Origin of the sequence: Natrinema sp. H-ect4, from assembly GCF_041894845.1 — an archaeon.
Lineage (GTDB): Archaea > Halobacteriota > Halobacteria > Halobacteriales > Natrialbaceae > Natrinema.
In genome coordinates this window covers 113,397-225,537 of sequence record NZ_JBHDYC010000007.1, presented here as the reverse complement: position 1 = coordinate 225,537, position 112,141 = coordinate 113,397, and the positions used below count along the sequence as shown (strand labels likewise).

Genomic DNA, 112,141 nt, shown 5'->3' with positions numbered 1-112,141 from the left:
CGTAGATCGGCGCGATCGCGTTGGCGATGTTGCTCGTTCCCGATGCAAAGCCCATCAGACAGCCGATGGCGACGACGACCATTGCACCCGTGATTTCCCGGCGGGTGGCGTCAGCACCGAACTGGAGCCGTGGGGCGAGCCCCGAGCGGTCGATCGTGACCATCGGCCGACCCTCTTGCTTCCCTTCGATTGCGACCCAGGCGTTGATCTGGGGGTAGAAGTACCGCCCGACGACGCCGGCAACCCAGAAGCCGGAGATCGGCGCCACGACCCACCAGATGACGATCTCACCCAGCACCTCGAGGTCGAGTTCACCGGTCGCCATTCCCAGCGCGGCGATCGCGCCGACCGCGGTCATCGATGTCGAGGCGGGGACGCCAGCGTAGTTGCCGACGAACAGCGCGCCGCCGATGAAAAAGAGCACGGCGACGTTCGATCGCATCGTGAAGATCGATGTATCGGTAACGAGGTCGTTGCCGAGGGTATCGACGACCTGCGGACCGATGGTATAGGCACCGACGAAGAAGAATATCGACATCAGTCCGGCGGCCATCACCTTCGTGATCACGTTCGCGCCGACGGCCGGCCCGAACGCGGGCCCGGTCGTCGAGCCGCCGATGTTGAACCCGACGAAGATGGCGACGAGAATCCCGACGATCAGCAGTACTTCCGGCACGTTCGGTAGGTCATGCGATCCGACCCTAAAAACGCGCTTATTCGCGTCAGTGTCGGCGAATCACCAGGTAGTCCCCACTCGCTCGAGGGGGCGAACGAGGATCCGCCCGGATTTCGTCTCGATGCCTGATGAATACGCTACTCGAGTCAAAGCGATCGGGACGAGAACGACAGTGACACCGCTCGTTCCCCCCGGCCGGGATCCCAAAGGATTTCCCCGAATCGGCCCTTCTAGTACTCTAGAATGTTATCACGTGCGTACTCATTTCAGCCGGACAGCGATCCGAAGGATGGACGACGGCCCTCGCGATCGGAGAACACGTCGATCGATGCGTCCACAACTGTCGGTCAGCTATGAGACCGGCGCGCATCGACGCGATCATCGACTTCGCGTACGGCGGGTTGATTCTGCTCGCGGTCGTCCTCATCGCGACGCTCGATATTCGGGTCGGGCTGACGTTCGGGCTGGGGGTCTTCGCCTCGTACGTCCTCCACGTCGTCTGGAAGATGGCCCGGTTCGATCCCGACTGGATGACGTCGACCGTGCAGGAAACCGTCGAGAAGTCGGTCGAACGATCGGTCGAGGAAACGGTCGGCGACACCGTCGAGAAACAGGTCGAAGAAACGGTCGATAAGACAGTCGGCGACACCGTCGAGCAAACCGTCAGTGAGACCGTCGAAGAAACGGTCGATAAGACAGTCGGCGACACCGTCGAGAAAACGGTGAGCGAGACCGTCGAAGAAACGGTCGACCAGACAGTCGGAGACACCGTCGAGCAAACCGTCAGTGAGACCGTCGAAGAAACGGTCGACCAGACAGTCGGAGACACCGTCGAGAAAACGGTGAGTGAAACCGTCGAGGAGACGGTCGAAGAAACGGTCGGTGAAACCGTCAAAGAAACAGTCGATGAGACGGTTGGTGAAACCGTCGAGGAGACGGTCGAAGAAACGGTCGAGGAGACGGTCGAAGAAACGGTCGGCAATCAACTCGAGGAGGTACAAGCCAAGGTCGAGTCCGTCGACGAACGCGTCGACCGTCGGCCTCGAGAGGACGAAGTCGAGGAACTGCTCGAGGAATCGGACGACGGTGACCAGGGCGACCGGACCGAGGGCTGAGCGGTTCCGAACTATCCCGCTCACCGAACGACCACGACTGGAACCGGTGACCGACGAACGACTCGCTCCGCGACGTTCCCGACGAACAGTCGTTCCGAAACGGTTCCACCGTGCATACCGATCACGACCGTCTCATAGTCGTCAGCGCAGTTGATGATCGGACGAACTGGATGGCCAAGTTCGACAATGGTCTCGAGATCAGCGTCACCGCCGGCGTTCGCGGCGAGTTCGCGCGCGATCGAAGACCGGCTGTGCGAGTTCCTGCGCTTGTCCTCGAGATCGTCGGCGAGCGCGAGGCTGACTGCCTCGCCCCACACGACGGGTCGCCCACGACGGTCAGGACGGGTATATCGGCGTCCGGGTTGCCCTCGAGTGCGTATTCGCTCATCTCCGAGCCGTCCAGCGGAACGAGAACGTGATCGACGACGATACGTCGAATAAACCCGAGGTATTACCCGACAAACGGAACTGCGACGAAGAAGCCGTAGGCGAGAATCGTCGACATCGACGGGCCGATGATCCACATCGAGACGTATTTCATGATGGCCCGCGGGTTGAAGAGATCGCCCGCGTTCAGGACCTCCTCGGGCTCTTCCTCGCCGATCCGCGTGACCGGGGCCTCGGGCTCTGCCTTCAGTGCACCCATCGACATCTCCGCGTCAACCTGACCGCGAACGGCGTCTCGAGCCGTGACGGGGCGAGTGGCTCGCCCCCAGCCCAGTCCGACGATCGTCATCACCGACGCCATCACAAGGCTGATCGGAATCCCGGCCGCCGAGAGCAGGGTCGTGATCGTCGACGCGGTGATCATGACGACCAGTGCTGCCAGTAACGGAATGTCGCTGAGTTCGCTGCCGACGGACTCCATCGTCCGGCGTGCGATGGTAAAGCCGCCGAGCCCGATCGCGACCGTCGCGATGATAATCGCGCTATCGGCCCCGAGCGCGCCGCTGCTGACCAGCGGCGCGACGGCGTTCGGAACGTTGCTCGCACCGGCGCTGAACGCCATGTAACAGCCGATGACGAGGACGACAATCGTCCCGACGAACTCCTGACCGGTCGTGTTCGGACCGAGGCCGATCGACGGGATCGATCCGGTCCGATCGACGGTGAGCAACGCCCCCTCGGTCGCCGAAATCTCGAACCGTCGGTTGAGTTCCGGGTAGATGTACCGGCCGACGAACGCGCCGATCCAGAGGGCGAGGATCGGCGTGACGATCCACCACGAGATGATCCACCCGATCGTCTCGAAGTCGAGCGTCCCCGTCGCCAGTCCCAGTCCCGCGATCGCTCCGACGGTGGTCATCGACGTCGGGACGGGAACGCCGAAGACGTTCGCGATGAGAATCCCCAGCCCGATGAAAAAGAGGACGGCAACGCCCGCCGCGAGCGTGATTTCGATCGTGATGATGTCGCCGCTGAGGGTGTCCATTACGTTTCGGCCGACGGTCCAGCCCCCAAGAAAAACGAAGAATGTCATCAGTCCGGCCGCGGACGCCTTGCTGAGGAGACCGGCACCCACAGCGGGCCCCCACGCGATCCCGGTCGACGAGCCGCCGATATTGAACCCGACGAAAATCGAGGCGACGATTCCCACCAGCAGAACGGTTTCGACCATTCACCGGTAGTACAGGTCTGCTCCTGAAAGAAGTACTGAAAACCGACCGCAGCGAGAGCGCCGCAATATTGCAACCCGGCAACACTATCGCGTGGCTATCGGCGCGAACGGTTCCGGTCGACGGATCGGCCGATGGCTCGCATTACGACGGTGGGCGGGTCCACTCACACTCCCCAGACGATCACGATCACGTGATCGGCAGGCACTCGGTGAGAAAGAGAACGAGCGCGAGGACGACGACGCCGAACACGACGAGCATGTCCGTCGTCACGTCGGATCGGGGCACGTTCGCTTTGCGAGGAACCCGCACGCCGACAACGGCATGAGACGAGCCATATCGGCCATACATGTGCCAATTCTGTTGGAAAGGGAGACCAGTGTCGCAGCGATGATCGTTCGGCGAAACCGTCGCCTTTACTCGCACCGGCCTCGCGCACTCGAGTATGACCAATGATGACGCGAGCGGCGAGTTCGAGGAGTTCGAGGTGATTCCGGCGGTCGACATACAGGACGGCGAAGTCGTCCAACTCGTCCAGGGGGAACGCGGCACGGAGAAGACCTACGGCGATCCCGTCGAGGCAGCCCGGCGGTGGATCGACGCCGGCGCAAGGACGCTGCACCTCGTCGACCTCGACGGTGCGTTCGAGGGCGAGCGGCAGAATGCGGACGCTATCGACGCCGTGATCGACGCCGTCGACGTTCCGACCCAGTTGGGCGGCGGGATCCGCACCGCAGAGGGGGCAATCGGCCTGCTCGAGCGCGGCGTCGACCGCGTCATCCTCGGGACTGCGGCGGTCGAAAACCCCGACATCGTGGCCGAAATCAGCGAATCCTACCCCGACAGCGTGGTCGTCAGTCTCGACGCGAAGGATGGCGAGGTCGTCGTCGAAGGGTGGACCGAAGGCGCGGGAATCTCGCCCGTCGAGGCCGCACAGCGGTACGACGACCTCGGAGCCGCCGCGATCCTCTTTACGAACGTCGACGTCGAGGGCCAACTCGAGGGCGTGGCGACCGATCCCGTCCGCGAACTGGTCGACGCGACCGACATCCCCGTCATCGCCAGCGGCGGCGTCGCGACGCTCGAGGACGTCCGAGCGCTCGAAGGGACCGGTGCGGCGGCGGTCGTCGTCGGCAGCGCGCTGTACGAGGGGAACTTCACGCTCGCAGAAGCGCGGGCTGCGATCGATGTCGAGGAGTAGCCCGTCGATCCGAACCGGTCGGCTCGAGTAGCGATTCGACGGGGACGGTTCGGTGACCGAACGTGGATCGACGACTGATTGGGGAGCACGGCCGGACGGAACCGAACGGATCGAGACGAGGACGGATCCGAAAGAAAACCGGACGACTGCGACGGTGTCTCAATGCTGGTTGTAGCCGTGACCCACGTAGAGAGCAAAGACATTGGCCGCCAGCAAGACGACGAACGTCAGCGTTACCGCCGGATCGCCGAGTCCCTGTGCGAGGAGGGGGAGATGCACGAATGGGAGCGCGATAGCGACCCAGAACGAGAGGAACTGGGCGGGGCCTTTGACCGATCGGAGCAGTCGGTTTCGCTCGTGCTGGGACTCCGGTTCAGGGTTCGACGGAGCGATCGATTCGTTCGAAACGGGGGAGGGATTGGACATCGAGACGGGACACCTCTTCTTGATTACGACATTCACTCCCCGGATCATATAACGGCACGAATATTGTCGCCGTTTCGGCCCGTTTTATCGTCGTATTGTGATCGTACTGTTGTTTTCAAACTCCTTCAGAAGCCGTTAGACCTTTTACTATCCCTTCTGAGATGTTTTCCCGGAATTGTCTCCGAATTGTCCGGGCTGCCCTCCGAGTGGCGGCCGGCGGCCGGCGGGGAGACGAGCGGAATTTCCTTGTACCGGGGGCGGTATGAGTTCGTCATGAGCGAGCGAACGGCGACCCGTACGCGCGAGACGGCCGAGACCTCGATCGAGTGCACGCTCACGATCGACGGGACCGGGACGGCCGCGATCGACACCGGCATCGGTTTCTTCGACCACATGCTGACGTCGTTCGCCAAGCACGGCCTGTTCGACCTCGAGGTCGAGTGTGACGGCGACCTCGAGATCGACGACCACCACACGGTCGAGGACGTGGCGATCGTCCTCGGCGAGGCGTTCGACGAGGCGCTGGGCGATCGATCGGGGATCGTCCGATACGCCGACCGGCGGGTGCCACTGGACGAGGCGGTCGCGGGGGCCGTCGTCGACGTGAGCGGTCGACCGCGGTTTTACTTCGATGGGACCTTCTCGCAAGAGTCGATTGGCGGGTTCACCAGCGACATGGCGCGACACTTCGGCGAATCGCTGGCGATGAACGCCGGAGTGACACTCCACCTCGAGGTCACTGGCGAGAACGCCCACCACGAGGTTGAAGCGCTGTTCAAGGCGCTGACCCGAACGCTCGACGATGCGACGCGAATCGACGACCGCCGAGAGGGAGCGCCCAGCACGAAGGGAACGCTTTAGTCGTCGACCGGCGCTGTAGCGATCACATGGATTCGGGACGAGCGGTGCCTCGAGTCGATGCCGGCAACCGTATCCGGTCTACGGTCTACTACGGACGGCGCAGCGTTCCCTGCTCTTCGACGAACTCATCGGTCTCGACGGCGTAATCGACGACCGCTTCGACCTCGTGGCGCTCGAGGTCGTAAGCACCCGCAGCGAGCTCCTCGACGGCGCTGCGTGTCATGGGAAACTCGCGGTTCCGAAGGAGCCGGATGACCTTGCGGTAGGTCGCCGGTGGACGGGTCGACGCGGACGGCGAGTCCTCGTTCGCCGTCTCGGCATCGTCCGGTGTCTCGGCGTCGTCCGATGTCTCAGCATCGTCCGGTGTCTCGGCGTCGTCCGATGTCTCAGCGTCGTCCGGTGTCTCGGCGTCGTCCGCCGTTTCGGTGTCGGTCGGACGCTCGTCGCGCTCGAACGTGATCCCCTCCTCGCGACTCGCGACAGTGTTTGGCTCGTTTTCGGTGCTCGTCAACTCGTCTCCGACGGCGAGGCTCGAGCCGTCAGTAGCCGACTCGTCGTCGGTCGTCTCGAGGACGTCGGCTGCGGCCCCATCGTCGGTCTCGACAGCTGTCTCGGCCCCGGCGCGGGCGAGCAGCGGTTCGAGCAGCGTCTCGAGTCGCTCGCTGCAGTCGGAACAGCAGACGACGCGGCGCTGTTCGGCCTTCGTCGGCTCGAGTTCGGGCGGGACGATTTCGAACGCGCCGACGGCGTCGTCGGCACAGAAGTCACAGTTCCGGAGTGCGCGCATACTGTCGGCAATCACGGAGAACGTAAAAAATCATCCGTCAGACGAACAGTCACGTGAACGTATTTCTCTCCCCGCTCGAGACGAACTGCTGACAGAGTGCGAGACCGATCACCGGACATTATACTGGCGCGTGCGTACACCCGGCAACGAATGTTTGACGAGATCATGGAGAAGTTCGAAGGATCGCCGAGTCAGCAGGCCGTCATCCGCCTGCTACTCGAGCGGGGCTTCTCCGTCAACGACGACGGACGGGTCGTCTCTGGCGGTATCGAGATTCCGAACACGGGGATCGCTCGCGAGATCGGCGTCGACCGACGCGTCGTCGACTCGACGACCGACGTCATCCTCGACGATCCCGAACTCCGGCGCATCTTCCAGAACATCTCGCAGGTGCCGAGCCTGATGGACCTCGCGCCGGTGTTGGATCTGACGGTGCTGTCGGTCGCCGTCGACGACGCCGAACGGGAGGGGATCGTCGCCCGGGTCACGGGAACGCTCGCGGACAACGGCATCTCGATCCGCCAGACCATCAGCGAGGACCCCGAGTTCACCGACGAGCCCAGACTCTACCTGATCACCGACGAAACGCTCCCGGGCGAGGTGATCACCGAGATCCGCGACCTCGAGTTCGTCCGGAAGATCGAACTCCAGTAGTCCGCGCGGGTCAGACAGACTGCTGTCAGTCGGTGTGGGCGCACCCGCAGGACGGTCACCGGAGCGCCGGGAACCGGTACAGAGATCCGCTCAGTCGTCGGCGTCGTCTAGAGCGGCCGCGGCGACGGCGTCCGCGAACTCGTCGAGGACCGACGCGAGCGCGCTCGTCAGTTCTTCGAATCGGTCGATCGACATGTCGTCGGTCGTCACCCAGACGCCGTGGGGACCCCGAATCACTCGCGAGAGAAAGCCGTTCTCGAACATGCGGATCGTCGCCTCGTACTCGCCGAGTTGCGTGTTTCGGTAGGCCGACTGCGAGTGAAATCCGAGCCGTTCGTGGTCAGCGAAGCCGATGAGATCGGCGGTCTGCTCGAGGTCCGAGCGGAGGTACAGCTGTTCGACGTCGTCCTCGGTGAAGTAGGTGATACTCCGCAGTTCGTCCCCGACCGTCGTCCGGCAGACGCTGTGGATTTCGTCAGCGAGTTCGTCATCGATCGTATCGCCGTTCATGTGTGCACACATGGCACCCGAGAATAATAGCGTCTGGGGTCCGATCGAAACCGACGGGACGACGCCGCTCGCGGCGCGCGGGACCGACGGTCTCTTTTCGTCGGCCGACGAATCGTCGCCATGAGTAGTGTCGGGACCCGACAGCGATGGGGTGGCCGAGCGTGAGCAGCGCGTACCGAACCGTCGCGGCCGCCGCCTCCGCCGAGTTCGTCGTGCAGGGGTCGGAGTTCATCGGCCACGTCCGACCAGTCGACTCCGTCCCGGCCGCCGAAGCGTTCGTCGAGGCCGTCGAAGACGAGTATGCCGACGCGACCCACAACGTGCCCGCCTATCGCGTTCGAGACGGCGACGACGGGACCAACGGCCACTTTCTCCGGGAGTACTCGAGCGACGACGGCGAGCCGTCGGGTTCGGCCGGCAAGCCGGCGCTGAACGTCCTCACACAACAGGAACTCGAGAACTGCGCAGTCGTGGTGACTCGCTACTACGGCGGGACGAACCTGGGCGTCGGCGGCCTCGTCCGGGCGTACTCACGCGCGGTGAAAGAGGCCGTCGAGGAAGCCGGTGTCGTGGCGGAACGACCGCACGAGCAGTTGGCGATCATCGTCGCGTACGACGACTCGGGGACCGTTCGATCGATCCTCGAGAGCGAGGGCTACGAGTTCGAGGCCGACTACGAGGCAGAGGTCAGTTTCGACGTTCGGGTCCCGCTCGCCGAGGGCGACGCGCTTCGGGATCGCATTCGGAGCGCGACGAGCGGTCGGGCCGACCTCGAGTGACTGGAAACCGAAACGGTGATCGATACCATCCAGTTCGAGGTCGCGTTACGGCGCGCCAGGTGCGCCGTTCCGGAGGGACTGACGGTGACGTTCGATCTCCGTCCGTGCGGCCTCGAGGTCGGCGAGTTGGTCGCGCTCGAAGCGCACGTCGAAGAGGCCCCGATCGAGGACGAGTTCGTCCTCGCGCAGTCGAACGTGCGAGATATCGGACCATCGCACGAGCGAGCGGGTGTACGGTCGTCGCTTGACGAGACCGGCATCGTGGACGTGGATTGCAGGTGAATCACCCAGCGATCCGACCTGCCACCGGCCCTCGGCGAGGCTAGTGACTACCCAGAGGATCGCGAGTCCAATCCACACGATCGACGGCAACCAGTTACCGGTGGTTGCGTTGGCCGCGCCCAGTAACAGCCACATGGCGAGGACGATCGCGTCCAGTTTCGGGGTCCCTGGCGGCTCCCACTGCCACGTCGCAGCGGGCTCGTCGTCGGTGATCGAATCGACGTAGCGGGCCTCCGCCAGCCGCATGACGACGTATCCAGCGATCGCCACAGCGACGGCAAGCACCGCGACGATGAGACGGAACTCGAGCCAGCCGAGTAGCGCAGCGCCGACGGCGATGCCGAATGGTGTCGCCGAGAAGGGAAGGGCAGTCCGTCGAAGCCAGTTTCGGCCGAGGCGTATCGGGAGTTCGCGGACTCGTCTCGCGAGGACGATGCCCACGAGCGCGCCCCCCAGGAGACCGACCGCGGCCGCCCCGAGGACAGCGATTCGGGTCGGCTCCGTGAGCGAGATGGCGACCGCGACGAGCCCGGCGACGAGCGTGCCGACGTAGCCGGCGAACGCGAGTCGAAACGCCGTTTTCGCCGTTCCGGTGTTCTGGTTGCCAGACATAGGAGACCCTATGCCAGTTCGTGTTAAAATGGTATGGTTATTGCTGTGGATAGTACTGCTGTGACCGTCCGTTCGATGACCGGTTCGTCTGGACCGAGCGACGAAATATCCCGTAGACTGCGTCGGGGTTCGACCGGAAGCGAAGGGGTTGCAAGGATCATCGATATCCGCGTCGCGCTCCTCTGGCGAAACATGGACAAAAACGTGTGTAGATTCGACCGTCTCGGCCGCGTTATCCTCGCAACGATACTCCTCGTGGTCGGCTATCGAAACCGAAATCGGACACTCGGTTCGCTCGGATTCATCGCCGGAAGCGACCTCCTCGCGACCGCAGTCATCCAACGCTGTCCGGTAAATTCGGTGCTCGGTATCGACACCTGCGGGACCGAGTGACGGCAGCGCAGCGAACGGAACACGCCGCTCGAGAACATGCGCTTTCGACCCGCTTACTCGTCGGGGTCGTACGGTACGGCGTCGCCGTCGACCGGTGGAGCACCGATCGCGACGACCGAAACCGAGTCGACCGCATCCTCGGGATTGTACGCTCGTTGTGGTGCTTCGGGCTGTACTGCGAACATCGATCCCGCCGGGACTGTGAACTCCTCTGTGGGCGTCTCGACGTGGAGCGTCCCCGAGAGGACGACGAACGCCTCTTCCTGCGTTTCGTGGGAGTGGTAGGCCAGCGGCAGCTGTTCGCCCGGCTCCGCATCGAATCGGTTGATCGCGACGTTGTCCAGTCCGGCCGCCTCGCTCAGTCTGCGGAGATCGCAGGGTCGACCGTCGACGGGCTCGAGACCGTCCGGATCAACGAGGCTGTAGTCCATGCGGTTCGATTCGGACCGACCTGCAAAAGTCCGTCGGCGCTGTCGACCACGCGACCGCTCGGGAACAATCGATTGACGAACGCTCAGGTCGTTCGGAACGCCCGGTCGCCGGCGTCGCCGAGGCCGGGGACGATGAACCCGTCCTCGTCAAGGCGGTCGTCGATCGACACCGTCAGCAGGTCGGCCTCGTCGAACTCCTCGTTGACGCGAAGGAGCCCCTCCGGTGCTGACACGGCAGAGAGGACGATCAGGTTCTCCGGTCGGATCGAGTTGTCGACGATGTGTTCGAGGACGGTACACATCGTACTCCCCGTCGCGAGCATCGGGTCGGCGATGATGACCGTGTCCTCCTCGTGGATCTCGGGCAGTTTGACGTAGTCGACCGTAATGGGGAAGGAGCCGTCCTCGGCGCGGCCGGCTTCCTCGTCCCGACTCGCGCTGATGACTCCCTGTCGCGCTCGCGGGAAGGCCTTCAGCAGTCCCTCGACGAACGGCGTCGCGGCGCGCAGGACGTTGATGATCACGACGTCGTCGAGGCCGCGAACGCGCTCGCCCATCGTCTGCTCGAGGGGCGTCTCGATCTCGACGTACTCGGTCTCCATTCGGCCGTCGATGATCTCGTAGCCACAGATTCGGCCGAGTTTGACTAGCCCCTTGCGAAAGCTGACCTGCTCGGTCTCGACGTCGCGAATGCGCGAGAGGGTGTCCTTCGCCAGTGCGTGCGTAACGAGGTGGGCGTTATCCCGGTCTTCGATCGTCATATCCCAACAGCCACTCGCCGGGTAGTTCACAGTATCGATCAGCCACGGTCGGGGACCAGTATGCCGTCTCGAGACATCGCTCGGCTATGAGAGTGGTGTTACCACAGACCAAATACAAACCGATCGATCGGTTCCATCAGCACAGGCGAGTGACGGCAGAGAAGTTTATACCTGTCCGCACGCTACCACTCGGCCAGCCGAATGGAAGAGAGCATCTCGGGGTTCAAGCTTCGCGGTGACTGGGGCGACATCGTCGAACACGGTGAGCGGATTACGCGCGCGCTTCGAGACGCCGGCGTCCACGATCCTGATCGGGACGCCGACGCGCGTTACGCCGACGCGTTCGACGAGTGGGACGAGTGGCGCCCCAAAGCCCACGAAACCCTCGATTCCGACGTCAGTGAAAAGACCGCCGATCAGGCCAGCGTCGAGGAGGGCAAAGGCGAAAAAGCCGGCAAAGAGCCGGACGAGGACATCAAGACCGCCGGCGAGAAACTCTCGGAGTCGTACGAACAACTCGAGGAGGACGACGCCGGGGCCGCGGTGGACAACTGGAAGGAGTCGATCGATTACGTCGCGCGGGCAGCCGACTCCGCGAGCCGCAAGGCCCTGCGCCGTGTCGAGGACACGGTCTACCAGAACGTGATGACCCAGCTTGCGCCCTACTACTTCGACAACGAACTCGTCAGCGCCAACGTCCAGCAGTCGACGCGCAACGGCGGCAACGGCGAGCAGTTCGTCTTCGAGGTCAACGTCAACGACGACGACCTGAAAGACGAGGTCTCCGACCGCCTCGCCGAGTACGAAGACGAGGTCGACCGCTGGCACGTCGAAGTCGAGAAGGATACCGACGCCGCCGAAGCCATCGAAGGCGCGGAGCCGCCGCCCAAACCGGATGACAACTCGAGGTCGACGACGAACTGAGCGAGTCCGCCGGCTCACGTTGCGAGCGGCCGCTACTGCCGGCCGACAGTCGGCACACACTTGTAGGGGCCGCTAATAGGGACCGGATAGATGGTCGATATCGCCACGTTCGGCACCTTTGCTGTGGCCGCAGTCGCGAGTCTGTTTATGGCCTGGGCGATCGGTGCCGGCTCGAGTGGTTCCACCCCGTTCGCGCCGGCCGTCGGCGCGAACGCGATTTCGGTGATGCGAGCCGGTTTTCTCGTCGGGCTGCTCGGCTTCGCCGGCGCGGTGCTGCAGGGCGCGAACGTCTCCGAGGCGGTCGGGACCGGACTGATCGGCGGCGTGACGCTGTCGTCGCTTGCCGCCACGATCGCCCTGCTCATCGCGGCCGGCCTGGTGGCGATCGGGATTTTCACAGGGTATCCGATCGCGACCGCGTTTACCGTCACCGGGGCGGTTATCGGGACCGGACTTGCCATGGGCGGCGACCCCGCGTGGGCGAAATACACCGAGATCGCCACGCTGTGGGTGCTGACCCCGTTCGTCGGCGGCGGCATCGCCTACGCTGTCGCCCGGGCCCTCCGCGCCGAAGTGGTCGCCGAAGAGTACCTCATCATCGTACTGGCCGCCATCGTCGGCGCGATCGTCGCCAACATCGAGTTCGCGCTCCTCGGCTCGCCGGGAGCCGGCGGGGCGTCGGTCGCGCAGGTCGCGGGCGGTTCGCTTCCCGGACCGGCGATCGCCGGGACCGCGGCTGCGACGCTCATCATCGCGGCGGCCTGGGCGGGGGCGATCGCGTTGGATCTCAACAACGGGACCGAACGCGGCGAGCGACACTTCCTGCTCATCCTCGGGGGGCTCGTCGCGTTCTCCGCCGGCGGCAGTCAGGTCGGGCTGGCGATCGGTCCGCTGATCCCCCTCTCGGGCGAGCTCGAGCTCCCGCTGATCGCGATGCTCGTCGGCGGCGGCTTCGGGCTCCTGATCGGATCGTGGACCGGCGCACCGCGAATGATCAAAGCGATCTCGCAGGACTACTCCTCGCTCGGGCCGCGACGCTCGATCGCCGCGCTCATCCCCTCCTTTATCATCGCACAGGCCGCGGTCTTCTACGGCATCCCGGTCTCGTTCAACGAGATCATCGTCAGCGCGATCATCGGGAGCGGCTACGCCGCGGCCGGCGCTGGCGGTGGCGTCAGCCCCCGTAAGATGGGCTTTACCGTGCTTGCGTGGATCGGTTCGCTCGCCGGCGCGATCGCCGTCTCCTACGTCGCCTACGTCGCCATCGCTGCGGTCTTGCTCTGAGACGGACTCCTGTGCATCAGTTTTACAGCAGACCGGACGGATCAAGCAACATCGAACGGTCTTTACACGACGGGTCGCGAGTGCGAGTATGGACGAGGACGCCGTCGACGTCACCGAAACCCCCAACGAGACGACCCAGTGGCGACGCGACGCGAGCACCTCGCGAACCGTTCGACTCCTGTGGACCTTCGGCGTCGGCACCTTCTTCGCCGCGATCGGCACCGTCGTCAGCTGGCGACTGTACAGGGTCGCCGGCGAGATCGGCGGCGGAACCGTCGTCATCGCCCTTATCGCCGCGCTGGCCGCCACGGTCCTTGCCCTCGCTGCCACGGACGACACCGAACGGCATCTCGAGCGGCTCACCCGACCGCTCCCCGTTGAGGTCCCGTCGGGAACGAAACTGGATCGAGCGATGGACGCCGCCGTCGGTGCGGTCGTGATGGGTGCGGTCATCGGCGCGCTAATGGCGGTCGGTCGGTACGTCTCGCAGAACGAGCTACTGGCCGTCGGTGCTGGCCCCTTTACCGGGCTGGCCGCACTGTTGATTCCGATCGCCCTCTTCGCGCTCGTGTTCGCCTCGTTCCTCCAGTCGGTCGGCGCGCTCGACCGCGAGGACCGCACGATCTACCTCTACGAACCGGATCAGGCGATCGATCTCACAGTCATCGAAAACGTTTCGATCCGGCCGATCGGCGATAGCGCCGTGGTGACGCTCAGCTACGCCCAGCCGGACGGCCAGTACGTCCAGGGACCGAGACGGCTCGTCGTCCCGCCCGCAGTCGCACGTGACATCGCAGCGATCGTCGACTCGCAGCGCTGATCGCTCACTCGTCGTTTTCGTCGATCTCGAGCGGGGGCTCCCCCGCTTCCTCGTCCAGTTCAGGTTCCGCGTCCGTGATCTCGAGTTTCTTCAGACGGGCTTTCATGATGCGGGTATTCTCGACGGACTCGACCGTGATGCGGACGCCGTCGTAGGTGATCTCTTCGCCCTCCTCGACGAGCCGGCCCGCGCGATTGAAGATGAAGCCGGCGATGGTCTCGAACTCCTGGCCCTCGGGGAGATCGATCTCGAGGGACTCGTTGACGTCCTCGATATTCACCTCGCCCCGGACGAGGACGGTGTCGTCGTCGATCTCCTCGATCGGCTGTTCCTCGCCGCCCTCGAGGATCTCGCCGATGATCTCCTCGATCATGTCTTCCATCGTCACCAGCCCCTCGGTGGTCCCGAACTCGTCGATCACGATCGCCATGTGCATCCGGTTTTCGCGCATCTCAGTCAGCAACTCGTCGACGTTTTTCGACTCGGGGACGTGCAGCGTCGGCTGGATGAGATCCGCGAGCTCGAGTTCGTCGTTCGCCGACTCGCCGTAGTTGAGATCGCGGACGAGATCGCGGATGTGGACGACGCCCTGGACGTTATCGAGACTTCCCTCGTAGACCGGCACGCGGGCATGACCGCTCTGGATGCAGGTTTCGATGGTCTCGTTGATCTCGGCGTTTTTCGGAACGGCCGTCATATCCAGCCGCGGAGTCATCACCTCCTTGACGATCGTGTTGTTGAAGCGGAAGATACGCTGTAGCATCTCGTGTTCTTCCTCCTCTAAAACCCCCTCGCGCTCGCCGGACTCAATCATCTCCTGGATCTCGTCGCGAGTGACGTACGGGGTTTCGATCGCTCCCGTCGTCGAGCCGGTGAGGCGGTTGAGTTGTCGGGTGAGATAGTCGAAGAGGACGACGAGAGGGAGCATCAACCGCTCGGCGGCTTTCAGCGGTCTGGCGACGCGGATCGACCAGGACTCGGTGTTCTCGACGGCGTAGGACTTGGGCGCGCTCTCGCCGAACAGCAAGACGATAGCGGTGATCCCGAGCGTCGCGGCCGTGACGGCCGCCAGCCCGCCGAGATACAGTCCGAGGAGGGCCGTCGCAATCGACGACATCGCGATGTTGACGATGTTGTTCCCGACGAGGATCGTCACGAGCAGCCGATGGGGGTCCTCCTTTAGCGCCTTCACGCGTGCCGCGCCGGGGATGCCGTCTTCAGCCATCCCCTCGACGCGGTGTTTCGGGATCGAGAACAGCGCGATTTCGGACGACGAGAAGAACGCGGAGAGACCGACGAGGACAACGAGAGCGAGCGCGCCGAGGATCGTCACCATCGACTGGTCGATCTCGAGACCGACCAGTGGGATCTCGTAGACAGCGAGCACGACCTCGGGGGGCGGAGACAACGCCATTGATGTACAGGCTTATGGCCGGATCGGTTAACCGTTTCCCATTTTACGATCGGGTACGGGCATCGCCGCCGGCGACGACACGTTTACCCGGCCCTTTCCCCTACATTCGTCTATGAGCGAAACCGCCGAACCACCGATCACGTTCTACCGGCTTCAGGGCTGTCCGTACTGCGAGCGGGTCACCCGGCTGTTGAACGAGTACGACCTCTCGTATCGATCGCGGTTCGTCGAACCGATGCACTCCGAGCGGAACGTCGTCAAACGCGTCGCCGGTGTCCGAACCGTCCCCGTCGTCGCCGACGAGAATACGGGCGTCACGATGGCTGAAAGCGCCAACATCGTCGACTACCTCGAGTCGACCTACGGCGAGGGCGATCGCCCCGACGCGGCCGCGGCGAGTGCGGGAGGTGACGACTGATGCCCGACTTCGAGGTCGTCGAACTCGGCCCAGCGGACCACCCCGAACCCGGCGAAGCAGCCCCCGACTTTACCCGACCGCTCGTCACCGACGAGTTCTGGGAGGATCGGACGCTGTCCGAACTCGTCGACGAACGCGACGGCCGAACCATCCTCGTCTTCACGCCGATGACCGGCTCCTTCCTCGCGAAGTACGTCTGGGACGAACTCGCGGAACGCGACTGGGACGAACGCGCGGACCGGGTCGTCGGCGTCACGGCCTCGACCCCTTACGGCGTGAAACGCTTCCTCGCGGACAACGACTCCCCCTTTACGTTCTTCAGCGATCCCGGAAACGAGGTCGCGGCGTCGTACGGGATCGACCACGACATCGACGGCATGACCGGCATCAGCGAACCGCGAGTCGCCTTCTTCGCACTCGACACAGATTGCACCGTCGAGGGCGCGTGGGTCGCCACCGACTGGCCCGAGTTCCCCGACTACGACGACCTCGAGGACGAACTCGGCCTCGTGTAGCGACCGTCGCGCCTGCGAGTCCCGATAGCTTTTTGCCCGGCATCCGCCGATTTCGAACCGAATGAGCGAACTGGACCGCGCGGCCGACGCGATCGATTCGGGAGCGCTCGTCGTCTACCCCACCGAGACGGTCTACGGCCTCGCCGCGGACGCACTCGAGCCCGAGGCCGTCGATCGCGTCTTCGAGGTGAAAGGGCGAGATCGATCGAAGCCGCTCTCCTTTGCGGTGCCGTCGGTCCCGTCGGCGCTCCGGTACGTCCGCGCGACCGATCGGGAGCGGCGGTTCATGGCGACATTTCTCCCCGGCCCCGTGACAGTCCTCTGTCGGCGACGCGAGGCCGTCCCGGACGAACTCACGGCGGGCCGCGACCGCGTCGGCGTCCGCGTGCCGGACCACCCACTCGCGCTCCGACTCTGCGAGCGGGCCAGCACGCCGATCACCGCGACGAGCGCGAACGTCAGCGGTCGGGCAAGCGCCCGGAAACTCTCGGATCTCGATCCCGAGATCCGGGAGGCCGCTGAAGTCGTCCTCGAGGGAGGCGAAACCGCCGGCACCGAAAGCACCGTCGTCGACGTCTCGAGCGAGACGATCCACCGTCGCGGTGCGCAGGCCGACGAGATCGACGCGTGGCTCGAGGACTCGTAAATGGGGAAGCCTCAACCAGTAGCAGGGACCACTGTCTCACTTCGGACCGGTCAACCGGCGCGCGGTGGCGCGCGCTGTCAGCCGACCGAGTGCTAGCGAGGGGGGCTGACGATATTGCGCGAGGGATGAGCGAACGAAGTGAGCGAATCGGCTGGGGAGGGCGTGGCGATTCCCTGTTGCCACGATAGCAGTATACCCTCTTTTTCTCTCAATCATCCTCGAGCGAACCGTTCCATTTACACGCCTATCGAATGGTTCGACTCGAGTCAGCTTCATCGTTCGAAACCGCATACATCACTGTCCGAAACCATCACTATCCGAACCCCAGCAGCGACCGCAAGGTTCGCGTCTTGACCCCACACTCTGTCGCAAACTCGCAGGACTCACATTTCGAGCGGTTGTTCGTCCGCCCGGGCGGACCGTCTAACTCGCGAACCGCCCGCAACGCGCTCCGATACTGCGCCTTCCGTCGCGTCGTCAGCTCGATCGAGCGGATCACGCCGTAGGCCGGATACTCGAGCCAGGCCCGCTCCACCGACGCCTGGTGCTCCCAGGCCAGCGCCTTCGCGGCCGCGACGGCGTGGACCGACTGGGACGTCCAGACGCCGGTTTCGGGCGGCTTCCCAGACGAGATCAGCGCCGGCTCGAGCGGGTCCGCGAGCACCTTGTGGACGATGCCCCGACAGTGCCGGCCGGTCGCGAATACCGCCCGATCGGCAGGAGCACGGAGGCGCTCCCATTGATCCCGTCCCTCGAGTCGATCCCGGGTCGCCGCCAGCCGCTCGCGGTAGCGAACGGACGGGACGGCGATCGGTTCGGACTCGAGGGCCCCCGGCGGGGCCTCGAGTAACTCGTCGTACCGAGTGGCGAGCGCTCGAATCGCCGCGACTTCGGGCGGCGGCTCGCGGTCCTCGTCCGGCAGCAGCCGCTGATAGTAGCACTTCCGCGGACAGTAGGCGGCGGTCCGCAGATCGCTGAACGAGATGGGCGTGCGAGTCACGCTCCGTCTGGCCGCTCCTTCTCGTAAAAAGTCTCGTCCGAATCTCGACCGACCGAGCGTTCGCGTCGCTCACGCCGGCCGGTTTCATCGAGGGGATCATACGGACTGCTGTCAGTCAGTTCCGGAGCAACCGCAGGACGGTTCGCGGTTGCGCCGGTATATCGGTACAGCAGACCGTATCAGAACTCGACTTCGGTCTCCATCCCTTCCGTCGCGTCCTCGAGGCCGTCCTCGCGGAGGTCGGACGTCATCCGCTCGGAGAGATCGGCGTCGGCGAGGACGCTAGCGAACTCGTCGCGGTAGCGATCGTTCGCCGCGCGGGACTGGTCTTCCGCCTCGGCGACGCGACGGTACCGCCGGATCCGGGCCTCGCTCACGTCGTACTCGTCGGCCAGCGTCGCGTCGTCCTCCTCGCGGTCACGGATCGCCGCGAGGTCGACCTCGTCCGCATCGGTCTCGCCGACGAGGTGCAACGACAGTCGTGCCTCGAAGACCTCGTCCGCGTCAACCCCCAGCTCGTCGGCAACCTCGTCGTCGCTCCGGTCGTCGTAGAAGGCTCTGGCGACCGTGATCAACTCGTCGTCCGAGAGCGACGTTTCGAACTCGTAGCGCTCACGCATCTGCTGGACGACGCTCTCGAGGCGGTCCTCGTCCGATCGCTCGTCTCGCTCGAGCGAACCGCGGGTGTTCTCCTGTGATTCGGTGACAGTTTCCTCGCCATCGGTGACGTCGGTGAAGATATCCCGGAGTTCCTCGGTTTTATCGTTCATGGGTGGACACTCCAGACGGGAGTCTATATAAGCCTGTTGCCAGATCACGTTGGGTCGTTGAGTCAAACACGGACGACTATTATAAACTCGAAATCGGAGGAAAATTTCCGCAAGACGGCAGCGAGGTTGTCTTCCGGTCCGTGGGGCAAGAATTAAGTTACAGCCCTGCCCGTCAATGGACATGAACACCATCGCACAAACAAGGGAGACGTACTGGGGGATCACCAGCGTCGAGTACGCGGTGTTCTATCTCCTTGCGTTTATCGCCATCGCCGTCCTCACCTACGGCGTCTACCAGCGGTTCAGCCGCTACGCCGAGGGGGACGACGATTCGTTCTCTCGGGTCAATGACCTCGGAAACCGAATCGTGAGCGCGACCAGAACCGTGCTCTCGAACGAGAAGCAGTTCAACAGGGACCTCTACGGCGGACTGATGCACTCGTTTATCATGTGGGGATTCCTGACGCTGTTCATCGCGACCCTGATCATCATGGTCGATCAGTACGCCTTCCAGAAAGTCCTCCACATGACGTTCTGGGAAGGCGACTTCTATCTCGCCTACTCGTTCATCGTCGACGCGATGGGCCTGCTGTTCGTCGTCGGCATCGGAATGGCCATGTACCGACGCTACTGGGTCCGTAACCACCGCCTCTGGGGCCGCCACACCTCCACAGAAGACGACATCTTCATCTGGACGCTGTTCGCGCTCGGCATCGGCGGCTTCCTCCTCGAGGGGCTGCGGATTTACAGCGCCGGTATCCCCGACCACGAGATCGTCAGCTTCGTCGGCTACGGGCTGGCGCTCGGCTTCAACGGGATCGGCCTCGCCACACTGGGAGCCGAGCAGGCCGGGCTCAATGGTTCGGGGCTGAACGTCGAGAACCTCCACTGGCTCGCGTGGTGGACCCACTCGCTGATCGCCTTCTTCTTCATCGCGTGGGTTCCCTACGCCAAGCCGTTCCACATGCTCTCTTCGTTCGCGAACGTCGTCACGCGCGACGAGAAGGCGGGTCAGCGCCTTCCGAACGTCCCCTCGGATCTCGACGCGACCAACGCGGAATCCATCGACGACTTCACCTGGAAAGAGATCCTGGACCAGGACGCCTGTACCAAGTGCGGCCGCTGTTCCTCCGTCTGTCCGGCGAAGGCCTCGGACCGCCCGCTCGATCCGCGCAACGTCATTCTCGACCTGAAATCGTACCGAGAGGACCTCGACGCCGGCGGCGAGGAACAACCCATCGTCGCCGACGGCGGCACGAGCGTAATCAACGCCGAGACGATGGAGTCCTGCATGGCCTGTATGGCCTGCATGGACGCCTGCCCCGTCGAGATCGAGCACCTCAAGAGCTTCACCCGGCTCAACCGCCAGATGACCGACCAGGGCGACGTCGCCCCCAGCATGCAGGACGTCTTCCAGAACGTCATGCAAAACGGCAACACGTTCGGCGACTCGCCGCGCAACCGGGGCGACTGGGCGGACGAACTCGAGTTCGACGTCACCGACGCCCGCGAAGAGGAAGTCGACTACCTCTGGTACGTCGGCGACTTCCCGAGCTACGACGAGCGCAACAAGCAGGTCGCCCGCTCGCTTGCGACCATCCTCAAGGAAGCGGACGTCAGCTTCGGCATCCTCTTCGACGACGAGAAGTTCGACGGCAACGACATCCGCCGCGTCGGCGAAGAGTTGCTCTACGTCGAACTTGCCGGCCACCACGTCGAGACCTGGGAGGACTGTGAGTTCGACAAAATCGTCTGTACGGACCCCCACTCCTACAACACGTTCAAAAACGAGTATCCGGAGGTCAACTTCGACGAGTTCTCGGACGATCCGATGATGCCCTTCGACTACGAGGAGCAGTGGAACGAAGACGGCGAAATCGAGGTCTATCACTGGACGCAAGCCGTCGAGGAACTCGTCGCGGACGGCGCCCTCGACCTGAGCGGCACGGAACTCGACTACACGGTCACCTACCACGACCCGTGTCACCTTGGCCGATACAACGACGAGTACGAGGCCCCGCGCGAACTCATCAAAGCCACCGGCTGTACGCTCGACGAGATGCCCCGCAACCGCAGCAACTCCTTCTGCTGTGGCGGCGGCGGTGGTGGCCTCTGGATGGACTTCGAAGAGGAGCCCAAGCCCAGCGAAGAACGCATTCGGGAGGCGCTCGAGGACACCGACGCCGGCAGCGGCATCGAGAAGTTCGTCGTCGCCTGCCCGATGTGCATGACGATGTACGAGGACGGCCGCAAAACTGGCGGCTACGAGGACGAGATCGAAGTCGTCGACGTCGCCGAACTCATCGTCGAGGCGATCGGGAAAGCCGACGAAGCGCAAGTCGAAGTCGCTGCGGACTGATTAGCACGTCACCGTTGTTTCCGACCTAACTGGTCCGTACCGTTGTCGGATCAATTCGATCCACGAGTCCATCGAAGTCGTCATCGAAGCTGAGCACGGCGTCGATGCCCTGATCGTCGGCGAGTGCGATAAGACTCGCGTCTGTGAAACTGAGTTCGTGATCGTCGTACCGTTCGAAGGCTCGAACCGTTTGTTCGAATTGATCGCCGGTTACGAACAGCAACTCTATCTTCTCCGAAACGGAACCACGTCCTGCAATTCGATTGCCGATAACACACGCTTCTCGATGGCTGCCCGTTCGCATTCGAGTAAGTGTCACGGCCTCGTCGTACACGTAATCATTCGTATATAATGCGCCGTACTCACCGGCCAATGCGGCTGTCATCGCTCTGTTTGCCGCGTCGTGATGTTCGTCCCGCTCGTTCTGTACCGCGACGAATACGCCGGTGTCGATGAGAAGGCTCATTCGCCGTAGAGGACCTCGTCGATCTCGCTCTCGGTCGTTTCGACTTCCCAGTCAGAGCTTCCTGATAACCACGCTTCGATTTCATCGTCCGATACCGGTTCGAAATCGTCGCGAAACGAGTCGAGTAACTCGTCTTTCGACTCGTATGTGGTCGCGATGATCCGATCGAGGAGTTCCTGCTGCGTCACGTTCCGTCCTGTTTCCAGCCGAATTTCCGCCTGTAGCTCCTCAAGACGGGATTTCGACGTGTCCGTGACCTTAATCGACGCGCTCATACCCACTAGTAGAGAGTTCCACTGAGAAAAATATTCCTCCGGGTAGAGCTTGCTACTTCCGAGAGTTAGTCGGAACGACCGGCACGGACTGTCTCGTGTTGTCCGTCTCTCTCGACAGCGATCTCATCCGCCTTCAGTTCACGGGCGAAATCGAGGAAGTTGTCGAAAACGAGCTTCGCCTCGCAGGACCGCTGATAGTTCGCGTCCGTGATTTCGCCAAGGATCGACTCGAGGCGTTCGTCGGAAAGCTCCTTCCGGTGGACGAGTTCGCGGGCGGTCTTCGTATCGTACTCGGGGTGGAACTGGACGCCGAAGACTCGGTCCGCGCGGAAGCCGTGGTTGGAGTAGTCGTTCTCGGCGAGAGGCTCGGCACCCGGCGGGAGCTCGGCGACCTCGTCGGAGTGGCTGGTGAAGGCGGTGAACGTCTCGTCGATGCCGTCGAACAGTCGCGACTCTGCATCCACGATCTGCTCGATCTCGCTGTAGCCGACCTCGTAGACACCCATGTCCGCGACGGTGCCGCCGAGAACGTCGGCCAGCAGCTGGTGCCCCCAACAGACGCCGAGGAACGGGACCCCGCGATCGATCGCCTCGCCGACCCACTCCTTGACGGGTGCCATCCACTCGTCGTCCCAGTAGACCGACGCTCGAGAGCCGGTAACCACGGCTCCGTCGTACTCGAAATCGTCCGGTACCGTGCCGTCAGTGACGTCGAACTCCGCCAGAGACGCATCGAGTTCGCGCCGGAAGTTCCGCGTCGTGTTCTCGTCCCGATGGGCTGCGTTCAGGACGGCGATTCGCAGTTGACTCATTGCCTCTTAGTGGTAACTCGATAAAAATAGGTGTTCCGCCCAGCGCCGACATTGCCGTGACCGCCGACGGTGATCGGAAGCGCCAGCGCTCGAGCGGAACGGCCAACGGACGGCCACAGCGGACGCGCTGACAAGCAGACGTGAACGGTGCAGTCAACATCCGACGAAAGGTAACTCAGAATCCCCCTACCGGGGATATGAGTAACGGTCGTTTGGCACGGCCAGTCGCCTCCCTGTTCAATCAAACCTCGGGTCGTTTCGCACTAAGCGAACAGGTGGGTTGCGAACCGTAATATCCCAACGCTGAGCAAATCGGAGATTTGCGAGGGACGCGAATCTTTGATTCGCGTGACTCGGGAATCTTCGCCCGTCAGGGCGGTGTGGATGTCAACGACGAACGTAGTTCCCGTCGCCATCTCGGCGAAACCGGTCGGCGGTGTCGAACCAGCCGTCGATGAACCGACCGCGGTCACTACGCTCGTCGGACTCGTCGTGCTGGTCGTACTCGTCGCGCTCGTCGCGCTCGAGTTCAGCGGGTTCGTCCCAGTTCTCTACGTCAGCCCCACGGGCGGTCACGTAGCCGTCGGCGAGCATCGGTCCGGAGAGCTGCAATCGGCCGTCCGCTTCGCCCTCGAGGGGCTCGCCCCCGCCGTCGACTAGCCGGGCGCGACAGTCCGGCACCGGGCGGCCGACAGCGGTCCCATCGACATCGGCTCCCGCCGAATCGCTCTCGGTTTCGAATCCCTGGCTCAGGGCGGTCGGACACTCGAGGCAACCGTACACTCGTGCGATCGGGACGCCACACTCCCGGTACGCCGCGACCACGTCGTCACCGACCGGGGCCTCGCAGATGGCTCGCTCGAGCGATTCGACGGCGTCCTCGAAGCCGGATTGGGCCGCGAGATCTCGAAGGACGGTCTCCCGACCGGCCAGCAGCGTCGCCCGCTCCTCGGCGATCGCGGCCAGCGCGTCGCCGGGGTCGAACGCGCGGTCGAGCAAGAGCGTGCCGCCGACGTACAGCACCGACAGCGCGACGCGTACGAGGCCGGCGGCGGTCGAGAGCGGTGCGGTGAGCGGGACGGTATCGTTCGCGGCGACCCCCCACGCCGCGACGCTCGTGAGGCAGTTGCGCTCGATGGCGTCGGGCGAGTAGCCGGCGACTGGTCGACCCGTATCACCGTGGAGGGCAAGCAGCGGGTTTTCCATCGACGGTCGCTCGTCGGCATCGACATCGTCTCGTTCGGTTTCGGATAGTTCCTCGAGCGTCACCGCCCGATCGAACGGGATCGATCGTACCAGATCGCGCTGGGCCGCCTCCGAGACGACCAGATCGGGCTCGAGGACATCGAAGGGGCGCTCGACGGTAGCCGGCGTCAAGAGGTGGGAGATCGGCGCGAACGTCGCACCGAGCCGTCGACAGGCAAAAAACAGCGCGAGCGCGGTAACCCGGTTTCGCGTGACGAGACAGACGGTCTCTCCGGGGCCGATAGCCAGCGTCGAGAGACGCTCGGCCGTCCGCTCCGCGATCGTCGACAGCTCCCCGTAGGAGACGCGATCCTCGTGGATCGTCTCCGCGGGTGCATGAAGTCGCCGCTCGGAGATGTCGACGACCGCCGTCCGATCCGGGAAGCGATCCGCCCGGTGGGCCAGCGAGAGGGTCACGGAACGCACTCCGACGTCGGGCCCCGTAGTAGATGGGGGGTCAATCGCAAGGGAGTGCGGATCCGCGTCCGTCTTCCACCGTTGCGGTCGGCGGACGACCGGCCGTCGAACTCGCTCGACGGGTTCGTCGGGAATCGGCGGAAAACACCACAGCAAAGAAGCCCCTACTCGTTCGGGGAAGCAGACGCATGCAGTTGGAGTGGTCGGCCGCAGCGTCGACGGTCGCGATCTCGGTTCCGGAGTTCCCGCTCGAGGAACCCGTACTCGTGTTCACCATCGCACTGGCAGTCTTCCTGATCGGGCCGCTGGTCGTCCGGCGGCTCGGACAGCCGGGGATCATCGGAGTCGTCCTGTTGGGGGCGATCCTCGGGCCCGGCGGGGTCGGACTCGTCGCTCACAGCGACGCGATCGTGCTGCTGGGCGAGGTCGGACTGATCTACCTCCTTTTTACGGTCGGACTCGAGCTGGATCTGCGACAGTTCGCGGCGGATCCGGGCAGCGCCGCGCTGTTCGGGCTCGTGAGTTTCGGCCTGCCGTTCGTCGTCGGCGCCGCCGCCGTCGCGGTCCTGCTCGATCTGTCGTTACTCGCCGCACTGCTTCTGGCGGCGGTCTTCGCCTCGCATACGCTGCTGGCGTACCCGATCGTCAACCAGTACGATATCACTGGGAACCGGGCGGTGACCGCGGTCTTCGGCGGCATCCTGTTTACTGACACGCTGGCCCTGCTGGTCCTCGCGCTGGTCCGCAGCGCCGCCGAGGGCGGACTCACTGCCCTCATCGTGATAGAAAAGGTCGTCGCGCTGATCGCGCTGGTCGGCGGCGTCTGGATCGTCGTCCCGCCGATCGCCCGGCGGTTCTTCCGAAATTTCAGCGAGGAGAGCTACTTCGAGTTCCTCTTCGTCGCCGTGGTCTTCTTCGGCGCGGCCAGCGTCGCCGCACTGCTGGACATCGCGCCGATCCTCGGGGCGTTCGTGGGCGGTCTCGCGCTCAACCGGCTGATTCCAGAGGGCGGGACGCTGCTCTCTCGGATCGAGTTCGCGGGCAACGCGTTCTTCGTCCCCTTCTTCCTGCTGCACGTCGGGATGCTCGTCGACGCGTCGGTCATCCTCGAGGGACGGCGGACGCTCGAGGTGGCGGCCGTGATCATCGGCGTCATGATCGCCCTGAAGTGGCTGGCAGCGTGGATCGTCACCCGCGTCAAGGGGTACACGGTCGACGAGCGGGGCGTGATCTTCGGCCTCTCCATCGGACAGGCCGCGGCGGCGCTGGCGATCACGCTGATCGGCTACGACGTGGGGCTGTTCGACGCCGCCATCCTCAACGCGGTCGTTCTCATGCTGCTCGTGACCGCCGTCGCCAGTCCCTGGGCGACGAAACGCGCCGGCCGGCGGCTCGCGCTGGCCGAGGACGTCGAGCCGGGCGGCGGCGCCCCCAGAGACCCGCGGATCCTGCTCCCGATCTCCCATGCGGCCGACCGCCAGCGGCAACTGCTCGAGTTGGCCTTGCTGCTCAAGGACGACGAGCGAGAGCGGCCGATCCACACCCTCACGGTCGTTCGACCGGACCGGAGCGGCGACCCGGATCGGGCGATCGACGACGCCTACGACGACCTCGAGGGACTCACCGCGATCGGGAGCGAGGCCGAAGTCCCCGTCGCCCCGGAGATCCGGGTCGACCACAATCCCGCCTCCGGGATCGTCCGCGGCGCGCTCGAGGTCCAGGCGGACCTGCTCCTGCTCGGCTGGGACGCCCAGCGATCGATCGGCCAGCGGCTGTTCGGGAGCATCATCGACCAGGTCCTCGAGCGGACGACCGACCCCGTGATGGTCGCCCGGCTCGGTCACCCGGTGAACATGACCGACCGGCTCTTCGTCGTCCTCCCGGACGGGATCGACCACCACGAGGGCTTCTTCGAGAGCGTCGCCCTGCTCAAGCGGTTCGCGGATCGCCTCGGCGCGCCGCTTACCGTCCTCGCGGTCGGTGACTCGGCTCACCAGTACGGACGGCGCTTCGATCTCGTCGAACCGGAACTGGACACCGAGTTCCGGGAGCTGTCCTCGTGGCGAGCCCTGCAGACGACCCTCGACGAGGAGGTGACCGCGGACGACCTGATCGCGGTCATCTCCTCGCGACCGGGCAGCGTCGGCTGGCACGACGAACTTCGGGAGCTACCGTATCGACTGGCGACTCTCCCTCCGGAGTCGTTCGTCCTGCTCCATCCGCGGGAGGACGCACCGGAGTACGACCGTCAGTTCCTGCGGTTCAAGTAGTCGAGGGGAGCGGGCGATCGGATCGCGGGCCCGGACCACTCACTCGCCTTCGCTTTCCGCGTAGGTCTCGAGAAAGCCGAGCAACAGATCGTTGACCGTCCGCGAGCGCTCGACGAAGCAGAGGTGGCCGGCCCCCTCGAGTTCGCGGAACTCCCCTCGCGGAAGTCCCCGAGCGAGGTCCCGCCCGGCGGCGGGCGAGACCAGCCCGTCCGCACCGCCGTGAATCACCCGCGTCGGCTGGGTCACCTCGGCCAGCCACTCCGTCGCGTTAAAGTTCTCGAGCGCCGCCGTCTGCGCGGCCCACCCCTCGCGGTCGGCGTCGCCGTCCGCTCGCCAGTCCGCGATCCCGTCCAGCACGTCGGGCTGGGCCTCGAGAAAGTCATCGGAAAGCCCCGCCGTGATCGATCGGCGAAGCGCGTTCCGATCGTCCGGCGGTGCAAAGAGCGCCTCGAGGTCGTACTCGTCCTCTCGAGCCGCGGTTCCGAACAGCGTCAGCGTCGCCACGCGACTCGAGGTCCGGGCCGCCGCGAGTGCGATCGCACCGCCGAGGCCACAGCCCACGAGGTGGGCGTTTCGAATCTCGCAGTCGGCGAGGACCGCCTCGAGGTCGGCGACAAGCGTCTCGAGGGCGTAGGGGCCGTCGGGTCGATCGGAGCGGCCGGTCCCGCGGAGGTCCCAGACGACGGCCTCGTGGGGGCCGGCGATCGCGGCGTGTTGCCACCCCCAGAGCCAGCCGCCGAGGCCGGCCTCGGAGACGAATACCACTGGTTCGCCCTCGCCGGTGCGGTCGTAGTACAGCGAGACGGACCCGTTTGTTGCGGTGGACATACGGGGACTGTGCGGGTAGAGCAAGGCGACAGTTTCGATTCCACGCGATCGGTCGTCGCCGTTCGCGAGGTACCCGTCGATCGAGATCCGTACTACCAGCCGAGACGTTTGTTCTCGTCGAAGGCCGTTTCAGTAGCAGTGAACTGGCTCCGAACGATCAGTCTTTCATTCTATCTTTTTTCAATCAGAAAGAGATGATAACATCCAATAGTATATTTTTCCCATGGGTTTCAGTAAGGGAGAAACGGTTGCAATAATCTTCGCCGCGTTGATGGTGACCTCACTGGTCGCCATACCCGCACTCGCGAGCGGACCAAGTGCGACGGCGAACGAACGATCCGCTTCGTACGCGGTCCACACTGCGAACGGACCTGGCACCGATACCGGCCCACCGAGTCAGAACGGCGACAGGCCGCCCGGACAAAGCGGTAACGGTCCACCGGGCCACGATCGCGGTGACGCGAACGTCACGGTCCCGGACCTCGAGGAGAACACGACAGTCGAGGCGACCCTGACCGCAACTGAACGCCTCGGTGACCTCGAAATCGAGAACGACACCGTCGCGGCGGCAGCAGCGAACGATACCGTCAGCGAGATTAACGCTTCGCTGCAGGAGTATCGGGGACTCCGATACGTCGACTCGCGGGCGGCGTTCGAACACCTGGCCGAAGCCCAGCGCGCCCTCGCAGCGCTGAAAGGAGCCATCGACGGAGACGACGCGGCAATCGTCGACGAGATCAGCGAGGACCTGTACGCGGCGATCGACGTCAGCGCGCGCCGCACCGTCTCCGATGCGACGGTCGTCGTCGCCGGAAATGACGGCGAGTTCTCCAATCCCGGGCAGCGTCAAAAAGCCGAAAGCGCGCTCGGAAATGCGATCGACTCGCTCGAGCGGGCCGACAGAACCGTCTCAGTCGACGCCTCCGGCAACGGAAATGGCAAACGGAAGGGGACGTCCGGAACCAGGAGCGCCGCCCAACCGACCGGTCCGGCCGACCGTGCAAAAGCGCTGACGCACCTCGAGAACGCTTGGAAGCACGCCGAACGGGCGCTCGATACGGTCGAAGCGAACACCGAACCGAGGCTCTCGCTGTCCCAGGGGCAGGCCTTCGAACGCAATGGGTCTGTTCTCGTTCCGGTCAGGGCGACCCTCGACGACGCGCGCCCGTACGCATACGACGATGCCGACGTGGCGATCGGCGGCGACGGCGATGCCGACGGCTTCACGTTCGTCACCGGTGAGTCGACCGTCACGACCGCGAGGGGTATGGCGCTCGTCGATGTCGGTTCGGAACCGAGGAACGTGACCGTCACAGTGACATCGACCGCCGCACACGATACCGACCGAACGGTCGAAGCGACCCACGAGATTCGCATCACGGAAGACGACGTTAGCTGGGAACGGCCAGATCCCGACGAATACCGAACCGTCGAAGTCGAAAACGAAACCTCAGGCGTAGCGGTCGCCGCCGGCGGTGACGGCCTCCACGAGACCGACGTGTCGATCAGTGACGAGACGCCCGAGAGTGACGACGTGTACCGTGCTGGTCCGATGGTTCGCATCGAGAACGCGAGACCGATCGACGAGGCGACGGTCGAGATTCCGATCGACGAGGACGCGCTCGACGAGGATGGTAACCTCTCGATCGTGACGTGGGATCCGACCAGTGACGCGCCGTGGACTCCCGTCGAGACCGAGATCGATCGCGATACCGGCGTCGCGACCGCCGAGGTCGATCACTTCTCGTTCTTCTCGGTGTTCCGGATCGAAGAGTGGGAAGACGAGACCAGCGACACGATCACGCTCGACGGTAACCAGACGGACGGTGACGTCAACAACGGAAGCGAGGTCGAGACGGCGGACTTCGTCTTCGTGATCGACGAAAGTGGGAGCATGGGTGGTTCGCCGATCCACTACGCCGAACTCGCTGGCAAACGCTTCGTCGGTGCACTCACTGACGATGAACGCGCCGGACGGGTCGGCTACGCGTCAGGCGCAAACCTCGATCAGCCGCTAACGAGCGATCACGATGCAGTCAACAGCAGCCTCGAGCGGCTGTCCGCGGGTGGTGGTACCGACACCGAGGCCGGACTGCGAGTCGGGCTCGACCACCTTGAGGAGAACAGCTGGGAAAACCGCTCGGAGGTGATGATCCTGTTGTCGGATGGGAACTCCAACAGCGGATCCTACCCGCGGTCCGTCGCCGAGGATGCTGCCGACGCGGGCGTCGAGATCAGTACGGTCGGGCTCGGGAACGGTATCGACGAGAACGAACTCCGCGAGATTGCGGCTATCACCGGCGGTGACTTCTATCACGTCGAGCGGGAGGAAGACCTGCCCGACACCTTCGAACGGGTCGCGGAGAACCAGACCGGTCCCGACCTGCAAGACACCAACGGTGACGGTATTCCGGACCTCGTCGCCGAGATGGACCTCTCGATGCCGACCGGTGAACCCGGCGTCGTCGGCGAACCCCTCAATCTCAGTCCGACCGCGCTCGACACCAGCGGTGACGGGATCCTCGACAACGAAACGGTCGACATCAACTACCGGGTCTTCCAGGAGGACAACAAAACGAAGCTCCACGCTTCCGTCACGTACGCCAAGCACCATCCAGCGCGGATCGATACGACCGGTGACGGTCTGACCGACGCCGAACAGCTCGAGGGGTGGGAGATCGAGATTATCGACAATCACGACGACGCGACGGAGATGCTCGAGATGATCACCGATCCCGACGACGAGCGAGACCCCGCAACGCTTCTCACGAGTCGGGCGGTCGAGGCCAACCCGCTGCTCTCTGACACGAGCGGGAACGGACTGTCCGACGCGAGAGAACGCGATCTCGGAACGGACCCAAAACGCGTCGATACGACCGGTGACGGGATCGCTGACGACGAAGCACTCGAGCTCAACCGGGAAGATCCGACGATCTTCACCACGACGCCGCCGAGCCCGATACTCGTCGATTATTCGCAGTGGTCCGAGGCGTCGACGCCGAGCGTTAGTTGGGAGCCCGGATTGAACAAACCGGAGGTGGACAGCGGACTCGACTGGTACTTCCAGTACCAGTATCGGATCGAGGACGCCGCCGGAATCGCCGAATACGAACTGAGCCGGGAGGGCGACCGTATCAGCAGTGATCGGCTCCACGGAGCGACGAACTACTTCAACGTCGCGGTGTACGAATCATTCTGGGAGGGCGCGTTCACCGCCTTACGCGGTTCCGAGTCCGACATCTACGTCGAAGACGTTCACGGAAACGCCAAGCAGGACCTGTTCGTCAGCCAGACCTCCTTTTACGGGGAACGGATAGACGACGTCCCGGGACTGGGTCCCGAACACGCGGGGATGCTCTCCGGGTTCACCCACTCTGGGGCCGAACTCCCCGAACTCCTCTACAGTATCTTCATCGACGACGGAGTAGGGGACACCGCTGCGGCGGTCGAAGAGTTCCTCGCCGAAGCCGACACGGAGTTACTCGCGGAGATCGTCCGCGGTATCCCCGAGAGCACCGTCCAGCAACAGCGAGCGGACAATCCGTACACGCAGGGGACCAACGGCTGTAGCTGGGACGGCGACCCCGACGAAATCGCGCCGGCGATGCAGAGCCCCGGTTCCCTGCCGTCGCATATGTCCGACTGCGAAAAGTACGCGGTCGGTTTCTACACCGGGTACGTGACCCACTTCATCTCATCGTTCATCTACGGTGGAACGATTACGCAGGGAGTCTCCGAGTCGACGAACATCGCGAGTCGCCTCTCGAGGGTGTCGGGCAAGGTCAGCACCGTCTCACTGACGGCGTCGACCAGCATGAAGACCAGCCGGGTCACAGATCAGTTCCTCAGAGCGAAACGAGCAGTGCCGAGCACCAAAGCGGACCGGCTGATTCGCGAACAGGCGACGTTCGGCTCCGGGCAGAATCTCCTCGCGAACTTCCAACGGATCGATACCGGAAAGCTCGCTCAGCTCCCCGGCGACGAGCTCCGGCAATTCCTCGTTCGAAACGGTGAGGACGGTGCGGACCTCATGCGCTACCTCGATGCCGACGCCGCCTCGGCGGTCCTCCGTCACGATCCTGCCGCCGTCCGGCACGTGATACGGAAGGTTCCCGAGGTCTCGCGGCAGGCGGACATCCTCTCCGGTTTGACTCGTGTCAGCCGAGCGAATCACCCCGAGTACGCGTCGCTCGCGGTCCGACACGGCGAGGACTTCACCGAGTTCGCGAATCGATTCGGAGACGACGCCGTGACGACCATCAACCGGATCGGCGATCCCGCCGATCAGAGACGTCTCCTGTCCGAGTCGCGGACTCGAACGGCACTGGTGGACCTCCAGCAAGCGCAACCGCAGGCCGCCCAACGGGTGTTCGACCTGTATAACTCGCGGGCGACCAACGCGGCGCTTCGACTCGGGGACGACGCATCGATCGAACCGCTGATTCGCATCGCCCAACAGAGCGACATTCGGAAGCTCCAGCTCGCCGTGACCCGCGGGGATCGGACCGTCTGGATCCAGACGCCACGGTTCGACGATACGGTCAGGAGCGCGCTCCCCGGATTCGATCGCGATACGGCGACAAAAATCGTCCAATCGGTCGTGGTCTCCGGATCGCAAGTGGATCTCGACGACGGGACCAGATACACAGCCGCGTCTACGGACCTCGAGTTCGATCTCGACGGGGACGAACTCGTCATCACGACCGACGGGAACGGGACGATCACGTCGTTCGAACGGATTGAGCGGTAGCGTCAGCGGAACCGCGATCCGACCCGTGGTTTTATTTCTCGGTGGTCGATACCTACGACAAGATGAGCACCAAACGGCTCAGTGAGATCGTTTCGGCGTTCCTCAGAGAGGTCGGGTCGATCGTCTGGGTCTTCGTCGCGCACACGCTAGCGAGACTCGTTCCGTTCGCCGTCGTCGTCCTCGCGCTCGTCGTCTTCGGTGCTATTATCAGCGTTCTCCTGTCGGTGCTCTCCTCCTTCGGCGTCTCCACGCGACTGATCGCTGCAACAGCGGGGGTCGCGACGATCGGCGGACTGTGGCTGCTCGGACTCCGACTCCTGGTCGGAATCGACCTTCTCGGACCGCTTCGGCGGCTCGCGGGCGGGGACGGACGAACCGAGACGGAACGGTTGCTCGACGAGGTCGACGACCACGTGGCGGAGCTGGATACCACCCTGGAGACGTTCGGCGAAAAGTCCGACCGACTCGAACGGACGATGCGAGCGTACGACGACGAGCCGACGGCCGAGCGAGAGCGACGGATCGGTCGACTGTTGGCCGAACTCAGGGAGCACTGTCGCGAACTGGAACGACTAGCGGAGACGATCAAGGAGAAGCGGACGGACGCAGACGGGTATCACGCCGGCGGCGACATCGAGCGCGTCCGACTGGAAGCGAAGCACCGTGGCGACGCACTCGAGTCGGCGATCGAGCGCTACGAAGTCGACGCGGAGTCGTACGTTCGAGAGAGGGCAAGGATGGTCGATATCGACGCGGACGAACTACAGGGATTGGCGGTCGACGAGTGGCCCGAGACGAGCGACGGCTCCGATCGGTGACCGAACGGGAGAGACGACGATACGAGATCGACGGGACGATTGGTCGGAACAAGGCGAAACGCAGGCGACCGTCGGCGTCGGGGTACTCATCTCACAACGAGGTCAGGCGTTCAGTACCTGCCGCAACACATCGGGGGCGTCCTCGAGCGCGTCGTCTAACGCCTCGACGTTGGGGCCGCCGCCCTGTGCGAAGTCCGGCGGGCCGCCGCCGCCGCCGCCGACTCGGCCGGCGAGTTCGCCGACGACCTCGCCCGCGTTGACGCCCACGTCGTCGGGTACGGCCACGACGAACTGGGCACCGCTCTCACCGCTGCCGAGGACCGCAATCTTGCCCTCCTCGGCGATGGCAGTCGCGGTCGCGCGCAGTTCGTCCATGTCGGCGTCGATGCGGTCGACGACGGCCGTCGTGTCGCCGACGTCGACCTCCTCGCCGCCGCCACCACCGCCGGCTCGAGCCTCGGCGAGTTGTTCTTTCAGGTCCTCGATCTGCTTGCCCCGTCCCTTCCACTCCTCGAAGAACCGTTCGGCGGTCTCGGGCACGTCTGCGGGAGAGACGTCGAGGATCTCGGCGGCCTCATAGAGCGCATCCTCTTTTTCCTGGGTCGCCGCGATGGCGGCCTCGCCGGCCGCGAAGGTAATCCGCTCGACGCCGTCTTGCACGCGCTCGGTGTTGAGGATCTTGATCGTCCCGATGTCGCCGGTCCGGGCGACGTGCGTGCCACCGCAGGCCTGCGTATCCTCGTCGACGTGGATCAGTCGGATCTGCTCGCCCGGCGGGATACCGCCCTGGTAGAGGTCGAAGCCGTATTCCGCCTCCGCGTCGTGGCGGTCGGGCCACTCCTGGGAGACCGCGGTGTTGTCCATCACGATCTCGTTGGCGCGATCCTCGATCCGTTTGACGGTCCCGCGGTCGATCCGGTCGTAGTGGCGAACGTCGATCCGCGAGCTCTCGACGCCCTTCTGGGCACCGGCCTGTCGGATGTGCTCGCCGAGCACCTGCCGTGCGGCGTGGATGACGATGTGGGTCGCGGTGTGGTGTCGCATGAGCTGTCGGCGACGCTCACCGTCGACCTGGCCGTTGACCAGTTCGCCCTTCCCGGGGTCCTCGTCGGCCCGGTGAAGGATGACGCCGTCGACGATCTGGACGTCCTCGATCTCGACAGTGGTGTCGTCAGTCGAAAGCGTTCCCGTGTCCGCAGGCTGGCCGCCGCCCTCGGGGTAGAACATCGTCTGATCGAGGACGACGTCGTACCCCTCCTCGCGCTCGAAGACATCCAGGACGACTGCCTCGAACTGGGTGCGTTCCTGGTCGTCGTAGTAGAGTTTCTCCGTCTCGGGGAGGTCCTCGAAGCGCTCGTTTTCGCCCTCTTCGGCGGCCGCGACCGCTTCGGGCGTGTCGTGGCGCTTCGCGACGAGGCTGTAGAAGTCGTCGGGAACGTCGACCGCTGCGCCCGTCTCCTCGGCGATCTCCGCGACCATGTCCGGCTGGATCCCGTGGGAGTCGTACAGTTCGATCAGTTCTTCGATCGGGATCGGCTCGCCCTTCTTGGCGTACTCCTCGGCGAGCGTCTCGACCCGTCGACCCCCGCGCTCGAGGGTCTCGCGGTACTTTTCGACCTCGGTGCGAACGATGTCCCGTATCGTATCGCGGTTCTCGTATGCGAGGCGCTCGGCCTGCATGTCGACGAGTTCGTCCAGCGGCGCGTCGACGCCGACCGTGTCACAGAGCCGTTTGGTTCGCCGGAGCACCATCCGCGCGAGGTAGCCGGTGCCGACGTTCGAGGGAACGATCCCGTCGCCCAGCATGTACGCCAGCGTACGGCAGTGGTCCGCGATCGCGTAGATGTCCTCGAGGGGCTCCATGAGCGCCTCGAGTTCCACGGCGTCGACGCCGAGTTCGGCGGCGATCTCGCCGCGGGCGGTCTCCATGTCCTCGGCCTCGTCGATGTCCATGTGGCCCGCGAGCTTCGCGGTGCGGTGGATCAGTTCCTCCTGCTCTTCGGTGTGGTCGATCCCCGCGTTCTCTTTGAGGAACGCGATCATGTCGGGATAGACCGCCTCGTAGACCGTCGGGGTGCCCTGAGAAACCCAGGTCCAGCGCTCGAGCCCGTAGCCGGTGTCGACGATGTAGGTGTCCATCGGGCTGTAGCGGTTCCCGTCTTTCATCTCGTACTCGCCGTCGGGGTCTTGCTCCATCGACATGAAGACGAGCGTGGCGAGTTCGACGCCGCGGTAGATGACTTCGATTGCCGGCCCGGCGTTCCCGCCGCCGACCCACGGATCTTCGATGTAGATGACCTCCTCGAGATCGACGCCCATCGAGTCGAAGAAGCCGTCGCAGAGTTCGACGGTGCGGTCCTTCCAGTAGACCTCGCCGTGGTAGGCGTACTCGTCTTCCGCGACATCCTCGCGCGTGTTGAACGCGTGGTGGGCCATCATTTCGAAGGCCATGGTGTGTCGGCCCGTCTTGCCGACGTTGTCGATGTCCTGCATCCGGATACAGGGTTGGGAGACGCACAGCGGGTTCGCCGGCGGCGGCGTCTCGCCGCTCGTCACCAGCGGCTGGAAGTCGTAAATCGACGCCTGCGTCAACAGGACGTCGTCGCGCCAGCGGTTGGCCGCGACTGGGTATGGATCGATTCGCTCGTGCTCGTTGGCCTCGAAGAAGGAGAGAAAGGCCTCGCGCATCTCCGACAGATCGTACGACTCGTCGAATCCCGAGTTGTCGATGAAGCCGTACTCCTCGCAGGGCGGCTCACCGCAGGTCACCCTGCTCTCGTCGCGCGTCCAGAAGTGAGCGCCACACTCCGGACACTCCTTGCGCTCGAACCCCTCCTCCTCGAAGTACTCGAGGCGATATTCGTCCGCCAGTTCGCTCATTACGCGTCTATTGGCCCTGCAGCGCGTAAAACAGTTCCGCAACCGGTGTCACGACGCGATCGGTCGCGGCAGCGGTGACCGGTCTTCGTGCGGACCGGAACCCCCACGGTACCACCGTCATCGAGTCGTCCGACCGATACTCCTGCAGCGTTTGTTAACCCACTGCCGTCACAATATCATCCGTGATTAAGATAGGCAATTGATAAATATTCGTCAGTGAAACGTTCCGGTAATGGCGAATCTCGAGCGAACTCGAAGTGGTGTTCGGGCGACGCGATCCGGTGGGACGGATCGGGCGAGTCCGACTCACCACGGTGACACACACGGATTCGCGAACGAGGGTGAATACTGACGATGGGGACCAGACGTTCCTTCCTCCGGAAAGCCGGCCTGTCCGCCGTCGGAACGGTCGCCGGTATCACCCTCCTCCCGCCGCCGCCCGACGCGACGGATCCGACGGGGACGGTCGAGGCCGCCGAACCACCCTCAGTGGTCTCCGAGTGGACCGACGAACCGATCACCGACGAAGACGACGCGCCGATTGGTCGCTACCACTACGAGCCGACGGGCGACGGGTTCCGCGCGACCGCTCCGTTCAACGTCGTCGTGCTCCCCGAAGCCGACGGCGATCGCGGCCTCGAGACCGTCATGTCCGTCCTCGAGGCCGAAGGGTGGATACGCAGCCCCGAAGAATACACGCGGTTCGCCTGGGATCGGGAGACCGAGTCGTACGTGCGCCAGCAGGCCACGGCCGCTCAGGCCTACTACGGCGTCAACGGTCGCCGCCACGTCCGGTGCTGGTCGTTCGACGGCGTCATCTCGATGCAGGCCCACGAGGATTCCCCCGCTCGGCCGACACACGGAGTCCCCTCCTACCAGCGGGGCCGAGACACGATCGAAGCGATCTTCGACGGAGCCGACTGGCGGGTTTCCCCCAATGCGATCGATCTGGCGAACGCGAAGAGACCCGATCACGACGGGGTCGCGACGGTCATCGCGGAGGACCCATGAGTACCGAAACGGACAGCCACCGATCGCTCGAGGTACGGGCGGTCGTGAGTGCTGCCCTCAGGCACCCCTTGCTCGGTCTCGAGCCGCGACGGACGGCGCTTGCGGGAGCCTATCTACTGGGACTCATCGCGATGTTTCTCGCCAGCTACGTCGGAGCGAGAGTGCCGATCAGTGACTCCCTTCGCACTCAACTGACGTCGGGGCTGGATACGCTCAGCCTGCTCGTCATCGCGCTGGTGGCGGCGACGATGCTGCTCGCGCCGTCGTGCTACGCGGTCTGGAACGGCGGCCCACTGCTGTCGTTCTGTCTTCCCCTCGCCCCGGTCGCCGTCGGCGACACCATGGCCGGTCGGTACGTGCTCGATCTCGATCTCGCGATCGCATTGACGGTCGGCGCGAGTGCAGCTGCACTCGCACTCCTCGCCACGGACGTTCGGCAGGTGGGGTCGGTTCGATTCTGGCGGGCCGACACCCACGAGGATCGGTTGGTGTTCGTCACCGCGATCGCGACCGTCGCCGCCGTCGGCATCGGCCGGTTCGTCGGCACCGCCCCGTCCTACGTGCTCGAGTGGTACGCGCCGATGGGTGTCGTCTGGCTCGTGACTGCCACAGTCCTCGGGAGCTACTGGCTGAACTGGGCTCGATCGGCGTGGCACACTCACACCGACCGGAGCGCCGTAGAGTCGTAACGTTCCATCAGCCTCCCGGACCGGCAACCGATCGAATTCGCGAACGGGGTCCGTCGATTCCCGCCCGCAACTCAGTGTTCGATATGCACAACAGAGTTTTATCGGACGGGACAGTCACGCCACACAGACAATTGAACGGCGACGGCATGGCGAATCCGCCAGCGAACACCCGACCGCGAACCGTGCTCTACGTGGCCGCCTCGGAAACGGCCGCCAGCGACGGTGCCGTCGCACTCGAGCGACTCGAGTCTGGCCCGAAACGGTCGGTCCGCGCCGTGACCGAAGTCGACCGGATCCGTACCTGGGCGCCGGAATCCGACTGCGTCGTCTTCGCTGAGACGCCGACGACCGCGGCGGGGTCGAACCTGCTCGAAGTGGTCGAAGCCTGTGGCTCCGCGCCCGTGATCCTCTTTTCCGAGGCGTCGTACGCGCCCGCGGCCGCCCGGTCGACCGACGGCATCGACGGCTACGTCCGCCGCGATACCGACGACGCCGTTTCCCACCTCGCGGACGAGATCGAATGGGTCTGTGGCGGTGTCGGAACCACCGGAAACGCCGGTGGGCGCGAGATCGACGCGGATCCGGACACCGACGCCGAAACCGACACCGAGGCGGAATCCAACACCGACGCCAAGGCCGAATCCGACACCAACGACGACGTGATCGCGATGGCCGGTGTACCGACGCCACCGAGTCGTCGACCGGCCGACGTACTTCTTGAGTCGATCCCCGAACTGGTCGCCTGTCGCGACCGCGATCGGCTCTTCGAATTGCTCGTCGAAATCGCGGCCGACGCGCTCGAGCACGAGTACTGCTGGCTGTCGACGGTCCGCTTCGGGGACCTCGTCCCGCGGACGACCGCGCCGGGGATCTCGGCCGACGCGCTCGAGTCGCTGTCGCGTGCGGGACCGCTCGGGGACGTCCTCCGAACGGGAGAGTCGCTCCGGATCGACGACCTCCCGACCGACGATCGGCTAGCGACCCCGCTCGAGGGGGTCAAGTCGCTGTACTGCGTCCCGGTCGGCGACGTCGGCATCGTGCACGTGGCCGCCGACGCGCCGGCCGCGTTCGCCGAGCGCGACTGCGACGCCCTGGCGGCGTGGGGCCGGATCGCCACGTCGGTTCTCGAACGACTCGACGCCGACGCAACCGATACCACGGCGCGAGAGCGCTTGCGTCGGGAACGAGACCGACTGCGGACCGAGCGCGACCGACTCGCAGCCGAACGCGACGAGCTAGCAGCCGAACGCGACCGATATCGAACGCTCTTCGCGAACGTTCCGGAACCGGCTGTCAGGTGCGAGATCGTCGACGGAGAGCCAGTCGTGCAGAGCGTCAACGACACCTTCGCCGACGTGTTCGGCACCGACCCCGAAACGATCGTCGGCGACTCCGTCGACGAGTCGACCGTCCCGCCGGGTCTCGAGCGGCGACGGGCGACGCTCCTCGAGTCGCTGCGGGCGGGCGAGCGGCGCCAGCTCGGCAGCCGGCGCGAGACCGTCGACGGCGTCCGCGAGTTCCTGCTCACGCTGGTCCCCCTCGCTGTGAACGCCGACGGGGACGAACACGGTGACGCAGCCACCGAGGACGCAGACCACAACCCCGAGGGATTGATCGTCTACAGCGACGTCACCGAGCACAGCCGTCGCGAACGTGAACTGGCCGCCGCCAAAGCGCGTCTCGAGACGATCGCGGCCCTGATCGACGACGACGTACGAACGCCGCTGAACGTCGCCCGCGGCTATCTCGAGATTGCCGAGGAAACCGGCGATCGGGAGCACTTCGCGGCAGTCGACGATGCACAGGAGCGATTGCGGGAATCCGTCGATCGGCTGGTCGCGATCGCCGGACAGGACGACGTCCTCGTCGAGACCGAACCCGTCGCCGTCCACGACGTGGCGCGGCGGGCCTGGGTCGCCATCGACACCGGCGACGCGCGGCTCGTCACGCGGGCGGCGAATAACCGCGTCCTCGAGGCCGACAAGGCGCGTTTGCGGGAGCTACTCGAATCGCTGCTGATGGCCGTCGTCGACGAAGCGATCGAGAACGAGCCGGTCGTCACTGTCCGTGCGACCGACGACGGCTTCGCCGTCGCTCGCCGCGACCCGGCCACCGCAGAGACGGACGCCGATCTCGAGGCGGATCCCGTCTCCGACCAGGTGGCCGCGGCGGATGGGACCGGCTTCGGGCTCGGCACCGTCGAACGGATCGCCGACGCCCACGGCTGGGATGTCGGCGTCGCCGAAGCAAACGGTCGCCTCACCGTCTCGTTTCGCGGGGTCGAACCGGCCGACGTGGAGGGAGAGTGACTCCGTTCTGGATTTGACCAGCGGTAGACGGCTTGAACCGGCTGTAACTCAGCCGTTCGTTTCAGGGTAGCCGCGTCTCACTCTAGACCAGCCAACCGGCATGCGGTGGCGCGCGCTGGGCCGCGGCGAACAGACTGTGAGCCGCGGTATAAAGCCGTGCGAGGGATGAGTGAGCGCCGTGAGGCGCGAACGAATCGGCTGGGGAGGGCGTGGCGATCCCCTGTTGCCACGATAGCAGGACACTTCGTTCACTGTATTCCAGCCAAAACCTACTGTTCCATTCACACAGTTTCCCCTTCGTACGGACTACTCTCCGTCAGTTCCGGCGCACCCGAAACCCGCCAGACGGATGTGCCAGCACACAGGCCAAACGGCCCGTCTCAGGCCTCGTTCTCGAGCGCCAGCGACGCCAGCATCGCCTCGAGTTGCAGCCGCTCGTTCGCGCCTTCGGTGATCCGGTAATCGACCTCGCCCAGGCGCTCGAGCAAGCGGACCGTTGCCCGCTCCGGAATGTCGAACTCCCAGGCGGAGCGGTGGAGCTGGTCGATGACGTCACCGCCGGCGAGGCCGCGCTCGGTCAGCAGGTCCTCGAGGGCGGCTCGAGCAGCGGTGAAATCGCCGTCGATGGCGTGGCCGACCATCGCCTCGACCTCCTCGGGGCGGGCCGTCGCGGTGATCGCGAAAACGGTCTCCTCGTCGACGGTTTCGCCCATCACTGCGGCGGCCTGCAAGGCGTTAATTGCCTTCCGCATGTCGCCGTCGGCCGCATAGACCAGCGCGTCGACACCGTCGTCCGTCACGTCGATGTCCTCGTTCGCGGCGATCTCCCGAACCTGCGCCTCGATGGCGTCTTCGGAGAGTTCGGTGAACCGGAAGACCGCACACCGCGACTGGATGGGGTCGATGATCTGGCTCGAGTAGTTACACGAGAGGATGAAGCGGGTGTTGTTCGAGAACTGCTCCATCGTCCGGCGCAGCGCAGACTGGGCGTCAGAGGTCAGCGCGTCAGCCTCGTCGAGGAAGATGATGCGGTGTGAGTAGCCGCCGAACGATGAGCGCGCGAAGTCCTTGATTCGGTCACGGACGACGTCGATCCCGCGCTGGTCGGAGGCGTTGAGCTCGAGGAAGTTCTCCCGCCAGTCGTCGTCGTAGACCTCTCGAGCGATGCTCTTCGCTGCTGTCGTCTTTCCTGTACCAGCTGGACCCGCAAAAAGAAGGTGGGGAAGATCGTCCTGCTCGACGTAATTTTTGAGTCGCGGAACAATGTCTACGTGGCCCTTGATGTCGTCGAGTCGCTCCGGGCGGTACTTCTCGATCCAGACTTCGGTCTTGCCGGGGGTGGGCTCCGCCGCCTCGGCGTCGGCCTCGCTCATACCGGCCGAAGGGGTGGCCCGAAGATAAAACGACCGAAGGTCGGCTTCGGGCAGGATCGCCGGTGGCTCTGTCATCAGTGATGGACAAATCACGGAACTGGACGGTTTCCGGCACTGAAACCGTGGTACCGGGTTTTAGACCCTACTCGAGGAAAGAATACACGTCATGCTCGGAAACGACTCACTATCACGATTCGCCGTCGCAGTGCTGGTCGCCCTCGTCGTTTTCGGGACCGTCCCGGCGACGGTCGCCGCCCAGTCTGACGCCCGAACCGGTGGAACGATCGTCGTCGAAGAAGGCGAGACAGTCGATAGCCTCGAGGCCTTCGGCGGAAGCATCGTCGTCCAAGGCACCGTCACCGGCGACGTCAGCGCCGTCGGGGGCGACGTTCGAATCGAAGAAACGGGGCAGATCAATGGTGACCTCGAGGCCGCCGCCGGGAGCGTCACCATCGCCGGAACCGTCGACGGCGACGTAGAGGTCGGCGCGGGGAGCTTCACGGTCACCGAGAGCGGGGCCGTCGGCGGCACCGTCATGGCCGGGGTCGGGAGCGCGACGATCGACGGCACGCTCGAGAGCGACGCCGAAATCGGTGCCGAGACGATCCGGCTGGGCGAGAGTGCCTCAATCGCGGGCGATCTGCGCTACGACGGAGACCTCGAGGGGAACACCGATGCTGTCGCGGGTGAGGTTCGAGAGGACTCCTCGCTCGGGGTCGACGTTGCGCCGACGATTCAGCCGTTCGCGTCGTGGCTGTTCACCGCCTACGCCTTCGCGGTGAATCTGCTGCTCGGTGCCCTTCTGCTCGCGCTGTTCCCGCGGTTCTCCGACACCGTCGCCGATCGCGTCGCGACGGGCCCCCTCCGATCCGGGCTGGTTGGGCTGGGGGTGTTCGTGGGGATCCCGATCCTCCTGATCGCGCTCGCGATCACCGTCGTCGGGATCCCGCTGTCGATGGTCGGTGGGCTCGTGTTCGCCCTGCTGCTCTGGATCGGAATCATCTACGGCCGCTTCGCCGTGGCCGCGTGGCTCCTCTCGCTGGTCGGTCTCGGCAACCGCTGGCTCGCACTCGTCGTCGGCCTGCTCGCCGGTGCCCTCCTCTCTCAGTTGCCCGTCCCCGTCGTCGGCGAGGTGATCAGTCTGGTCGTCCTCCTGCTCGGTGTGGGCGCGATCGCTCGCGCGCTGTTCAGCAATCGACGACACGCTCGAGAGCGAGAGCAGCGGGTCGGTTCCGGGCCGAACGAGCCGACGACGGACTGACAGTACGGGGCTCGCCAGCGCGCGGAGCGACGCGCTCAAGGCCGCCGCCCCGTAACGCGGCGTATGCACGTCACCGTCGACGTCAAGGGTGAGGATACCTACGAACTCGAACTCGAGGCGGTGGCAGGGGCTGCGGATGCCAACGCTGACGCCGCTGGCGGTCCCGACGCAACGCCGACCTACGCGGACCTGCTCCGCGCGATCGACCTGAGTCCCCACGAGGTGAGCGTCCTCGTCGACGGTCGCCCGGTCCCCGAGGATCAGCCGGTCGAAAGCGCCCACGTGACGGTGTTACGGCTCATTAAGGGCGGGTGATTCGATCGACCCGAAATCGACGCGTTGTTAGCCCGCGCCGATCGACCCTCCTGACGAATGTTCGTCCGCACGGCCACCCCCGACGACGCCCTCGAGGTCCGGCGCATCCTCGACGCGGCGTTACTCGAGCCGGGCGACGTCGAGAGCCGGATCGATGCCGGTGACGTCCTCGTCGCGGGTGATCGACGGGGTGGCACGGCAAGCGCCGGTGACGATGGGACCGCTTCCGCAGACGACCCGGACGCGACCGAGCGAATCCTCGGCACGGTCGTTCTCGAACCCCTCGACGCCGAGTCCGGGGCCCACGTCGGCGCGATCGGTGTCCGGCGTCGCCACCGTGGTCACGGCATCGGCCGGGCGCTGATCGAGCGGGGCCTCGAGCGCGAAGGCCGACTGACGGCCCGGTTCGACGACCGCGTCCGGCCGTTCTACGAGCGCCTCGGGTTTTCGATCGAGCCGATCGACGAGCAACGTCACTCCGGTGTCGTGGTCGCGACCGACAGCGTCTGACCGCGGTCCGCGTCTGACTGTCCGGTCCCGATCCACGACGCGACCCGTCGCCTGCCAGCGGAGTTTTATCCGAGAGAACGTGGTAGCCACCTCCGCATGGCGCTTCAACGGATGCTCAGCGGCGATCCATCGAAGAGTTCGAAGGTCTATCTAGCGATCGGTGCACTCTCGCTCGCGAAAGCGATCGCGGTCCGAAAGGATCGAGAGCGGTTCCGGCGCGAGCTACTCGACGCCGGCCTGTTCCTCGGCGTCGGGTACGTACTGCGCCGGTTCAGCCGGATGAAAGCACAGAAACGACAGGAGCTCGAATCCCAGCTCCCGAACTGGGCAGCCGACGTGATGAACTCCGAAGCCGCCTCGAGAGGGGTCCAGTCCATCGCGAAGCAGCGACTCGCTGGCAGAGCAGAGCCGGAGCCGGAACCGACGCTCCGGGATCGCGCCCGAGGCGTTATCTCGAGCCTGTAGCGACCCGATCCGTCGGTCCTCCGCTCACAGTCAGTCCCGGCTATCCTCCGCTCACAGTCAGTCGGTATTCGTGCCAGTCGCAGCCGCGGGCTCGGCGGACAGCGGCTCGAGCGCCGCCGAAAAGTGACGGATTTCCGGGACTGCGGGGTCGGAGACGATCTCGAGTCCGGAGACTTCGTCGCGCTTCTCGAGGACGGCTGCGGCCGTCTCGACGACGTGATCGAAGTGCTCCCGGTGGTAGGTCCGGCGCGGGACCGCGAGCCGAACCAGTTCCGGCCGGTCGGTCTCGGGAAACGCGAAGCTCCCGAGTTCGACCCCTCGAACCCCGCCTTCTCGATACAGTTCACAGACCAGCGCCTGTCCCGGAAACTCGTCGGCCGGAATTTCCGAAAACGTCGCTCCCGCGTCGATATAGACCGCGTGCCCGCTGGTCGGCGTGTACACTGGGAGCCCGATCTCCTCGAGCATCGCGCCGAGTTCGCGAACCTGTCCGACCCGGTCTTCGACGTACGATTCCTCGACGGCCTCGCGCAGGCCGACGGCCATCGCGGCGACGTCCCGGCCGGCCATCCCGCCATACGTCGGAAAGCCTTCGTAGAGGATCGCGCGCTGTTTGCACCGCTCGAAGAGGGACTCGTCGTCGGTCGCGACGAAGCCGCCGACGTTCACCAGCCCGTCTTTCTTCCCGCTCATGACGAGCGCGTCGGCCTCTCCGAGTTGCTCGCGAGCCGCCTCTGCCACCGTCGCGTCGGCGAACTCGTCCTCGCGCCGGGTCACGAAGTAGGCGTTCTCCGCGAACCGGCAGGCGTCGATCACGAACGTCGCATCGATCTCGTCGGCGAACGCCCGAACGCGACGGGTGTTTGCGACGCTGACCGGCTGGCCCGCCGCCGAGTTGTTCGTGATCGTCAGAATTACCAGCGGGACGCGCTCCGGACCGACCTCATCGACGACCGCTCGCGCCTCCTCGAGCGAGAAGTTTCCCTTGAACGGCTCGTCCGTCTCCGGGTCGTGAGCGCCCGACACGGGACAGTCGATCGGATCGGCGCCCTGATTCGAGACGTGCGCTCGCGTCGTGTCGAAGTGGGTGTTGTTGAGCGCGACGTCGCCCTCGGAGAGGAGAGTTCCGTAGAGAACGTTTTCCGCACCGCGGCCCTGATGGGTCGGCACCACGCGGTCGAATCCCATCACGTCCGCGACCGCGGACTCGAGGCGATCGAAGCTCGCCGACCCGGCGTACGCTTCGTCGCCCCGGAGTAGCGCGGCCCACTGATCGTCGCTCATCGCGCCCGTCCCGCTGTCGGTCAGGAGATCGATGAAGACGTCGTCAGCGGAGAGATTGAACGCGTTGTACCCGGCGTCCTCGAGCGCTCGTTCTCGCTGTTCTCTCGATGGGAGGCGGATCCGTTCGACTACTTTCGACTTGTAGGCGACCATAGTCGTTCGACACCGCCGCGCGTGTTCAGTCTAGTTGGCGTCTTGTGACCGTCAACGGCTCGAGACGGCCCCTTCCGGACGGATCGGCGCATCGATGGACGGAACCGGCGAGACCATCGTGGACGGAATCGATGGCGGCGGAACTTTCGCGGACGTGACCGATGACGGCGAGACCATCGCTGGCAGGAGTGGCAATAGCGGGGCGGCCGGGCTCGACTCTTTCCGTCGGAGAATCACTGATCGTCGATCGCGGCGCTGTCGAAAGCGTCGTCGGTGAGCCGCGTTGGCGTCGGATCAGGGCCGACGAGTTGCAGGTCGTCGGCCCTACCGTCGCGAATGGTGAGCGTGCCCGACGAGGCGACCGCAGTATCGGCCGAGCCGGCGTTCGTGGATGCGGTCGTTTCGACACGCTCGTCGGAGCCGGTCGCCCGGGCGGAGGTCGGGTCGGTTGCGGTGAGCGCGTCGAGTTCGGCCGCCGTCGCGTCGACGACGGCGCCGTCGTCGCGCACGATCACGTCCGAATCACCGATGAATTCGAACTCGAGGGCCGCTCGAGTCGCGGACGCATCGTCGTCCTCGTCGGTTCGATCCGTCTCGCCGGGATCGGTATCTCGGGAGTTCGCGTCCGCCGTTTCGACGGCCTCGAGGTCGGCGAACAGTTCGGTCGCCGTCGTGTCGACGACATCGTCGGACTGCGTCTCGTGTCTCCCGCCGCCTTCGACGAGTTCGGCCGGTGTCTCCGCGTCGTTCGCCTCGAGAATCGCGTCGGGATCGGGATCGATTTCCTCGAAGACCTCCCTCGCCGTCGAATCGGTGCCCATGGTTCCCGCTCCACCGTTTCCCCCCTTCGTTACGATGGCGTTACTACTGTATTACCGACCGTATACTCTCGGATCAGTGACGTTCACAAAGGGGAACTGATCGGGTTCCACGGGGAGGCGAGGAGAACAACGGTGATCTCGAGAGGGAGGACCGAACGCGTTCGAGCAGATTAGAACAGGTTCTGCGTCAGCTCGAGGGTCTCCTCACGGTCGTCCCAGTCGACGAAGAGGGCGACGCTGGTCGCGCTGGTGATAATGTCGTTGAGATGGATCCGGGCCTCGGAGAGGGGATTGACGATCTCGCTGATGATCCCCGGCTGGTTCGGAAGTTCGCCGCCGGTCACTCGGATGACGGCGACCGGCGAATCGACGGTGACGCTCGAGAGTTCATCGCTGGCGATGACCTCCCGGTGGAGGATGTTCTCGGCGCGTTCGGCCTCCTCTTCGTCGATGTAGAAGGTGATCGTATCCATCCCGCTTGCGACGGCATCGATATTGACATCACTCTCGTGCAGGGCAGCCGAGAGGCGATGGAAGACGCCGGGCTGGTTCCGAATTGCGCGGCCGGCGACGGTCAGACAGGCCAGCGGGCGCTCGCGGAGGTCGACCAGGTTCCTGAACTCGCCTTCGATGCTCGTCCCGCCCGACAGCAGGTCGCCGTGCTGGTAGTGGACGACGCGCACGTCGAGGGTCCCGTCCTTGTAGGAAAGCGCGGAGGGCGCGACGACCTCGGCCCCGCGAAACGAGAGGTTCCGGAGTTCGTCGACCGAGATCTCGCCGACGTTGCGAGCCCCTTCGACGACGTGGGGGTCGCCCGTCATGACGCCCTCGACGTCCGTGACGATGACGACTTCGTCGGCGTCCATGTACTTGCCCAGCATGACCGCCGAGGTGTCGCTGCCGCCCCGGCCGAGCGTCGTGATCGAGCCGTCGGGGCCTTCGGCGAGGAAGCCGGTGAGGACCGGCACCGTCCCGTCGAGCTTCTCGGCGAGTTCCTGACCGCGCCGCTGGGTCTCCTCGACGTTGACCTCGCCGTACTCGTCGGTGATGACGGGCCACTCGTCGCTACCGGGCTCGAGGAAGACCGAGTCGATACCCCGAGCCGATAGTGCGGCCTTGAGCATCCGAACCGACGTCCGCTCACCCATGCTGACGATCTGGGCGCGGTCGGCTTCGTCGGTTTCGAACGTGATTTCGTCGAGCAGTTCGTCGGTGGTCGACCCCATCGCGCTGGCGACGACGGCGATCTCGTGGCCGTCCTCGACGGCCGCAGCGATCGAGTCCGCGGCGCGGTTGATCCGGTCGCCGCTGCCGAGACTCGTCCCGCCGAATTTCGCTACAACGCGCATACTGCCACCTCGGAGACGGCCCGCTTTGCGATACTGTGACTCATACTCGATCCGTTACCAGAGCGGGCAGATAACTGTGTCCCATCGATCGCACTTTTACCAGTCCCCGAGCGGGGGCTGATTCGACTCGAGGACGCGCGAAAATTGACAGTCGTCGAACCAGTCACGCGGGGCGGTCGCGACCGGGATTTATTGTTGTGCGTCGCATTACCACACGTCGATGAACGTACGGGACGCACTCGAGGCGGACGCGGACGCGCTCGCGTCGATCGCGGACTCCCCCACGGACGTGATGCGGAATCTCGTCCACGACCGCACGGTGCGCGTCGCCGAGGACGGGAGTCACGATCCGAACGCCGATGTCTCGAGTTCGCAGTACGGCGGCTCCGATCCGGAGGACTTGCTCGGCTTCATTAGTTTCGACGCGCGCGAAGACACCGTTCACGTCACGCAACTCGACGGCACGAGCGAGGCCTGTGAGCGATTGCTGGCCGAACCGGTGCGCTTCGCCGAGCGCGAGTCGATGGCCGTCGAAGTGCTCGCCGCGCGGGATGCGACCCCCATCGAGACCGCCGCCGAGGCGCTCGGCTTCGAGCGGCGCGGTCACGGCCCCCGCTTCGACGGAGCCCCGACGGTTCGGTTTCGACTCGAGCCCTGACCGACGGCGAACGACCTGCGCTGTGATCCGCGCCTCGAGCACTGGTCAGCCGTGCTAACGTGACACTATCGACGCCCGCAGCCACAGCGCGTTTCTTGTCTTTACGGGGGAAAGACGTCTCACACGAGTACTGGTCAACCGGCGTACGGTGGCGCGCGCTGGGCCGCGGTGAACTGCGAGGCCTGAACGAAGTGACGGCCTCGATGGTGTGAGCGGTGACCGCAGGGAGCCGCGAATCACTGTGAACCGCGGCACGAAGCCGTGCGGGGTCTTCGTGAACGGAGTGAACAAAGGCTTGGAAGACGCGAAGCGTCTTCATGTGGATGAGCGAAGAAAGAATGACTGAGCGTTAGCGCGGGACCTCCGGTCCCGCGAACCATCCGAATAGTGCGAGACCGGAGGTCTCGCATACCATGCGAACGGCGGCGGAGCCGCCGTGAGCAGACGGGTGCGAAGCACCCGTGAGGAGAAATCGGTTGGGGAGGGTGTGGCTACTCCGTGTTGCCACGATAGCAGGACACTTCGTCTCACTTGACCTCGCCTGAACACACCGTTCCATTCACACGACTTACCGAACAGGTAATCGAGAAGAGACGCGATACCGGACCTCTCAACTGAACTTCTGTACCGTCACGTCGAGCGTATCGAGATCGACGATCGGCGCGAAGCCGGCATCGGGGTCGATGTTGACGCTCTTCTGGAAGTCGGTCTGGGCCTGCCAGCAGCCGGAGTTGATCGCGAGCACGTTGTGGTACTTCCCGAAGCCGAGTTTGTGAACGTGACCGGTGTGGAAAATGTCGGGAACCTCCTCCATAATGAGGTAGTCCTTTTCTTCGGGTGCGAGCCGGGTGTGGCCGCCGAACTGCGGGGCGACGTGGCGCTTCTTAAGGAGGTGGTACATCGCCTTGTGCGGGTCGTCGTAGCTTGCCTTCTCCTCGGGCAGTTCCGCGATCACCTCGTCCAACGAGACGCCGTGATACATCAGGACGGACACCCCCTCGAGGGTCACCGTCGACGGGTTGCTCACGATCTGTGGGTCGTGAGCGGACATGATCTCCCGGAGTTCCTCGTCGAACCCGGGCTGGGGTTCCGCGAGCCGAACCGCGTCGTGGTTGCCGGGGATCATGACGATCTCGATGTCACCCGGCACCTTCTTGAGATGCTCGCTGAACGCCTCGTACTGCTCGTAGATGTCGACGATGTCGAGTTCCTCGTCCTGATCCGGGTAGACACCGACACCTTCGACCATGTCGCCCGCGAGCAGCATGTACTCGACGTGCTGGGCCTCCTCGGTGTGGAGCCAGTCGGCGAAGGCGTTCCACGCGTCGGCCATGAACTCCTGACTGCCGACGTGAACATCGCTGATCAGGGCCGCCTGGACGTGGCGATCCGCGGTCGAGGGCTCGTACGTGCGGGGCACGTCCGGGAAGTACATCGAGTCGACGAACGCGATCCCCGAATCGTCCGCCAGCGTCCCCTCCATCGCAACCACCTCGTCGCAGAGTAGTTCGTCGACGAGATCGACGTATTCGCGATCTTTCATCACCAGCCACGGGAAGGTCCCGGTCGCGTCCTCGAGTTCGATCAGCCAGTGGCCGCTGGCAGTCGATCGGATGTCGTTGACCAGGCCGACCATCGCGGCGTCGCTCCCGCCCGGCATTCCCTGAATGGCCGTCGCCGGACGGTGGTTGACCCGGCCTCGTAATTTCGCTCCGAGCCGCTCAAGGCGGTCCCGAAAGACGGAGACGAAATCGCTGTACTCGCCGGTCCCCGTGCTTTCACCCGTCATATCCCCGGTGATCTCGAGCGAACGGATCGCAGGATCGGCGAGACGGTTCGCTGGGGAAGACCCCTCCGTTTCAACTGGAGATCGATCGGGCGAATCACCCCCCGAGGCACGTTCGGTTCCAGTTGAAACGGAGGGGGTCGAATCGGTGGACGACGCATCGGTTCGAGTGGCGTTGCGCCCCGCCGTTTCGCTCCCGACGCTCGTGGTACCCGATTCGACGGAATCGCCAGTGTCGGAGCCGTTGGTTCGAGGCGAACCGGTGGTGTCGCTCCGCGAGAGGACCGACTCGACGTGATCGGCCCGGACGACGAGCGCATCGTCCGGAACGTCCTCAAGGACGCGCTCGAGTGCGGCGTTCGGATCCTCGGCCGCCGCAAGCCGTGTCACCGCCTCGCGTTCGGCGTTGTACCCGCGGCTCGTGAGTTCGCTAACGAGTCGGGCAGCGGCCTCGAGTGGCACATACCCCGCATTCGCGAGGGACGGCAAAAGGATAGCGAATCCCCGATTCCCCGCGTCTGTTTTCCGATCGGTGCGAAAGGGACGGGGCCGGTTCCGGTTCCGCTCGCGCTCCCGTCCGCTCGCGAACTCCGGCCGTTCCAGCCATTTTGTGAAATCGGCAGCTTCCGCCGTCTGTACGTGAAAACAGTCCGAAGCTTGCCGGAAAGTTGATACCGGGTTCGGAGAAACCGGTCGTCAATGGACGGTCCCGACGCCGACGACAGGAACCGCGATCGGCCCAGCCGTCGCGATCCGCCCTCGGGACCAGAGACGGGTCCGCCGTCCAAACCCGGAGACAGAGAGCGGACGGCCGGGTCGCGGTCTCGAGCAAAGTGCGACGATGCGGTCACGATCGAAGACGACGGCGTCGTCCGCTGGCTCCTCGAGACCGAGGATCGAACGGGCACCGCGGTTCGAGATATCGCGACGATCGGCGCGATCATCGCAGTCGTCGGCGTCTTCCTGTTCGGAATTACCGGTGCCTGGCCGCCGATGGTCGCCGTCGAGAGCGGCAGTATGGAACCCGCCCTCGAACGAGGGGACCTCGTCTTCATTGCCGACGACGGACGGTTCGCCGGCGATGGAGCTGTTGCGGGAACGGGCATCGTCACCGATCAGAGCGCTCGAGAGACCGGATACGAGCGATTGGGTGAGCCGGGCGACGTTATCATCTTCGTTCCGAACGGGGATTCGACGCAGACGCCGACGATCCATCGCGCCCAGTTTCGGGTCGAACGAGGCGAACGATGGGTCGAGACGAAAGCCGATCCCGCATACATGAACGGCGCGACCTGCAACGACATCGCGTCGTGTCCGGCTCCACACGATGGATTCGTCACGAAAGGCGACGCCAACCCGGCCTACGACCAGTTGCCGCGATCGGGCGCGGAGACGACCGTCGTCAGCGCCGAGTGGGTCACCGGCAAAGCGATGGTTCGGGTTCCGTGGGTCGGAGGAATTCGACTGACGATCGATTCGATACGCTCGATCGTCGGAAGCGGGCCGATCATCGTTGCCGCCGTTGGAACCGCGCTTGCACTCGTCTGGTACGGGGCGATCGCCGGAGAGCGCGATCCGTAGATCGGTTTGAGCCGTCGGGTCGATCAGGGGTCGACGAAGCGATGTGGAATACAGTGATCACTGAATCGACGAGGCGACGTCGATGGCAGTCAACGAGGTGGCGTCGATGGCAGTCAACGAGGTGGCGTCGACAGTAGTCTATGAGTAACGCGAACAGAAAGTTAATTTCCGGGCCCGGTGAAACGGGTGACGATGAGCGGCCCTAGCTCCGGGAAGCCACCTGGCGATTCCGGCGACGACGACCGTGATCGGTCGGCCTCGAGCGCCGACAGTTCCCAGACGCCATCACGGGAACCGTCAGAGCCTACTGCCGATTCACAGCCTGCTGCCGATTCCGACGCTATTACGATCGAGGACGACGGCTACGTCCGCTGGTTCCTCAAAACGAACGACGAGAACGTCGTGATCGCGCGAGATATCCTGAGCAGCGTCGCCATCGTCGGCGTCGTCGCCCTCCTCCTGTTCGGGGTCAGCGGTATCTGGCCGCCACTCGTCGCCGTCGAGAGCGGTAGTATGCAGCCGAACATGCAGAAGGGAGACCTCATCTTCGTCGTCGAGGAGGGTCGGTTCAGCGGCGACGCTGCCGTCGAGGGAACCGGTGTCGTTACCCGGCGGAGCGCCCAGGAAACCGGCTACAACAAGTTCGGTAACCCCGGAGACGTCATCGTCTTTCGGCCTGACGGCAGCCGGGCCGAGACGCCGGTGATACATCGGGCGCACTTCTGGGTCGACGACGGCGAACACTGGGTCGAATCGAAAGCCAGCGAGGAAATCGTCGGCGACGCGACCTGCGAGGAAGTCCCCAACTGTCCCGCGCCGTACGCGGGCTTCGTCACCAAGGGCGATCACAACGACGGCTACGACCAGATCGGCGGCGGTGCGAATTCCGGCATCGTCAAACCCGAGTGGATCAGCGGCAAGGCGCAGTACCGAATCCCGTGGCTCGGATGGGTTCGACTCACCTTCGACAACCTCCTCGGGGGCATGCTCGTTCCCGCGTCGCCCTCGAGCCCGGCGCTGCACGGACAGCCGTCACCGGCGACACCGTCCGGCGGCCCCGACACAGCCGGCTTGGGATCAGGAGGTGAGCTCGCCGGCGTCGCGGGCATCGCCAGTGCCGGTGTCGCACTGGCCGCGGGCCGCTATCGGTCCTGAGTCCCAACCGCGAGCCGTTTCGAGCGGTCGTTCTCGAATGCAAGCGCTCTTTCCCGAACTCCCTCCACCGAGCTTTCAACGATCTCTCGAGTTGAAACGAAGGGGCGAAACACTGTCGACCCATTGCCTCTATCGCGAGCAGAACGTGACGAATGGGACGCGTAAACGGTGTCTGATGGCTGGAGGACCCGCTCGAGAACGGGGTGACGATCAGCAGACGTTGAAAACAGACGGTGTCGCCCGTGATCGACTCGGCGTCCAACGGTATCGCTTCCACTATTGGTGAGAGCGCCACAGTGTTGAACGGCGCCGCCGTCAGTTCCCTCAGTTCTCGAACCGGGCCTGAACGAACGGCTGAATGTCGTCGATGTCGCTCAATCGGGAGTCGGAAAGCAACACGGCCTCCGTCTCTTCGAGTGGAACGGAAAGACTGATTTCCTTCGTCCGGCCGTACCGACCTTTCGAGACGACAACAGCGTTGACGATGCCGAGCATGTCGAGTTCGCTGATGAGGTCCGTCACCCGACGCTGGGTCAGCACGTCCGCGTCGATTTCCTCACAGAGGCGCTTGTAGATGTTGAACACCTCGCCCGTGTTGATGCTGTGGACGCCGTTTTTCTCGAGCAAGATGATCGAGAAGAGCACGAGCTTGCTCTGCGTGGGGAGCGTGCGGACGACCTCGACGACGCGATCGAGTTCGATCTTGTCCTGGGCCTGCCGGACATGATCCTCGACGATCGTCTCGGCCTGCGATCGCTCGGCCAGTTCGCCCGCCGTTCGAAGCAAGTCGAGTGCGCGGCGCGCGTCGCCGTGTTCCTGTGCGGCGAAGGCCGCACACAGCGGGATGACGTCGTCGGAAAGCGCACCCCCCTGGAACGCGACGTCGGAACGGTGTTCCAGGATGTCTCGCAGCTGATTCGCATCGTACGGCGGGAAGACGATCTCCTCCTCGCCCAGCGAGGATTTGACCCGCGGATCGAGGAAGTCGGTGAACTTCAAGTCGTTCGAAATACCGATGATCGACACCCGCGAGTTCTCGAGTTCGGAGTTCATCCGCGAGAGGTTGTAGAGCGTGTCGTCGCCGCTTTTCTCGACAAGTTTGTCGATCTCGTCGAGCATGATGACGACGACCCGCTCGTCGTAGTCGACCGCATCGAAGAAGACGCTGTAGACCCGGTCGGTCGGCCAACCGGTCATCGGAACCTCCTCGAAGGACTCCTTGTCCGCCTCGAGGTCGTCGATTTCGGCTTCGATAGCCTCGCGGTCCTCGAACGACGTCGACTCGAGGGGGTGGTCCGATGAGTGCGTCGACGAATCGCCAGCCAACGCGTCGTCGGTGCCGTCGCCGGCTCCCCGATCGGTGTTATTGCCGTCTGTCCGATCGGCACTGTCGCCGTCTGTCAGATCAGTGCCGTCGGTGGGACTCGAACGATCGGCGGGATCCGAAGACCCCTCCTTTTCGGGTGGAGAACCGACCGACTTGGGGCTACTATCGTCTCCAGGTGAATCGTCAGCAATCGATTCTTGCGGGTCGTCAGAAACGAAATCGAACGGATCGGACGCCGTCTGATCGTCTGCCAGATCGGTCGACTCGGCCGCTTTGGCCGCCTCACGTTCGCGGGCCTCCAGATCGGCATCGTACTCGTCGAGGGCCTCGAGCAGCGATTCGAGTTCCGCAACGCGTTCGTCGATCCGCTCTTCGTTCTTTTCGATGAACTTGTTCGCGAGTTGTGCGAGTACGCGATACTGCGTATCGGTGACCTCGCAGTTGATGTACTCGACGTCACACGGGACGCTGTACTTCTGCGAGGTGCTCTCGAGTTCCTTGCTGACGAATTTCGCGCTTGCGGTTTTGCCGGTCCCGGTCTTCCCGTAGATGAGGATGTTCGACGGCGTTTCGCCCCTGAGTGCGGCGACGAGGATCGTCGCCATCTTGTTGATTTGGTCGCTTCGGTGGGGCAGTTCGTGTGGGGTATAGGACGGACGGAGGACTTCCTTGTTCTCGAAGATGGGTTCGCCGCTGAGAAGATCGTCGAACAGCCCCTGATTCGACTCCTCGTCATCGAGATCCGCTTTCTCGAGATTCGTCGAGAATCCGCTCGTTCCGTCGATCTCGACCTCGTCTGACCCGTCGATATCTGAGTTGTCGTCTGACATCCGTCGTATACTAGCCCCCTTATTTCGTGTGGAGTGTCGAACCGGGAAGCAGGAATATCATCGTATTATGGCCTCCGTAGGAGGATTCACTGTTTCAGTTTCTCGGTTCGGGTCCAGTTGATGCAAACGAAACAGAGGAAAACCACGCTAATAAATTCTTCCTTTCCCCTCGCCCCGTGCCGGGACATCGACGTCGGTCGCGGACGATCGAGCCGTGAATCGGTCGGAGAGATCACTGACGTAGTGGCTCCGTGGGACCAGCAGTCGGAGTGAACAGTTCGTCGAAAGTCCGGATCACTAATTTATATCTTGTTTGCGTATGCGTGAGCTTTATTGGAGGAGTGATTTGGCGGGGTGATATCCGTCTAATCGAGTGAGAGTGGAGATTCGAGTGAGACGGAGAGTGAGACTCTGAGAGAGAAAGTGTAGGAGATGATATGTGATGTAACTGTGGTGTGGGTAATAGGACATCGAGAATATACAGATTGCTGGATATTGTTATTCATGTGAATAGGTGTCGCATGACAGGGTAATTCGGCCGACCCCCCCACCCCTTCGTTTCGGGTGGAACAGTCAGAAGGAGGGGAGGGGGTGAAACGACGGTCTATACAAGCGAATCTTTATATGAATGGCACAGAAAAGGTATCCGTAGAACTAGCAGACAAAACCATATTACTAGGCTGTTTGTTTGTATTGCTAGAACCAACTAGAATCTTTTTCTAGAACTACAGGGACTACTAGATTACAGTATTTGTTACTAGAACCCTCTTGATTGGTCGATTCGGCCGTCTCTGGCCTCAACGATTCGTCTCGAGTCGAAGAAGGGGGGTATTAGACCGACAACTCCGCCGATCGTTGAGCCGTGCCTTCGTTCGTCTCCACTCGAAACGAAGGGGTGGGGGGCTCGAATCGTTAGTTGTGTTGTGTTATCCCACCACAAGATTATTGTGGCATGTTATCTCATGCCAATCTAGTTCCCAGTCAGATCCGCTATTTCCCGTTTCATCATCTCCAATTTTCATCATCTCCAACCGCAGATTTCGGATCACTACTCCGCTCAATTCAGAAACTCCGCTTGGTTCAGAAACAATCGCGTCGTCCCTTCGTAACTCGAGTAATTCAGATCCACTCGCAACTCGAGTTTTCGTTTCATCCCGTATTCTGACACTCCGCTCGACCGAATTGTCAACACGTCTGACGTAGGCTTAAGTGAGTTCGCTCAGTAGTACGCGCAGATGCACCCCGCGGTGCTGGAGGCCCCCACAGATGGGACTATTCACAGAACTCAAAGATAGTATCTCTCGGGCTGCGGATCGCCTGTTTTCGGAACAGGAGCCCAAACGAATCGGTATCTACGGTCCGCCCAACGCTGGCAAAACAACGCTCGCAAACCGTATCGCGCGTGACTGGACCGGTGACGCAGTCGGTACGGAGAGTCACGTCCCTCACGAGACGCGTCGTGCACGTCGGAAGGAAAACGTCGAGATCGAACGGGACGGCAAGACGGTGACCATCGATATCGTCGACACGCCCGGCGTGACGACGAAGGTCGATTACGAGGAGTTCACCGACGAGATGAACGAAGACGACGCCATTCGTCGCTCCCGCGAAGCGACGGAGGGCGTCGCCGAGGCGATGCACTGGCTGCGTGAGGACGTCGACGGCGTTATCTACGTCCTGGATAGTGCGGAGGATCCGATCACGCAGGTCAATACGATGCTGATCGGTATCGTCGAATCCCGTGATCTCCCGGTGCTCATCTTCGCGAACAAGACCGACCTCGAGGAATCGAGCGTCAAGCGGATCGAGGACGCCTTTCCGCAGCACACGACCGTTCCCCTCTCCGCGAAGGAAGGAGAGAACATGGACGAAGTGTACGGGAAGATCGCGGAGTACTTCGGGTGATATCGATGCCGAAAGCAACCAACGCAGACGATTCGGAGCCGGCCGACGGCGTACAGATCGACCTGATGAGCGGCGAGCGCATGGACGGCATGGCGACGATGGAGAAGATCAGAATGATCTTGGACGGCGTCCACGACGGCAACATCGTCATCCTCGAGGAGGGGTTGACGCCCGACGAGGAGAGCCGACTCATCGAGGTGACGATGGCCGAGATCAGTCCCGACGAGTTCAACGGGATCGAGATCGAGACCTATCCGAAGTCCGAGACCCGCGACTCGTCGTTACTCGGCCGGATCATGGGTAACGACGAGCCGGAGGCGAAGCTGACGGTGATCGGACCGGCGAACCAGATCGAGACGCTCCACAAGGACGAAACGCTCATCAGCGCGCTCGTGTCCCGTAACTAATGCCACACCAGTGTACGAACTGCGGCCGGACGTTCGATGACGGCTCCAAGGAGATGCTGTCGGGCTGTCCCGATTGCGGTGGGAACAAGTTCCAGTTCGCACCGACTACCGCGGCCGCAGCTGAATCGTTCGACGGGGACGCCACCGCTGGATCGGCCGAGCCCGTCACCGGTGTCGAATCCGCCGGTGTCGCCGATTCGGCCGACAGTCCCGGCACGACGGACCCGTCCACCGAATCTGAGAGCGTCACGACGCGCGCCGCGGAGACGGTTCGCGATTGGATGCCCGGTGGCTCCTCGGACGCTTCGGACCCCGCGGAGCCGTCGCCGAGAGTGGACGCCGGTTCAGGCGTCCACTCTCCATCCGAGACTCCATCGGAGTCTCCACCCGAGACTTCATCAGAGTCTCCACCCGGTGATTCGGATCCATCCTCGAAGTCGGACAAATCCTGGCCCTCGAGCGGGCGACCCGACACCACCGAACCGGACGCCTCGGCGGAGGGAGAGTTCGCCGACTGGCCGGAGACGGCGCGGCGACCCGAGGACCGATCCGGCGCATCGAGCGAGCCACCGGACGAGGAGTCCGTCAATGTCGAGCACTCGAGCGAGCGACCCGACGGTCCAACCACGACGATCGACGACGAGAACTCGGCGCAGGCCGACGCCCGCAGTGAGGTCGTTCGCCCGGACGACCTTCCCGCTCATTCCGACGGATTCGATCCGGCCGAGACTGAGCGCGACGTTGCTGGTGGCGGCGCAGGTGACGCCTCGACGACCGGAACCGACGCCCCGCCGGAACATGGCCGCGTCGTCAGCGAACCCAGCGGGGATCGTCCGTCGATCGAAGATCTCCGGGAAGAACTCAACGAACAGTTCGAGAGCATCAAGATCGTTCGCCCGGGTCAGTACGAACTCAACCTGATGGAACTCTACAATCGCGACGAGTACATCATCTCCCTGCAGGAGGACGGCCGGTACGTCATCGATGTTCCGGATTCGTGGCGCGAGGGAGACGACAGCGATGATTGAGTGAGTCGAACGCCAGCATAGCTGATCGAATCGTCGAAAATCATGCGTTCGGCAATGAACCACCCTCGAAATGACACCGGATCATTTCTACTGCAGAACCATTATATTCTCCAATAAAAGCTATCCTCTCGACAAATCTGTGTCCACTCGAAATGTTGGTCTCAAACGATACGACGACCGACAGCCTGAGAGCTGATTCTCCGGACACCCTCGAATTCGTAGCAGTTTCTGTCGAGCCGTCGACTCGACGAGAAACGATGGGTGTTCCACGAGAAGCAGGGGGTGTCGGCACGGCGGTTATCGCTCGCCGAACTCCCTCGAGCCAATTGCGCGCTCGAAGCGACTGGCGGTACAGAAAGCGTTCGAAGCGAAGAGGAGCGTTCGAAGCGAGGAGTAGCGAGCCGAGACAGATGGATTTAAGCGATACGGAACCGACGCCTCGAGTATGAGCACCGCAACCAAGGTCGTTCTCACGACGGTCGCCGTATCGGCACTGCTGTCGATCCTGCTCGTTTTCCAGACCGCACTCGCCTGATGTTCGAGGCGCGTCCACTTTCGGAACGGGTCGAGGCCGTCCGCAAGGAGCGCGCGCCCGACGTTCGAGTCCTCGACTGCGAGCGTGACTTCGAGACGCTACCGCCGGCGCACGCCGAGGATCTCGGTCTGCTTGTCGATGCCCTCGAGCCCGCGAGCTATCCGGCTGACTGGCTCCCTGACGACGCGCCGACGCTGCTCGCTCGATACGCGAGTTCGGATCTCACGATCGGGATGCCGGGCGACGGCAGCGTCGCCTGGACCCGTCAGACTGAGCCGTCGATCGCCATCGTCAAACCGCGGGTCGAGGGCTCACCCGACGCGTTCGTCGACTTTCTGATCGCCGAGGCACTCGTCCAACTCGATCTCGGAGTCCCCGAGCACTTCATCGGCTTCTTCGAGGAGTCGTATCGCGACCTCGATCAAGCCGTACCACTCGACCCGAACGACACCTATCAGGTCGCTGCGGCGCTGTACGACGGCTGGGTCGGTCTGCAGACTCGTGAGGTCTTCGCGGACTGGCACGACGACCATTCCGAACTCGCCGACGCCTGGCAGGACGCGGGAATGCGACTCGAGGACCGCGTTTCAGGGCTGTCGCGTGCGGTCGCCCGCGGTGACACGGACTTCGCGGACGCGACCGAACTCGCGTGTGCGGCGATCAAGCACGCGATCGAACTGCCGGCTCCCTTCGCCGCGCTCGACACTGACGCCTATCTGGATCACGGGCCGGCGTACGCGATCCAGTGGGCCGAGAAGACGTTCGACTCGCTCGAGGACTGATCGCTTCCAGTCATGCGAGTCGAAAGCCCACGCCCGTTGTTTCGAGCGTAGATTCACCTGAAGAAGCGTCGGTGAACGAAAACTGACACGGTGAATCGGGAACGAAAGTTGCCGACAAAAACGGCGGTGCGTGTTGTCGGTCGCTACTTAAAATTCGGTGTCGACGCTGCCGTCTTCATCGAGGTCGATGACGCCGTCAAACAGCCCGCGGAACTGATCGACGAGCGCCTCGTCGTGGGGATCCTCCGAGAGGTGGAAGAGGCCGACGGCATCGTGTTCCGCGAGTAGTTCGAGGATTCGTTCGACCGCCTCGAGGGCCTGGTCGTCGCCGGCGTAGTAGGCGAGTTCGGTGACGGAGTCGAAACTGATGCGGAGCTTTCCGTCGTGGCCGTCGAGAAAGCCGTCGATGTGCTCGACGATGCCGTCGATGTCGTCGGGGGCGGCGACGTAGTGGACGGTGTCGCTTGAGCGCCGCGAGTAGCCGCGTTCGATGCTGAGCGTGTCGAGGATCTCGGCGCATTCTTCGTCGACGTCGTAATACTCGAGTTTCTGCCTGACCTCGCGGGCGGTGGTTCGCGTGGAGACGACGAGGAAGTTGTCGGTGTCGATCTTGAGGAAATCAGTGTCGATACGGTCCGTTTCGCCGGTACTCGGATGCAAGAGGAGTACGCCGGTCCCGCCCGGAATCGTTTCCGGGGTCCCGTCTATTTCGAGCGCATAATCCATATTGACGTGAACAACTTTCGGCACTCCCTTAAGATTGCGGATGTATCTTCCACGGCAGAGACACGTCCGAAAACGGCGGAAGGGTCTCGAAAACTGGCGAGGTGGGACAGAACGACTCACCGAGCGTCGAACTCGAAATCCGGATGCCCACGGATTTCGGTCACTGACGACCCTTCAATTCTATAATTTAGGCCCACCTAAAAGAAACTGTCGGTGATTCTCGTGGCGGTGAGAACGATGCCGGTGTCGCCGGGAGTTACTGCGAAACGAGCGCTACGAAACAACCGAGCGCTACGAAGGGAGTTATCGAAGTCAGAACTGCAACCGGAGACTACCGGTGTCCATGCAAACGACAGTGGCATGCGAACGACCAGTGTCCATGCAAACGACAGTGGCCATGCGAACGACCAGTGTCCATGCAAACGACAGTGGCCATGCGAACGACCAGTGTCCATGCAAACGACAGTGGCCATGTGAACGACCAGTGTCCATGCGAACGAGTTTATTCGTGCGCCTCCCATCGGCCGCATATGACCGTCCGCGAGGAGTTCGACGAGTGGGCAACGAGCGGCCGAGACAGGGGGATGGAGGATCGCCACTGGCACACCGCCAAGCACGCCCTCGCACGGATGCCCGTCGAGTCCGGCGATACGATTCTCGATCTCGGCTGCGGAAGCGGGTACGCCGGCCGAGCACTCCGAGACACCAAAGACGCCGGTCGGGTCTACGGCCTCGACGGCGCACCGGAGATGGCCCGCAATGCGGCCGGCTATACGGACGACGAGGACGTCGGCTACGTCGTGGGTGACTTCGACGCGCTCCCCTTCGCCGACGACTCGATCGACCACGTCTGGAGTATGGAGTCGTTCTACTACGCGGCGGACCCGCATCAGACCCTCGAGGAGATCGCGCGCGTCCTCCGACCCGGTGGCACCGTCTACTGTGCGGTCAACTACTACGAAGAGAACGTCCACTCCCACGAGTGGCAGGAGTTCATCACGATCGAGATGACGCGCTGGGATCGCGAGCAGTACCGCGAGGCGTTTCGCGATGCGGGGCTATCCGTCGCCGAACAGGATACTATTCCCGACCGCGAGATCACGATCCCCGACGAGAGCGAGTTTCCGCTCGAGGATTGGGATACTCGCGAGGACATGGTCGAGCGCTACCGCGAGTTCGGGACGCTGCTGACCGTCGGCGTCGCTCCCTGAACGCCGGATAGGTGCGCGCGAATATCTGGCGCGAGGCAACTGTCCGACGCGGATCCTCTCCCTTTTCTTCTTCCCCATCGGTTCGTCGGATACGTCCCGCATCGGCGGCTGAACCCCCCAATTTCCACTCGAGACGCCCATTCCTCCGCGACAGCCCCCAACACGCCCGGTGGCTCGAGTCGAAACGTACCCGTGGTGGGGTTGAGAGCTGTACTGACTGCTATAGCGAGCACTTGAGGGCTACCGAATTCGACCCGTGCGTGACTACCGAGTCGAGAGGTGGGGTGGGAGAGACTGCGACGACGCGCGAGCTACTCGTCCCGTTCGCCCGCCGGAATCGTGATTTCGAGCCAGTTTTCCTCGGGCGGGAGCGGGCAGTCGAACGTCTCGCTGTAGGCGCAAAACGGCGAGTACGCGAGGTTGAAATCCACGATAATCTCGTCGCCGGTCGTCAGGTCCCGTTCGGACTCGAGTTCCATGTATCGACCGCCGTCGTAGGTCTGCTGGCCGGTCGTCTTGTCCCGGAACGGCACGAACAGAGGCTCCTCGTTCGGACTCTCCTGTTGGTAGGCCGCGAGTTCGAACGTGCCGTCTTCTAAGTCCTCGTCCTCGCGGTCGAGTTCGAACTCGAGCGTGACAACGCGGAGGTAGCGCATCTCGCGGCCCGCGGTGGTCTCCATCGACACGACCTCCGGATCGTCGTGAGCAGTTGCAGTCGCGCTCACGCGGTAGGCCGGGTCAGGATTGAAGTAGTCGAGCCCGTCGAACTCGTCTCGCTCCTCCGGCGGGATCGGCGACTGTGGATGGTCGGCGAAGAACTCGTCTTTCTCGGCGCGTTTCGACTCGAGTTCGTCCCGGTAGTGGTCGACGTCGATGGAGTCGGTGTCGCTCATGGCCGATCTAGGCGGGCGGGACTGGAAGGCGTTACGTTCCGCTCGGCCGTCCGCTTTTATTCACCTGACATTCATATACCATCGCGCGGCCAATCCACTCCGTCAACGCTATGGACGACCGACGATGAGTACGGCAAGAATGACGAATTGGCGGACGGTGTTCGGCCACCCCCACCCCTACGAGCCCCAGGTCGACGGTATCGAGGCGGCCATCGAGACCGGACAGGATGGCGGCTATTCCGTCATCGAAGGTGCCTGTGGGACCGGGAAGACGATGATCGCGCTCACCGCGGGGATCGACCTCGTCCGCGACCCGGACACCGATTACGAACGCGTGTTCGTGCTTACGAGCGTCAAACAGCAACTGCGCCAGTTCGAGGACGACCTCGAGACGATCAACGAGAACCTGCCGGCCGACTGGGACCCGGTTTCCGGACTCACGCTGGTCGGGAAAGCCGACGTCTGTCCGTACAACCGCGAGAAGGCGGCGGGGTTCGACGACGGCAACGTCTACGACCGCTGTGAGACCCTGCGGGACCGCACCCGCGATCTCACCGGCGAGGGCGGCGATACGACCGCACAGAATCTGGCCGCTCGCGCCCGAAGCCAGCAGATCGGACTGGCAGACAGCGGTAACCAGTCCAAGAACACGTTTCTCGAGACCGCGGGCGAACCGACATCGTACCCGCCGGCACTCCCCGAGTACGGCGATGGCGGGCCCGTGGGCGCAGAAACCGAGTACTGCCCGTTCTACGCGCAGTACCTCGAGGATCTGCCGGACGACGAGGAGAACGGATCGGCCGCGGAGGCGGTTCCGTACGACTTCACCGATGTCGGGATGGTCACCCCGGAGGAGTTGGTCGCCCGCTCGGTGAAACACGGTACCTGTCCCCACTCCGTGATGGGGGCCGCCCTCGGCGAGGTCGAGGTCGTCATCGGCAACTACTACCACGCGTTCGACCCCCGAACCGTCGGCTCCTTTACCGGCGCGTTACTCGACGAGTCGACGTACGTCGTCTGCGACGAGGCCCACATGCTGGAACCGCGCGTCCGCGATCTGGTCAGCGAGGGCGTCGCCGACAGCACGCTCCGGGACGCCGAAACCGAACTCTCGCGGGTCATCCAGCCGATCAAGTTCGAGCGCGAAGGGAGGCAGGCCGAAGGCGGCTCCAAGACCGCCGACGCAGACCTCGTTCGCGCGGAACTCAACGACAGCGACGTCTCTTATGAGGAGCTCAATCGAACACTCGAGTTCGTCCGGGATCTCCGCGAGGAACTCGACCGCCGGGTTACCGCCCACCTCGACCGGAACCACCGGGGCTGGCAGTCTGACCTGAACGATCTCCCCGACGAGGAGATTCCCCTCCGTGACCCGGCCGTGCCGGCCGAGGACGAACTCAGCGAGTGGGGGGCGGACGCGGGGTACGGCGACGCCGACTGGGTCCGCGCCGAGTCCGTCGGTGCAGTCGTCGCGCGGATCCTGAATGAGGCTGAGGACGAGGATCGAACCCGCGCCGCACCCGCCGTCGGCCGAGTCCTCGGCGAGTGGTATCGACAGGGCCACACCGATTACTTCCGGGAGATCGAACTCGAGCGCACGTGGGACGACACCGAACCCGCTGACTCGTGGCGGCGGGCCTACAACGCCCGGCTGGCTCTGCACAACTGCGTCCCCAGCGACGCCATTGGCGACCGTCTCGCCATGTTCGGCGGCGGGATCCTGATGAGCGCAACCCTCGAGCCGATGGATGCCTTCACCGAAGTCACGGGACTTCAGTACCTCGCACGCGAGGAAGATCGTCCGGTCGTCGAGCGGCGGTACGGACTCCACTTCCCCGCCGAAAACCGCGAGAGCTTCGCGGTCGCCGCACCGAAATACACCTACGATAATCGCGGCAGTCCGGGAGAAACCAATCCGACCCGGCGATCCTACGCCAACGCAATCGCGAAAGTCGCGCAGCTCTCCGGTAACGTCCTCGTCGGGATGCCCAGTTACGCCGAGGCCGAGTGGGCCGCCGGCGTCCTCGAGGATCGAGTCGAAAAGCCGGTTCTGCTCGACGCCGCGAGCGACGACGAGACCACGCAGTCGCTCAAAGACGAGTTCTTCGCGGGCGAGGGGAAGGTGCTCGTCACGAGCCTGCGGGGGACGCTGACCGAGGGCGTCGACTACAGCGGCGACCGCCTCGCCGCGGCGGTCGTCTGTGGCGTTCCGATCGTCAACACTTCGAGCCCGCGGACGACGGCCGTCCGTCGGGCCTACGACGACGAGTTCGGCGGCGTCTCCGACCGACAGTCGGGGGGCAAGCCGGGCGCGTCAGCGTCCGGTGTGGGCTTCACCTACGCGCTGACGATTCCCGCCGTTCGGAAGGCCAGGCAGGCCATCGGCCGCGTCATCCGCAGCCCCGAAGACGTCGGCGTTCGCGTCCTGCTCGACGAGCGCTACGCCCGCGATAGCTGGGACTCTGTCAGACCCTATCTGCCCGATGACGACGAGTTCCAGCCCGTCAGTCCTGACATGCTCGACGTCGGCCTCGAGCGATTTCGGTCGCGGCTCGCATCGCAGTAGCGAGTGATCACGTCGATCGGCCGTCAGTAGGGGCCTCGAGCGAGCTCGCCCCGAATCGGGGCCTTCAAGCGCCAGCGCCAGAGAAGTGGGACCGTCAACTGTGTCCGGACTGCTTCCACTCGAGACTGGCATTGCCCCACTGGCTGCCGACTCGAGTTCGCTGACAGTGACGCCCGAGATGCTGGTCGTCTTCGGGATCATCGGCCTCGCGCTCGTGTTGTTCGTCACTGAACTGCTCCCGGTCGACGTGACCGCCATTCTGATTATGGTGTTACTGATGGTTCTGGGAGCCGACGGCGTCGTGAACTTCACCGAAATTTCGACGGCCGAGGGGACCTCGGGCTTTTCGAATTCGGCGACGATCACCGTGCTGGCGATGCTCATTCTCAGTTCGGGCATCAGCCAGACGGGGGTCGTCCAGATACTCGGGCGGAAGATGTCCGCGTTCGCGGGCGACGACCTCAACAAACAGCTGCTGGCGACGATCGGCGTCAGCGGCCCGATCTCCGGCTTCATCAACAACACGCCGGTCGTCGCCATCCTCGTTCCCGTCATCTCCGATATCGCCCACAAGGGAAAAACATCGCCCTCGAAACTCCTGATCCCCCTCTCATACGCCTCGATGTTCGGCGGGATGCTCACGCTCATCGGCACCTCGACGAACATCCTCGCAAGCGACGTTTCCGAGCGGCTGCTCGGGCAGCCGTTCTCGATGTTCGAGTTCACCAAACTCGGGATCATCGTCCTGCTCGTCGGCAGCATCTATCTCCTCACTGTCGGTCACCGTCTGCTCCCCGAGCGCGTCCCCGTCGAGGAGGACTACGTCCAGGACTACGCCATCGAGGAGTACCTGACCGAAGTCGTCGTCGATGAAGACTCGCCGCTGATCGGGACGACCGTCGCCGACGCCATCGACCACGTCGAGTTCGACGCCGACATCCTGCAGGTCGTCCGCGACGACGAGGAGTTCATCGAACCGATCGGCCAGAAGACGCTCCGATCGGGTGATATGCTCCGGCTACGGGCCAACCGACCGACCGTTCAGCAACTCGTCGATCGTGGGACGCTGACGCTCGCCGGCAGCCCCGAGACCGCCGACGACTTAGAGCCCGAGGCGGTCCCCGACCGGACCCTCGTCGAGATCGTCGTCCCCCGGGGCTCGTTCCTCGTCGGCGAGTCGCTCGAGAGTTCGACGTTTCGCCAGCGCTACGACGCGACCGTACTCGCCTTCCGCAGCCGGGGCGAGACGGTTCGGAGCGACATGGACGAACGCCGGATCCGCGTGGGCGACACGCTGTTAGTTCAGGCGGCACCGGACAGCATCGACCGCCTCTCGCAGAACGACGACTTCATCGTGGCACACGAACCCGAGGAACCCGATTACCGGACCGAGAAGATCCCCCACGCGGCGGCGATCATGGCGGGCGTCGTCGGCTTCGTCGCCGTTCCGTGGGGATCGGTCGGCGCTGCGCTCGCCGCCGGGACCGGCGTCGGCGCGTTCGAGGGGCTCGCCGCTTTTTCCCTGCCGATCCTCGTGACCGCGCTCGCGGGGGTCGTCGCGATGGTCGCGACGGGCGTCCTCAAGCCGACAGAGATCTACGACGCCGTCGAGTGGGACGTGATCTTCCTCTTGGCCGGCATCATCCCGCTCGGGATCGCCCTGGAGCAGACCGGCGGGGCGGATCTCCTGGGAACCCTCGTCGCCTCGACCGGTGCCTACCTCCCAGCCATCGGCGTGTTGTGGGTGTTCTATCTCGCGACGGGCCTCATTACGGGCGTCATCTCCAACAACGCGAGCGTCGTGTTGATGCTCCCGGTGGCCGTCGAGACTGCGACCCAGATCGGTGCGAATCCGTTCGCGTTCGTCCTCGCGGTGACGTTCGCGGCCTCGACCGCGTTCCTCACGCCCGTCGGCTATCAGACGAACCTCTTCGTCTACGGGCCGGGCGGCTACAAGTTCATGGACTTCGTCCGGGTCGGCGCACCGCTGCAGTTGTTACTCTCCGTCGTGACCGTCTTCGGAATCGCGTTCTTCTGGGGACTCTCGTAGGGGGCCCCTACTCGTCCGTTTCGCTGCTCTCCTCGGTCGACTCTTCGTCGTCTAGTTCGGCGTCGTCCAGTTCAGCTTCGTCCTCGTCCGTCGTCTCGTCCGTCGGTTCGTCCTCGTCACCGCGCTCGAGTGCTTCGTCTAGTTCCCGTTCGCGCTGGCGATTCTCCTCGTCGTCCGCCTGCTTGTCTCGGCTGTCTTTTGAGTCTGCCATGCTATCTTACACGGTGGCGAGTCGGATAACGCTGTGCGACGCGTCGCCGTCGTCGAGAGAATCGATAGTCGATGACCGCTATCGAGAGCTTGCGGGGCGATACGGACGGAGTGCCGCCGCGTTCGGTACCACTCGAACGAGCGCCGAGGCTGGCTTGTACGCCACGCGCTCGCTCGGCGATTTCGCCGCGGTGAGCTTCCAGAATCCGGGCGAGTCGAACCCCAGTCGACACAGCCCCCGCTCGTCCGTCCGCACCGATTTCGTGTCGATCGAAACGACGGCCCCCTCGACGGCGTGTCGTCGATTATCGCGGACGCGGACGGTAATCTCAGTCCCGACTGCTACCTCGCTCCGCTCGAGGTCGATCCGGAGCTGTCGAGTAACCCTCATGCGGGGTGGTTCCACGACTGTCGTGAAAGAGGGCCGCTTGCGTGTTCCGGGTCGGCCGAGACGATTTTCCGGAACGGCCGAAACGACCGACGACGGCTCTCAGTGCGAATCGACGACGTGTGCGTCGTCGGGGTCGAATCCGACCGTCAGTTCGTCGCGGTCGGGAACCGCGGGAAGTCGGAGGACGATCCGCCCACCGTTCCACCGACCGTTGACGCGGACGGTTTCGCCGAGAAATTCGCTGGTCTCGACGCTCACCGTCAGCCGGTTTCGCTCCACGGACTGCGAGAGCGCACCCGGCCGCACGCAGAAGGTGAACCGATCGGTTCCGTCGGGCGCGGGCAGCGTGAATCGCTCGCCGTCGATGTCGACCCGCGCGTACTCGCCCTCGCGGCTCCGAACCTCGCCGTCGAAGACGTTGTTGTCGCCGACGAACTCCGCGACGAACCGCGTCGCTGGCTCCCGATAGATCTCCTGTGGGCGACCGACCTGCTCGACGCGGCCGCCGTTCATGACCGCGACCCGATCCGAGATCGCCAGCGCCTCCGCCTGATCGTGGGTGACGTAGACGGTCGTGATTTCGAGTTCGGACTGAATCCGTTTGACCTGTCTGCGCAGCGATTCCCGGAGCTGGGCGTCGAGCGCGCTCATCGGCTCGTCGAGCACGAGCAGATCCGGAGCCGGCGCGAGCGCTCGAGCCAGTGCCACCCGCTGTTGCTGGCCCCCGGACAGTTGGTCGGGGCTTCGGTCACCCATCCCCTCGAGATCGACCAGATTGAGTAGTTCGGCGACGCGTTCGTCGACCGACAGTCCGTCGGGCGGCTCACGAAACTGGAGGCCATAGCCGACGTTTTCGGCGACGTTCATGTGTGGAAACAGCGCGTAGCTCTGGAAGACGACGCCGACATCCCGTCGTTCGGGCGGGACGCCCGCCATCTCGCGCTCGTTGAAGCGGACGGCTCCCTCGGTCGGCTCCTCGAATCCGGCGATCGTTCGCAGCGTGGTCGTCTTTCCGCACCCGGAGGGGCCGACGAGGGTGAAGAACTCCCCGTCGCGAACCGTCAGATCGACGCCCTCGAGCGCAACGGTTCCGGCTTCGTCCGCACCGTAGACCTTCGATACGTTCTCGAGGCGGAGGCCGGTCATCGCTCGAACCTCCCGCCGACGCGGTCGACGACGACGAAGCTCGCGGCCGTGACGCCCAACAGCACCGTTCCCATGGCGATCGCGGGCCCGGAGCGGCGGCCGAGGTAGCGCTCGACGGCGACGGGCATGGTGTACGCCTCGCTGCCGCTGGCCAAAATCACCGTCGAAGAGAACTCCCCGATCGAGATAGCGAAGGCGAAGGCGGCTCCAGCGACGATGCCGCTGGCCACCAGCGGGAGTTCGACGTCCCGAAGCGCACGATATCGGGAGGCACCGAGCGCTCGAGCGGATTCGACCATCGCCGGATCGAGGTTCGACAGGAGCGGCGAGACGTTGCGCGTGACGAAGGGGTAGGCTGCGACGGCGTGAGCGGCGACGATCGCGACCGCGCCCGTCACCTGGAATCGCCAGCCGCCGGGCAGCGGAATGCCGAAGACGAGGCCCTGTAGCAGGCCGATTCCGAAGACGACGCCGCTGACCGCCAGCGGGAGCATCGCCAGGGTGTCGACGATCGCCCCGCCCCGCCCCGCACGGACCGTCACTACCGAGACGACCACGCCCATCGGCACGGCGACGACCAGCGTCGCGACCCCGAACAGCAGCGAGTTTCGGATCGCGAGCCACGGCAGCGTCTGGTAGTCGGCTCCCTCGAGTTGGCGCTCGAGCAAGAACGCGTAGTTACGCAGCGTGAACCCGCTTCCGTCAGTCACGCTGCCGACGACGAGGCTCGCCATCGGGCCGACGAAGACGACGACGGTGACGAGTCCATACCCGATGATCGCCAGTCTGCGCGGCGAGAGCGCCGTTCGGAGATCCGGAAAGAGTGGGGTTCGAGAGGGCGCAGTGGCTTCTCGAGCCAGCCCGGACTGGGCGGACTCGTATCGGAGGTAGGCGTAGGTCAGCGCGAGCGAGAGCACCGTCTCGAGGATCGCGAGCGTCGCGGCCTCGGCGTAGGCGAGTTGCCGGACTCGATCGTAGATCCAGACCTCGACGGTCGCGAGCTGGAGACCGCCCAGCGCGAGGACGATGGGGAAGGTCATGAACGTGAAGATGAAGGTCAACAGCGCGCCAGTCAGGACGGCCGGCAGGAGCTGTGGGACGACCACGTCGCGAAACGCCCGGCGAGGGCTCGCCCCGAGACTGCGGGCGGTTTCGACTGTCCGGACGTCGACGGACTCCCAGGCGGCGACGGTGACGCGGGCCACCAGCGGCGCGTTGTAGAACGCGTGAGCGACGATCACGATGGCGAGCGGGTTCCACTCGATGAATGGGTACGGCCCGAGTCCGGCGACTGCGAGAAGCTGGTTGAGCGTCCCCGCTTGCCCGAACATCGCGTAGAAGCCGACGGCGACCATGATCCCCGGTAGGACGAAGGGGAGGATCGTCAACGAGCGCAGCGTTCGCCGGCCCCGAAACTCGTAGTTCGCGAGGACGGATGCGGCGGGCAGTCCCAGCGCGAGGCTCGCGATCGTCGACAGCGCGGCCTGATAGGCCGTAAAGCCGAACAACCCCTTGCGAAACGCCGGGAACTCGAGACTCGGCCACGGTACCGGCAGCGGAATTCCGGGGAGCGGGTACTCGAGCGAGACCGAGATCGAGACGGCCGCGAGCCAGCCGACGAGCGACTCGAGGTGCGTTCTCGCCGCCAGCGGCTCTGCGAAAACGTCCGCGAGCACCCCGAAATAGAACGGGTCGGTGAGGACCGCGCGGAAGAACGCGAGGGTCGCCACGCCGTCGTCGAAGACGGCGTTGACGAAGACGACGCCGACCGGCAGGTAGAGCATGACGACGAGGATGACGGCCGTCGCGAGCGCCGTCAGGGCGAGCGCGCGGCGCTCGAGCCAGCGACGAGCGGCGGCTGGTCGATGCCAACGTCGGCCGAAACGGCTGGGTCCTCCCGATCGGGACACGGGCCTACTGGCTGGCGAATTCGCGCGCCCAGTTTTCGACCCAGCCGTCGAGGGTGCCCCGGAGGTCGTCGTAGCCGATCGTCACTGCCTCCGGCGGCACGTGTGCGTACTGGTCGAACTCCTCGTCGAGGTCGACGTGCTCCGATTCGACGGCCGGGAACTGGACGTTGCGCTGGGCGATGACTGCCTGGGCCTCGCTCGAGAGGGCAAAATCGAGGAATTCGTAGGCAAGATCGAGTTCGCTCGCTCCCTCGAAGATCCCCATCCCCTCGGGGTTGGCGTACCCCTGACCGTTCGGGAACGCGATCTGGTGCCGGCTCATGTCGTTGCCCGCGTCGGCGGCGAACACCTGATCGGTCGAGTAGGAGACGACCATCGGCCGTTCTCCGTTCATGTACGCCCCGGAATAGGATTCGCTCCAGTCATCGAGAATGCGAACGCCGTTGTCCTCGAGGTCGCGCCAGTAATCGAGATAGCCGTCCTCGCCGTAGGCGTCGATCGTCCACAGCAGGAACGCCTTCCCCGGATCGGAACGCTGGGCGTTCTGGGCGAGCAGCGCATCCTCGTAGGCCGGTTCGGTCAGATCGTCGAGCGTCTGGGGTTCGTCAACGACGGTTTCGTCGTAAACGAGGCAGATGTACCCCGTGTCGTAGGCGAGCACTCGGCCGTGGGGGTCGCCCATGTCGAGTCCGTCGCGGATCCGCCCGGCGTTGTCGATCCGGTCGACGTTGAGTTCCCGGAGGAGCCCGCCCTCGTCGAGGGTGTCGTCGATTCGGACGAGGTCGTCGATATTGACTCCGAGATAGACGTCGGCATCGATCTCGGCGTTTTGCCGCTCGCGATCGATGTAGTCATTGATAGCGTTGTTCGGAACGGTCCACTCCAGTGTGGCGTCGGGGTATTCCTCTTCAAACGCTTCCTTGAGCCACGTCCCGGCCGGATTCTTGCCGTCGACCATCGACTCGTAGGTCGCGATTCGGAGCTCTCCCGTGAGGTCCGGATTGTCCGGTTCGGGATCGCCGTCGGTGGCGGGATCGCCGCTCTCCCCGTCGCGAGTCAAGCAGCCGGCGACGCCGGTGATCGCACTCCCACCGACTGCGCCGACGAATGTTCGCCGTTTCATTACCCGGTGGTTGCACTAGGTGGTCTTAAGACCCATGATCGACGTCGATCCGTTCGAGCACCATCGCTCGAGCCGAAAGACTTTGTTCGTCGGGTGAGACTCACGTCTGTGTCAGGGACCACGTTCGGGAACGAGAGCGCGGACAGACGCCGTCCGTACGTCCTCGCAGGAGTCGTCGTCGCGCTCGGCGTCGTAACCGCTGCCATTCTGCTCGAGGTACTCGGAACCATCCTCTTCGCCCTCACCGTCGCGTACGTCCTCATGCCGGTCCAGGGCTGGCTCGTCAGACGCGGGCTCACCGAGTGGACCGGCGCGCTCGCGGCGACCCTGATCGGCTTCGTAACCGCGGTCGCCGTTTTCTCGCCGTTGGTCATCGCGCTCTACGTTCGACTCGAGCAGGTCGTCGACCTCGTCGCGTCGCTGCCGCGGGAGCCGTCGGTGTCCGTCTTCGGGATGACGTATACGATCGAAGCCGGTCAAGTACAGTCCTCCGTCCTCGACTTCCTCAGCGGGGCCGCGACCTCGTTCGCGCTGGAACTGCCGGTGCTCGCGATAAAGTTCGCGCTATTCGTTGTGCTTCTGTTCGGACTGCTACTCAAGGGCAGTGAGGCGGGCCGGGCCGCCATCGCACCGGTTCCACACGACTATCGGGATATCGTCTACGCGCTCGCCCGACGAGCCCGCGAGACGCTGTACGCCATCTACGTCCTGCAGCTGGCGACGTCGCTCGCGACACTCGCCGTCGCATACCCGTTGTTCTGGGCGCTGGGCTACGAGGCGGCGATGACGCTGGCGATCGCCGCCGCGGTCTTGCAGTTCGTTCCGATCATCGGTCCGAGCATGCTCGTCGTTCCGATCACGCTGTATCACGTCGCCGTCGGCGACCTCGTCGCGGCGACGCTGATCGGCGTACTCGGCCTCGGTCTCATCGCCTGGCTCCCCGACGTCGCCGTCCGCCCGCGACTCGCCAGACGGTCGGCCGGCTTTTCCGGCAGCCTCTACTTCGTCGGCTTCACTGGCGGGCTCTTCACCCTCGGCGCGATCGGCGTCGTCGTCGGTCCGCTGATCGTTGCCGTCTTCGTGGAAGCCGTCGATCTGCTCGCCGACGAGGTCAACAGCGACGCCACGTTCACCGAACTCATCGAAGACAACCGCGAGGAGCCGCCGACCGATCTCGGGGAGACGGAGACGACCTTCGAGGACTCGAGTTCACGGATCGCTGACGACTGATACGGACGACTGGACGGCAGTCTCGGCGCACTTGTAATTCCGAATTCGGGTGAACCGGGACACATTACAGCAGACCGCCTGACCCCCGTACCGTTCGAACCGACCGCTCGAGCGCACCGACGGCAGACACCGTTTGACCACCGACACTTTTCTCTCTGCTACCCTTTGGTTTCGGTATGGTTCGGAGCCGAACGATCGTCAACGCGGGTATCGGCGCTATCATCGGCGTCGTCCTCTCGTTTATCCCCTTCTCGCCCGTCCTCGGCGGGGCCGTCGCGGGATTCCTCGAGGGACCGGACGAACGAGCGGGCGCGGTCGCGGGCGCGCTGGCCGGAGCGATCGCGTTCCTCCCCATCGCAGGGATCGGGTTCCTCCTCTTCGGCTTCCTCAGTCTCGGACTCGCCGGTGGCGTCCCCGTCGAAGGGGTCGCCCTGTTCGCGCTCGTGATCCTCGGCGTCGGAGCCTTCATCCTCCTCTACACCGTCGGCCTGTCGCTGCTCGGTGGGTATCTGGGGGCGTACCTCGCGCGGGAGTATCCCGACAGCCACCGCCGAACCCGTGAAACGGTCGGATTCGAGACAAACTCGGTGGACAGGTCCCGAACGTCCGGTTCGACGTCGACCCGAGACCGCGAGTTCAGCCGCGAATCCGACTCCGCGCTCGAGGGCGGCGACTCGAGCCGACGCGAGGACGATCGATACGCGGACGTGGATCGCGACCGCGGCTCCGAGCGAGAGCGCTGATCGTACGACGTGGGGATCGTACAGTCCGGTGTGAGACATGTGGCAGGGGGATATCTCTCGATCGAGAGCCTCAGCTCCTCATTCGTACCTCAGCGCGTCGATCGGATCCGTCCGCGCGGCCCGCCAGGCCGGATACAGCCCTGCGAGAACCCCGACGAGTATCCCCACGGCGATGGCGATCGCGACGTACTCGAGGGGGTAGACCAGCGGGAGATCGACGTACTGCGCCCCGAGATAGCCGCCGACGAGCCCCAGCCCCGTTCCCAGGATCGCGCCGATCACGCCCAGAATCACCGATTCGGTCAGGAACAGCCCGAGCACGTCGCGGTTCTGCGCGCCGACGGCTTTCATGATCCCGATCTCGCGGGTCCGCTCGGTGACGCTGACGAGCATGATGTTCGCGATCCCGATCGACCCGACGAGCAGGGAGATGGCTGCGATGCCGACGATGAAGTTCCGCAGGAGATCTAGCACATCCTGAAGCTGGCCCAGCAGCTCCGTACTCGTTTGCAACTGCACCTCGAGGTCGTCGCCCAGGAACTCGCTCGCGTCGGAGGCGTCGCTCTCGAGGTAGTCGGTCGCGCTCTCGCGGGCGGCGTCGATGTCGGACTGGTCGGCCGATTCGGCCTCCACGATGATCGCCAGAAAGCGAGCGTCGCTGCTCGTGTCATCCCCATCGCCGCCGTTTCCGTTACCAGCGCTTTCGTTGGTGACACTCTCGTTTCCACCGCTCTCGTTGCCGTCGCTCTCGGCTCCGCCGTCGCCGTTGCTCTCATCGTCACCCCCGAATCCCAGTCCGACTGCCTGTTCGGCGTAGTAGGGATCCGTCGGTACGTAGACTCGCGGCGAGGACTCGAACCCCTCGAACGGGCTCAGTCCCTCGCTGGTATCGGTGATGCCGACCACTTCGAGGGTCGTCTCTTGGCCGCCCAGTATCGTCACGGTCAGTTCGTCGCCGACGCTGACGTTCTCCTCGAACTGGCCCGCCGCCGCGGGGTTGATCACCGCTTCGCGCTCCCCCATTTCGAACTGCCTGCCCTCGACCAGCCGCTCCTCGCGGATGTACGACGGCCCCGACGCGATCAACCCGTTACCCTGTGCGACCTGCTCCTCGCCGTTCGAGATCGCCTGCGTCTGAATCGTCGCGTAGCCGTAGGCCGCCTCGACCGACTCGAGGTCCTCGACCGCCGCGAGATCGTCCGGCGTGAAGACTGGCTGGGCACCCGCTAGCGGGCCGCCCTCGGTATCGGGTTCGGCGGCCCAGCCGTAGACGTTGCGCTGATCGTCGGGACTGATGTCACCGATCACGCCGGCCTGCAGGCTCGCACCCAGCGTGACGAACGTGATCACCGCAGCGATGCCGATCACGATCCCCAGCGTCGTCAGCGCCGAGCGGAGCCGATGGCCGCGGATCGACCGCCACGCGAGACGGAGGCTCTCGAGCGGGTTCATTCGGCGTCGCCTCCGCCGTTTCGCCTTCCCTCGCGTCCCGATCCGCGGTCAGTCGTCGGTCCCGCCCGCGACTCGCCGCTTTCCTTGAGGTCCTCGATCCGCTCGATTTTCCCGTCGAGCAGGTGGATGATCCGGTCGGCCCGCTCGGCGACGTGGCGCTCGTGGGTAACGACGAGCATCGTCGTCCCGCCGCCGTGGAACTCGTCGAAGAGGTCCAGAATATCGGACTCGGTGTCGGTATCGAGGTTCCCCGACGGCTCGTCGGCCAGCACGATCGCCGGGTCGTTGACCAGTGCCCGGGCGAGCGCCACCCGCTGGCGCTGGCCGCCCGATAGTTCGTTCGGCAGGTGATCCGCCCGGTCGGCCAGGCCGACGCGCTCGAGCAGGTCGCGCGCACGCTCGCGGCGCTCGGACCGGCCGACATTCTGGAACAACTGCGGTAACGCCACGTTCTCGACGGCATTCAGCCGCGGCATCAGGTTGAACGTCTGGAAGACGAAGCCGACCTCGGTCCCCCGAAGTCGGGTCCGTTCGCGGTCGCTGAGCGTCTCGACCTCGCGACCCCCCACGACGACCGTGCCCTCGGTCGGCGTATCGAGACAGCCGACGAGGTTCATTAGCGTCGATTTCCCGGACCCACTCGGTCCCATGATCGCGGTGTAGGATCCCTGTGGCACCTCGAGGGAGACACCGTCGAGCGCGTGAACCGGTTCACCGATCCGATATGTCTTGCGGACGTTCGAGAGGGAGACGGCCGTGCCCGAAGTCGCCATGCGCGTTCGACCACGGACGGTCCAAAAAAGGTTCGGCGCAACGGCGGCCGAAAGCGGTCACTGACCGCAGGTTGCGGGCGACTTCCCTACCACTCGCTACTGACAGCTCCGTCCTGTGACGGTTCCCCACTCGTCACGTCACTGCGGATAACGACGTAGATGATGAGGGCGATAATCCCCAGCGGTGGAAAGAGCAAGAGGAGTCCGGCAACGCCGATCGTCCACAAGAGTTCGTTGTTCTCGCGTTTCGAGGCGTCCTTGTAAACCCAGTAGGCGACGCCGATCGTGATGAGGAGAAGGACCAACACCCCGATGAGATAGTACATCATCAGATCGCCTGCGTCGGTCTGTAATGGGAGGAGGGCACGCTCCAGCATCATCTCACCCGCCTCGAGCGGTCGATCGTTTGGATGCGGGACCATCGGTGTCGGTCGATACTCGCTCGACCGACGGGACGTGGAGTGTTTTCGTTCATCGTATCACTCTACACGTGATATACAATAAACACTAAATAAAGGTCTTTTCATTGACAGCACGACGGGTCGCCGCGATACCAATAGCGAGTACGGCCGGTCGTCCGTCCCATCGCCGTTCACCGAAGGCCGAGGGTGCAGGTGCCGTCCGTCCCCCCCTCGTGTCGCCGCTTCCCGGGCTGATGAGGCAACCTATTTGTACTTCGAAAAACTACGATACTTAAACAGTGCCCTCCATCGACATCTCTGATGTGACGAAGCGGTACGGTACCGAAACGGCCCTCGAGGGACTGGATCTCACCGTCGAACGCGGCGAGATCTACGGCTTCCTCGGCCCGAACGGCGCGGGAAAGTCGACGACGATCAACCTCGTCCTCGATTTCATTCGGCCGACCGAAGGCGAGGTACGCGTCTTCGATCTGGACGCCCAGTCGGACAGCCTCGAGATCCGCGAGCGGACCGGCATCCTCCCCGAAGGGGCCGAACTGTACGACCGGCTAACCGGCCGTCAGCACGTCGAGTTCGCGATCGAATCGAAACGAGCCGACGACGACCCCGACGAACTCATCGAGCGAGTCGGACTGTCGAGCGACGATGCCGACCGGAAGGCCGGCGGCTACTCGAAGGGGATGGCCCAGCGACTCATGCTCGCGACGGCGCTGGTCGGCGACCCCGACCTGCTGATCCTCGACGAGCCCTCGACCGGACTCGATCCGAACGGCGCTCGCTAGATGCGCGAGATCATCCGCGAGGAGAACGCCCGCGGTGCGACCGTCTTCTTCTCCTCGCACGTCCTCGGTCAGGTCGAAGCGGTCTGCGACCGCGTCGGCATCCTCCGGGACGGCGATCTGATCGCCGAAGACACCGTCGACGGGCTTCGCGACGCCATGCCGAACGAGACCCGACTTCGCGTGATCCTCGACCGCGTCCCGGACGACTCCTCGGCCGCGCTCGAGGCGGTCGAATCGGTCGACGGCGTCTCGTCGGTGACGCCCGAGGGCCGAACCATCGTCGTCGCCTGCGAAGACCGGGCGAAGACGACCGTGTTGCACACCATCGAGGAGTACGGCGTGACCGTCGAGGACTTCGAAACCGACGAGTCCTCGCTCGAGGATCTGTTCATGGCCTACACGTCCGATTCGGCCGGTAGTACGGGGGTGGTACAGTGAGTTCGATCGTCGTCGCGAAGAAGGATTTCCGCGACGCCATGCGATCCCGCGTGCTGCTCGGTCTCATCGCCGTCTTCTCCCTGTTCACCGTTGGCGGCGCGTTCCTCGCGTCGCGGGTATCGGAGCTGTTCGACTCGGGCGGCGGCGAGACGACGGTCGATCTGATCCTCGCGTTGCAGACGCCGGCGAGCTTTCTCGTACCCGTTATCGCTCTGGTCGTCGGCTACGGCGCGATCGCTGGCGAGCGAGAGAGCGGGAGCCTGAAGTTCCTCCTCGGACTGCCACACCGTCGCCGTGACGTCGTCTTGGGGAAGGTGCTCGGTCGAACGGCGGTGGTAGCCGTCTCGATCCTGATCGGTTTCGGCGTCGGCCTGATCGGACTCGTCGCCTTCATCGGTGAGGTCTCGATCGTCGACTACGTCACCTTCACGCTGGTGACGGTGCTGTTCGGGTTCGTCTACGTCTGTATCGGCGTCGGTCTCTCCTCGATGACGCGGTCGACGACCAAAGCAGCGATCGGTGCGTTCGGACTGGTCGTGCTGTTCTGGTTCCTCTGGAGCTTCCTCTCACAGGCACTGCTCTACGTCGTCGAGGGCGAGTTCCTCCCCGACACGCTTCCCGACTGGTTCCTCGTCATGAACTCGTTGACGCCCGACGCCGCCTACGGCTCCGCGATCGCTGCCGTGCTCAGTGACAATCAGTTCACGGTAGCCAGCACGTACGAGACCGCAGGGCTGACCGACGGGAGTCTCCCGGTCGTCGCCGAGCCGTGGTTCGGCTTCGTCCTCCTCGCCATCTGGGCGCTCGTCCCGCTCGGATTCGGTCTCTGGCGGTTCGACCGCGTCGACCTCTGATCGACGCCGCCGAGTTACAACGTTTTTCCCGTCGCCGCTCGCTTGCATAGCCATGAAGACGGAGGGTGGCTCCACCGCAGCGAAACGACGGGCCGGCGAACGTGCGGTCGAGGACGTCGAAGCCGGATCCGTCGTTGGGCTTGGCACCGGCTCGACGACCGCCCACGCGATCCGGGCACTCGGCCGCGCCGTCGAGAACGGCCTCGAGATCCGCGGGATCCCGACTTCCTTCCAGTCCCGCGAACTGGCCCTCGAGGTCGGAATACCATTGACGGAACTCGACGCGGTCGACGGCGTCGACCTCGCGATCGACGGCGCGGATCAGGTGGTCGACGACCCCGACGCGATGGCCCACGGCGCGCTCATCAAGGGCGGCGGCGCGGCTCACGCGCGCGAGAAACTCGTCGATACGGCGGCGGACCGGTTCCTCGTCGTCGCAGATCCGTCTAAGCTGACCGATCACCTCGAGCGGCCGGTCCCACTCGAAGTCCACCCCGACGCCCACACGGTCGTCGCCGAGCGGATTCGGGAACTGGACGGCGAGCCGACGCTTCGGGACGCCGAGCGAAAGGACGGCCCGGTCGTGACCGACAACGGGAATCTGGTACTCGACTGCGCGTTCGGCCCGATCGACGACCCCGACGCGCTGGCGACGCGACTCTCGGGGATTCCGGGCGTCGTGGAACACGGCCTGTTCGTCGGACTGGCCGACGCGACCTACGTCGGCACCGAGGGAGGCGTCGAGGTGCGGCGCTACTGACGCGGTCGCTACTGAACAGTTCTCACTCCGTCGTCTCCGGATAGTCGCGTGGCGCGTCGCCCGCCTGCGAGAACAGCCCGGCGATCTGGTAGACGGCCCCGAGCAGGCGAGTCGCGGGTATCACCCAGCCCCTCAGCTCGAGGTCGGGGTTCTCGTACGCCGTTCCGAGACCCCATTCGACGGCCGTTCGCGGGAGCAACGCCATGAGGCAGCCGCCGATGACGATCCCCGTCCCGAGGGCTGCCGGTACACATCGTCACGATGGAGTAGCCGGACGAACGCCAGCCCCTCGAGTCGCGCGATCGGGATCGTCCACGGTCGTACTCTGCCCCGATCGGGGGTCCCGAACGCGAGTCGCTTGCCGAAATCGATGAGCAGGTCGGGCGCGATCACCTCGAGCAGGCCGAACCCGATCGCCAGTGTTCGTTTCGTGGTTCGCTGTATCGATGATTCAGCCGTTACTTCGAGCGGAGGCGGAGCCGGGGCGACGACTGGTCCGATTCGGCGTGCGTCTCGTCGCTCGTCGTCCCCTTGCCCGTGCTCCGGGAGAGCAGCGTGACGGTCAGATAGAGGACGCCAAGCAGGCGCGCCGCGGGCTCCATCCAGGGCCGTACCTCGAGGTCGTCGGTATTGACGTAGACGAAGTGCTGGCTGAGTGTGATGATCGGTCGCGGGACGAGCACGAGCGCCAGCCCGGCGAGTCCAAGTCCCGCGGTGACCAGGATGGATCCCTCGCGCCCGCGGACGAGCAGCCAGACGATGAGCAGTCCCTCGAGCCGAGCGCCCGTCAGTGCCAGCGGTCGCCGCTGGGTCGCAGCGGGGTTTCGCAGGCCGATCCGCTCGCAAATTTCGATGATTGGCTCCGGCATGACGATCTCGACGAGTCCGAAGGCGATCAGGAGTCTCCGTAGCATGTCCCGCTCGTACCACGTCGGGGGGCAAAAAACTCGAGCCGGCGAGCCGAAGGTAACCGAACGGAGACCGACCCGGCGATCGGTTCGGCGGCTACGCTACGTCGGTTTGCGTCCGCAAAAAATCGCTCAGATAGCGTGCCTTACAGGTCGCGGGGCTGGACCGTCTTCCGGTCGTTTGCCTCTGCGCGGCGGGCGGCGTCGTCGAGCAGTTCCGAGACTTCCTCGTCGAGTGCGTCGTAGAAATCCGAGGCGACGTTTTTGTCATCGAGCGCTTCCTTAACGGCGGCTTTGACGATAAGGTCTGCCATACGATGTATTCGTTTCGCATTACCCCATATAAGGATTCTGCTTAGCGACGGAAATACGGGGGTTGCAGCGGTTGATTCGCCCGTTTCGACGACCCGATCCACCGGAAAGTATATGTTCGATGAGTGGCGGACCCGGTTTTCGCCGCTCTCGAACCGGTGGATCCGGCTCGCGCGCGGTCCTCCGGGGCTCGCGCGCACGTTCAGCGACTGGGGAACCGCCGGTCCCGTTCCGTCTCGAGACCGGGCCGACGGATTCGAGTACGTCGGTCGCGGAGGGCGAGTATGCGCGAACTGCTCGAGGCCGTCGCCGACGGCTCGCTGTCGCCGGCGGCAGCCGAAGCCGAACTCAGAGGGTACGTCATCGGCGAGGCGGGCCGATTCGATGCGGCCCGCGACCGGCGTCGCGGGGTCCCGGAGGCGATTTTCGCAACGGGGAAGACCACCACACAGATCGTTGCACTGGCCGAAACCGCGCTCGAGACGACGGGGCGGGCGCTGCTCACGCGCGTCTCCGACGAACAGTTCGAGCGACTCGAGGCCCACCTCGACGAGACAGCTCCGGCGGCGACGATCGACCGGCGAAGCGGGGCGGTCCGAGTAACGACGCCGGCGTACGACCCGCCGTCGCTCGACGCGACGGTCGGGATCGCGACCGGTGGGACTGTCGATGGACCGGTCGCCGACGAGGCGGAACTCGTCTGTCTGGACGCCGGTGCGACGGTCGACCGGGTCGACGATATCGGCGTCGCAGCGCTTACCCGGACGCTCGACCAGCTCGATCGATTCCGCGAGGCGGACGTATTGGTCGTCGCCGCCGGCCGGGAGGGGGCGCTCCCGACCGTCGTCGCCGGCCTCGTCGACACCCCGGTCATCGGCGTTCCGGTCTCGAGCGGCTACGGTCACGCCGGGGACGGCGAGGCGGCACTCGCCGGGATGCTCCAGTCGTGTACCGTGCTGTCGGTCGTCAACATCGACGCGGGGTTCGTCGCCGGGGCTCAGGCGACCCTGATTGCACGGGCGATCGATGCCGCTCGTGACTAACATGCACACCTAGTTACGGAAAAATAGTTTCTACTATCGAAAACTCACACAGTGTATGGGGAAGGATATTTAACCGTTCACCCGGTACGTTCGAGTACCGGCTTCGGCCGGTGTGACCAATGCCCAAGTGTGACCACTGCGGCGCGCACGTTTCCGAACGGTTCGCACGCGTCTTCGCCGACGAACACGGCGAGATCCACGCGTGTGTTAGCTGTTCGGCCAACGCCGGAATCGCGGAAGCCGCGAAAGAGCGCGCTCGCGGCACCTGACCATCGCGATCGAGACCACACGAGCAACGACCACGCGCCCCCACCGGACCGGACGCTTTTTACGCTCCCCCGCCTGGCCACGAGCGATGGCCGATCACGTCGTCTACGTACTCGAGTGTGCCGACGGATCGCTCTACACCGGCTACACGACCGACCTCGAGCGCCGCGTCGCCGAACACGATGCCGGCGAGGGAGCGAAGTACACTCGCGGACGAACGCCGGTTGAGCTCATATACCACGAGCGGTTCGACTCGAAGTCGGCCGCGATGTCCCGCGAGTACGAGATCAAGCAACTGCGCCGCGCGGCGAAGGAACGGCTCGTCGGCCTCGAGTGAGAACCGGCCGCGCTCGCGGTCGGTAGCCAGCGGTTCGTTGCTCTTCCAGTCGCCGGGCAACGCTTTGGTGCTCCCGAAGCCGTGAGCGCATCCCCGTCTCCCCTATTATCTCGAACACACTATCCGAAAAATAGATGTGTCGAGAGAATAATCGTTCTCTCGAGATGCAAATCGATGTCGTCGACGATCTCAGACAGCCCGAATACACCGGTGAGAACCGATGCGAACCGTGCACCGTCCTGAATCTGGTCATCGCGGCGGTACTCGGCTCCGTCATCGCGCGGAAATCCCGCCTCGGCGGTCTCCTCGCCGTCGGCATTTCGGTGGCATTGATCTACCTTCGGGGATATCTCGTCCCCGGAACGCCGGCACTCACCAAGCGATATCTCCCGCCCGAAGTCCTGCGCTGGTTCGGCAAGGAACCCGAACCGGACGTAGCCAGCGGTCTCGGAGGCGTCGACCCTGCGGCCGACACCGGGGACGTGACCAGTTTCGACGAGGCCGAGGCACTCGACACCGACGACGCTGGCGCCACCGCCGGCGAATCGACTGCACCCGAGGAGGAACCGACCCCCGTCGATCTCGAGACGCTGTTCCTCGAGCACGATATCCTCGAGCCCTGTGACGATCGGGACGACCTCTGTCTCACCGCCGACTTCGAGGCGGATTGGTTCGACGAGATCGACGCCCTCGACGAGTCGGGCATCGACGCCGCGGCGGCCGTCGACGCGTTCGGATTCGACGCCGATCCCGACGAGTTCGAACTCAGCGAACGGGGCGAGTCCTGGTCGCTGCTCTCTCAGTCCGGTGCCGCGGGTCGCTGGCCCTCGCGGGCCGCCTTGCTGGCCGATATCGCGGCGAGCCGCGCCCTCGAGCCGTGGGTTCCCGACTGGGCTACCTACCCCCCCGAGACGAGAGGCGAAGTGCTCAACGGCCTCCGGATGTTCCTCGAGACCTGTCCGTCCGGCGGCGACGTGCGGATGGGCGAGGAGGTCGTCGAATCCTGCTGTACGTCACACGAGGTCGTCGCGGTCACCTGCGAGGAGACCGGCGAACGGCTCTTCGAACAGCGCCTCGCCGACGTCGACGCCTGACCCGTCCCCTCGTTCGATTTCGGTCATCGCGAGTCACACTCGCCGACCCGTGCCGTCGCTTTTTTCGCACCGGCTGTCGACCACCGCACCATGGAGACGATCAGTTTCGGCACCGACGGCTGGCGGGCGACGCTCGAGGAGTTCACGGCCCCGCGGGTTCGGATGGTGGGGCAGGCGGTCGCCACCTATCTAACCGACGAGGGGATAGCGGGGCCGGTCGCGATCGGGTACGACGCCCGAGAAACCTCGCGCGGGTTCGCCGAGGAGCTGTCGCGAGTGCTGTGTGCGAACGGGTTCGACGTGTTGCTCGCCGACCGGGATCGGCCGACGCCGCTCGTCGCCTACGCGATCGTCGACCGCGACCTTGCGGGTGGGTTGGTCATTACGGCCTCGCACAATCCGCCGGAGTACAACGGCGTCAAGTTCATTCCCGAGGACGGCGCGCCGGCCCTGCCCGCCGTCACCGACGCCATCGCGGAGCGACTCGCTGAGCCCGAGGCGCTTCCCGATGACGAACACGGGACGGCACGCGAGGTCGACTTCGCCGAACCCCACGCCGACGCCGCCCTCGAGCTGGTCGAGTCGATCACTGGTACCACTGATCTCTCGGAGCTGACCGTCGCCTACGACGCGATGCACGGCAGCGGTCGCGACACGACTGACGCCCTGCTCGAGCGCGCCGGGGCCTCCCTCGAGCGCTCTCGTTGCGAGCGCGACCCCGAGTTCGGCGGTGGCTCGCCCGAACCCGCCGCAGAGAACCTTGGGTACCTGATCGCGGCCGTGACGGACGACGAAAGCGATGTCGACCTCGGGATCGCCAACGACGGCGACGCCGACCGTATCGCCGTTGTCACGCCCGAACGCGGCTATCTCGACGAGAACCTGTTTTTCGCCGCGCTCTACGACTACCTGCTCGAGACGGAGTCGGGCTCGGTCGTCCGGACCGTCTCGACGACCTACCTGATCGACCAGGTCGCGGAGGCCCACGGCGAGACCGTCCACGAGGTCCCGGTCGGCTTCAAGTGGGTCGCCGAGGCGATGGGCGAACACGACGCCCTCGTCGGGGGCGAGGAGTCCGGCGGGTTCACCGTCCGCGGGCACGTCCGCGAGAAGGATGGCGTCCTCATGGCGCTGCTTGCGAGTGCGATGCACGCCGCGGAACCGTTGGACGAGCGGGTCGATCGGCTGCTCTCCGAACACGGGACCGTCGTTCAGGACAAGATCAGCGTCGCCTGTCCCGACGACGAGAAGGCGCGAGTGCTCTCCGACCTCGAGGCCGAGATTCCCGACGACGTGGCGGGGACGGCGGTCGAGGGGGTCAACACCGCCGACGGCTTCAAACTGCAACTCGCCGACGGCTCGTGGCTGTTGATCCGCCCCAGCGGGACCGAACCCGTCCTGCGGGTTTACGCCGAGGCATCGGACGAGGATCGGGTCCAGGAACTACTCGAGGCCGGCGAGGAACTGGTCGCGCCGCTGGTGTGAGCCGCCGCTGGGTGCCCCTGAACCTCGGCCAGCGAGACTCGCTCGGATAGCGTTCTGATACCGTTCACCGCGGGCCAGTGTTCGTCACTGCACAGCGTGTATCGGTCCGTAGCGGGACATAGCTCTCCGTTCTACGTATTTTGTGGTGCTGCACCGCTTGTCCGCGTTAGTCGACTCGCTCTGCGGGAACGCCGACGACAGTCGCGCCCGGCTCGACGTCGCTCGTGACGACCGAGCCGGCGCCGACGGCCGCGTTCTCGCCGATCGTGATGTCCCCCAGGAGCGTCGCGTTGGCACCGAGCTGTGCGCCCTCCTCGACCGTCGGATGGCGCTTGACCGGTTCATTCGTGTCGCCACCAAGCGTGACGCCGTGGTACATGTGAACGTCGTCGCCGATCTCGGCGGTCTCGCCGATGACGACGCCCATTCCGTGATCGATCGTGACTCGCCGGCCGATCTCTGCACCCGGGTGGAGTTCGACGCCGGTTAGCAGGCGGACGACGTTGGACAGCAGCCGTGCAGTGAGTTGAAAACCGGCGTTCCAGAGCCGATGAAGCAGTAGGTGCGCCCAGACGGCGTGCAGCCCGGGATAACACAGCAGGACCTCGAGGTAGCCCGTCGCGGCGGGGTCGCGCGTGGCCATCGCGCGAACGTCCTCACGAATTCGTCGGAACATCGCTCACCTCGAGAGCCGACGGAGCGATCGCGACACGACGCTGTCGAACTGCGCTTAGACGGGGTGAGCGACAACACCGGCCCGCGGCGCCGCGAGGGTGGTTCCGCTCGGTACGCACGGGTGGGCCGGTGAATACCATATCCGACCGTAGCTGTGGGGATAGTGTAAAAGGATTCGTTTCCGTCCCTTCCCGGCTCACTCGCCGCGAGCCAGCCGCGTTCCGATTCGATCGGGCAATCCGGCTTCGTTGACTGCCTCCTGTACCGTATCGATGTCGTACTCGACGCGGTGGGTCTCGACGGTCAACGCGTCGAGATCGAGCACCGCGTAGCCCGCCCGCGGATCGCCGTCGCGGGGCTGGCCGACGCTGCCGGGATTGACGACGATTCCCTCCGCGAACCGTTCGACGCCCTGCACGTGGGTGTGGCCGAGCACCAGGACATCCTCGTCGCCGAGCAGTCGCGGCGAGAAGTCCCTCGGATACGTGTACCGTGTGTACCGGTCGGGATCGTCCGGATGTCCGTGGACGAGTTTCACTCGCCCGTCGCATGCGAGGCGTTCGTCCGGAAGATCGGTGAGCCACTCGAGCTGATCGTCCGACAGCTCCCGTTTGGCGTATTCGACGCCTGCACGGGCCATCCCGTTGAACCGAAAGGGTGCATCCCCGGCGACGGCGGCGTCGTGATTTCCCATCACCGTCGGCACGTCCCGCGCTCGCAACTCGTCGACGCAGTCGGCGGGCCAGGGATTGTAGCCGACCACGTCGCCGGCACAGAGGAGGTGGTCGACCGGAGGCATATCCTCGAGGACGGCCTCCAGTGCGACCCGGTTGCCGTGGACGTCCGAGATGAGTCCGACCTTCATGCTCGGACATAACAGTCGCGAGGTGTTTGTAGGTTGGCCGGGAGTCGTTCCCGGGTCGTACCGGGAGGGGACGCAGAAACTGTTCGATGGAGGGAAGCAACGTATCGCTCCAGACCGACCTCTCGGTATGCGGTGGCGCGCGCTGTCGGCCGACCGAGTGCTAGCGAGGGCGGCCGACGATATTGCGCGAGGGATGAGCGAGTGAGCAGAGCGAACGAGCGAATCGGCTAGGGAGGGTGTGGCCATTCCCTGTTGCCACGATAGCAGGACGCTCCGTCTCACCCAATTCCCAGCAGAACCCATTGCTCCCTTCACACGTCTATTGAACCACCAAAATCGACCCTCGAGCAGTTCCGCGTCAATCAGTCGCCGTTCTCGATCGCCGTCTCGAACCCGTCTTCGGTCCGAGCCACACCGGCCGCACAGACCGCGTGTTCGAACTCGAGGCTGTAGACCTCGCTCGCGGCCGCCTCGGCGTTCCCCGCCTCGAGATCGATCGGTTCAGGGCTATTCTTCTCGTAGGTCGCAACCAGCGTCGGCTCGTCGACGGTCTCGACGAGCAGCGCGTCTTTTCGAACCGTCCCGATCAGCGCCTCGCCGTCGCTACCGATCGTCGCCGCGATTCGAGGCGTGTCGTAGTCGTCCTTCTCGTAGTCCAGCGCCAGCAGGCTCTCCGCCAGCGCGTCGCGGGCGGGATAGCCCACCTCGAGTTTCTCCGCGATCGGATCGACGTGCGAACCGTTGCCGAAGGCGGCCGTCTCGCCCGTCGGCGTCTCGACTACCCGAAGACAGTTGTACGAGACGTACGGGTTGTCCGTTTCCGGGGCGTCCTCGGTGGGACCGACGGTGAGCGCCTCGTCTCGAGCAGTTATCTCTCGGTTCGGGAACGACCGCGACGAGACGCGGTACGCGCCGACTTCGGGACCGACGACGACGAATCGTCCGACGTACATACTCGAGCGTGCGCGAGAGAAGGGAAAAGGGATGTCGGTTCGCGCTCGAGCACCCGTCTTCGCCGGCACCGAGTCGGATCGGACGTGAGATTTCATATACGAACGGGCGGCGAACGGTAGTGTGACGACGGAGGAGGAGTGTCTCGAGGCGCTGCAGCGGGCCGCAGAACAGCTCGGTGAGTCGCCGACGAAGGCGCAATACGAGGAGTTGGGGTTGACGCCGGCTTCTGCGACGATTATTCGGACGTGTGGAGGCTGGAACGACGCGAAAGAGCTAGCCGGGTTAGAAACCTCGTATTCGAGAGGGCCTCGAGTCGGTTCAAAACCTGATGATGTCGATTTGCCTGCAGGAATGTCGTGGGAGGAACTTTCCGTCGATCAGGGATGGCACTACCGTAATACCGAGTGGAATAGGGAGCGGACCTTACACCGTCGCTCTCGACTCCGTTCTTGGGTCAATGATCAAAAACGAGAACGCGGCTGCTCTCAGTGTGGCGTCGATACTGTCGCGTGTCTGGACTTTCATCATATCGACGAAACAGCGAAACAAATGGCGGTCGGACGGATGATTACCTTTGGCTACGGCAAAGACGCGCTTCGTGACGAAATCGAGAAGTGTGACGTATTGTGTGCTAATTGCCACCGGAAACTTCATTATACGCTACCGAAACAGGAACGCCGGCGATGGGTCCACGATCAGAAGCGTGACGTCGGATGCGATCGATGCGCAGAGTCGGATCCTGCCTGTCTAGATTTCCATCATTCCGGTGACGAAAAGCAGGCTACTGTTTCAAAACTCGTCGCGAATGGGCAATCGAAAGAACGGATTCAGACCGAAATTGACCGGTGTTGTGTCCTCTGTGCCAACTGCCATCGAACGGAGCATTACGAGCCTCCGATGAGCTATAGTAGCCACTGAAAGTCATTGCACGTCTGATCGAACGACAGCTGTCCGATCAGTGTGTGAATCGTTTCAGTGGCTCTATAATACCAATCGGGAAGCCCCCTCAGTTTGAAATTCTCCGACGATCCGATTCGCACTCGAGTTCGTAACACTCTAATACGAACGCGAATTACAAACTGGTACGTCGTCGGTAATCGAGCCGACGAATTCATGTCAAGTCCATTAGGGTAGCGGCCAATCCTCCGAGCTTCTGGGGCTCGGGACGCTGGTTCGAATCCAGCATGGACTACTTCTCTGCCGTTTCAACTCGAGCACGTTCATACACCCGTCCCTTGATCTCCAGTTGAAACGAAGGGGTCTCGCGGTAACTGCTACGTCACCAGAAGCCATATCTCTCTGTCCTCGCTATCCATCCAGTATGAATCGACGGACGTTCCTCGCTGTTGGCGGGACAGCAGCAATCGGCGGAGTGGCTGGTTGTCTCGGTGGCGGTGATGGGTATGCGACGAACACTGTCAATGGTATCGATGTTCCGCTCGCACCGGTTAAGGACGTATACGAGTGGTACGAAGACGACGAGGCACGGATCGTCGACTCGCGTGGGCGCGCCCAGTACGAAGCACTCCGGATCGCGGATGCCGTCTTTTCGCCTGCACCGAACGGGACCGCTAATGACCCCGTCGAAGAGTGGTCGACTGACACGCAGATCGTTACCTACTGTCGCTGCCCGCACCATCTCTCCTCCCAGCGCGCCGCCGCGCTGATCGATGCGGGGTACGAAGACACGTACGCGATCGATGAAGGACTCGACGGCTGGGTGAACAACGAGTATCCGGTTGCCGGTTCCAACGTCCAAGCTCAGCGCCAGCGATACGAAATTAGCGGTACGACCGACTCCCGATACGCCGATCAGATGGTCTCCCTCGAACAAGTTACCGAGGACCGACGCGAATTGGCACCGATTGAGGACGACGGCTCGTATACGCTACAGCTCTACTACGCGGGCTCGACTGATTCCCGGTTTAGAGTCGAAGCGCCGAACTACACGACCGAGGGAACGCTCGAGGAACTGACGAGCGAGACCGTCACGATCTGAGTCGCTACGCCTCGTTTCGCTCGTAGGCACCTTCCTGCTCGAGTTCGCCCCGCTTCCGAACGACATCGGGCGTCCGGCAGATCCCCGGTGCGCCGGTCACCTGCGGTACCGTACAATTGTTGCAGCTCTTACAGAGAACGTGCGCTTCGTCTTCTGCTTCCGATTCGCCCTCGAGCAGCCGCGCCCCTAACCGAGGTTCGGCGTAGAAGGGGCGTGCCATGCCGACCATGTCACAGGCGGGTGTTGCGTCGTTGGCGTCTGTGCCTTCTGCTCCGCTCTGCTCGATCGAGCCGAGCAACCGATCAATCTCGCCCCGCTCGCGGATCCCGCCCTCTGCGAGCACGGGAATCGACAGTTGCTCGCGCACGCGTCGACAGAAGTCCTCGTTCCACGCGGGTTCGAAATCGTACTGGAGCGACTGCACGCGGTTCGCCAGGGCGACGAGTCGCCGTCGTCCTGACCCGCCGAAGGCCGCGTCGTACTCCTCGCGAAGCGCCTCGTTGGCCCACGCCCGCTCGGGGTACTCCCCGCGGACGATGCTCATGTCCCAGACGACCGATGTCTGGACCGGGACGACCGCGTCATAGCCGATCCGCTCGAGTCGGCGGGCGATTTCGACCCCGTCTGCGAGCGAGAGTTTCCGCCGAACGAGCGGCGACGGCGGCGCGGGCGTCTCGGCCGGCACCTTCGTTATCAGGGGGATGTCCCCCGCTCGTTCGCGGATCTCGTCGTGAACGCGTGCGAAAAACTCGAGGCGGGCCTCGGGCGAGCCGCCGAACTCGTCGTCCCGTCGGTTGTAGAAGGGCGAGCAAAACTGCTGGACGATCCCCATGTTCGCGCCGGCGAGGTGAATCCCGTCGTAGCCGGCGTCGACGGCTCGAGCGGCCGCGCGGCCGAAATCCGCCGCGAGGTCGTACACCTCGCCAGTCGTGAGGACGTGCGGATCGTACTCGAGGAATCCCAGCCGATCGAGCAGCTGCAACTGCCACGGCGGTTCCGAGACGGCGAGTTGTTCGAGGTCGGGATGTTCCCGGCGATACTCGGCGTGCCAGGTCTCCATACTTCGGAGCCCGCCGTGCTCGAGCTGGATGAAGATTCGGCTCCCGTGGTCGTGGATCCGATCGGTCAGTCGCGACAGTCCCTCGACGAACTCAGCGTCGTGGACGCGGGTCATCCCCGGCGCGGCACAGCCGCCCTCGCCGCGGACGATCGTCGCGCCCTGACAGATGAGTCCGACGCCCGATGCCGCCGCGGGCTCGAGGTCGTCGATCAACGCCTCGACCGCATCGGGGCCGTTGCCCGCACACTCGAGCAGCGGCGCGCGGTAGAGCCGGTTGGGGATCGTGAGATCGCCGATCTCGATGGGGTCCTCGAGGGTGGCCATAGCTAGACGTCCAGCGGATCGCACAAGAGCGTGGCGTCGACTATCACCCGTCGACTCCCGTCTGACGGCCGGTCACCGGCTCATCTTTCGTCGCCTCGCCTTTTGCCGCCTCGTCTTTCGTCGGTTCACTTCTCGACTTCGAGCAGGGCGACACGTTCGCCAACCAGCGCCGACAGCGGCGCGTCGGTGGCCCCGCGTTCGGCGTCAGTGATTCCGAAGAACTCACAGAGCGTCTCCTCGTCTCGCGACTTGAGCGTCGGCTCCCGTTCGATGAACGCGTTCAGTTCTTCGAGAGCCTCGAGCGTGGCCGCTTCCGCGTCGGCGGCGTCGCCATCGACGAGGACGACTGCCCGATTGTCCCCTTCGCTGACGCCCATCTCGAGCGCCCGATCGATCTGTCGCCGGCCGGCGGCGTACAGCAGGATCTCGACGGCGCGATCACGGGCGACGTTCTCGCCGCGCTCGATGGCACGGTCGGCCAGCTTGACGGCCCGCTCGAGGTGGGGACGATCGGCGATATACCGCGAATCGAACGCCTGGATCGTCACGCCGTGGCGATCCCCGATCGCGCCGATTTCGGTTACAAACGAGTCCAGATCGTCAATCGCGAGTCGGCACTCGAGTAGCTCCATCAGAAATCACCCAGGCTCGCCTGACTGTCGTCCGGATCCGTCGACTCTGCCGTCGTCGCGTCGCTGTCCGCGTCGCGACTCGAGTCGCCGATTGGCGCTCCACCTCCCGACTCGGCGGGCTCGATGCCGTCCATCGAGGGATCCTCTCGGCCGGCGTTCTCGAGGATGGTCTCGGCCGTCTTCTTCCCCTTGAGTACGCGGAGAACGACGCCTTTGTCCGCGGTCCGCAGGTCCGCGGGCTCCTCGATTCCCGCGTCGTAGAGCCGTCGAGCGCGCTTCCGGCCGACGCCACCGACCCCGACGAGTTCGAGTAATTCTTCGCCGACGCCGTGTTCGACGCGGGCACGGGCCTCGCGGACGGCGACTGTCCACTCGCTGTCGATCTCCGCGGCGAGCGACTCGGCCGCACCGAGCAGCCACTCGGCGGTGTCGACCTTCCCGCGGAGGTCGCCCGGGCCGATCTTGTACCGGTCGGTCAACTGCTCTTCGTCGGTCTCCGCGGCCCAGTCCTCGAGCAGTTTCCCCGTCTTGAGCGCGGAGAGCCAGTCCTCGAAGCGCTCCTCCTCGAATTCGCTGGGGGCGTCACCCAGCAGTTCGGCCTCGCGCTCGTAGTAGAGTTCGCCGAACTTCTCGTCCTCGCCCGATCGGAGGTAGAGCTCGTACATGTCCGGCGTCCGCGAAACGAGCTGGTAGAGTCCAAGCGCGGTCGGGCGCTCGTTCGCCCGCTCGAGCCCGTGGACGATCGTCGCGGCGCTCATCGGATCCAGGTAGAGCCGGGAGACGGTGTGGCCAAGGCTGGTGGCCTCGAGCGACTCGTCCCGACCACTCTCCTCGGCGAGGTCGGCCGCGGAGGTGAACGCGCCAGCTGCGTCGTCGTTGTCATCCTCGCCCGAGGTACCGCCACCGTCACGTTCGATAAAGTCGTTCGACTCGAGATACGCCAGCACCGTGTCGGTCACCGTCTCGAGCCGGCCGGCTTCGGTTGACTGGCTGGCGTAGAGAGTGGCCTCGAGGAACTCGAGGAGTCCACCCCGCGTTCGGGCGAAGCCGGAGGCGATGGTCGCGAGGACGTGCGTCCGCAGGGCCGGCTCCGCGGCCAACTTCGAGCGCACCGGTTCGGGATCGGCCCAGACGTAGCGGTCGAACAGCTCCTCGCTTTCCTCGTGGCTCTTGGCGAGCAACACGGCCTCGCCGTAGGGGTCGAGCCCCGGCCGACCCGCACGCCCCATCATCTGGTGGACCTCGAGGACGTCCAGGGGTGCCATCCCGCCGGCGCTGGGATCGAAGCGTCGCCAGTCGCGGACGATAACCCGCCGAGCGGGCGTGTTGACCCCTGCTGCGAGCGTCGGCGTCGCCGAGATCACCTTCAGGAGCCGGTCGCGAAAGGCGTCTTCGACGATACTCCGCTGGGTGCTCGAGAGGCCGGCGTGGTGAAACGCCGAGCCGCGTTCGACGGCCTCGGCCAGGTCCTTGCTGGTCTCGGTGTCGCTGTCGTCGCGGATGTCGTCGGCCAGTTCGGCCAGCTCATCCCGTTCCTCGCCGGTCAGTTCGTGCTTCGAAACGCCGCCCAGCCGTCTCGCGGCGGCCTCGGCATTCCGGCGGGAGTTGACGAACACGAGCGAGGAGCCCCCCTCCCGCAGGATGTCGCGGACGAGTGCGGCCTCCTGTTTCTCCGAGCCCTCGACCGGCACCTCACGAGTCGAGCCGTCGTCGAAGTTCAGCGCGTTGCCGTAGTGGACGCCCATCTGGAGGTCGATCGGCCGCCAGTCGGTGTCCACGAGCGCGGCGTCGAGCCAGTCGGCGATTTCGTCGGCGTTGCCGACCGTCGCCGAGAGCGCGACGACCTGCATGCGCGGATTGAGCTTTCGGAGCTTCGCGAGGGTAACCTCGAGTGTCGGCCCCCGATTCCGGTCGTCGATGAGGTGGACCTCGTCGCTGACGACGCAGGTCAGATCCGAGAGCCAGTCTGCGCCGTTTCGCACGAGTGAGTCGACTTTCTCGCTGGTGGCGACGATGATGTCCTTCGTCGAGAGCCAGTCGCTGGTGCTCTCGTAGTTGCCGGTCGTCACACCCGTTGTCACGCCGAATCGCTCGTAGGCTTCGAACTCCTCTTTTTTCTCGCTGGCGAGTGCTCGCAGTGGGACGATGTACAGCGCCTTCCCGCCGCGCTCGACCGCCGACAGCATCGAGAGCGCGGCGATCATCGTCTTCCCGCTGGCGGTGGGAACCGCGGCCACGAGGTTCTCGCCGTCGGTCGCGCCCGCCTCGACCGCCTCGGCCTGTGGCGGGTAGAGCTCCTCGATGCCATCGCTCCGGAAGTGGTCGACGGCACCGGCCGGGAGCCCCGTCAGCTCCTCGATATTCATTACCCGTCCTTGGCGCGTCCCGCGGTTTAAAGTATCGTCTCGCCGACTGTGGTGAGTGGCTTCTCGAGCGTTCGATCTGGAGAACTACGTCGAACTTCGGACTGAGCAACCGACGTGCGGTGGCGCGCGCTGTCCGCCGACCGAGCGCTAGCGAGGTGCGAACACAGTGAGCACCTCGGAAAGCGAACGGTGACCGGAGGGAATCGTGAGCCACGCGAGGGCGGCTGACGACACTGTGCGTGGTCGTCGCGAGCAGAGCGAGTGACGGCGTGGAAGACGCATAGCGTCTTCCAGTGGATGAACGAGTGAGTTAGCGAACGAGTGAATCGGCTGGGGAGGGCGTGGCGATTCCCTGTTGCCACGATAGCAAGACACTTTCTCTCACTGACCCCCATCAGAACCTACTGCTCCATTCACACAACGGAGTGAGCGATTGTTTGACGGCGATAGACCGATGGGACCAGCGACCGAAGACGACTCCATGGCCGACGCTACTCACGTTCTCGTCCCGACGCTCGGCCGGCCGCGGGAAGACGAGGCACTCACCTACGCCCTCGAGACGTTCCCCGACGCCGAGATCACGTTGCTCGCGGTCGTAACCCCGCTGGACGCGCCGCTCAGCGAGGGCGGCGTCCTCGAGCGAAGCGAGGAACGAACGACGGCGGCACGGGCCAGCGCTGAGGAGGTGCTCGAGTCGGTCACCGATTCCACCGATCCCGCGGTGGTGGACCGCGTTCGGATCGAGACGACCGAGGGACGGCCCGGCACCGTCGTCCCGCAGTACGCATCCGAGGAGGGAATCGACCACGTCGTCATCTACGGCTCCCAAAGCGGATCGACGGGGTTTCTCAGGCGGTTTCTCGGCCGCGGCATCGCCGCCACGGTGGTCGAACGCACCGCGCGACCGGTGACGGTGCTCTAGCCCCGACTGAAACTGTTCTCAACCGATCGCACGGCTGTCGTGCGACCCAGTGTCGAGCGGCCGCCGTGCAGTGAGCACCGCGCAGCGACCGTCAATGGCTCCTCTCGAGCGAGGAATCGGATCCGCTCGCCCGTCTCGAAAAAAGATGGGGTTCAGTGGATCCTCGAGTCACCGACCCCGTCAGAGACTCAGCTCTCGATGACCCACGCGAATAGTTGATAGAGTCCGTAGCCGACGACGACCGAACTCCCGAGCGTGACCAGCCAGAAGGTTATCGTGACGCCGATCTTGCGCCGCGAGACGCCGGCTGAGCCGCCGGCCAGCCCGCCGCCGATGACTCCCGAGAGGATGATGTTGTTCAGCGAGATGGGGATCCCGAGCGCGATCGCTAGTTGGGCGATGATGAAGCCCGGCACGAGTGCCGCAATCGACCGCCGCACGCCGAGCTGAGCGTACTCCCGGGAGGTCGCCTGTAACAGCCGCGGCGCGCCCATCCAGGCCCCCGCGAGGATGCCGACCGCGCCGATCGCGAGCAGGAGGCTTCCCGGCAGGCCGAGTTCGGCTCGAAAGAGGTTCTCGAGCGGGCCGGTCGCGAGTCCGACCTGCGAGCCGCCCGAGGAGAAGGCGACGATGCCGCCGAGGACGAGCAGGAACGAGCGGATGCCGTTTTCGACGGAGACGCGGACGCGTTCGCGAACCCAGTAGAACGCCAGGGCCCCGGCACCGATCGTTATGAGGACGGTGCCGAGATCGATCCCGGCGGCGAGCGTCGGCCCGCCGCCAAACTGCCGAGCGACGAAACTCGCGAGAGTGCCCTGATCGGCCGTCGGATCGGGGATCACCCCGAGGCGGACGTTGGCGACGATCGCGCCGACGACGCCGGCTAACAGTGGGACCCCGACCGTCTCGGGAACGTCGTCGCGTCGCAGGACCGTCGCCGTCGCGTACGCCAGCCCGCCGGACATGATTGGCACCAGCGCCCAGAAGATCCCGAGTCGTCGGTAGGTGGCCATCGCCGGGTCGCCGCCAAGCGAGAGGCCGACGCCGACCATCGCGCCCGTCGTCGCGAACGCCGCGGGGATCGGATACCGCGTGTAGATCCCGATCGCCATGAACGACGCCGCCGTCAGCAGACCGGCGGTGGCCGCAAGCGGCGTGATCGTGACGCCATCGATTAGATCCCCACCGATGGTCTCGGAGATGCTGCCGCCCTGCATGAGCGCCCCCGCGGCCGCGAGCAGGCCGATGACGAACGCCGCCCGCATCGTCGAGATGGCGTTCGCGCCGATCGCGGGTGCGAACGGCGGCGAGTTACTGTTGGCTCCTAGCACCCACGCCATGAACAGGCAGGTGACGATCGCGGTCCCGACGAGGACAGCACCGGACAGTGCGACCATTTCGTCTCCCGTACCCCGTCGTTCCACGACTGAGTGGAAAAGCGTTCCCTCGGCAGTACTGTCGACCGCACGTTCGTCACGGTCCCGTCGACCGCCTCGTCAGCCGGTCTTTTCGAGCACCGCTCTGTAGTGCGCCCCCTCGTCGTCTCGAGACACGCCGCAAACGTCCCACGGCGTTCCGGTCGCCCCCTCCCGAAGCCGAGCGGGCGAGCACAGCAGGAACTGGAGCGTCCGCCCAATCTCCCGGCGCGGCTCGCCGTCGTCCGTCTCGCGTTCGAACTCGAGGTGGAAACACCGGTGAGCGACGCCCTCGCGAGGGTCGGGTCGGTAGCCGAAGCAGTCCTCGTCCAGTCGCGTCGGATCGTAGTTGTCGACGACTGCGACTCCGCCGTCGTCGGTGACGCGGGTGAACTCGACGAGCAGTTCGCGGATGCCGGCCAGCGAGCGGCCGAGGCCGAGCTGCGTGCCGACGACGTGGACGGCCCCGAACGCGTTCGTCGGCACCGGCAGATCGAACATGTCGCCGACGAGAACGTCCTCGAGGCCGCGTTCGCGGGCGGCCAAGACCGCATTTGGACTCGCGTCAACGCCGACCGCGTCGACGCCCCGATCGGCCCACCACAGGAGGTGGTTCCCTGCGCCACACCCCACGTCGAGGACCGGCTCGGCGTCGGCGAGGCGCTCGAGCGCGTCGATCGTCTCCCGGTCCCACGACTCGGGACTCGAGAAGTAGAACTCGGCGACGTTACCGTCCCGTCGCTCCGTCCCATCGCGATAGGTCAACTGTCCCGGGGTGTCGCGGTGGTGAGCGAGCATCGCTCGGCCGAGCGGATCCGCCCCACTCTGCCGTCGTTCCTCGGCTGCCGACGAGCCGGTCCGGTCCTGGCTCATACCCGAATCAAGGGAGCCGAGGATAGTAAATCACCGCTGACAATTGGTCCCGTATAACGTCTCTCACGGTAGACGACCGCTAACGATTTACGGGGATCGGCCCAACCCTCGCCCATGAAAGTCGAGTTCGACGAGGACACCTGTATCGGGATGTTCCAGTGCGTTGCCGAGTGGGACGCCTTCGAGAAGGACAAATCGAGGGGGAAGGCGATCCTTACGGACAGCGAGGAGGTCGAGGACGGGACCTTCGTCCGCGAAGTCCCCGACGACGCCGAACTCGACGCGAAGTTCGCCGCCCGGTCCTGCCCCGTCGACGCGATCACGATCTACGACGACGACGGCGAGCAGCTAATTCCCTGAGCCGGACTCCTGTCAGTCATCTCCAGGCGCATCCGTGACCAGCTATGCGGGTGCACCGGGACACAGTGACAGCAACCCGTATGACGCCGGCTCGAGCAGCGGACGCGAAAAAAGTCGATCGGGAACGACCGTCGCTTACGAAATCTTATCGTACTGCTCCGAGAGCTTCTCGGCGGCCTCGCCGAGCTGGTTGCGCTCGTACTCGGTCAGGTCCCACTCGACGATCTCCTCGACGCCGTCGGAGCCGAGTTTGACGGGGACGCCGAAGGCGGTGTCCTCGTGGCCGTACTCGCCCTCGAGCGCGACGCTGCCGGGGAGCACCTCGCCGGTGTCGCGCAGGATGGCCTCGACCATGTGGCCGACGCCGGTCGCCGGGCCCCACTCGGTTGCGCCCTTCTTCTCGATGACGTTCATCGCCGAGGCTTGGAGCTCCTCGAGCAGCTCCGCTTTCTCGTCCTCGTCGAACTCGAGGTCTCGGCCGTCGACGCGGACCTTCGAGAAGACGGGGACCTGCGCGTCGCCGTGCTCGCCGAGGATCGTCGCTTCGACGTTCTGGACGGGCGCGTCGAAGCGCTGAGAGATCACATACCGGAACCGAGCGGAGTCGAGCCGACCGCCGAAGCCGATTACCTTCTCGCGGGCGCGCTCGCCCGTCTCGTAGAGGTGCCGATTGAGCAAGTCGACGGGGTTGGAGGTGGTGACGGTGATGAAGTCGTCGTTGTGTTCGGCCAGCGAGGAGCCGATATCCTCCATGATGGGCGCGTTGTCGCCTGCGAGGTCGATCCGCGTCTGGCCCGGCTGTCGCGGGATGCCCGCCGTGATGACGACGACGTCCGAGCCGGCAGTGTCCTCGTAGTCGCCCTGTCGGATCGTCGTGTTCGAGTCGTAGGCCGCGCCGTGATTGGCGTCCGCGGCCTGTCCGATCGTGTCGTCTTCCTTGTCCGGAATGTCGACGAAGACGAGCTCGTCCGCAACGTCTCGAAGCGCGATGTTGTAGCCTGCGGCGGCCCCGACCGTCCCGGCCGCGCCGACCACGCTAACTTTCGTCATACCACGTATTGCTTCCCCATCCCACACGTTAAATCCGTCGGACGATGGCGTTCGAACAGTGCTGCTGCTGTAGATATCGACGGCTGTCGTCGCGCCTGATCGTCCCGCAGTTACCGACGATCGAGCCGACTAGGCCGGCGCGAACCACCGTGCTGTCCTCTGAACATTTCCCGATCGCCGTCGCGTTCCCGCGAGCCACGGTCGCCTCGAGACCGAACCGATCATGCCCGTCGCTCGCGGAACGCACCCATGCGCGTCAGCGTCATCGGCGGCGGAACGATCACGGACGAACAGGCGGCTCGGGCGGAAGCGGTCGGACACGAACTCGCTGCCCGCGGCCATACGGTGGTCTGTGGCGGCCGCGGCGGCACGATGGAAGCGGTCTGTCGCGGCGCGAACGCCGCGGACGGCACGACGATCGGGATCCTTCCCGGCGAGTGCCGCGGCCACGCCAACGACTACGTCGATCACCCGATCGCCACCGGGCTTGGCCATGCCAGAAACGCCCTCGTCCCGCTGAACGGCGACGCAGTAATCGCGCTCGCTGGCGGCGTCGGCACGCTTTCGGAGATCGGCTTCGCCGGTATCTACGACCGCCCCGTTATCGGCCTCGAGACGCACGACGTCTCGGATTTCGGGATGGCTTTCGAGACGGTCGAGTCGCCGGAAGCGGCCGTCGATGCGGTCGAATCCGCCCTCGAGCGGTGACTGAACCCGTCGCGAATCGGTGACGGTCGGCTGTCGCAGCTTTTTCGACGCTTCGAAACGTCTAGACGGACATGAGCGACTTCGACAAGGAAGCCGAGCGCGAGAAACTTCGAGAGAAGTACGAGCAGGACAAAGAAGAGCGCAAGGCGACCCAGCGGATGAGCGATCTGCTGCTCAAGGGCGCGACGATGACAAACGCTCACTGTGGCACCTGCGGGGACCCGCTTTTCCAGCACGAGGGCACCACGTTCTGCCCCAGCTGTCACGGCAATCCCGACGCCGTCGAGGGGACGGGACTCGAGGCGCAACCGGCCGACGAACAGCCAACGGCGGGACAGCCCGCGACGGAACAGTCGACTGCGGAGCAGCCCGCGACGGGACAGCCCGCTGCAGGGCAGTCTACGACGGACCAATCCGCTGCAGGGCAGTCTGCGACGGACCAGCCGGTCGACGACGGTCGCGACCGTCCGGCGAGGGCCGATGCGACGACCGCGGACACGGTCGACGCTGCCGACTCCGAGGCTGGCCGTGCAGCCGACGCCAACGGGGAACCGACCGCTGCCGGCCGGCGACGAACCGACGAGGGGGTCCGTCAGCCGCGATCCGAGACGTCCGATTCGAGCGGCGGGTCGAGGTCGCCCTCGACAGTAACCCCGCCGTCGGTCGAGGGCGACCTCGAGACCGCACGCGACGCGCTCGTCCGCACGCTCGAGAAGTTCGCCGCGGAGGCCGCCGCCGCCGACGACCCCCGGTATGCCCGGGACTGTCTCGAGGCGGCACGCGAGGCCGGCGAGACGCTGTCGACCCTCCGTTGATGACGCTGGCCGGTACTGCTGGCTCTGCGTTGACGGCTCTCGACTGGTGGTCCCACCGACCAAAGCTCACTTGTCGGTCCTCCCGGGGTGTCGTCGCGTACCGTTCTGGCGTGAGAGTCGATCCGGACACGGATCTCTACATCAATAGATATATATTTAGTAAAAAACGTATACTCTACTGACACTCATCGACGGGCCAGATCGGCCGATTGCGCGCGCCGTGGTTCAGGTAGCTATTTCCCTCCGCCCTCCGTGCTACCGGCCCACAGACCGAAGTCACCCGTCGAACCACGAACTTGGGAGAAACTAACGATGGCACTTGGATTCGTCGTCACGCTCACGGTACTCGTCGTTTGCATCGGACTCATAGGAACCTGTGCGACCTGCCTCGATCGGACCGCTATCAGTCGGACGGCGGCTGAACTCGATCACCGATTCCTCGAGACGGCGCCGTATCTCGGCGCGGCGGCCCTGTTCTTCCTGGCAAAGCGGGCAACGACCGGCCAGAGTGAACGGATCTCATACGCTCTCGACTGGGACATCACCGCGGAGATATACGCCGTCGAAGGGGAGTTCGTGGCCGTTCTTCAGGATATCGTCCCCGAGGCCACGCTGGAGTTCTTCTCGGCGATGTACATGTTCGGGTTCCCGTTCCTGCTGGTAACCGCACCGATTCTTTACTTCCTGTTGCCGTCCCAGCGCCACCTCAAGGAACTCCTCATCGCATACCTGTTGAATTACTTTATCGGGACGATCTTCTACACGCTGTTTATCGCGTACGGGCCGCGAAACCACCTGTCGTCCGTCTCCGGGCTGATGTACGACTTCTATCCGCAGGCTCAGACGATGACGTCGGCAGTGTCGTCGAACACGAACGTCTTCCCGTCACTGCACACGTCGCTGGCAGTTGTCGTCTTGGTGTTTGCCTGGCGGTCGCGCAACGAATACCCGCGGTGGGTTCCGATCGCGTCGTTCGTGACCGCGTGCGTCGTCTTCTCGACGATGTACCTCGGGATCCACTGGCTGATCGATGTCCTCGCGGGCATCGTCCTCGGCGTCGGAGCCGTCTGGATTGCCGACTGGATCGTCACCCGCGTGGAGGGGAGACCGGGCCCCGCTCCCATCGGCGACGAGAGCGAGGACGGGATCACCTCCGAAGCAAGCGACTGAGCCGCGGGCCGAGTCGGACTCAGCCGGTGTAGTCGCTGCCGATAACCTCCCGAATCCGCTCGGCGGTCACCCGTCCGACGCCGTCGGCCGCCTGCAACTCGTCTTCGGTCGCGATCATCACGCCTTCGACCGTACCGAACTCCTCGAGTAGCGAGCGCGCGGTGACGGGACCGATCTCGGCGATCGAGGCAACGACGTACTCCTGTTGCTCGCTCAGGGTCTTGGTCCCTTTCTCGCCGTGGACCGACACCTCCCGGTCGGCGGTCGACTGTTCTCGGCCGGCGATCACTGCCAGCAGTTCGGTCGTATCGTCTTCGCTTTCGGTCCGCAACACGCTCGCACCGAAGTCGACGGCGAGACTCGAGAGCGCCCCCCTGATCGCGTTCGGGTGGACGTCCCGTTGTTCGTATAGCCCCTCGCCTTCGACGACGACGATCGGCCGCGAGTAGTGGCGAGCCATTGCGCCGACCTGCTCGAAGACTGACCGGTCACCCCCGACCAGCGAGTCGACGAAGTCGGCGACGGACTTTCGCTCGACGACGGCGCGATCCGACAGGACATAGTCGCCGACGGAAAGCGTCTCGAGGCTGATCTCGTACTCCTCGCGCCGCGAGAGGTCGCGAGCGATGTTCGCGTCCATCTCGCGCTGGTCGGCGACGACGGCAACTGTCTCGCCCTCGGCGTGCGGTTCGTGGGTTTCGACCTCGCCGTCGGCGTCGTCTCCGTCATCGTCATCGCTACTCGCTTCCGAGTTCTCGGGCCCGAATTCCTGCAATCCGGGCTGCCCCGCAACCCCCTCGCTTCCGCTGGAAGACCCACCGACTGCGTCGGGGTCAGCGACGCTGTCGTTCACTTCCGCTTCGCTCTCGTCGGCGGCCTCGAAATCGGCCAGCGATTGCTGGGAGTCGTCGAGTTCGTCCGCGAGGTCGTCGGCCATCCCCTTGAGGTCGCGGAGTTCCGACTCCATCTCCTTCTCGCGGCGCCGGGAGATCCAGAAGTAGGCCTCGTCGCGGGTGTCCTCGGCCATGAGGACGACGACGCGCCCCTCGGACTGGCGACCGGTCCGCCCCTTCCGCTGAATCGACCGGATCGCGGTTGGGACGGGTTCGTAGAAGAGTACGAGGTCGACCTCCGGGACGTCCAGCCCCTCCTCAGCGACCGAGGTGGAAACGAGCACCTCGAACTCGCCCGCCCGGAACTCGTCCAGTACTTCCTGTTGTTGGTTCTGGGTCATCCCGTCGGAGCCCTCGCGGTCGCCCTGTCCGACGAACCGCTTCGCGTCGAAGCTCTCGCACAGGAACTCGGTGAGCGCCTCCGCCGTGTCGCGGGACTCGGTGAAGACGATCACGCGCTCGCCGCCCTCGAGCCCCAGCGTCTCGGCGAGCAGCATGCGAGTCTTGCTATACTTGGGGTGGATCTCGTCGAAACTCTCGGCCTTCCGCATGGCCTCGCGGACTCGCGGGTCCGAGACCATTCGCTGGCTCGCCTTCGACGCGCCCGACGACCGAGCCTGATTGCGCTGGCGATCGAAATACCGACAGAGGGCCTCGACGCTCTGTGTCTCCACGAGGGTGACTGCCTGCCGGAGCTTCATCACCTCGGCGTGGATCGACATCCCCTCGAACCCCTCCGACTGGTCGTTGTTGATCAGTTCCTGTAACTCCGCTCGCATCCGATTCAGGTCCTTCTGGGACTGGTCGGGCTGGGTCGAACTCGCGACGCCCAGCTCTTTGAGCTTCTCGAGGCGCTCTTTGATGACCTCGTTCAGCGCGTCCCGAATCTCGAGGACCTCCTCGGGGAGGTCGATGCGTTCCCACTCGACGTCGGTGTCGTGGGTGAACTCCTCGACGTCGGCGTCCTCTTCCGTCATCACCTCGACTTCGTCCAGCCCGAGGTTCTCACAGACCTCAAGGATGGCCTCCTCGTCGCCGCCGGGCGAGGCCGACATCCCGGTAACGAGTGGTTGCTTCGCGTCGGGGTGGTAGCGCTCGGCGATGTAGTTGTACGCGTAGTCGCCGGTCGCGCGGTGGCACTCGTCGAACGTGATGTGGGTCACGTCCGCGAGCGAAATTCGACTCCCGACGAGGTCGTTCTCGATCACCTGCGGGGTCGCCATCACGACCGTCGCTTCCTCCCACATCGCCGCGCGGTCGTCCGGACTCACGTCGCCGGTGAAGACGACGATTTCCTCAGCCGGTATCTGGAGCGCTTCCCGGTAAAAATCCGCGTGTTGCTGGACGAGTGGTTTCGTCGGCGCGAGCATCAGCGACTTGCCGCCGACCTCCTCGAGTCGCCGCGCCGTCACGAGCAGGCTGACCGTCGTCTTCCCGAGTCCCGTCGGGAGACAGACGAGCGTGTGGTAGTTTGCGGCCGTGCCCGCGAGTTTCAGCTGATAGAGTCGGCGCTCGAGGAACTCGGGCTCGAGCAGCGGATGCTCGATCGAGGGCGGTTCCTCGTCCTGTGCTGCCATTGCCGGCGGTTCGACGCGGCCGCGGTTAAGCGTTGAGAAAGCACGGTGGAAGTGTAACTCCCGTGTATTGCATTGTGATTGGCTTCCTCAGTGGTGTGTGCACAACGTTCTACGATACGATCGTCCCTGTCGCTGGAACTGTCTGAACCCCAGGGTCATGCTCGGACCGAGAACGATACTGTGCCACCGACTGGTGGCTCCGGAAGCGTCTCTATCGAGCCGCCGATCGATTCTTCGACACACACTTATCGACGACTGAACGAAACGAAGGCCTCGAGGATCTACCGCACCCGTTAGTACGTCGTATCGTTCGAGAACGATCATGTGTCCATCGGGCTGCTATCCATTTCGGCAGGAGAACTGAGTAGTACTTCTGTTTCTCTGACTACTTATATACCTCGTACAATGTGAGTATAGCCCCGGATGCGTGTAAGGCGACGGCACCGGGTCGTAGCGACTCTTCCATAAAGGCAATTGTTAGTGCAGCCACCCACACTAGCGCCAACGGAAGCTCGAACAGCGGACGCCCCTTCACGACACCAAGAGCAGTACTCAATACTCCTCCCATCCCGATGCTGACGAGAATGACTACCCAACTTATAGAGAATCCCTGCACAAAACAGACGACGCCCGACACTACCGTTAATAATACGAAAATGACAGAATATCGCCATCTATCGCGACGAGTTACATCCCTGCTACCCATGGTTAGTTTCCACCATTCTGGATGAAAAATCTTCTGGTGATGTGTTCCTTAGACTGGTAGGTGAACGTTATAATCAAACTCCTTGCTAGCTCCCATCTCGTCCCAATCCTTGTAGTAGCCGCCCGCGACCCCCATCATTATCGTTGGGCTGGTGTTCACGCCGAAAGGATACTCTTCGTCTTTGTCCCAGTACGACACTGTCATGGAAGCCTTGTTTGGAATCATTTCGAGGTCGATAAGTTGGTCCACCGCAGCAGCGAACCCTCCACAGCCGACTGCGGCGGCCGCTCCGCTCCATCCACCCGTGGGGATGGAACCGGCAGCACCAGCCACGTAGCAGACCAGGGCTGAAAGGCCTGAGACCCCGATACTGCTGAACGCACCTCCACCCTGGAGGTGGAATTCGACCGCGCTGTGGTTATTGAACGCAATGTCTCCACAGGAGTCGGAGATTTTCTTGGTATCGACATCGTAATCCTCGATGAAGTTCTCCGGCGTGAAGTCAGGCCCTTGTGCTTCTATTCCGCCGGTAGTGCTGATGTTGCTCGCGGTGACCGCCGTATCGATCTCCCCGAACTCCAGCGGATGGCCACTCTTCGTGGCTTCGTACGTTGATTGCGTGGACGGGCCGTTCGAATGCCTATATTTCTCGGCTTCTCTGAATAGGTATTTCTTTCCAGATACTTCGATGATAACCACTGTAGCATTATCTTCAGTTTCGACCCGCTTTCTGCTGATGTCTTCTCCACTGCAATTGAACTCGTCACCGTTGCTCCGGTCAGAACCGCTCTCCTTCGCACTGGCAGTTCCAGTCGCACCGAGGATCAGGCCGCTGCCAATCGTTGCACTGGTAGTTCGGAGGACATTACGACGATGGATTCCATCTCGACTAGTATTGTCTTCCATCCACCATATTATTATCTGATTAAAATATAAATCTTCTCATCGTTATCATATTAGTTAAATCCGTACAACTATAATTATGATGGTTACAATGGTGGTGGTATCCACGAGATAATTGACCAGATCATCGTTCGATCAGCTTTAGATTCTGAAACGCAACGCTACGATCACGAGATACGGTGAACTGGTTATCCGGATCGACGAACGACTCGTCGGTTTGACTCCGGCTTCGACGTTGCGAGGATCACCGACGCTATCGGCGTCGATTTTATACGAGATTCAACACGCTGTCGTCGCGGCTCGATCGACGGATTAGGCGGTCACTCCTCCGCAAGCGGCGGGAGCCACCACGTCAACCCCACCGCAACGACGACCAGCCCGGCCAGCGCAAGATACGCCTCGTCGAAGTAGCCCCGATCGGCGAGCGCGCCGAACGCGACCGGGCTCACCGCGCCGATCGTCATGTAGACGGTCCGCAGGAATCCGAGGCCGGTCCCCTGCATATCCGACGGGAACGCCGAGGTCATGTACGGCAGCGTGATCGTCCCGTAGCCCAGAATGCTCGAGAGGAAGACCGTGCCGACGACGATCGGCCAGAACCCCTCGAGGACGGGCAGCGCGACCAGCGAGACCACGACGACGCCCAGTACGGGCGGGAGCGATTTCCGGATCCCGAACCGGTCGTACAGCTGGCCCGTCAGCGGCTGGACGAGGATCCCCATCGCGAAGAACGCGCTGAAGAGCCCGGTGGCGACGCCCTGGGAAACGCCCTTGATCTGGATCAGATAGGTCGGATAGAAGCCCGTAAACGCCTGCCAGACGCAGTAGGTCAGGATCTGGATCGCGGTCACGGTAACGATCTCGGGTCGGCGCAGCTCCGAGAGGACGTACCGGACCGTCTCGAGGGAGACGCTGTCGACGGCGCTGGTCGCGCCGGAGGTGCGTGCGGGAACGACGAACCAGAGGCCGACCGCCACGAGTGCGAAGGCGGGGACGGCGAGGCCGAAGCCGTACTGCCAGGCGAACGCCGAGGCGATCCCGCCGGCCGCGAGCGGCAAGAGCGTGTTTCCGACCTGTCCCGCCGCCATCGTCACGCCGATCGCAGTGCCGTCGTTGTCGGGGTAGACGTCCGAGAGCGTCGTGAAACGGGCGACGCCGTACAGCGCCGTTCCGAAGCCAAACGCCCCGGTCGCGAGGTATACCACCGGCGCGGAGCCGGCGACGGCGACGAGCCCGAGCGTCACCGCCGAGAGCAGGGTACTCGCGACGAGGACGTTTCCCTCACCGAACCGGTCGGCGAGCAGACCGCTTGGGAGCTGCCCCAGCGCGTAACAGAGCCAGAGCGCGGTCAACAGGAGCCCGGCCGTGGTCAGGTCGAGCCCGTACGATTCTCGTAGATAGGGCAACAGGACGGGGTAGGCCAGTCGGACGCCGATCGAGAGGAACCAGCCGGCGGCGACGGCGACCAGAATATCGCCGCGGCCGTCCGTCAGGAAGGACCGCACGGACGACAGCCGATTCCTTGTTTCCGGGGGAGACACGTATTGATTCACCCATTCGTCGGTGACGGTCTTGAGCGACCCAGAACGGTACGACCTTGCCGATATCGGAACCGGTCACTGCCGCTGTCGTCGCCGTCGGCAGCTCGCGCGGTCACAACGGCACGAACTCGAGGGCCACCCACGCCAGACAGGCGGCGTAGATCGGTATCGTCAGGTTGTCGTCGATGATGTAGGTGCGGATCTCGAGGGTGACGCCGTCGGCGAGGGTCGCGCCCAGGGCGGCGACCAGCGCCACGCCGATCGGGAGGAACGGGATCGCGATAACCGTCGAGACGAGGAACATCGTGATGAGCACCTTCGGCGGCTTGACCCGCTGGAGGGTGTTGTCCGAGACGGCCCCGCTGATCGGATCGCCGAGCGAGAGCATCAACATCGCGGGGAGGGCGATATCCTGCTGGAAGATCACGACGACGATAGCCATGCTGATCATGTACAGGGCGTAGCCGGCGGGATTGTCCTGCTCGTACTCGCGAGTCAGTACGTCGTAGAGTCGCCAGTCGAGTCCGATCCGAAGCCGCAGGAACTCGAGGACGAGCGCGCCGGTCGCGATGGCGACCATGAGAACCTTGAATCGGGGCCACGTAAGCCCGGCCTCGAGATAGTCGGCGAGCAAGTAGAGGGCGACCAACCCAGAGCCACTGGCGTGGACGAGTCGCCGCTTCAGTTCGTCAGCCATCACTTCGTGCCTCGGGGGAGGTGACCTTCAGTCCGTCGATCAATTCCAACCTTTTACGCTGTCGTTCGAGAGAGCTTCGCTCTCTCGTGATCACGAGACGGCTTCGCCGTCTCGAACGACGGTCGGCCCCGCTGGTGGCGACGCCACCAGCGTGGCGTCCCTCGGTAAAAGGTTGATCAAAAGCACTCCTCCCTCCGTTTCGGCCCCTTCGGGGCCCGGTTTACGGCTTGCGCCGTTCGCCATGCGCGGCGCGGAGCGCCGCGCTCTCCACATCGGTCGTCGGCCCGCTCGCTCACTTCGTTCGCTCACGGAGAATAGTCTCGCGTATCGCCAATACTGGTGATGTATCCCCTACAATTCGTCGAACTCGAGGTCGCCGGCGCGGATCGCCGACAGCGTCTCGGGCAACTCGTCGATCGGGAGCCGCTTCTGCTCGGTCGAGTCGCGCTCGCGGACCGTCACGCCGCCGTCTTCCTGCTCAATACTCTCGTAGTCGACCGTCACGCAAAACGGCGTGCCGACCTCATCCTGCCGGCGGTAGCGCCGCCCGATGTTCCCCGAGTCGTCGTAGGTGACCGACAGCCCCGCCTCGCGCAGGGCTTCGGCGATCGCTTCGGCTTCGGCCTCGAGTTCGTCGTCACTCTGGAGCGGGAAGACGCCGACGAACGTGGGTGCGACTTCCGGCTCGAGCTCGAGGAAGGTGCGCTCCTCGTCGGCGACCTCGTCCTCGCGATAGGCGTGGTGGAGGACGGTGTAAACCGTCCGGTCGACGCCGAAGGAGGGTTCGACGACGTGGGGGGTGACGTGCTCGCCCGCTTCGGTCTGCTCTTCGACCGAGAAGCCGGTCTTCCCGACGGGAATCTCGTGGGTCTCGCCCTCGAGGTCAATCTCGACCGTGTCGCCGTCGAACGCGGAGCGGTCACGGGCCGCCAGGTCCTCGAGTTTGCCGACGACGGCCTGTGCATCGCCGCCGAACTCCGGTCCCAGATAGCTCATATCGGGATCGACCGTGGCACGCTCGACGGTCTTGGGTTCGTCATACTGCCGGAAGATCGTGAATCGGTCACCGGAGTGTTCGGCGTGCTTCGAGAGGTCGTAGTTGCCGCGGTGGGCGAAGCCGGCCATCTCGATCCAGTTGCCATCGATTTCGCTTTCGGCGTCCCAGCAGTCGCTGGCGTAGTGAGCCCGCTCGCCCGCGAGGTGCTGACGGAACCGAAACCGGTCCATGTCGACGCCGATCGATTCGTACCACGGCTTCGCGACGCCGAGGAAGTACGCGACCCACTGGTCGGTGATGATGCCCTCCTCGACCGCCTCGCCGATCGTCGTCTCGAACGCCTTCCCGCCGTCTTCGTTCTGCTCGCTGGCCGGGTAGAGGGTCACTTCGACGTCTTCGACGCTCGAGAGGTCCGGTTCGTCGGCCTCGGGGTCGATGAAGTACTCGAGTTCGGCCTGTGTGAACTCCCGCGTGCGGATGATCGAGCGGCGAGGGCTGATCTCGTTGCGGTAGGCACGGCCGATCTGGGTCACGCCGAAGGGAAGCTGGTTGCGCGCGTACTCCTTGAGCCGCGGGAACTCGACGAAGATCCCTTGCGCCGTCTCGGGGCGCAGATAGCCTGGATCGGAGTCGCCGGGACCGATGTTCGTCGCGAACATCAGATTGAACGAGTCGACGGCCTGACCGGCCAGCCCCGCACCGCAGTTCGGGCAGACGAGTTCGTACTCGGCGATGACGTCCTCGACTTCGGGGATGGGGAGGCTCTCGGCGTCCTCGTACTCCGTGTTGTCCTCGACGACGTGATCCGCGCGGTGGCTCTCGCCGCACTCGGGGCATTCGACGAGCATGTCGTCGAAGCCATCCAGATGGCCCGAGGCCTCGAAGACGGGTTCGGGCATGATCGTCGGCGCGTCGATCTCCATGTTGCCTTCCGCGAGCGCGAAGCGGTCGCGCCAGGCGTTCTCGACGTTGCCCTTCAGCGCCGCGCCCTGCGGGCCGAAGGTGTAGAAGCCGCCGACGCCGCCGTACGCGCCGGAGGACTGGAAGAAGTAGCCCCGCCGTTTGGCCAGTTCGACCAGTTTCTCGCTCGTCGGTTCCTCGGCGCTTTCGTGCTCACTCATATAGCGCCTCCAGAAGATCGACGTCGCAGACGATGCCGGCGAGGTCCTCGCCCGAGACCATCGGAATCTGTTCGATATCGTTGCTGATCATCCGCTGTGCAGCCTCCTGAATCGTCGTCTGGCCCGAGACCGTCACGATGTCGTCGCTCATGAACCCTCGGACCGGCCCCGTCGGAATCTCGATATCCCGCGTGGGGAGATAGCGGCTGCCGACGGCCTTGATCCCCTCCCAGGACCAGTCGTCGTCCTGATCGCCGAAGTTGTCGCCCGTCTCCTCCTCGCCCTCGACGATCCGGGCGACGTCGATGATGTCGACTTCCGTGAGGACGCCGTTCATCCGGCCCTCGTCGTCCAGTGCGATCGTGTAGGGGACGTTCGCGTACGAGAGTTCCCGCTCGGCGACGGGGAGGGGCGCGCCCTCGTAGGTCGTGTTTACGTTCTCGCTGGCGTGGGACTCGACGGTGCCGTCGGTCGCCTGATCGCCCGTTGCGATCGCGTGAATGACGTCTGTCACCGTGACGATCCCCTCGAACTGTCCGTCGACGACCGGGACGCGGCGCGCGCCAGCTTCCACCATCGTTCGCGCGACGTCCGCGAGACTCGTCTCGGCAGTCGTCGTTGGCACGTCCTCGTTCATCAGGATGACCAACTGGTCCTCGTCCGGCCGTTCGATCAGCGTCTCCCGCGAGATCAGACCCCGGTACTTGAGCCCGTCGTCGGTCTCTTCGACGACCGGCACGGACGAGAACGATCGTTCTTGCAGGTACTCGAGCACGTCAGTTCGGGTCCCCGGCAGGTCGACAGTTACCACGTCCTCGCGGGGCGTCATCGCGTCGGCTACGTTCATATCTCCACGGTACGGCGAAAATGAGTATAAACCCAGTGTTTCAGAGACCGGAGAACTCGTCCGATTTCTGATCGGTATCGAGAACGGACAGTTCGATCCGATGAGTTTATATGTCAGTGGTTGTCACTCACTAACATGGCGACGAACCCCCACGCCATGACGTCCGACGATACCATCGTCGGTTCGATCGATTCGACGGCCGCGAGCGACGAGTACGTTATCGCGGATATCTCCGCGGACGGTGCCTGGCTTTCCATGCAGGCGGACGACGCACCGACGCTGCCGGCCTGGCGATAACTGGGGAGGGAAATGGGAGTAGTCGTCGGCGAGACTGGTCGCGACCCCCGTTGCGGCCGATATCGGCATACCAGCGGTTGCGACCGCCGTCTGGGCCGCCCACTGTTCGTACGCGCTCCGAGTCGGAAACGCAGTAACTACTGGACAGATCGAAGTATAGGCATCCTCGAGCGCCGGGTCGGCGTTCGTCGCCGCCGGGACGTGTTCGACGACGCGAGCAGTTCGACGCTCTCGAGCCGACTCGACGAGCTGGTCGACGCCGGCTATCTCGACCGGGAGCGCTACGCCGAGAGTCCCCCGCGTGTCGAGTACGCCGACAACGGCGACGAACGCTGCCGTCGACTCCAACCGCTCCTCGAGCGGGCCGCCAACGGGGACCAATAACCTCCGCCGGTATTCCGCGTGGCCAGTCGCACACCGGTAACAGTTTGACTACCTGTGCCATACGTTCGCACATGTCGCTCGAGCAGGTGTTCGCGCAGCTTCCGGCCCCCGATTCGCACACGTTTCCCGACTACTCGCTCCCGCGCGGCGAGCCGGTCATGCCGATCGCGGTTACCCGGGAAGAACTCTCACGAACACTCGCGCTGTACGAAACCTTCCAGAGCGTCGATCCGACCGGCTGGGACTCGAACTCGGTTCTCGAGGCGGCGACGACGTACATGCAACGAACGTTTGGACTGCCGCAGTATCGCCCGGACGAGCAGTTGCAGGACGATATCGCGGCGATGCTCAACGACTTTTCGGACGATCTGGGCGGTCGATCGCTGGGTGTCGTCGACGCGACGCCCGATCATCACCGGACGCTGTACTTCTTCCTCGTCAGCTGTCGCGGCTATTACGCCGCTCCACACGTTCGATTCGACCCCGACGAGACGGCGGTTGAGACGCTCTACGAACTCTACCGGCGGGTGACAGAACAGGATCTCTATGTCGAGCATCCGTCGTCGGTGTTCGACTGAGTCGGGTGACCGCCCGCAACGTCGTCGGTTTCGAAAGAAACTCCCGATCGTTTCGGTGCCGGGTCCGCGCACGGGTATCCATAGCGAGAGATCACTTCCGGGGTATCGGGACTACCCCGTCAGGAACCCGCCCGGCGAAACCTGCGTTTCGGGACGGCCGTTCTCGCTCGTCTGGACGCCCGAGAACGAGGGCGAGTGTTCGATCGTTCGCTGTACCTTTGCGCCGGCTTTCGTGTGCGTTGCCAGAATGGCGAGTACTTTACTCATACATGAGTTAATAATGCCGGCAACCCTTTAAACATTATTGCGATGATCGACCGTGTTGGATGATTGGCTATCGAGCGATTAGTGAACGTCTCACACAGTTGCGTCGCGTCTCGAGACTCGCCCACGAACAACCGATAGAACCGTTCGGAGGGACGAATCTCGAGCGGGTCCCGCCCGTCACCGATGCAGGTGACAGGCCGCCAGATGCTCCCCGTCGCCGTGCTCGGCCTCGAGTTCGTACGCCGGGCGCTCGCGGGCGCAGACGCTCCGCTCGGCGAAGGACTCGAGCAGCAGCTCCGTCGCCGCCTCCCAGCGGTCCGTTTCATCGTCGTCCCCGTCGTCTGCCCCACGATCGGCCGCGACGAGGTCGATCGCTTCTTCGACGATCGATCCCGCCTCGCCTCGCGGCAGGTTGCCGTCGAAGAACTCGGTCCGTATCTCGACGGCGGGCATCGGTTCGAACGTCCGTC

At 64.3% G+C, this 112,141-nt stretch carries 105 protein-coding genes, 1 tRNA gene and 3 pseudogenes (2 of these 109 only partly in view); 55 read left to right on the top strand and 54 right to left on the bottom strand.

Annotation, left to right across the window (positions count from 1 at the left end; all coding sequences use genetic code 11):
- Positions 1-676: the 5' portion of an anion permease gene (locus ACEWFR_RS11410; RefSeq protein WP_374061136.1), read on the bottom strand. It extends 506 nt beyond the left edge of the window; only the first 676 of its 1,182 coding nucleotides appear in the window; it begins with the start codon at positions 674-676; its stop codon lies beyond the left edge, outside the window.
- A gap of 353 nt (positions 677-1,029) precedes the next feature.
- Here ACEWFR_RS11410 and ACEWFR_RS11405 point away from each other — a divergent pair, with 353 nt between their 5' ends.
- Complete coding sequence (locus ACEWFR_RS11405; protein WP_374061135.1) at positions 1,030-1,791, top strand: hypothetical protein; 762 nt, start codon at positions 1,030-1,032, stop codon at positions 1,789-1,791.
- 20 nt (positions 1,792-1,811) lie between these two features.
- Here the strand turns inward: ACEWFR_RS11405 and ACEWFR_RS11400 are convergent.
- Positions 1,812-2,179, bottom strand: a pseudogene (locus ACEWFR_RS11400) (universal stress protein).
- 63 nt (positions 2,180-2,242) lie between these two features.
- Positions 2,243-3,409: an anion permease gene (locus tag ACEWFR_RS11395; RefSeq protein WP_374061134.1), complete on the bottom strand. Its 1,167-nt coding sequence runs from the start codon at positions 3,407-3,409 to the stop codon at positions 2,243-2,245.
- A 443-nt stretch (positions 3,410-3,852) separates the two neighbouring features.
- Between ACEWFR_RS11395 and hisA the strand changes: the two genes are divergently transcribed.
- The gene (hisA, locus tag ACEWFR_RS11390) at positions 3,853-4,608 is read left to right on the top strand and encodes a 1-(5-phosphoribosyl)-5-[(5-phosphoribosylamino)methylideneamino]imidazole-4-carboxamide isomerase (RefSeq protein WP_374061133.1); all 756 of its coding nucleotides are present in this window, start codon (positions 3,853-3,855) and stop codon (positions 4,606-4,608) included.
- Positions 4,609-4,767: 159 nt separating this feature from the next.
- Here the strand turns inward: hisA and ACEWFR_RS11385 are convergent, their stop codons facing one another.
- Positions 4,768-5,034: a hypothetical protein gene (locus tag ACEWFR_RS11385; protein ID WP_374061132.1), complete on the bottom strand. Its 267-nt coding sequence runs from the start codon at positions 5,032-5,034 to the stop codon at positions 4,768-4,770.
- A gap of 273 nt (positions 5,035-5,307) precedes the next feature.
- Here ACEWFR_RS11385 and hisB point away from each other — a divergent pair, with 273 nt between their 5' ends.
- Entirely contained in the window at positions 5,308-5,895 is a 588-nt protein-coding gene (gene hisB / locus ACEWFR_RS11380; protein WP_374061131.1) for an imidazoleglycerol-phosphate dehydratase HisB, read from the top strand.
- Between the two features lie 88 nt (positions 5,896-5,983).
- Here the strand turns inward: hisB and ACEWFR_RS11375 are convergent, their stop codons facing one another.
- Positions 5,984-6,682, bottom strand: a complete 699-nt coding sequence (locus ACEWFR_RS11375; RefSeq protein ID WP_374061130.1) for a hypothetical protein — start codon at positions 6,680-6,682, stop codon at positions 5,984-5,986.
- A gap of 150 nt (positions 6,683-6,832) precedes the next feature.
- Here ACEWFR_RS11375 and ACEWFR_RS11370 point away from each other — a divergent pair, with 150 nt between their 5' ends.
- Positions 6,833-7,336, top strand: a complete 504-nt coding sequence (locus ACEWFR_RS11370) for an amino acid-binding protein (RefSeq protein WP_098725068.1) — start codon at positions 6,833-6,835, stop codon at positions 7,334-7,336.
- 90 nt (positions 7,337-7,426) lie between these two features.
- Here ACEWFR_RS11370 and ACEWFR_RS11365 read toward each other — a convergent pair whose 3' ends face one another.
- The gene (locus tag ACEWFR_RS11365) at positions 7,427-7,846 is read right to left on the bottom strand and encodes a hypothetical protein (protein WP_374061129.1); all 420 of its coding nucleotides are present in this window, start codon (positions 7,844-7,846) and stop codon (positions 7,427-7,429) included.
- 161 nt (positions 7,847-8,007) lie between these two features.
- Here ACEWFR_RS11365 and ACEWFR_RS11360 point away from each other — a divergent pair, with 161 nt between their 5' ends.
- On the top strand, positions 8,008-8,625 hold the full coding sequence (locus ACEWFR_RS11360) for a YigZ family protein (protein ID WP_374061128.1): 618 nt from the start codon (positions 8,008-8,010) through the stop codon (positions 8,623-8,625).
- Between the two features lie 45 nt (positions 8,626-8,670).
- Here ACEWFR_RS11360 and ACEWFR_RS11355 read toward each other — a convergent pair whose 3' ends face one another.
- Entirely contained in the window at positions 8,671-9,519 is an 849-nt protein-coding gene (locus tag ACEWFR_RS11355) for a hypothetical protein (RefSeq protein ID WP_374061127.1), read from the bottom strand.
- A 192-nt stretch (positions 9,520-9,711) separates the two neighbouring features.
- Between ACEWFR_RS11355 and ACEWFR_RS11350 the strand changes: the two genes are divergently transcribed.
- On the top strand, positions 9,712-9,912 hold the full coding sequence (locus tag ACEWFR_RS11350; protein WP_374061126.1) for a DUF2892 domain-containing protein: 201 nt from the start codon (positions 9,712-9,714) through the stop codon (positions 9,910-9,912).
- Between the two features lie 53 nt (positions 9,913-9,965).
- Here ACEWFR_RS11350 and ACEWFR_RS11345 read toward each other — a convergent pair whose 3' ends face one another.
- Positions 9,966-10,343: a cupin domain-containing protein gene (locus tag ACEWFR_RS11345; RefSeq protein WP_374061125.1), complete on the bottom strand. Its 378-nt coding sequence runs from the start codon at positions 10,341-10,343 to the stop codon at positions 9,966-9,968.
- A gap of 83 nt (positions 10,344-10,426) precedes the next feature.
- Positions 10,427-11,104 carry a uracil phosphoribosyltransferase gene (gene upp / locus ACEWFR_RS11340; RefSeq protein ID WP_374061124.1) on the bottom strand — a complete coding sequence of 226 codons (678 nt, stop codon included), beginning with the start codon at positions 11,102-11,104 and terminating at the stop codon, positions 10,427-10,429.
- A 201-nt stretch (positions 11,105-11,305) separates the two neighbouring features.
- Between upp and ACEWFR_RS11335 the strand changes: the two genes are divergently transcribed.
- From ACEWFR_RS11335 to ACEWFR_RS11325, 3 genes are all read left to right on the top strand, one after another.
- On the top strand, positions 11,306-12,028 hold the full coding sequence (locus tag ACEWFR_RS11335; protein WP_374061123.1) for a DUF5828 family protein: 723 nt from the start codon (positions 11,306-11,308) through the stop codon (positions 12,026-12,028).
- A 90-nt stretch (positions 12,029-12,118) separates the two neighbouring features.
- Positions 12,119-13,312, top strand: a complete 1,194-nt coding sequence (locus ACEWFR_RS11330) for an anion permease (RefSeq protein WP_374061122.1) — start codon at positions 12,119-12,121, stop codon at positions 13,310-13,312.
- Positions 13,313-13,400: 88 nt separating this feature from the next.
- Entirely contained in the window at positions 13,401-14,132 is a 732-nt protein-coding gene (locus ACEWFR_RS11325; protein WP_374061121.1) for a hypothetical protein, read from the top strand.
- A 4-nt stretch (positions 14,133-14,136) separates the two neighbouring features.
- On the opposite strand, the gene ACEWFR_RS11320 is transcribed toward ACEWFR_RS11325, so the two are convergent.
- Complete coding sequence (locus ACEWFR_RS11320; protein WP_374061120.1) at positions 14,137-15,546, bottom strand: hemolysin family protein; 1,410 nt, start codon at positions 15,544-15,546, stop codon at positions 14,137-14,139.
- A 112-nt stretch (positions 15,547-15,658) separates the two neighbouring features.
- Here ACEWFR_RS11320 and ACEWFR_RS11315 point away from each other — a divergent pair, with 112 nt between their 5' ends.
- From ACEWFR_RS11315 to ACEWFR_RS11305, 3 genes are all read left to right on the top strand, one after another.
- Entirely contained in the window at positions 15,659-15,964 is a 306-nt protein-coding gene (locus ACEWFR_RS11315; protein ID WP_374061119.1) for a glutaredoxin family protein, read from the top strand.
- The gene (locus ACEWFR_RS11310; RefSeq protein WP_374061118.1) at positions 15,964-16,479 is read left to right on the top strand and encodes a redoxin domain-containing protein; all 516 of its coding nucleotides are present in this window, start codon (positions 15,964-15,966) and stop codon (positions 16,477-16,479) included. The genes ACEWFR_RS11315 and ACEWFR_RS11310 overlap by 1 nt, the downstream gene beginning before the upstream one ends.
- A 61-nt stretch (positions 16,480-16,540) precedes the next feature.
- The gene (locus tag ACEWFR_RS11305) at positions 16,541-17,125 is read left to right on the top strand and encodes an L-threonylcarbamoyladenylate synthase (protein WP_374061116.1); all 585 of its coding nucleotides are present in this window, start codon (positions 16,541-16,543) and stop codon (positions 17,123-17,125) included.
- Positions 17,126-17,438: 313 nt separating this feature from the next.
- Here the strand turns inward: ACEWFR_RS11305 and ACEWFR_RS11300 are convergent, their stop codons facing one another.
- Together ACEWFR_RS11300 and ACEWFR_RS11295 are read right to left on the bottom strand one after the other, a co-directional pair.
- Positions 17,439-18,125 (bottom strand): hypothetical protein, encoded by a 687-nt coding sequence (locus tag ACEWFR_RS11300; RefSeq protein WP_374061115.1) that lies wholly within the window; start codon positions 18,123-18,125, stop codon positions 17,439-17,441.
- A gap of 179 nt (positions 18,126-18,304) precedes the next feature.
- Positions 18,305-18,895, bottom strand: coding sequence for a conditioned medium-induced protein 4 (locus ACEWFR_RS11295; protein WP_098725055.1), 591 nt, complete (start codon positions 18,893-18,895; stop codon positions 18,305-18,307).
- Between the two features lie 181 nt (positions 18,896-19,076).
- Here ACEWFR_RS11295 and ACEWFR_RS11290 point away from each other — a divergent pair, with 181 nt between their 5' ends.
- On the top strand, positions 19,077-21,254 hold the full coding sequence (locus ACEWFR_RS11290) for a (Fe-S)-binding protein (RefSeq protein WP_374061114.1): 2,178 nt from the start codon (positions 19,077-19,079) through the stop codon (positions 21,252-21,254).
- 25 nt (positions 21,255-21,279) lie between these two features.
- Here ACEWFR_RS11290 and ACEWFR_RS11285 read toward each other — a convergent pair whose 3' ends face one another.
- The 3 genes from ACEWFR_RS11285 to ACEWFR_RS11275 all read right to left on the bottom strand — a co-directional run bounded on the left by ACEWFR_RS11285 (position 21,280) and on the right by ACEWFR_RS11275 (position 22,807).
- Positions 21,280-21,720: a type II toxin-antitoxin system VapC family toxin gene (locus tag ACEWFR_RS11285; protein ID WP_374061113.1), complete on the bottom strand. Its 441-nt coding sequence runs from the start codon at positions 21,718-21,720 to the stop codon at positions 21,280-21,282.
- Positions 21,717-21,995, bottom strand: a complete 279-nt coding sequence (locus ACEWFR_RS11280; RefSeq protein ID WP_374061111.1) for a hypothetical protein — start codon at positions 21,993-21,995, stop codon at positions 21,717-21,719. The genes ACEWFR_RS11285 and ACEWFR_RS11280 overlap by 4 nt, the downstream gene beginning before the upstream one ends.
- Before the next feature lie 65 nt (positions 21,996-22,060).
- Positions 22,061-22,807, bottom strand: coding sequence for a type 1 glutamine amidotransferase (locus tag ACEWFR_RS11275; protein ID WP_374061110.1), 747 nt, complete (start codon positions 22,805-22,807; stop codon positions 22,061-22,063).
- Positions 22,808-22,941: 134 nt separating this feature from the next.
- On the opposite strand from ACEWFR_RS11275, the pseudogene ACEWFR_RS11270 reads away from it, so the two are divergent.
- A pseudogene (locus ACEWFR_RS11270) lies at positions 22,942-23,100 on the top strand (RNA-guided endonuclease TnpB family protein); the annotation flags it as partial.
- A 94-nt stretch (positions 23,101-23,194) separates the two neighbouring features.
- Here the strand turns inward: ACEWFR_RS11270 and ACEWFR_RS11265 are convergent.
- Complete coding sequence (locus ACEWFR_RS11265; protein ID WP_374061109.1) at positions 23,195-24,469, bottom strand: class I adenylate-forming enzyme family protein; 1,275 nt, start codon at positions 24,467-24,469, stop codon at positions 23,195-23,197.
- 188 nt (positions 24,470-24,657) lie between these two features.
- Between ACEWFR_RS11265 and ACEWFR_RS11260 the strand changes: the two genes are divergently transcribed.
- A complete protein-coding gene (locus tag ACEWFR_RS11260) occupies positions 24,658-26,739 on the top strand; it encodes a cation:proton antiporter (protein WP_374061108.1) in 2,082 nt (693 codons plus the stop codon).
- Positions 26,740-26,778: 39 nt separating this feature from the next.
- On the opposite strand, the gene ACEWFR_RS11255 is transcribed toward ACEWFR_RS11260, so the two are convergent.
- Entirely contained in the window at positions 26,779-27,567 is a 789-nt protein-coding gene (locus ACEWFR_RS11255; RefSeq protein WP_374061107.1) for an alpha/beta fold hydrolase, read from the bottom strand.
- A 271-nt stretch (positions 27,568-27,838) separates the two neighbouring features.
- On the opposite strand from ACEWFR_RS11255, the gene ACEWFR_RS11250 reads away from it, so the two are divergent.
- Positions 27,839-32,317 carry a VWA domain-containing protein gene (locus tag ACEWFR_RS11250; RefSeq protein ID WP_374061106.1) on the top strand — a complete coding sequence of 1,493 codons (4,479 nt, stop codon included), beginning with the start codon at positions 27,839-27,841 and terminating at the stop codon, positions 32,315-32,317.
- 62 nt (positions 32,318-32,379) lie between these two features.
- Entirely contained in the window at positions 32,380-33,135 is a 756-nt protein-coding gene (locus tag ACEWFR_RS11245) for a hypothetical protein (RefSeq protein WP_374061105.1), read from the top strand.
- A gap of 102 nt (positions 33,136-33,237) precedes the next feature.
- Here the strand turns inward: ACEWFR_RS11245 and alaS are convergent, their stop codons facing one another.
- Positions 33,238-36,015, bottom strand: a complete 2,778-nt coding sequence (gene alaS / locus ACEWFR_RS11240) for an alanine--tRNA ligase (RefSeq protein ID WP_374061104.1) — start codon at positions 36,013-36,015, stop codon at positions 33,238-33,240.
- A 354-nt stretch (positions 36,016-36,369) separates the two neighbouring features.
- On the opposite strand from alaS, the gene ACEWFR_RS11235 reads away from it, so the two are divergent.
- The 3 genes from ACEWFR_RS11235 to ACEWFR_RS11225 all read left to right on the top strand — a co-directional run bounded on the left by ACEWFR_RS11235 (position 36,370) and on the right by ACEWFR_RS11225 (position 40,024).
- Positions 36,370-37,026 (top strand): twin-arginine translocation signal domain-containing protein, encoded by a 657-nt coding sequence (locus ACEWFR_RS11235; protein WP_374061103.1) that lies wholly within the window; start codon positions 36,370-36,372, stop codon positions 37,024-37,026.
- A complete protein-coding gene (locus ACEWFR_RS11230) occupies positions 37,023-37,715 on the top strand; it encodes a hypothetical protein (protein WP_374061102.1) in 693 nt (230 codons plus the stop codon). The genes ACEWFR_RS11235 and ACEWFR_RS11230 overlap by 4 nt, the downstream gene beginning before the upstream one ends.
- Before the next feature lie 146 nt (positions 37,716-37,861).
- On the top strand, positions 37,862-40,024 hold the full coding sequence (locus ACEWFR_RS11225; RefSeq protein ID WP_374061101.1) for a GAF domain-containing protein: 2,163 nt from the start codon (positions 37,862-37,864) through the stop codon (positions 40,022-40,024).
- Between the two features lie 380 nt (positions 40,025-40,404).
- Here ACEWFR_RS11225 and ACEWFR_RS11220 read toward each other — a convergent pair whose 3' ends face one another.
- The gene (locus ACEWFR_RS11220) at positions 40,405-41,397 is read right to left on the bottom strand and encodes a replication factor C small subunit (RefSeq protein ID WP_374061145.1); all 993 of its coding nucleotides are present in this window, start codon (positions 41,395-41,397) and stop codon (positions 40,405-40,407) included.
- A gap of 166 nt (positions 41,398-41,563) precedes the next feature.
- On the opposite strand from ACEWFR_RS11220, the gene ACEWFR_RS11215 reads away from it, so the two are divergent.
- The 4 genes from ACEWFR_RS11215 (at position 41,564) to ACEWFR_RS11200 (ending at position 43,948) form a co-directional block, all read left to right on the top strand.
- Positions 41,564-42,658, top strand: a complete 1,095-nt coding sequence (locus tag ACEWFR_RS11215) for a polymer-forming cytoskeletal protein (protein ID WP_374061100.1) — start codon at positions 41,564-41,566, stop codon at positions 42,656-42,658.
- Between the two features lie 63 nt (positions 42,659-42,721).
- Positions 42,722-42,973, top strand: coding sequence for a ubiquitin-like small modifier protein 2 (locus ACEWFR_RS11210; RefSeq protein ID WP_374061099.1), 252 nt, complete (start codon positions 42,722-42,724; stop codon positions 42,971-42,973).
- A 57-nt stretch (positions 42,974-43,030) separates the two neighbouring features.
- Positions 43,031-43,483: a GNAT family N-acetyltransferase gene (locus ACEWFR_RS11205; RefSeq protein ID WP_374061098.1), complete on the top strand. Its 453-nt coding sequence runs from the start codon at positions 43,031-43,033 to the stop codon at positions 43,481-43,483.
- Between the two features lie 96 nt (positions 43,484-43,579).
- The gene (locus ACEWFR_RS11200) at positions 43,580-43,948 is read left to right on the top strand and encodes a hypothetical protein (protein ID WP_374061097.1); all 369 of its coding nucleotides are present in this window, start codon (positions 43,580-43,582) and stop codon (positions 43,946-43,948) included.
- Positions 43,949-44,005: 57 nt separating this feature from the next.
- On the opposite strand, the gene ACEWFR_RS11195 is transcribed toward ACEWFR_RS11200, so the two are convergent.
- The 3 genes from ACEWFR_RS11195 to ACEWFR_RS11185 all read right to left on the bottom strand — a co-directional run bounded on the left by ACEWFR_RS11195 (position 44,006) and on the right by ACEWFR_RS11185 (position 47,555).
- Positions 44,006-45,385, bottom strand: coding sequence for a tryptophanase (locus ACEWFR_RS11195; RefSeq protein WP_374061096.1), 1,380 nt, complete (start codon positions 45,383-45,385; stop codon positions 44,006-44,008).
- Positions 45,386-45,618: 233 nt separating this feature from the next.
- Positions 45,619-46,206 carry a hypothetical protein gene (locus ACEWFR_RS11190; RefSeq protein ID WP_374061095.1) on the bottom strand — a complete coding sequence of 196 codons (588 nt, stop codon included), beginning with the start codon at positions 46,204-46,206 and terminating at the stop codon, positions 45,619-45,621.
- A gap of 170 nt (positions 46,207-46,376) precedes the next feature.
- Positions 46,377-47,555, bottom strand: coding sequence for an aspartate kinase (locus ACEWFR_RS11185; RefSeq protein ID WP_374061094.1), 1,179 nt, complete (start codon positions 47,553-47,555; stop codon positions 46,377-46,379).
- Between the two features lie 220 nt (positions 47,556-47,775).
- On the opposite strand from ACEWFR_RS11185, the gene ACEWFR_RS11180 reads away from it, so the two are divergent.
- Entirely contained in the window at positions 47,776-48,213 is a 438-nt protein-coding gene (locus ACEWFR_RS11180) for a hypothetical protein (protein WP_098725039.1), read from the top strand.
- 610 nt (positions 48,214-48,823) lie between these two features.
- Here the strand turns inward: ACEWFR_RS11180 and ACEWFR_RS11175 are convergent.
- A complete protein-coding gene (locus ACEWFR_RS11175; RefSeq protein WP_374061093.1) occupies positions 48,824-50,461 on the bottom strand; it encodes a DNA-directed DNA polymerase II small subunit in 1,638 nt (545 codons plus the stop codon).
- Between the two features lie 237 nt (positions 50,462-50,698).
- On the opposite strand from ACEWFR_RS11175, the gene ACEWFR_RS11170 reads away from it, so the two are divergent.
- Entirely contained in the window at positions 50,699-51,580 is an 882-nt protein-coding gene (locus ACEWFR_RS11170) for a S26 family signal peptidase (RefSeq protein WP_374061092.1), read from the top strand.
- A gap of 192 nt (positions 51,581-51,772) precedes the next feature.
- Complete coding sequence (locus ACEWFR_RS11165) at positions 51,773-52,735, top strand: S26 family signal peptidase (protein WP_374061091.1); 963 nt, start codon at positions 51,773-51,775, stop codon at positions 52,733-52,735.
- A 324-nt stretch (positions 52,736-53,059) separates the two neighbouring features.
- Here the strand turns inward: ACEWFR_RS11165 and ACEWFR_RS11160 are convergent, their stop codons facing one another.
- On the bottom strand, positions 53,060-54,892 hold the full coding sequence (locus ACEWFR_RS11160) for a Cdc6/Cdc18 family protein (protein WP_374061090.1): 1,833 nt from the start codon (positions 54,890-54,892) through the stop codon (positions 53,060-53,062).
- Between the two features lie 1,266 nt (positions 54,893-56,158).
- On the opposite strand from ACEWFR_RS11160, the gene ACEWFR_RS11155 reads away from it, so the two are divergent.
- The 4 genes from ACEWFR_RS11155 (at position 56,159) to ACEWFR_RS11140 (ending at position 59,549) form a co-directional block, all read left to right on the top strand.
- Positions 56,159-56,797 carry an Era-like GTP-binding protein gene (locus ACEWFR_RS11155; protein ID WP_098725035.1) on the top strand — a complete coding sequence of 213 codons (639 nt, stop codon included), beginning with the start codon at positions 56,159-56,161 and terminating at the stop codon, positions 56,795-56,797.
- Positions 56,798-56,802: 5 nt separating this feature from the next.
- Complete coding sequence (locus tag ACEWFR_RS11150; RefSeq protein WP_374061089.1) at positions 56,803-57,204, top strand: DUF2073 domain-containing protein; 402 nt, start codon at positions 56,803-56,805, stop codon at positions 57,202-57,204.
- A complete protein-coding gene (locus tag ACEWFR_RS11145; RefSeq protein ID WP_374061088.1) occupies positions 57,204-58,232 on the top strand; it encodes a Zn-ribbon containing protein in 1,029 nt (342 codons plus the stop codon). Before ACEWFR_RS11150 ends, ACEWFR_RS11145 begins: the two co-directional genes overlap by 1 nt.
- Positions 58,233-58,766: 534 nt before the next feature.
- On the top strand, positions 58,767-59,549 hold the full coding sequence (locus tag ACEWFR_RS11140; protein WP_374061087.1) for a hypothetical protein: 783 nt from the start codon (positions 58,767-58,769) through the stop codon (positions 59,547-59,549).
- 147 nt (positions 59,550-59,696) lie between these two features.
- Here ACEWFR_RS11140 and ACEWFR_RS11135 read toward each other — a convergent pair whose 3' ends face one another.
- Positions 59,697-60,275, bottom strand: coding sequence for a hypothetical protein (locus tag ACEWFR_RS11135; RefSeq protein WP_098725032.1), 579 nt, complete (start codon positions 60,273-60,275; stop codon positions 59,697-59,699).
- Positions 60,276-60,805: 530 nt separating this feature from the next.
- Between ACEWFR_RS11135 and ACEWFR_RS11130 the strand changes: the two genes are divergently transcribed.
- Positions 60,806-61,486, top strand: coding sequence for a class I SAM-dependent methyltransferase (locus tag ACEWFR_RS11130; protein WP_374061086.1), 681 nt, complete (start codon positions 60,806-60,808; stop codon positions 61,484-61,486).
- A 311-nt stretch (positions 61,487-61,797) separates the two neighbouring features.
- Here the strand turns inward: ACEWFR_RS11130 and ACEWFR_RS11125 are convergent, their stop codons facing one another.
- A complete protein-coding gene (locus tag ACEWFR_RS11125) occupies positions 61,798-62,379 on the bottom strand; it encodes a DUF1684 domain-containing protein (protein WP_374061085.1) in 582 nt (193 codons plus the stop codon).
- 139 nt (positions 62,380-62,518) lie between these two features.
- On the opposite strand from ACEWFR_RS11125, the gene ACEWFR_RS11120 reads away from it, so the two are divergent.
- Together ACEWFR_RS11120 and ACEWFR_RS11115 are read left to right on the top strand one after the other, a co-directional pair.
- Positions 62,519-64,945 (top strand): ATP-dependent DNA helicase, encoded by a 2,427-nt coding sequence (locus ACEWFR_RS11120; RefSeq protein WP_374061144.1) that lies wholly within the window; start codon positions 62,519-62,521, stop codon positions 64,943-64,945.
- 178 nt (positions 64,946-65,123) lie between these two features.
- Positions 65,124-66,995, top strand: coding sequence for an SLC13 family permease (locus tag ACEWFR_RS11115; protein ID WP_374061143.1), 1,872 nt, complete (start codon positions 65,124-65,126; stop codon positions 66,993-66,995).
- Between the two features lie 7 nt (positions 66,996-67,002).
- Here the strand turns inward: ACEWFR_RS11115 and ACEWFR_RS11110 are convergent, their stop codons facing one another.
- From ACEWFR_RS11110 to ACEWFR_RS11090, 5 genes are all read right to left on the bottom strand, one after another.
- Positions 67,003-67,206 carry a hypothetical protein gene (locus tag ACEWFR_RS11110; RefSeq protein WP_374061084.1) on the bottom strand — a complete coding sequence of 68 codons (204 nt, stop codon included), beginning with the start codon at positions 67,204-67,206 and terminating at the stop codon, positions 67,003-67,005.
- A gap of 78 nt (positions 67,207-67,284) precedes the next feature.
- Positions 67,285-67,596: a carboxypeptidase regulatory-like domain-containing protein gene (locus ACEWFR_RS11105; RefSeq protein WP_374061083.1), complete on the bottom strand. Its 312-nt coding sequence runs from the start codon at positions 67,594-67,596 to the stop codon at positions 67,285-67,287.
- 99 nt (positions 67,597-67,695) lie between these two features.
- The gene (locus tag ACEWFR_RS11100) at positions 67,696-68,742 is read right to left on the bottom strand and encodes an ABC transporter ATP-binding protein (RefSeq protein WP_374061082.1); all 1,047 of its coding nucleotides are present in this window, start codon (positions 68,740-68,742) and stop codon (positions 67,696-67,698) included.
- The gene (locus tag ACEWFR_RS11095; RefSeq protein WP_374061081.1) at positions 68,739-70,652 is read right to left on the bottom strand and encodes an ABC transporter permease; all 1,914 of its coding nucleotides are present in this window, start codon (positions 70,650-70,652) and stop codon (positions 68,739-68,741) included. Before ACEWFR_RS11095 ends, ACEWFR_RS11100 begins: the two co-directional genes overlap by 4 nt.
- A 4-nt stretch (positions 70,653-70,656) precedes the next feature.
- Positions 70,657-71,775: a thiamine ABC transporter substrate binding subunit gene (locus ACEWFR_RS11090; RefSeq protein WP_374061080.1), complete on the bottom strand. Its 1,119-nt coding sequence runs from the start codon at positions 71,773-71,775 to the stop codon at positions 70,657-70,659.
- 108 nt (positions 71,776-71,883) lie between these two features.
- Here ACEWFR_RS11090 and ACEWFR_RS11085 point away from each other — a divergent pair, with 108 nt between their 5' ends.
- Positions 71,884-73,005: an AI-2E family transporter gene (locus tag ACEWFR_RS11085; RefSeq protein ID WP_374061079.1), complete on the top strand. Its 1,122-nt coding sequence runs from the start codon at positions 71,884-71,886 to the stop codon at positions 73,003-73,005.
- 176 nt (positions 73,006-73,181) lie between these two features.
- The gene (locus ACEWFR_RS11080) at positions 73,182-73,748 is read left to right on the top strand and encodes a DUF5518 domain-containing protein (protein WP_374061078.1); all 567 of its coding nucleotides are present in this window, start codon (positions 73,182-73,184) and stop codon (positions 73,746-73,748) included.
- 78 nt (positions 73,749-73,826) lie between these two features.
- Here ACEWFR_RS11080 and ACEWFR_RS11075 read toward each other — a convergent pair whose 3' ends face one another.
- The 3 genes from ACEWFR_RS11075 to ACEWFR_RS11065 form a co-directional block, all read right to left on the bottom strand.
- Positions 73,827-75,200: an ABC transporter permease gene (locus ACEWFR_RS11075; protein ID WP_374061077.1), complete on the bottom strand. Its 1,374-nt coding sequence runs from the start codon at positions 75,198-75,200 to the stop codon at positions 73,827-73,829.
- Entirely contained in the window at positions 75,197-75,973 is a 777-nt protein-coding gene (locus tag ACEWFR_RS11070; RefSeq protein ID WP_374061076.1) for an ABC transporter ATP-binding protein, read from the bottom strand. Before ACEWFR_RS11070 ends, ACEWFR_RS11075 begins: the two co-directional genes overlap by 4 nt.
- A gap of 86 nt (positions 75,974-76,059) precedes the next feature.
- Positions 76,060-76,395 (bottom strand): hypothetical protein, encoded by a 336-nt coding sequence (locus tag ACEWFR_RS11065; RefSeq protein WP_374061075.1) that lies wholly within the window; start codon positions 76,393-76,395, stop codon positions 76,060-76,062.
- Between the two features lie 278 nt (positions 76,396-76,673).
- Here ACEWFR_RS11065 and ACEWFR_RS11060 point away from each other — a divergent pair.
- The 3 genes and pseudogenes from ACEWFR_RS11060 (at position 76,674) to rpiA (ending at position 79,229) form a co-directional block, all read left to right on the top strand.
- Positions 76,674-77,615, top strand: a pseudogene (locus tag ACEWFR_RS11060) (ABC transporter ATP-binding protein).
- The gene (locus tag ACEWFR_RS11055; protein WP_374061074.1) at positions 77,612-78,469 is read left to right on the top strand and encodes an ABC transporter permease; all 858 of its coding nucleotides are present in this window, start codon (positions 77,612-77,614) and stop codon (positions 78,467-78,469) included. Before ACEWFR_RS11060 ends, ACEWFR_RS11055 begins: the two are co-directional and overlap by 4 nt.
- Positions 78,470-78,521: 52 nt before the next feature.
- On the top strand, positions 78,522-79,229 hold the full coding sequence (gene rpiA, locus ACEWFR_RS11050; protein ID WP_374061073.1) for a ribose-5-phosphate isomerase RpiA: 708 nt from the start codon (positions 78,522-78,524) through the stop codon (positions 79,227-79,229).
- A gap of 22 nt (positions 79,230-79,251) precedes the next feature.
- Here rpiA and ACEWFR_RS11045 read toward each other — a convergent pair whose 3' ends face one another.
- The 3 genes from ACEWFR_RS11045 to ACEWFR_RS11035 form a co-directional block, all read right to left on the bottom strand.
- Positions 79,252-79,434 carry a hypothetical protein gene (locus tag ACEWFR_RS11045; protein WP_374061072.1) on the bottom strand — a complete coding sequence of 61 codons (183 nt, stop codon included), beginning with the start codon at positions 79,432-79,434 and terminating at the stop codon, positions 79,252-79,254.
- A 253-nt stretch (positions 79,435-79,687) separates the two neighbouring features.
- Positions 79,688-80,143 carry a hypothetical protein gene (locus ACEWFR_RS11040; RefSeq protein WP_374061071.1) on the bottom strand — a complete coding sequence of 152 codons (456 nt, stop codon included), beginning with the start codon at positions 80,141-80,143 and terminating at the stop codon, positions 79,688-79,690.
- 140 nt (positions 80,144-80,283) lie between these two features.
- Positions 80,284-80,451, bottom strand: a complete 168-nt coding sequence (locus ACEWFR_RS11035) for a DUF1931 family protein (protein ID WP_008013450.1) — start codon at positions 80,449-80,451, stop codon at positions 80,284-80,286.
- Between the two features lie 282 nt (positions 80,452-80,733).
- Here ACEWFR_RS11035 and larB point away from each other — a divergent pair, with 282 nt between their 5' ends.
- The 5 genes from larB to ACEWFR_RS11010 all read left to right on the top strand — a co-directional run bounded on the left by larB (position 80,734) and on the right by ACEWFR_RS11010 (position 84,675).
- Positions 80,734-81,492, top strand: coding sequence for a nickel pincer cofactor biosynthesis protein LarB (gene larB / locus ACEWFR_RS11030; protein WP_374061070.1), 759 nt, complete (start codon positions 80,734-80,736; stop codon positions 81,490-81,492).
- A 119-nt stretch (positions 81,493-81,611) separates the two neighbouring features.
- Complete coding sequence (locus ACEWFR_RS11025; RefSeq protein ID WP_006184973.1) at positions 81,612-81,761, top strand: hypothetical protein; 150 nt, start codon at positions 81,612-81,614, stop codon at positions 81,759-81,761.
- An 86-nt stretch (positions 81,762-81,847) separates the two neighbouring features.
- Positions 81,848-82,096, top strand: a complete 249-nt coding sequence (locus tag ACEWFR_RS11020) for a GIY-YIG nuclease family protein (protein WP_374061069.1) — start codon at positions 81,848-81,850, stop codon at positions 82,094-82,096.
- A 164-nt stretch (positions 82,097-82,260) separates the two neighbouring features.
- A complete protein-coding gene (locus ACEWFR_RS11015; protein ID WP_374061068.1) occupies positions 82,261-83,190 on the top strand; it encodes a hypothetical protein in 930 nt (309 codons plus the stop codon).
- 90 nt (positions 83,191-83,280) lie between these two features.
- Positions 83,281-84,675, top strand: a complete 1,395-nt coding sequence (locus tag ACEWFR_RS11010; protein ID WP_374061067.1) for a phosphoglucomutase/phosphomannomutase family protein — start codon at positions 83,281-83,283, stop codon at positions 84,673-84,675.
- 166 nt (positions 84,676-84,841) lie between these two features.
- Here ACEWFR_RS11010 and cysE read toward each other — a convergent pair whose 3' ends face one another.
- The 3 genes from cysE to ACEWFR_RS10995 all read right to left on the bottom strand — a co-directional run bounded on the left by cysE (position 84,842) and on the right by ACEWFR_RS10995 (position 87,168).
- Positions 84,842-85,351 (bottom strand): serine O-acetyltransferase, encoded by a 510-nt coding sequence (cysE, locus tag ACEWFR_RS11005; protein WP_374061066.1) that lies wholly within the window; start codon positions 85,349-85,351, stop codon positions 84,842-84,844.
- A gap of 195 nt (positions 85,352-85,546) precedes the next feature.
- On the bottom strand, positions 85,547-86,215 hold the full coding sequence (locus ACEWFR_RS11000; protein ID WP_374061065.1) for a metallophosphoesterase: 669 nt from the start codon (positions 86,213-86,215) through the stop codon (positions 85,547-85,549).
- 362 nt (positions 86,216-86,577) lie between these two features.
- Positions 86,578-87,168, bottom strand: coding sequence for an IMP cyclohydrolase (locus ACEWFR_RS10995; RefSeq protein WP_374061064.1), 591 nt, complete (start codon positions 87,166-87,168; stop codon positions 86,578-86,580).
- A 121-nt stretch (positions 87,169-87,289) separates the two neighbouring features.
- Between ACEWFR_RS10995 and ACEWFR_RS10990 the strand changes: the two genes are divergently transcribed.
- The 3 genes from ACEWFR_RS10990 (at position 87,290) to ACEWFR_RS10980 (ending at position 89,168) form a co-directional block, all read left to right on the top strand.
- Positions 87,290-88,087 (top strand): homing endonuclease associated repeat-containing protein, encoded by a 798-nt coding sequence (locus ACEWFR_RS10990; protein ID WP_374061063.1) that lies wholly within the window; start codon positions 87,290-87,292, stop codon positions 88,085-88,087.
- Between the two features lie 201 nt (positions 88,088-88,288).
- Positions 88,289-88,361: transfer RNA gene (locus ACEWFR_RS10985), tRNA-Gln, on the top strand.
- Between the two features lie 129 nt (positions 88,362-88,490).
- The gene (locus ACEWFR_RS10980; RefSeq protein ID WP_374061062.1) at positions 88,491-89,168 is read left to right on the top strand and encodes a rhodanese-like domain-containing protein; all 678 of its coding nucleotides are present in this window, start codon (positions 88,491-88,493) and stop codon (positions 89,166-89,168) included.
- A gap of 4 nt (positions 89,169-89,172) precedes the next feature.
- Here the strand turns inward: ACEWFR_RS10980 and ACEWFR_RS10975 are convergent, their stop codons facing one another.
- The 3 genes from ACEWFR_RS10975 to ACEWFR_RS10965 form a co-directional block, all read right to left on the bottom strand.
- On the bottom strand, positions 89,173-90,552 hold the full coding sequence (locus ACEWFR_RS10975) for an NADH:flavin oxidoreductase (RefSeq protein ID WP_374061061.1): 1,380 nt from the start codon (positions 90,550-90,552) through the stop codon (positions 89,173-89,175).
- Between the two features lie 125 nt (positions 90,553-90,677).
- Positions 90,678-91,184 (bottom strand): KEOPS complex subunit Cgi121, encoded by a 507-nt coding sequence (cgi121, locus tag ACEWFR_RS10970; RefSeq protein ID WP_374061060.1) that lies wholly within the window; start codon positions 91,182-91,184, stop codon positions 90,678-90,680.
- Positions 91,184-93,550 carry an ATP-dependent DNA helicase gene (locus ACEWFR_RS10965; RefSeq protein ID WP_374061059.1) on the bottom strand — a complete coding sequence of 789 codons (2,367 nt, stop codon included), beginning with the start codon at positions 93,548-93,550 and terminating at the stop codon, positions 91,184-91,186. The genes cgi121 and ACEWFR_RS10965 overlap by 1 nt, the downstream gene beginning before the upstream one ends.
- Positions 93,551-94,004: 454 nt before the next feature.
- Between ACEWFR_RS10965 and ACEWFR_RS10960 the strand changes: the two genes are divergently transcribed.
- Positions 94,005-94,472, top strand: a complete 468-nt coding sequence (locus tag ACEWFR_RS10960; RefSeq protein ID WP_374061058.1) for a universal stress protein — start codon at positions 94,005-94,007, stop codon at positions 94,470-94,472.
- 188 nt (positions 94,473-94,660) lie between these two features.
- Here ACEWFR_RS10960 and ACEWFR_RS10955 read toward each other — a convergent pair whose 3' ends face one another.
- Together ACEWFR_RS10955 and ACEWFR_RS10950 are read right to left on the bottom strand one after the other, a co-directional pair.
- Complete coding sequence (locus tag ACEWFR_RS10955) at positions 94,661-95,869, bottom strand: anion permease (protein ID WP_374061057.1); 1,209 nt, start codon at positions 95,867-95,869, stop codon at positions 94,661-94,663.
- 99 nt (positions 95,870-95,968) lie between these two features.
- The gene (locus ACEWFR_RS10950; RefSeq protein WP_374061056.1) at positions 95,969-96,760 is read right to left on the bottom strand and encodes a class I SAM-dependent methyltransferase; all 792 of its coding nucleotides are present in this window, start codon (positions 96,758-96,760) and stop codon (positions 95,969-95,971) included.
- Positions 96,761-96,874: 114 nt separating this feature from the next.
- On the opposite strand from ACEWFR_RS10950, the gene ACEWFR_RS10945 reads away from it, so the two are divergent.
- Entirely contained in the window at positions 96,875-97,120 is a 246-nt protein-coding gene (locus tag ACEWFR_RS10945; protein WP_374061055.1) for a ferredoxin, read from the top strand.
- Between the two features lie 135 nt (positions 97,121-97,255).
- Here the strand turns inward: ACEWFR_RS10945 and mdh are convergent, their stop codons facing one another.
- Positions 97,256-98,170, bottom strand: a complete 915-nt coding sequence (gene mdh / locus ACEWFR_RS10940; RefSeq protein WP_374061054.1) for a malate dehydrogenase — start codon at positions 98,168-98,170, stop codon at positions 97,256-97,258.
- 249 nt (positions 98,171-98,419) lie between these two features.
- On the opposite strand from mdh, the gene ACEWFR_RS10935 reads away from it, so the two are divergent.
- From ACEWFR_RS10935 to ACEWFR_RS10925, 3 genes are all read left to right on the top strand, one after another.
- Entirely contained in the window at positions 98,420-98,878 is a 459-nt protein-coding gene (locus ACEWFR_RS10935) for a TIGR00725 family protein (protein WP_374061053.1), read from the top strand.
- 71 nt (positions 98,879-98,949) lie between these two features.
- Entirely contained in the window at positions 98,950-99,693 is a 744-nt protein-coding gene (locus ACEWFR_RS10930) for an Sjogren's syndrome/scleroderma autoantigen 1 family protein (RefSeq protein ID WP_374061052.1), read from the top strand.
- A 312-nt stretch (positions 99,694-100,005) separates the two neighbouring features.
- Complete coding sequence (locus ACEWFR_RS10925; RefSeq protein WP_374061051.1) at positions 100,006-100,863, top strand: phosphatase PAP2 family protein; 858 nt, start codon at positions 100,006-100,008, stop codon at positions 100,861-100,863.
- Between the two features lie 19 nt (positions 100,864-100,882).
- Here the strand turns inward: ACEWFR_RS10925 and ACEWFR_RS10920 are convergent, their stop codons facing one another.
- The 6 genes from ACEWFR_RS10920 to ACEWFR_RS10895 all read right to left on the bottom strand — a co-directional run bounded on the left by ACEWFR_RS10920 (position 100,883) and on the right by ACEWFR_RS10895 (position 110,145).
- Entirely contained in the window at positions 100,883-103,333 is a 2,451-nt protein-coding gene (locus tag ACEWFR_RS10920) for a DEAD/DEAH box helicase (RefSeq protein WP_374061050.1), read from the bottom strand.
- 754 nt (positions 103,334-104,087) lie between these two features.
- Positions 104,088-104,945, bottom strand: coding sequence for a hypothetical protein (locus ACEWFR_RS10915; RefSeq protein WP_374061049.1), 858 nt, complete (start codon positions 104,943-104,945; stop codon positions 104,088-104,090).
- Between the two features lie 317 nt (positions 104,946-105,262).
- The gene (locus tag ACEWFR_RS10910; protein ID WP_374061048.1) at positions 105,263-106,447 is read right to left on the bottom strand and encodes a nitrate/nitrite transporter; all 1,185 of its coding nucleotides are present in this window, start codon (positions 106,445-106,447) and stop codon (positions 105,263-105,265) included.
- A gap of 148 nt (positions 106,448-106,595) precedes the next feature.
- The gene (locus tag ACEWFR_RS10905; protein ID WP_098724989.1) at positions 106,596-107,180 is read right to left on the bottom strand and encodes a dolichol kinase; all 585 of its coding nucleotides are present in this window, start codon (positions 107,178-107,180) and stop codon (positions 106,596-106,598) included.
- A 351-nt stretch (positions 107,181-107,531) separates the two neighbouring features.
- Positions 107,532-109,298, bottom strand: a complete 1,767-nt coding sequence (gene glyS, locus ACEWFR_RS10900) for a glycine--tRNA ligase (RefSeq protein ID WP_374061047.1) — start codon at positions 109,296-109,298, stop codon at positions 107,532-107,534.
- Positions 109,291-110,145, bottom strand: coding sequence for a CBS domain-containing protein (locus ACEWFR_RS10895; protein WP_374061046.1), 855 nt, complete (start codon positions 110,143-110,145; stop codon positions 109,291-109,293). Before ACEWFR_RS10895 ends, glyS begins: the two co-directional genes overlap by 8 nt.
- Before the next feature lie 135 nt (positions 110,146-110,280).
- On the opposite strand from ACEWFR_RS10895, the gene ACEWFR_RS10890 reads away from it, so the two are divergent.
- The 3 genes from ACEWFR_RS10890 to ACEWFR_RS10880 all read left to right on the top strand — a co-directional run bounded on the left by ACEWFR_RS10890 (position 110,281) and on the right by ACEWFR_RS10880 (position 111,404).
- Positions 110,281-110,442 carry a hypothetical protein gene (locus ACEWFR_RS10890; protein WP_176548145.1) on the top strand — a complete coding sequence of 54 codons (162 nt, stop codon included), beginning with the start codon at positions 110,281-110,283 and terminating at the stop codon, positions 110,440-110,442.
- 201 nt (positions 110,443-110,643) lie between these two features.
- The gene (locus tag ACEWFR_RS10885) at positions 110,644-110,826 is read left to right on the top strand and encodes a winged helix-turn-helix transcriptional regulator (RefSeq protein ID WP_374061045.1); all 183 of its coding nucleotides are present in this window, start codon (positions 110,644-110,646) and stop codon (positions 110,824-110,826) included.
- 71 nt (positions 110,827-110,897) lie between these two features.
- The gene (locus ACEWFR_RS10880; RefSeq protein WP_098724985.1) at positions 110,898-111,404 is read left to right on the top strand and encodes a hypothetical protein; all 507 of its coding nucleotides are present in this window, start codon (positions 110,898-110,900) and stop codon (positions 111,402-111,404) included.
- Between the two features lie 111 nt (positions 111,405-111,515).
- Here ACEWFR_RS10880 and ACEWFR_RS10875 read toward each other — a convergent pair whose 3' ends face one another.
- Together ACEWFR_RS10875 and ACEWFR_RS10870 are read right to left on the bottom strand one after the other, a co-directional pair.
- Positions 111,516-111,671 carry a hypothetical protein gene (locus ACEWFR_RS10875; protein WP_374061044.1) on the bottom strand — a complete coding sequence of 52 codons (156 nt, stop codon included), beginning with the start codon at positions 111,669-111,671 and terminating at the stop codon, positions 111,516-111,518.
- Positions 111,672-111,848: 177 nt separating this feature from the next.
- Positions 111,849-112,141 carry the 3' end of an ABC transporter ATP-binding protein gene (locus ACEWFR_RS10870; protein ID WP_374061043.1) on the bottom strand. 1,042 nt of this gene lie beyond the right edge of the window, so 293 of the gene's 1,335 nt are visible here — the last part of the coding sequence; the start codon falls outside the window, past its right edge; its stop codon occupies positions 111,849-111,851.

Excerpts from the sequence above, each read along its gene's own strand:
- ACEWFR_RS11405 (WP_374061135.1), top strand. The coding sequence starts at position 1,030 with ATGAGACCGGCGCGCATCGACGCGATCATCGACTTCGCGTACGGCGGG.
- ACEWFR_RS11395 (WP_374061134.1), bottom strand. The coding sequence starts at position 3,409 with ATGGTCGAAACCGTTCTGCTGGTGGGAATCGTCGCCTCGATTTTCGTC.
- hisA (WP_374061133.1), top strand. The coding sequence starts at position 3,853 with ATGACCAATGATGACGCGAGCGGCGAGTTCGAGGAGTTCGAGGTGATT.
- ACEWFR_RS11385 (WP_374061132.1), bottom strand. The coding sequence starts at position 5,034 with ATGTCCAATCCCTCCCCCGTTTCGAACGAATCGATCGCTCCGTCGAAC.
- hisB (WP_374061131.1), top strand. The coding sequence starts at position 5,308 with ATGAGCGAGCGAACGGCGACCCGTACGCGCGAGACGGCCGAGACCTCG.
- ACEWFR_RS11375 (WP_374061130.1), bottom strand. The coding sequence starts at position 6,682 with ATGCGCGCACTCCGGAACTGTGACTTCTGTGCCGACGACGCCGTCGGC.
- ACEWFR_RS11370 (WP_098725068.1), top strand. The coding sequence starts at position 6,833 with ATGTTTGACGAGATCATGGAGAAGTTCGAAGGATCGCCGAGTCAGCAG.
- ACEWFR_RS11365 (WP_374061129.1), bottom strand. The coding sequence starts at position 7,846 with ATGAACGGCGATACGATCGATGACGAACTCGCTGACGAAATCCACAGC.
- ACEWFR_RS11355 (WP_374061127.1), bottom strand. The coding sequence starts at position 9,519 with ATGTCTGGCAACCAGAACACCGGAACGGCGAAAACGGCGTTTCGACTC.
- ACEWFR_RS11350 (WP_374061126.1), top strand. The coding sequence starts at position 9,712 with ATGGACAAAAACGTGTGTAGATTCGACCGTCTCGGCCGCGTTATCCTC.
- ACEWFR_RS11345 (WP_374061125.1), bottom strand. The coding sequence starts at position 10,343 with ATGGACTACAGCCTCGTTGATCCGGACGGTCTCGAGCCCGTCGACGGT.
- upp (WP_374061124.1), bottom strand. The coding sequence starts at position 11,104 with ATGACGATCGAAGACCGGGATAACGCCCACCTCGTTACGCACGCACTG.
- ACEWFR_RS11335 (WP_374061123.1), top strand. The coding sequence starts at position 11,306 with ATGGAAGAGAGCATCTCGGGGTTCAAGCTTCGCGGTGACTGGGGCGAC.
- ACEWFR_RS11330 (WP_374061122.1), top strand. The coding sequence starts at position 12,119 with ATGGTCGATATCGCCACGTTCGGCACCTTTGCTGTGGCCGCAGTCGCG.
- ACEWFR_RS11325 (WP_374061121.1), top strand. The coding sequence starts at position 13,401 with ATGGACGAGGACGCCGTCGACGTCACCGAAACCCCCAACGAGACGACC.
- ACEWFR_RS11320 (WP_374061120.1), bottom strand. The coding sequence starts at position 15,546 with ATGGCGTTGTCTCCGCCCCCCGAGGTCGTGCTCGCTGTCTACGAGATC.
- ACEWFR_RS11315 (WP_374061119.1), top strand. The coding sequence starts at position 15,659 with ATGAGCGAAACCGCCGAACCACCGATCACGTTCTACCGGCTTCAGGGC.
- ACEWFR_RS11310 (WP_374061118.1), top strand. The coding sequence starts at position 15,964 with ATGCCCGACTTCGAGGTCGTCGAACTCGGCCCAGCGGACCACCCCGAA.
- ACEWFR_RS11305 (WP_374061116.1), top strand. The coding sequence starts at position 16,541 with ATGAGCGAACTGGACCGCGCGGCCGACGCGATCGATTCGGGAGCGCTC.
- ACEWFR_RS11295 (WP_098725055.1), bottom strand. The coding sequence starts at position 18,895 with ATGAACGATAAAACCGAGGAACTCCGGGATATCTTCACCGACGTCACC.
- ACEWFR_RS11290 (WP_374061114.1), top strand. The coding sequence starts at position 19,077 with ATGAACACCATCGCACAAACAAGGGAGACGTACTGGGGGATCACCAGC.
- ACEWFR_RS11285 (WP_374061113.1), bottom strand. The coding sequence starts at position 21,720 with ATGAGCCTTCTCATCGACACCGGCGTATTCGTCGCGGTACAGAACGAG.
- ACEWFR_RS11280 (WP_374061111.1), bottom strand. The coding sequence starts at position 21,995 with ATGAGCGCGTCGATTAAGGTCACGGACACGTCGAAATCCCGTCTTGAG.
- ACEWFR_RS11275 (WP_374061110.1), bottom strand. The coding sequence starts at position 22,807 with ATGAGTCAACTGCGAATCGCCGTCCTGAACGCAGCCCATCGGGACGAG.
- ACEWFR_RS11260 (WP_374061108.1), top strand. The coding sequence starts at position 24,658 with ATGCAGTTGGAGTGGTCGGCCGCAGCGTCGACGGTCGCGATCTCGGTT.
- ACEWFR_RS11255 (WP_374061107.1), bottom strand. The coding sequence starts at position 27,567 with ATGTCCACCGCAACAAACGGGTCCGTCTCGCTGTACTACGACCGCACC.
- ACEWFR_RS11250 (WP_374061106.1), top strand. The coding sequence starts at position 27,839 with ATGGTGACCTCACTGGTCGCCATACCCGCACTCGCGAGCGGACCAAGT.
- ACEWFR_RS11245 (WP_374061105.1), top strand. The coding sequence starts at position 32,380 with ATGAGCACCAAACGGCTCAGTGAGATCGTTTCGGCGTTCCTCAGAGAG.
- alaS (WP_374061104.1), bottom strand. The coding sequence starts at position 36,015 with ATGAGCGAACTGGCGGACGAATATCGCCTCGAGTACTTCGAGGAGGAG.
- ACEWFR_RS11235 (WP_374061103.1), top strand. The coding sequence starts at position 36,370 with ATGGGGACCAGACGTTCCTTCCTCCGGAAAGCCGGCCTGTCCGCCGTC.
- ACEWFR_RS11230 (WP_374061102.1), top strand. The coding sequence starts at position 37,023 with ATGAGTACCGAAACGGACAGCCACCGATCGCTCGAGGTACGGGCGGTC.
- ACEWFR_RS11225 (WP_374061101.1), top strand. The coding sequence starts at position 37,862 with ATGGCGAATCCGCCAGCGAACACCCGACCGCGAACCGTGCTCTACGTG.
- ACEWFR_RS11220 (WP_374061145.1), bottom strand. The coding sequence starts at position 41,397 with ATGAGCGAGGCCGACGCCGAGGCGGCGGAGCCCACCCCCGGCAAGACC.
- ACEWFR_RS11215 (WP_374061100.1), top strand. The coding sequence starts at position 41,564 with ATGCTCGGAAACGACTCACTATCACGATTCGCCGTCGCAGTGCTGGTC.
- ACEWFR_RS11210 (WP_374061099.1), top strand. The coding sequence starts at position 42,722 with ATGCACGTCACCGTCGACGTCAAGGGTGAGGATACCTACGAACTCGAA.
- ACEWFR_RS11205 (WP_374061098.1), top strand. The coding sequence starts at position 43,031 with ATGTTCGTCCGCACGGCCACCCCCGACGACGCCCTCGAGGTCCGGCGC.
- ACEWFR_RS11200 (WP_374061097.1), top strand. The coding sequence starts at position 43,580 with ATGGCGCTTCAACGGATGCTCAGCGGCGATCCATCGAAGAGTTCGAAG.
- ACEWFR_RS11195 (WP_374061096.1), bottom strand. The coding sequence starts at position 45,385 with ATGGTCGCCTACAAGTCGAAAGTAGTCGAACGGATCCGCCTCCCATCG.
- ACEWFR_RS11190 (WP_374061095.1), bottom strand. The coding sequence starts at position 46,206 with ATGGGCACCGATTCGACGGCGAGGGAGGTCTTCGAGGAAATCGATCCC.
- ACEWFR_RS11185 (WP_374061094.1), bottom strand. The coding sequence starts at position 47,555 with ATGCGCGTTGTAGCGAAATTCGGCGGGACGAGTCTCGGCAGCGGCGAC.
- ACEWFR_RS11180 (WP_098725039.1), top strand. The coding sequence starts at position 47,776 with ATGAACGTACGGGACGCACTCGAGGCGGACGCGGACGCGCTCGCGTCG.
- ACEWFR_RS11170 (WP_374061092.1), top strand. The coding sequence starts at position 50,699 with ATGGACGGTCCCGACGCCGACGACAGGAACCGCGATCGGCCCAGCCGT.
- ACEWFR_RS11165 (WP_374061091.1), top strand. The coding sequence starts at position 51,773 with ATGAGCGGCCCTAGCTCCGGGAAGCCACCTGGCGATTCCGGCGACGAC.
- ACEWFR_RS11160 (WP_374061090.1), bottom strand. The coding sequence starts at position 54,892 with ATGTCAGACGACAACTCAGATATCGACGGGTCAGACGAGGTCGAGATC.
- ACEWFR_RS11155 (WP_098725035.1), top strand. The coding sequence starts at position 56,159 with ATGGGACTATTCACAGAACTCAAAGATAGTATCTCTCGGGCTGCGGAT.
- ACEWFR_RS11150 (WP_374061089.1), top strand. The coding sequence starts at position 56,803 with ATGCCGAAAGCAACCAACGCAGACGATTCGGAGCCGGCCGACGGCGTA.
- ACEWFR_RS11145 (WP_374061088.1), top strand. The coding sequence starts at position 57,204 with ATGCCACACCAGTGTACGAACTGCGGCCGGACGTTCGATGACGGCTCC.
- ACEWFR_RS11140 (WP_374061087.1), top strand. The coding sequence starts at position 58,767 with ATGTTCGAGGCGCGTCCACTTTCGGAACGGGTCGAGGCCGTCCGCAAG.
- ACEWFR_RS11135 (WP_098725032.1), bottom strand. The coding sequence starts at position 60,275 with ATGGATTATGCGCTCGAAATAGACGGGACCCCGGAAACGATTCCGGGC.
- ACEWFR_RS11130 (WP_374061086.1), top strand. The coding sequence starts at position 60,806 with ATGACCGTCCGCGAGGAGTTCGACGAGTGGGCAACGAGCGGCCGAGAC.
- ACEWFR_RS11125 (WP_374061085.1), bottom strand. The coding sequence starts at position 62,379 with ATGAGCGACACCGACTCCATCGACGTCGACCACTACCGGGACGAACTC.
- ACEWFR_RS11120 (WP_374061144.1), top strand. The coding sequence starts at position 62,519 with ATGACGAATTGGCGGACGGTGTTCGGCCACCCCCACCCCTACGAGCCC.
- ACEWFR_RS11115 (WP_374061143.1), top strand. The coding sequence starts at position 65,124 with ATGCTGGTCGTCTTCGGGATCATCGGCCTCGCGCTCGTGTTGTTCGTC.
- ACEWFR_RS11110 (WP_374061084.1), bottom strand. The coding sequence starts at position 67,206 with ATGGCAGACTCAAAAGACAGCCGAGACAAGCAGGCGGACGACGAGGAG.
- ACEWFR_RS11105 (WP_374061083.1), bottom strand. The coding sequence starts at position 67,596 with ATGAGGGTTACTCGACAGCTCCGGATCGACCTCGAGCGGAGCGAGGTA.
- ACEWFR_RS11100 (WP_374061082.1), bottom strand. The coding sequence starts at position 68,742 with ATGACCGGCCTCCGCCTCGAGAACGTATCGAAGGTCTACGGTGCGGAC.
- ACEWFR_RS11090 (WP_374061080.1), bottom strand. The coding sequence starts at position 71,775 with ATGAAACGGCGAACATTCGTCGGCGCAGTCGGTGGGAGTGCGATCACC.
- ACEWFR_RS11080 (WP_374061078.1), top strand. The coding sequence starts at position 73,182 with ATGGTTCGGAGCCGAACGATCGTCAACGCGGGTATCGGCGCTATCATC.
- ACEWFR_RS11075 (WP_374061077.1), bottom strand. The coding sequence starts at position 75,200 with ATGAACCCGCTCGAGAGCCTCCGTCTCGCGTGGCGGTCGATCCGCGGC.
- ACEWFR_RS11070 (WP_374061076.1), bottom strand. The coding sequence starts at position 75,973 with ATGGCGACTTCGGGCACGGCCGTCTCCCTCTCGAACGTCCGCAAGACA.
- ACEWFR_RS11065 (WP_374061075.1), bottom strand. The coding sequence starts at position 76,395 with ATGGTCCCGCATCCAAACGATCGACCGCTCGAGGCGGGTGAGATGATG.
- rpiA (WP_374061073.1), top strand. The coding sequence starts at position 78,522 with ATGAAGACGGAGGGTGGCTCCACCGCAGCGAAACGACGGGCCGGCGAA.
- ACEWFR_RS11045 (WP_374061072.1), bottom strand. The coding sequence starts at position 79,434 with ATGGCGTTGCTCCCGCGAACGGCCGTCGAATGGGGTCTCGGAACGGCG.
- ACEWFR_RS11040 (WP_374061071.1), bottom strand. The coding sequence starts at position 80,143 with ATGCTACGGAGACTCCTGATCGCCTTCGGACTCGTCGAGATCGTCATG.
- ACEWFR_RS11035 (WP_008013450.1), bottom strand. The coding sequence starts at position 80,451 with ATGGCAGACCTTATCGTCAAAGCCGCCGTTAAGGAAGCGCTCGATGAC.
- larB (WP_374061070.1), top strand. The coding sequence starts at position 80,734 with ATGCGCGAACTGCTCGAGGCCGTCGCCGACGGCTCGCTGTCGCCGGCG.
- ACEWFR_RS11025 (WP_006184973.1), top strand. The coding sequence starts at position 81,612 with ATGCCCAAGTGTGACCACTGCGGCGCGCACGTTTCCGAACGGTTCGCA.
- ACEWFR_RS11020 (WP_374061069.1), top strand. The coding sequence starts at position 81,848 with ATGGCCGATCACGTCGTCTACGTACTCGAGTGTGCCGACGGATCGCTC.
- ACEWFR_RS11015 (WP_374061068.1), top strand. The coding sequence starts at position 82,261 with ATGCAAATCGATGTCGTCGACGATCTCAGACAGCCCGAATACACCGGT.
- ACEWFR_RS11010 (WP_374061067.1), top strand. The coding sequence starts at position 83,281 with ATGGAGACGATCAGTTTCGGCACCGACGGCTGGCGGGCGACGCTCGAG.
- cysE (WP_374061066.1), bottom strand. The coding sequence starts at position 85,351 with ATGTTCCGACGAATTCGTGAGGACGTTCGCGCGATGGCCACGCGCGAC.
- ACEWFR_RS11000 (WP_374061065.1), bottom strand. The coding sequence starts at position 86,215 with ATGAAGGTCGGACTCATCTCGGACGTCCACGGCAACCGGGTCGCACTG.
- ACEWFR_RS10995 (WP_374061064.1), bottom strand. The coding sequence starts at position 87,168 with ATGTACGTCGGACGATTCGTCGTCGTCGGTCCCGAAGTCGGCGCGTAC.
- ACEWFR_RS10980 (WP_374061062.1), top strand. The coding sequence starts at position 88,491 with ATGAATCGACGGACGTTCCTCGCTGTTGGCGGGACAGCAGCAATCGGC.
- ACEWFR_RS10975 (WP_374061061.1), bottom strand. The coding sequence starts at position 90,552 with ATGGCCACCCTCGAGGACCCCATCGAGATCGGCGATCTCACGATCCCC.
- cgi121 (WP_374061060.1), bottom strand. The coding sequence starts at position 91,184 with ATGGAGCTACTCGAGTGCCGACTCGCGATTGACGATCTGGACTCGTTT.
- ACEWFR_RS10965 (WP_374061059.1), bottom strand. The coding sequence starts at position 93,550 with ATGAATATCGAGGAGCTGACGGGGCTCCCGGCCGGTGCCGTCGACCAC.
- ACEWFR_RS10960 (WP_374061058.1), top strand. The coding sequence starts at position 94,005 with ATGGGACCAGCGACCGAAGACGACTCCATGGCCGACGCTACTCACGTT.
- ACEWFR_RS10955 (WP_374061057.1), bottom strand. The coding sequence starts at position 95,869 with ATGGTCGCACTGTCCGGTGCTGTCCTCGTCGGGACCGCGATCGTCACC.
- ACEWFR_RS10950 (WP_374061056.1), bottom strand. The coding sequence starts at position 96,760 with ATGAGCCAGGACCGGACCGGCTCGTCGGCAGCCGAGGAACGACGGCAG.
- ACEWFR_RS10945 (WP_374061055.1), top strand. The coding sequence starts at position 96,875 with ATGAAAGTCGAGTTCGACGAGGACACCTGTATCGGGATGTTCCAGTGC.
- mdh (WP_374061054.1), bottom strand. The coding sequence starts at position 98,170 with ATGACGAAAGTTAGCGTGGTCGGCGCGGCCGGGACGGTCGGGGCCGCC.
- ACEWFR_RS10935 (WP_374061053.1), top strand. The coding sequence starts at position 98,420 with ATGCGCGTCAGCGTCATCGGCGGCGGAACGATCACGGACGAACAGGCG.
- ACEWFR_RS10930 (WP_374061052.1), top strand. The coding sequence starts at position 98,950 with ATGAGCGACTTCGACAAGGAAGCCGAGCGCGAGAAACTTCGAGAGAAG.
- ACEWFR_RS10925 (WP_374061051.1), top strand. The coding sequence starts at position 100,006 with ATGGCACTTGGATTCGTCGTCACGCTCACGGTACTCGTCGTTTGCATC.
- ACEWFR_RS10920 (WP_374061050.1), bottom strand. The coding sequence starts at position 103,333 with ATGGCAGCACAGGACGAGGAACCGCCCTCGATCGAGCATCCGCTGCTC.
- ACEWFR_RS10915 (WP_374061049.1), bottom strand. The coding sequence starts at position 104,945 with ATGGAAGACAATACTAGTCGAGATGGAATCCATCGTCGTAATGTCCTC.
- ACEWFR_RS10905 (WP_098724989.1), bottom strand. The coding sequence starts at position 107,180 with ATGGCTGACGAACTGAAGCGGCGACTCGTCCACGCCAGTGGCTCTGGG.
- glyS (WP_374061047.1), bottom strand. The coding sequence starts at position 109,298 with ATGAGTGAGCACGAAAGCGCCGAGGAACCGACGAGCGAGAAACTGGTC.
- ACEWFR_RS10895 (WP_374061046.1), bottom strand. The coding sequence starts at position 110,145 with ATGAACGTAGCCGACGCGATGACGCCCCGCGAGGACGTGGTAACTGTC.
- ACEWFR_RS10890 (WP_176548145.1), top strand. The coding sequence starts at position 110,281 with ATGGCGACGAACCCCCACGCCATGACGTCCGACGATACCATCGTCGGT.
- ACEWFR_RS10880 (WP_098724985.1), top strand. The coding sequence starts at position 110,898 with ATGTCGCTCGAGCAGGTGTTCGCGCAGCTTCCGGCCCCCGATTCGCAC.
- ACEWFR_RS10875 (WP_374061044.1), bottom strand. The coding sequence starts at position 111,671 with ATGAGTAAAGTACTCGCCATTCTGGCAACGCACACGAAAGCCGGCGCA.